Below are 115,343 nucleotides of genomic sequence, written 5' to 3'. Positions count from 1 at the left end.
GTAGATCATGGCATCTGTCTTGGACATCAGCCGTACCGCACCCTTGGAGGCATGGTATGGCGGTGCGTCGGGCGCCCCTACCAGGCCATAAATGGAGGACAGGTTGACGATGCTGCCGCCTCCGGCTTTCAGCATGTGCGGAACCGAGTGCTTGGTGCAGAAAAACACACCCTTTACGTTGATATCCTGAACCTTGTCCCATTCTGCCTCGGTCACTTCGTGGGTCGGCTTGTTGGCACCGGAGATACCGGCATTGCTCACCATAACGTTCAGCTTGCCAAAGCGCTCGGCCACGCCATCCAGCGCTGCTTTCACCTGGCTTTCATCGGCCACGTCACAATTCCAGTAAGCCACCCGGAAACCTTTCTTGGTGAGCTCCTGCACCAGGGCTTCGCCTTCTTTATCAAGCACGTCGAGCACACCTACTGCCGCGCCCTGCTCTACCATCCGTTCCACCATGGCCCGGCCCAGGCCCAATGCTCCGCCGGTTACCGCTGCTACCTTGCCTTCCAGTCTAGCCATTGCTGTTTCTTCCTTTCGTGTCGGGTTTTCAGTGAATCTTGCGATGTCTGAGGGTTGCCCGGCCGTCTGCGTCTTTGTGGTCTTCCAACCAGAGTATCAGCTCGGAAATGACCCTTGCGTCGTTCTCTGCGCTGTCAAAATCGACGCCGAGCCCCTCATCGGCCCTACGAACCACGTGGGCCTTCAGCGTGTGGTGTTTCTCGGGTTTCTCCGGAAACCGGAACGACAAGTGCAGGGCCTGGTTCAGCCTCACATCATCAAAGCCGGTGACAATAAAAAGCCCCCGCCTGGACGCATCTTTTATCGCCCCGGTGGCTACAGGCATACCACGCTTGTACACCAGTATAGGCAACTCCCCTTCAATTCGCTGGCTAAGACGGTGTTCCATTCGAGCCCCCTTTCACAAACCTTAGTTCTGTGGCAGATACAGGTTAGACCTGTTCATGCTCCATTTATATCTGTTTATTTATTGATCAGCTTGATTCTGATCAATAAATAACCGGAGCAACATTACCGCCCGTATAGCTGCACCGTTTCCCTGAGCCGGGCAATATCCACAAGCTCCTGATAATGCTCCGGAAGCTGCCATATCCAGTTATTCTCGATAGTGCCGGGGGTGTTGAATCGGGCATCAGAGCCCAGGCCCAGTAAGTCCTGTACGGGCACAATCACCAGGCCGGAGACCGATCCCATGGCGGCCTGGATAATTGGCCAGGGCATCTGCGCTGCCTCTTCGCCGGTAATTCTCAGGTAGTGGTTTACGTGTTGCCGCGTGCGCTCATCAAGGCTTTGGTACCAGCCCAGGGTGGTGTCGTTGTCGTGGGTACCGGTGTACACCAGATCTTCCGCCCTGTGGTTATGCAGCAGGTGTGGATTGCCAGGGCTGCCGTCAAAGCCGAACTGCAGAACCGTCATGCCGGGCAACCGGAAACGGTGGCGCAACTGTTCCACATCGTCGCCGATAATGCCGAGATTCTCGGCCACCAGGGGAAGGTCCGGCAGTTCCCGGAAACAGGCCGACAGAAAGTCATCCCCCGGGCCGGGCACCCAGTAGCCGTTCACCGGCCGGGGGTCACTGGCAGGAATTTCCCAGAACGCCTGCAGGCCCCGGAAATGATCGATTCGCAACAGGTCAAACTTTTCCCGCTGGCTGGCCAGGCGGCTGAGCCACCACCGGTAACCATCCCGCGCCATGGCCTGCCAGTTATAAAGCGGGTTGCCCCAGTGCTGGCCGTCCGGCGAAAAATAATCCGGCGGAACGCCAGCCACTGCCAGCGGCTGACCGTTTTCATCCAGCTTGAACTGCTCCGGATTGGCCCAGACATCGGCGCTGTCATGGGCCACAAAGATGGGAATGTCCCCGAACATCAGCACGCCCCGGTCCCGGGCGTATTGCCTGAGCGCATGCCATTGCCGGTGGAACAGAAACTGCTCGTATTTCACCTGTTCGATGGCTGATTCATTGGCCCGGGAAAACTCTGCCAGTGCACTGGAGTCGCGCCGTCGCAGGGGGTCGGGCCAGTCCGGCCAGGCTGTTCCCGGGTATCTGGCCCGGATGGCCATAAACAGTGCGTAGTCATCCAGCCAGTGGCTGTGGCTGGCCAGAAATTGTGGCCAGGCATCGTCAATCTCCCGGCTTTCCAGTTTGCCGGGCAGTTCCCTGAAGTCGATCAGCTCCGGGTTACCGGCGTGGGCCGACAGAGACTGGTAGGGTGACAGATCCGGATGGGTCGGCCCGATAGGCAGCGTTTGCCAAACGGTTACACCAGCCGCTGCGAGCCAGTCGACAAACCTGCGAGCGCTTTCGCCCAGCTTGCCGTGGCTGCCCGGCAAGGCTGTCGGGTGCAGCAACACACCGGCACGGCGCCGGGAAAACACAGAAACGGGCGGCAGGGCTTGAGTCATGCACCCTCACCCGATTCGTGCCCTGGCCGCATGGCGCCGCCCCGGGCCGGCTCGCCACCGCCCTGGCTCAGGGGCTGGAACAGGCTCGGTGGTGCCGGGTATCCGATGGCGTCGTACAGGTTGACCAGGTGGCGCCGGTAAAGGTGTTCGAAATCTTTCACCACAGCAGCCGGGTTGTAATCCCCGAACCACCAGAACCAGTCCGAACCTTCACACAAGCCCAGCTGCCTTGCAGCCGCCGCCTTCTGTTCTGCGTTTAACGAGCCGTTGTCCATCACCTTGTCGTAATGCTGCTTGGCTTCACACAGCAAATCCCAGGCACGGTTTTTGTCGGGGTCGCCAATCCAGGTTGAGAAGGTTCCGTAAATCCAGCTGCCGGCAACAAGGTGAGGCAGGCCCTCGGGCTGGCAATCCGGGGTATCCAGGTAATCCCGGTAGGTGGTTAGTTCCAGATCCGGGTGGTTCTCCAGAACCCGGTACAACTCGTCCAGGAAGTAGTAGCCGTTCTCCGGGTAATATTCCCAGGCATTCTCACCGTCCAGAATCACCGAAATCACCGCATTGGCGTTGTTGCGATTATCCTTCGCAATATTCTCCATGTGATGTACCAGGTCACCCACGGCATCCAGGGCGTGCCAGTCGGCATAGGTAAAGCCGATCAGGTCAGACAACCCGTCATCACGGAAAAACACGGTCAGCGGCTGTTCAGCGAACCGGAATGGCCGGTGGATACTGCCGCCGCCATCGCCGGCACCTTTGCTACGGGCCAGTTTCATGCTGTTGTGGATCACGGAATCGCCACTGGCGGTCCAGCGGAATCCATGATCGTTCAGAAGGGGTAACAGTGACTGGCTCAGCGCGCCTTCGGAAGCCCAGCAACCGGTGGGCTGTTTGCCGAAAAACCGCTGGAACACTTTCTTGCCCTCTTCCAGGTGCCATGCCGCCCGCTGATCTCCTCCGGGGTAGTGCCCGTGTTCGGGCAACCGGATATCAGGAATCGCTTCACTGGCGGATTTCAGGTCCAGCAGCAGCGGCATGATGGGGTGCGCCCAGGGGCTCATCGCCAGCTCTACCTGCCCGTTCTGCTCCAGGTGCCGGTATCTCGGGCCGATGCCCGCCAACAGCTCGGCAATGACATCCAGCACGGCCAGCCGGTCTTCCCGGGAATACTGATGGCCTTTTTCCTGCAGGCTGCGGATAACGGGGTGAGACCGGCGAACGGTTTCTCCCATCCAGCCAAGGTGGTACCACACCAGCAGGTCTTCCAGGAACTGGACGGAGATATAGCGCTGTATATCCGGCCGGGCGCGATAGAAACCGGCCAGCTCGGACAACCTGCGGTAAGGGGGAAAGCGTTTGATGATTCGGTCGGCATTGGCCCGCAGGCACTTGTCCATCAGGTCCAGGAAGCCGGGCGAACCGGGCTCCGGCAGGGACTCGCTCACCAGGGCTGCCAGTACCGGATCACCAATACCGGTGCCTTTATGTCGCCAGCACTCGATCTGCACCAGGTATTCTTCAATCTGTTCCAGCAGCACCGGCGCAAAGTTCACCACGGCCCGGGCATCCGGGTGGGCTTCCAGGTGGGCGGCCATGTCGGCGTAGTCTTTGATGCAGTGCAGGTACACCCAGGGGAACAGGAATTCGCCAGTGCTCTGGTCCTGATAGTCCGGCTGATGCATGTGCCAGCAAAGCACGACCGGTGTGCGGTGGTCAGAGGCCATGGGGGTAGTCCTGCTCCAGCATCTCCGGGGTTACCAGCACAATGCCTTTGGGTGATACGTAGAAACGTTTGGCATCCTGTTCTGCGTCATAGCCGATACGGGTCCCTTCCGGAATGCGACAGCCCCGGTCGATGACGGCCCGGCGGATTTTGCAGTTTCGGGCAATATCCACATCGGGGAAAATAACCGTGTCTTCTACAGTACAAAAGGAATGGACAATCACCTTGGAAAACAGCAGTGAACGCTGCACCTGCGCGCCGGACACAATGCAGCCGCCGGCGACCATGGAATCTACGGCATAGCCCCGCCGGTTATCGTCATCAAACACAAACTTGGCCGGGGGCATCTGTTCCTGGTAGGTCCAGATGGGCCATTCCGAATCGTACAGATTGAGTTCAGGGCTGACGCCGATCAGCTCCATATTCGCCTGCCAGAGCGAATCGATGGTGCCGACATCCCGCCAGTAGGCCGGTTTGTTGTTGACCGGGTCCCGGAACGGAAACGCAGACACCCGAAGGCGTTTGATAATTGACGGGATAATGTCCTTGCCGAAATCGTGGGATGACAGTGTGCTCAGTTCGTGGTCTCGCAGCAGCTCATCAAACAGGATTTTGATGCTGAACACGTAGATGCCCATGGAAGCCAGGGCTTTACCCGGTTGCCCGGGCATGGGTTTGGGATTGTCCGGCTTTTCGACGAACTCGGTAATCCGGAGCTTGTCGTCCACCGACATCACCCCGAAGGCATTGGCGTCCTCCAGCGGCACTTCAATACAACCAACGGTGACGTCTGCCTCCTGCTCTACATGGGCGGCCAGCATGGTGCCGTAGTCCATCTTGTAAACGTGGTCACCCGCCAGGATCAGCACATACTCCGGATTGTGGCTGCGGATAATGTCGAGGTTCTGCAGTACCGCGTTGGCGGTGCCTTCGTACCAGGAGGTTTCGATGCGCTGCTGGGCTGGCAGCAGCTCCACAAACTCCCCCATCTCGCCCCGCAAAAAGCCCCAGCCCCGCTGGATATGGCGCATCAATGAGTGGGACTTGTACTGGGTAATCACACCCACCTGGCTAATGCCGGAGTTGATACAGTTGGAGAGTGGAAAATCGATAATCCGGAACTTGCCGCCAAAAGGCACTGCTGGCTTCGCCCGCCACTTGGTGAGGTCTTCCAGCCGGCTGCCCCGGCCTCCGGCCAGCACCAGGGCGAGGGTTTGCCGCGTCAGGCGGCTGACGTAACGCTTTGCCATTTGCATAGTTCTGCTTCCCTGAAAACCCGCTTGGTCCTCTGCCCGTCCTGAGCGAACGGTAATAGACACTGCATTGACGATTTATAAGATTCTAGAACACTACCATCCAATTATGACGTAAAATTGTCTCAGGTCATTTTTCGATCAGCGGCAAAAACGTCCAATGGTCTAACCTCCAGCCGTACCATTCTGAACGGGAACCCGAGGACTATGGAAAGCCCCACCCTGAGCGAGTTCGACCTCTACCTGCTGGCCGAAGGCCGGCACTGGCATATCTATAATGTGCTTGGCGCACATCCCATGACCCATAAAGGCACCGAAGGTGTGCGTTTTGCGGTCTGGGCCCCCAATGCCAGGGCTGTCAGTGTCGTCGGTGATTTCAATCACTGGCAGGCCGGCGCAGACGCCATGCAGCTGCATGAAGGCTTTGGCGTATGGTCTGTGTTCATACCGAAGGTCCAGGTTGACGCCCTGTACAAGTTTTCAATTACGACCCGCGATGGTCACCAGCTCACCAAAACCGATCCCTACGGCCAGGCCTTCGAGCTCAGGCCGTCAACCGCCGCCCGGGTTACCGAGCGCCGGGGTTATTGCTGGGAAGACGGCGACTGGCTGGAAAGCCGTAACCGGTTTGACTGGCAACGCAGCCCCATTTCCATTTACGAGGTGCATCCCGGCTCCTGGCGCCACCACGGCTCCGGGCGCTGGCTGAGTTACCGGGAACTGGCAGAGCAGCTGATTCCATACGTACTGGAGAGCGGCTTCACGCATATTGAATTGCTGCCGGTAACCGAGCATCCCCTGGATGAATCCTGGGGCTACCAGACCACCGGCTACTACGCGCCCACCAGCCGCTACGGCAGTCCGGACGACCTTCGTTACCTGATTGACCAGTGCCACCAGCACAATATCGGGGTAATTCTGGACTGGGTTCCCGGACACTTTCCGGATGACGAACACGCGCTGGCAAAGTTCGACGGCACCGCCCTGTACGAACATGAAGACCCGCGCCGGGGCCGGCACCAGGACTGGGGCACCCTGATCTACAACTACAGCCGCCATGAAGTAAAAAACTTCCTGATTGGCAGTGCCCTGTTCTGGCTGGACACCTTCCATGTGGATGGCCTGCGGGTAGATGCCGTTGCCTCCATGCTGTACCTGAATTACTCCCGCAATGAAGAAGACTGGTTGCCGAACGAATACGGCGGCAACGAGAACCTGGAGGCTATTGCCTTCCTTCGGGAGCTCAACCAGGTGTGCCAGGGCCGCTTCCCGGGGGTGCTGATGATGGCCGAGGAATCCACCTCCTGGCCCCAGGTTACCCGGCCACCGGAAGTCGGCGGGCTTGGCTTCAACCTGAAGTGGAACATGGGCTGGATGCACGACACCCTGCACTACTTCCAGCAGGACCCTGTTTACCGGCAATTCCACCACGACAAGCTCACCTTCGGGCTGCTGTATGCCTTTTCCGAGAACTTCCTGTTGCCGCTGTCCCACGATGAAGTGGTACACGGCAAATCCAGCCTGATCCAGAAAATGCCCGGAGACGACTGGCAACAACGGGCATCGCTGCGGCTGCTGTTCAGCTACATGTTCACCTACCCGGGTGCCAAGTTGCTGTTTATGGGCGGCGAGTTCGGCCAACGGCAGGAATGGAGTGAAAAACGGGAGCTGGACTGGCACCTGCTGCAACACGAAGGGCATCAGGGCATCCACAAACTGGTGCAGGACCTTAACCGCCTGTACCGGGAACAACCTGCCCTGCACCGGCTGGACTACAATGCAGCCGGTTTTGAATGGATTGATTGCCACGACTCCACCCAGTCGGTGGTCAGCTACCTGCGCAAACCGGACCAGCACGGTGGCGAGGCCTTGGTGATCGTGGTCAACTTTACCCCCGTGCCCCGGCATCACTACCGGATTGGTGTTCCCCTGGCCGGCAACTGGCAGGAGATCTTCAATTCCGACTCCACCTACTACGGTGGCAGTAATCTGGGCAATCCGTTTACCCTGACTGCAACCGACACCCCCTGGATGGCCAGGCCGGCGTCGGTGGAGGTTACCCTGCCACCCTTGGGGCTGATTATTCTGAAGGCCGATGCATGACCCGAATTCTGTTTGCCACCAGCGAAGTCTTTCCCCTGGTAAAGACCGGCGGCCTTGCCGATGTGTCCGGCAGCCTGCCGGAAGCCCTGTGCCGGCTCGGCTATGATTGCCAGATCCTGCTACCGGGTTATCCCGCTGCACTCAAGGCGGCCCGGGAGGCCGGTTCTCAGCGCAAGGCCCGCTTCCGTTTCGGGCAATACGATGTTTCACTCTGGCAAACTCAGGTGCCGGAGACCCAGGTACTGCTCTGGCTGGTGGATTGTCCGGCCCTGTTCGACCGGCAAGGTGACAGCCCGTACCAGAACGAAAACGGTGAAGACTGGTGGGACAACGCCCATCGTTTTCAACTGTTTGCCCGTATCGGGGCCATGATGGCGCTGGGGCAACTGGGGTTATCCTGGAAGCCGGATATCGTGCATTGCAACGACTGGCAAACCGGCCTGATTCCCGTGTTTCTGCACAACGACAAGCACGCGCCCGCCACTGTCTTCACCATCCACAACCTGGCCTATCAGGGCCTTTTCTCCCATGAAACGTTCAGGGCGCTGGGGTTGCCGGACCATCTCTGGCGTTTTGACCAGCTGGAATTTCACGGCCAGTTTTCCTTTCTCAAGGGCGGCCTGGTGTTCAGCGATGCCATCACCACTGTCAGCCCGAGCTACGCCCGGGAAATCCGCACGCCGGAGTTTGGCTATGGGCTCGACGGTTTGCTGGAACACCGGTCCCATGCCTTGACCGGCATATTGAACGGCATCGATAACCGTTACTGGAACCCGAAGTCAGACCAGCACCTGGGTTTCCACTACAGCCCGGACGATACCTCTGGAAAAGCCCAGTGCCGGGCAGCCCTGCAGCGCAAACTGGGGCTGGAAGTCAACGGCGCTCCGGTGCTGGGATTTGTCGGGCGTCTGGTAGAACAGAAGGGGCTGGACTGGCTGCTGGAAGCACTGCCGACTTTACTGGAAAAGGGTTGTCAGTTTGCCATTCTCGGTTCCGGAGAGGCCCGTTACCAACAGGCGCTGCAACACCTGGCCCGGGACTGGCCCGAACAGTTGTCACTTACGCTGGGTTATAACGAGGCCCTGGCCCACGAAATAACCGCCGGCGCGGACATCTTCCTGATGCCATCCCGGTTTGAGCCCTGTGGCCTGAACCAGATGTACAGCCTGCGCTACGGCACTATTCCGGTGGTGCACGGCACGGGCGGGCTGAACGATACCGTACTGGACCCCGGCGAGGTGCCGGTACGGGACGCCAACGGATTTGTTTTCCGGGAGCCCAACGCCCACGGGCTGAAGCGCGCCGTGAACCGGGCGCTCGAGGCCCGCAAGCACCGGAAAACCTGGCAACAGCTGCAGCAAAATGGCATGACCGCAGATTACTCGTGGAAGCACCGGGCCGGCGAATACGCCGCCCTCTACAACAAGCTCAGGCATAACCAGTAACCACAGGGAGGTTCTGAACATGCACAAGGCTACGGAATTCCGGCTTGAAGCCCGCCCCCAACTGCCCGAAGCCCTGCATCGGCTGGGGGAGCTGGCAAACGACCTGTTTTACAGCTGGAACCACGGCGTAAGGGGGCTGTTTGCCCGTATTGATCTGCGCCTGTGGCAGAAAGTGGAGCACAACCCAAAGCTGTTTCTGCGGCGGGTATCCCAGCACCGGCTCGAAGAAGCCGCTGCCGACCGCGCCTTTCTCGCCGAATACCGTCGGGTGCTGTCCAGTTACGATGCCTACGTAGAGGCCGGGCCTGGTGCAGAAGTAGTGGAGCTACTCAACCCCGAAACCAGCCTGGTGGCCTATTTTTGCGCCGAGTTCGGGTTTCACGAAAGCTTTCCGATCTATTCCGGTGGCCTGGGCATCCTGGCCGGTGACCACTGCAAAGCGGCCAGCGATCTCGGCCTGCCCTTCGTCGCGGTAGGGTTGTTGTACCAGCAGGGCTATTTCATGCAGACCATTGATGCCCAGGGCCAGCAAGTAGCCCGGTATCAGTGCCACGACAGCGACGAGCTGCCCATCAGCCCGGTAGAACAGGATGGCGAGCAACTCAAGATTTCCGTGCCCTTCCCGGGCCGGGAGCTCTGGGCCCGGGTCTGGCAGGCGCGGGTTGGCCATATCCGCCTGTACCTGCTCGATGCCAATACGCCGGAGAACAACGAGCAGGACCGGGAACTGACCCTGCAACTTTACGGCGGCGATTCAGACACCCGCATCAGCCAGGAAATCCTGCTGGGCATCGGGGGCACCCGGGCGCTGGCAGCATTGGGCATCAAGCCCACCGCCTGGCACATCAACGAAGGCCACGCCGCCTTCCAGATTCTGGAGCGCTGCCGGATGGCCATGGAGAACGGCCTCAGCTTCGAGGCCGCCCTGGAATCCGTTGCCGCCTGCACCCTGTTTACCACCCATACGCCGGTTCCCGCCGGCCATGACATTTTTCCCCGGGATTTGGTTGCCCATGCCCTGGGCCCGTATACGGAAACCGCAGGGCTGGAATTTGACCGGGTTTTCGAGCTGGGCACCAAGAACGGCGATGGCACCTTCAACATGACCAGCCTGGGCTTACGGGGCTCGCGGTTTCACAACGGTGTCAGCCGTATCCACGGCGGGGTCGCCTCAGAAATGGAAGGCAGCATCTGGCCGCAAATTCCTCCGGAAGAAAACCCCATCGGTTACATCACCAACGGCGTGCATGTTTCTACCTTTCTGGCGCCGGAATGGGCCAGCCTGTTTGAAATGCAGGCGCCCACCTGGAAAAGCGAGCTGAGAAACCCGGATTTCTGGAATTTTGTCGACAGAATTCCGGATTATCACTACTGGAGCGTGCATAAAGCCCTGAAACAGCAGATGGCAGAATTCATCGTGCGCCGGTTGAGGCGCCAGCATCAGCGCAACGGTACCGGCCATTCGGTCACCGAGCGCATGACCCGAAAGCTGGTATCCCCCGAAAAAGACGCCATGGTGATCGGCTTTGCCCGGCGCTTTGCCACCTACAAGCGGGCCACCCTGATATTTTCCGACCTGCCGCGGCTGGAACGGTTACTGACAGACCCTGACAACCCCGTAGTCCTGGTCTTCGCCGGCAAGGCCCATCCCAAGGACAACCCGGGGCAGCAACTGATCAAGGTCATCCACGACCTGTCCATGCAGCCGTCCCTGATGGGCCACATTATTCTTCTGGAAGACTACGACCAGGCCATGGCGAGGCGGCTGTTAAGCGGCGTGGATGTCTGGCTGAATACGCCGGAATATCCGAAAGAGGCCAGCGGCACCTCCGGCGAGAAAGCCGCCATGAACGGCGCCCTCAACCTGAGCGTGCTGGATGGCTGGTGGGGCGAAGGTTACGACGGTAACAACGGCTGGGCCATTGCCCCCCGGGATATCCGTCTGGACCAGGAATTCCGCAACCGTGAAGAAGCCCGGGACCTGCTCGACTTACTGGAAATAGAAATTATCCCGCTGTACTACAAACGGGAAGCCCAGGGTTACTCGAAAGACTGGGTGGCCCGTTCCAAGGCGTCCATGAAAACCATTACGCCCCGGTTCAATTCCCAGCGCATGGTGATGGATTACGTGCGGAACTATTACCAGCCGGCCAGCGCCCAGGGCCACCGCCTGGCAGCAAACAAAGGCGAACTGGCCAATGAGCTGGCGCAATGGAAGGCGCGGATACGGGCGGCCTGGCACGGGGTGAACATTCAGATGCACGGTTGTGTCACAGACCGCTGCAACTGGGATGAAGAAGTGGAGCTGAGCGTAGAAGTGGCCCTGAACGGGCTGGCACCGGAGGATATCCGGGTGGAATGCGTGGTGTCACCGGACTGTACCGGCAGCCACGGCGAGCCCGGGCCGGACAGTTTCATCCTGGAGCCGGCAGGTGACCAGGATGGCAAAACCCTGTTCTCCGCGCGCATCAAAGCGCCCTACCCGGGCCTGCAAACCCTGCGCCTGAGAGCCTATCCGTACCATGACGCCCTCACCCATCCGCTGGAGATGGGTGCCATGCTCTGGGCCTAGGCTATTCTTCGGTTGGCGTCAGCGCCTCGCCGTTGTTATTGGCGGCCAGGGCGTTGACCACCGGATTGGCGTACATATCCAGCAGGTAAGGCCGGATAGCCGGATCACAGGCTTCCAGCCGGCGCTCCATTTCAGCACGGGCCGCATCCAGGTCCGCCGGCGACCAGGTTTCTGCCGTCACCACGCTTTCGCTGACACTGCCCGGTGTTTCCCGGGCTTCCGGGTGAACGCCCCGCATCTGGTAAGCCACCAGGTTGGATGCATGCAGATGGTAATTGGCGTGCATTTCGTGGTCGATGCGGGCGGCCAGGGCTTTCGGATTGTCCGGTGCATCGGCAATAGGCGCACCGAAGTGCACATGAACATGCCCCTTGTAACCGGTCAGGCCTTTTACAATCTGCTCGGAATCTTCCCCTTCGGTTTTCTGGTAACTGCCGGTACGGGACTTCACTTCCAGCTCCCTGGCTTTGTCGGCATCGCAGGGATCGTACTCGTAGGCAATAGACACCGGCACAATATGCAGCCGGTTCATGGCCTCGCCAAAGTCCAGCCCGGATTTTTTCCGGCTCATGTAGAACATCTTGATGATGGCTGGGTCTGTGGCGTCTATACCGTCCTTCGCGCGGCCTTCACGCTGGGCTATCCAGATGCTGTGGTTGGTGTCGATGCTGTGGTTGATAAATCCTGACAACGTCAGGTAGGCATCGCGCATTTCCCGCGGGCTGGTCATGTTACGACGCACCACAAAGCTCTTGTTCAGGCGCATCATCTCTGCAAACACCCGGTTCTGCAGCAGATTGTCGCCAATGGCAATGCGGGTGGTCAGGAAACCGTTCTGGAACAGCAGGTAATTCACCACCATTGGGTCAAACACGATGTCCCTGTGGTTGGAGATAAACAAATGGGCGTTGGTCTTGCTCAGGTTCTCCAGGCCGCTGTGGGTTACCCGGGAGGTGGTGCTTTCAACCAGTTCGCCCACGTACTTTGACAGCTCCGCCTGCAGGTCATCCACCCGGTGGTAGTGGCCGAAGTTGCCAACCAGCCAGCGCCGTACAAACATCCGCAAGACCGCCGGCGCCCACTTCGCCGCCAGGGGGGACTTGAAGCGGCCCACCATGTCGAGGAACTCCCGATCATTAACCAGGCGTTTGATGGCCGGCGCTGTTTCTTCATCCGAATAGGGACGGATTGCGTCAAATTCCTGCATGCAAGCCCTGTTGTTGTTCGAAGCGGTTAATCAAGTGGTTGGAAATTGGCGGTATTCTATCCTGTCTTGGCACTCATTTCCTCCACCGAAATGGCGGGGTTAACCAATCCCGCCGGCGGATCTGTTATCATCCCCGCCCTGAACATTTCCCGCCCACAGGCAAAGACCAGCATGTATCCGGACCAGGATTTTGACCAACTGACCCGCGAACCCCCTTCTGCCACCGGCCGAAGCCCGGAGCAGGTTCTGCACGAGGTATTCGGTTACGAAAGTTTCCGGCCGCTGCAGGGCGATATCGTGCAGGAAGTGGTGGGCGGTGGTGATGCCCTGGTACTGATGCCCACCGGCGGCGGTAAGTCCTTGTGTTATCAGGTGCCGGCCCTGGTTCGACCGGGTACGGCGGTGGTCATCTCGCCGCTGATCGCCCTGATGCAGGACCAGGTGGCCGCCCTGAAACAACTGGGCGTGAGAGCGGCGTTCCTGAACTCCACCATGGATTTCGAGCAGGCCCGGGCCACCGAATATGCCCTGATGACCGGCGAGCTGGACCTGCTTTATTGCGCACCGGAACGGCTGATCCAGCCTCGTACCATTGAACTGCTGCACAACGCGTCGCTGTCGCTGTTTGCCATCGACGAAGCCCACTGTGTCTCCCAGTGGGGCCATGATTTCCGGTCTGACTACCTGCAGCTGAGCATGCTGGCGGAAGAATTTCCCGGCATTCCCCGAATTGCCCTGACCGCAACCGCCGATGAGCGTACCCGAAAGGAAATAGCCGAGCGCCTGTCGCTGACCCAGGCCCGGCACTTCATCAGCGGTTTCGATCGCCCGAACATCCAGTATCGAATCACTCCGAAAACCAATGCTAACAAACAGTTACTGGACTTTATTAAAGCCGAACATGAAAGTGACTGCGGCATTGTTTACTGTCTTTCCCGGAACAAGGTAGACGCCACTGCCAAGCTGCTGGCCAGCAAAGGCTACCTGGCACTGCCCTACCACGCCGGCCTGACTGCCGAGGAACGAGCCAGGAACCAGGAACGCTTTCTGCGCGAAGATGGCGTAATCATTGTGGCGACCATCGCCTTTGGCATGGGCATCGACAAACCGGATGTCAGGTTTGTTGCCCACCTGGACCTTCCCAAGAGCCTGGAAGCCTACTACCAGGAAACCGGCCGGGCCGGTCGTGACGGCAAACCCTCGACGGCCTGGATGGTTTACGGCCTGCAGGATGTCATCAAACTGCGGCAGATGCTGGAAGCGTCCCTGGGTAATGACCAGTTCAAACGTGTCGAGCGGCAGAAACTGGATGCCATGCTGGGCCTGTGTGAAGTCACTCAATGCCGCCGGCAGGTTCTGCTGCGTTACTTCGGCGACACCCTCGAACAGCCCTGCGGCAACTGCGACACCTGCCTGAACCCGCCGGAAACCTGGGATGGCACGGTTGCTGTGCAGAAAGCGCTGTCTTGCGTGTACCGCACGGGCCAGCGCTTTGGCGTTAACTATGTCATTGATGTACTTCGCGGTTCAGAGAACGAACGTATCCTGCAATCCGGCCACCAGGCCATTTCCACCTACGGCATCGGGCAGGATTTATCGGCGACCGAATGGAAGTCGGTATTCCGGCAACTGGTGGCTAACGGATATCTCCGCGCAGATCCGGAAGGCTACGGCGCCCTGCAGCTGACCGAACGCTGTCGCCCCTTGCTGAAAGGTGAGCAGCCTATCCAGCTGCGTAAAGACCCGGTTCAGAAGAAGGGCTCTGGCAGCAAGTCATCTGGCAGTCGCGCCAGCGGGCAGGATATCCGGGACCAGATCACTGACCATGCTGGCTGGGACGCCTTGCGGGCTTGCCGCAAGGAACTGGCAGACAAGCAGGGTGTGCCGCCCTATGTGATCTTCCACGACACCACCCTGTTCGAAATGCTCCAGCGCCGACCTGGCAGCATCGAAGAGCTGGGCGAAATCAGCGGGGTTGGTGCCGCCAAGCTGGAGAAGTACGGCGAAACTTTCCTTCAGGCCATCGCTGAACTGGGCGCTGGCTGATCGGTCAGCGTACCTTCCAGCTCGTCGGTTGATGCCACCCACTGCCCGGTTGCGCCTATAATACTGTCGATCAAAGCCATGAATTTGGTGTCCTGGTTCCGGTTACCGCGAATTTGCGTTGCAAAATTGCCCGTAAAGCAACAACAATGCAAATCAGAACAATACAACGACATTTCACGCATCTTCCAGAAGGAAAGCCGACTTGGGTTGTACTCCCCTTTTCCGCGTCGTTTCTTTCGCGGCCTGCCTGCTGGCAAGCCTGGTACCCGCCGCCCATGTAGTTGCCGAAACAACAGACAACCACCGGGAGCTCACCCTCTGGTACCGCAACTACGATAGCCCGGCAATTCGCAACCTGGTGTTGCTGGCCCTGGATAAAACCCCTGAGTACGGCAGCTATGAACTCCTTCGCAGTTTGGAGGTCAGCCAGGGGCGGGCCTTGCTCGAGCTGACCAAAGGTAACAACCGGATCCTCGATATTGCCAACGTTGCCACCACGGCTGAACGGGAGGACAGCCTGAACCCGATCCCGGTTCCGGTGGATGGCGGCTTGCTGGGTTTTCGGGTTTGCCTGGTCATGCCGGAAAATCTGCCGAAGTTCAAAGATATTTCCAGCCTTGAAGACCTCAAAGCCCGTAAAATCAGTATTGGCCAGGGAACACACTGGCCAGACACCCCGATTCTCGAGGCCAACGGGCTGAGGGTCATCACCAATCCCCGGTTCGAAGTGCTGTTCGGGATGCTGCTGAACCAACGTTTCGACTGCTTTGCGAGGGGAATCAGTGAAGTGCTTTTTGACCTCGAACAGCCTCGCGCCAGTGCCCTGGTGATTGAACCCGATCTTCTGATTGCTTACCCGTTACCTTCTTACCTGTTTGCCGCAAAACACGATCACGACACCGCCCACCGGCTTCAGCTTGGCATTGAGCGCGCCATCAATGATGGCAGTTTTGCGGACTATCTGAACACATACTTCGGCCGCGCGATGAACGAACTTAACCTCAAGCATCGCACCATCATCACCCTCAAGAACCCGTACCTCAGTGATGAATCCAATGGTGTTGGCCGGAAAACGCTGGAAGAGCTGAGCCGGCGTATCAAATACCTGGACCAATAGTCCCGGGCGAAGTATTCAGGAACCTCTGTTAAACTGATGCATCCTGAACCGTGCATCCGCTCGTCAAAAACGGAGAAACTCTGAATGGCCCACGAAGAACTGCACCTGAACCTGCGCAACCTCACCCTCGAGGATTACCCACAGCTCCAGGAACTGATGGACGATGTTTACGACGACATCGGCGGTGCATGGCCAAAAGACACCATCAAGGCGCTGGTGGAGCAATTCCCGGATGGCCAGATCTGTATTGAAGACAATGGCCACCTGGTAGCCGTAGCACTAACCGTAAGCGTTAAGTACGAACGGTTCAGCAACCCCCACGCCTACGACGACCTGATCCTTCGCAACGAAAAGATCTGGCACAACCCCAATGGTGATTCCCTGTACGGGCTGGATGTGTTCATCCACCATGAATATCGCGGCTATCGTCTGGGCCGGCGCTTGTATGAAGCCCGAAAGGAACTGTGTCGCTCCATGAACCTGCGGGCCATCCTGGCCGGCGGCCGCATTCCCAACTACTTCAAGTATTCCGAGCAGTACACACCGGAAGAGTACATCCAGCGGGTAGACCGCAAAGAGATCTACGATCCGATTCTGAGCTTCCAGCTCTCCAATGACTTCCAGGTTACCCGGCTGATGCACAAATACCTGCCGGAAGACGAAAAATCCATGGGCTATGCCACGCTCCTCGAGTGGCGAAACATCCTGTATACCCCGCCCTCTTCAGTACTGGACGTGAAGAAAACCCAGGTGCGTATGGGTGCAGTTCAGTGGCAGATGCGGGAGTTCACCTCGGTTGAGGAAGTGCTCAAGCAGGTAGAGTACTTCGTCGACGCCCTGTCGGACTACAAAAGCGATTTCGCCCTGTTCCCCGAGTTTTTCAACGCCCCGCTGATGGGCCTGACCGACCAGATGGACCAGACCCGCGCCATTCGCTTCCTGGCCGGCTTTACCGAACAGTTCCGTAACGAAATGTCGGAAATGGCCGTCAGCTATAACATCAACATCATCACCGGCTCCATGCCGCTGATCGAGAACGACCGGGTGTACAACGTCTCCTATCTTTGTCATCGCGACGGTCGGGTAGACGAGCAGCGCAAGATTCACATTACCCCACACGAACGCCGGGACTGGGTGATTGAAGGCGGTAATGAGTTCAAGGTATTTGATACCGACGCGGGCCGGGTTGCCATTCTGATTTGCTACGACATCGAGTTCCCGGAACTGGGCCGCATTGCTGCCAGCCAGAACGTCGACATCATCTGCGTGCCCTTCTGGACAGACACCAAGAACGGCTACCTGCGGGTGCGCCATTGTGCCCAGGCCCGGGCTATTGAAAACGAATGCTATGTGGTGATCACCGGCAGCGTGGGTAACTTGCCCAAGGTGGAAAACCTGGACGTTCAGTACGCCCAGTCATCCGTGTTCTCGCCTTCGGACTTCGCCTTCCCCCACGATGCCGTGATGGCCGAAACCACGCCCAATACCGAGATGATCATGTTCTCGGATATGGACCTGGAAAAGCTGAAACTGGTACGTAACGAAGGTTCTGTCACTAATCTTAAAGATCGCCGTGTTGATATGTACGAAATCAAAACCCGTTCACGGTAACGGATCTGGCCCGGAATCACCGGCCAGGGTCTTGAACCATTCCCTGAAAGGGTTACCGTAGACGGCTGACAGCATTGCCATAATTGCTTTCGCCGTCTATTGTTTGATCTATATACACATTCTGATGTACTGAAAAACGCAGAGATACAGGTTAATGAACGACCCACTACCGGATCTGGTTGCCCGCTTCCGTGTTCGCCAGGGACTGTTTCGTAAAGAAACCGTCGAGGCCCGCGTGTACGAGCTGGACAGCTATGGCTGCGTGATGAAAACCGACAAGGTTTTCGAGCCGGGCGATACTCTGGTTCTGGAGCTGGTAATGGATATGCCGTTTGAGGAAATCCGGGCCGAGTGTGTCTCCGGCCTGGTCACCGAAAAGAGAAAGCACTGTAGCAATTTCTTCTATTCGATTGATTTTTCTGACCTTAACACCAAAGACGCATCTCCCCTGTCAGAAAAACTCCGGCGCATTCACGAAGTACTTCTGAAAAAACAAAGCCTCAAATCCCGCCGTGGCCCGGGCCCCGTCGCGAGCATGAGGCAACTGGCCTGATACCCCGTAGTACTTACCAAGCATCCGTCTGCAAGGAGACGTCCCCATGGCAAAGAAAGCCAAACCGAGCGTAGATAAGATCGTCAAGAAGGTGAACAAAGAGTTCGAGAAAACGTCTGCCCAGATCGAGGGGCTGATTAGCGATGCCCTGCAACAGTTCGACCACCTGCAGCACCAGATTCAGGACCCCGTGCGCAAGCTGCTCAAAGACATGGACGAGCTGCGTGACCGGGAAATGAAGCGTTTTAACGAAGAGTTCGAGCGCCGGATGAACGAGTTCCACGAATTGCAGGCCACCCTGCTGGAGCGCGTGGGTATTGCCTCCAAGGAAGCCCGCAAAGCGGCGGACGAAACAGCCAGCAAGGCCAAGTCTGCGGCCAAATCCGCTACGGGCAGCAAGCCGGCTGCAAAGAAGGCGCCTGCCAAAAAGCCTGCCGCCAGGAAAACTGCTACTCCGAAGGCGGCCAAGCCTGCGGACAAGTCTGATCTTACCCGTGTGAAGGGTATCGGACCGGCGACTGCGAAGAAGATGAAAGAAGCCGGTATCACTTCCATCGAGCAGATTGCCAACCCGAGCACCGAAGACAAGCAGAAGCTGGAAGCCTTCAAGAGCATGAAAGGCTACAGCCAGCTGACCGCCGAGGCGAAAAAAGTACTGTAAAACGTACCTTAGCCTCGGATGTTGAGTACCCGCGCCAGAGCCTCGTCCAGGCTCTGGCGTTCTTTTTCGGGGGTGAAGGTTTCAGCGAGCGCCGACACAGCCGCTCTCAGTTTTGCCAGGTACTCCGGTTCCCGCTCTGCCCGGCTCATCAACCGGGCCAGTGCCTTGTCATCCCCAACCGGGAAATAGCCCGGATAATCCTCACCCAACAGCCCCTTGTTGCCCGGAATATCCGACGCCAGAATTGGCAAGCCTGCCCTGCAGGCTTCAGAGACCACATTCGCGCCACCTTCCATCACCGAGCTGATGACCATCACACTGCTCACGGCCATCAGATTTTCCAGGCCCGGCTTATCGAGCTCCCCTAACCAGTGAAAGCGCGGGTTATCCTTGCTTTCTGCCAACGCTTTCTCGCGCCACTCCTCGGTGTGCGGGCGGCCGGCACAATTAACGACAATGCTGGAATCTTCCGGCAGGTGGCGCGCGGCAAGGGCGGCCCGCAGGCTGTCTTTTTCATCACGCAGGTGGCCGATCACACAGATATTGAACTGCCCTGATTCCGGCCGGGAGCCGCCACGCACGGCAGGCTGCGCTGCAGACTGGCGAAGAGTAACCAGTTTGTCGCGGAACGATTCCGGAATGTCCCGGCCTACCAGGTCGTGCAGGCCTATCAGCAAATCCGCCGTGTCCATCGAAACCAAGGTAACCCCGGGATATTCATGCTGGTGATGATAAATATCGGTACCCGTCAGCACGACAATTAATGGCTTGTCCGGATTTTGCTCTCTCCATGCCTCTACCGCATGCGCACTGCGCCAGGCGTGAAGGGCGATCATAAGATCAGCCGTTTCTCCTTCATATTCGGTCAATACCTGGACCTGATGGCCGGATTGCTCCAGCAGTACCTGCCAGCGCAGGGCCGTGGCTCGATTGCCGGCATTGGAGTCCGGGCCGGCAGGAGTGATGATCAGAATATGCATAAAGGGTGTCCGATAAATTTACCGAAATTCTGCACGGGCCAGTGCTCCGGGTAAAGGATTCCTGCGTATACCGGTTCAGACTTTCAGTAATTCACGGTATCCTGAGGCTGCCTTCGGCGCTCGCCGGGCCACCCAAACTCCCCGACACAAAGGAATGAATCAACATGGTCATCAAACATCTACGGAAATGGCTGGTTTCCGGCCTTCTGTCTTTTTCTGCCGTAACTGCCGTACAGGCACAAACCTTCGTGTTTACGGCTATTCCTGATGAAGATGAAACCAAGCTGGTAGAGCGCTTTCGTGGCGTGGCCGATTACCTTTCCGAGCAACTCGATGTAGACGTTCGTTATATCCCGGTGAAATCCTATGCGGCCGCGGTATCCGCCTTCCGCAACAACCAGGTGCAGCTGGCCTGGTTTGGCGGGCTGTCCGGTGTGCAGGCGCGGCGCCTGGTGCCGGGTTCTGAGGCCATCGCCCAGGGCGTGGAAGACGAAGCCTTCGTCACCTACTTCATCGCCAACACCAGCACCGAAATCGAGCCGGCAGACAGCCTGGCGGACCTTGAAGACAACCTGCGTGGCAAAACCTTTACCTTTGGTTCCAAGGGTTCTACCTCCGGCCGCCTGATGCCCGAGTTCCACCTGCGCGATACCTTTGGTGAGGCACCGGAATCTGTATTTTCCCGTGTTGGTTTCAGCGGTAACCATACCCGTACTCTTCGCCTGGTAGAGGCTGGCACCTATGAAGTGGGCGCGCTCAACTTCCAGGTATGGGAAAAAGAGCTGGCAGACGGAAACATTGATACCGATGCCGTTCAGGTTATCTGGAAAACCCCGGCGTACCCGGATTACCAGTGGACCATCCGCGGTGACGTGAACGAGCGGTTCGGTGAAGGTTTCAAAGACAAGGTGACCAAGGCCCTGCTGGAACTGGACGATCCGGCACTGCTTGAAAGCTTCCCCCGTTCCGGCTTTATTCCGGCGTCTAACGATGATTACGAGCCCATTCGCAAGACCGCTGAAAACATCGGAATCCTCGATTGATGTCAGGATTTGATTTTCATGGTCTGACAGCCAGCTTTAACGGAGAGCGGGTGATTGGCCCGCTCTCCCTGCACGTAAATGAAGGCGAGCATGTGGCGCTGGTCGGCAAAAGTGGCGCCGGCAAGTCTACGCTGATCCGTTTGCTTTACGACCGGCTTGAGAGTGAGGCATCCCTGATTCCGCAAGGCCTGGGGTTGGTGAACGCGCTGCCGGTGTTCCATAACGTGTTTATGGGGCAGTTGGACCGACATCCCGGCTGGTATAACGCCCTGACCCTGATTCGCCCGTTCCGTCGCGACCGAGACGCCGTAAAGGCCTTGCTCAAAGAACTGGAAATTCCCGAGAAACAGTGGATACCGGCGGCTGCACTGTCTGGCGGGCAACGCCAGCGGGTGGCCATTGCCCGGGCCATCTACCGGCAGGCCCCTGTGCTGTTGGCGGATGAGCCCATTTCGGCACTGGATGGCCCCATGGCGCACCTGGTCATGGAAACCCTCACCAACCGGTTCTCCACCTCGATTATTGCCTTGCACGATGTGGACATGGCGCTGCGTTACTATAACCGGATCATCGGTATCCAGGACGGCCAGGTAGCGCTGGACGAAGCGGCTTCCTCGCTTGTCGCATCCGACATCATGTCGCTGTATTAACGGGCCAGAACCAGTTTATGTTTTCCTACCCCACCGTCAGAGCCAGTTTCATCTTCCTTGCCATTGCGCTCGGCGGTTTGCTGGTGGCCGATATTGCCATCACCACCGCCAACCCCTGGCAGGATCTTGGCCGGTTCTTTCTGGGCGTAGCTACCCCCAACTTTTTCAGCACCGAAGGCCTGATGACCGCCCTGCTGCGCACGGTGGCGTTCGCCTTCGTGGGTGTAACCATCGGCAGCCTGGCAGGATTTCTGCTGGCGCTGGGTTATCGGTTTCTGCCGGTTCGAATCTTCTGTGCCTTCATCCGTTCGATTCATGAGTTGTTCTGGGCGCTGATCTTCTTACAGTTCTTCGGTTTCCACCCACTGACCGGCGTGCTGGCCATTGCCATCCCGTATTCGGGTATCTTCGCCAAGGTGTACTCGGAGATCTTTGAAGAGTCTGATCCGGAGCCCGGCCGCCTGCTGCCTCCCGGCACCGGTTCGGTGTCAGCCTTTCTGTATGCCCGTATTCCGGATTGCTGGGAACAGATCCGCACCTACACCTCTTACCGCCTGGAATGCGGCCTGCGCTCCTCGGCCATTCTCGGTTTCGTGGGTTTGCCTACGCTGGGGTTCTACCTGGAATCGTCGTTCTCCCAGGGCATGTATTCCGATGCCGGCGCCATGCTGATTCTGTTCTATATCCTGATTGCCACCCTGCCCCTGTGGGTTCGGCCGAAATTGCTGCCGTTCTACATTCTGGCCGCTCCATTCTTTCTGGGAGACGGGTTCCCCATTGTCTGGGGCAATGTGGAGCGGTTCTTCACCGAAGACATCATCCCGGCGCCCCTGCGTAATGGCGAGGGGCTTGCCGGCATCTCTGCCTGGTTCGGGGATGTGATGATCACCGAGGCACTGCCGGGCATCTGGAACACCATTGTCCTTACCCAGATTGCCCTGGTGGCTACGGGCATTATTTCCCTGCTGGCCTTCCCGCTGATTTCCAACCACTTTGGTGGCCCGGTGCGCCGTACCTCCGGCCATGTGTTGCTGGTGATTGCCCGCTCCACGCCGGAATACATCCTGGCTTACATCCTGTTGCAACTCTGGGGGCCGTCCATGCTGCCGGCGGTGGTGGCACTGGCCCTGCACAACGGTGGCATTATCGGCCACCTGATCGGGCGCCAGACCAACACCATTCAGTTGCGCCCGGATGCGCCCACCGGCTTCACCCGGTACAGCTGGGAACTGGTTCCCCGGGTTTACCGGTCGTTCCTGGCGTTTCTGTTCTACCGTTGGGAAATCATCATGCGTGAAACAGCCATCCTGGGCATCCTCGGCATCTACACACTGGGCTTCTATGTCGACAGTGCCATACAGAACATCCGTTTCGACCGGGCCATGGTACTGATACTGATCACAGCCCTGCTGAACATTGGCGTTGATGCACTGGGCCGCTACATCCGCCGGAAACTGGCCCTGCAGACCATGCAAACCTGCTGATCAGCTGAGACCAGCATCACAATTCCCGCAGCTGAAATGCCGGTACCGCCAGAATTGGGAAGCCGGTTACCTTGCCGCTCGTTACATATCGTTACAATGCCTTATCGTTCTAATTTCAGGAATGCGAGGCAAGATACCCTTCATGGTCAACGGACTGGTCACAGTTACTGAACTCGGCTTGCTGGCTCTGGTCGGCATTCTGGCAATCCGGATGGTTGCCCTGTCCCGGGGAGAAGCACTTCAACTGGCAGGTGGTATAGCGGAACCGGAAATATCCGGCCCGGTGGCAACGCGCACGGCGCGTACCGGCAAGCGGGTGAAAATTGCCTCCGCCCATGGCACCGAACTGCGCACCCAGCTGCACATTCTGGCTGGGCTCCAGGAGCGGGATTGTCGGGATAAGGGGCTTTTGCTGGCCGAGGCGCCAGAGGCGGTGCGGATGTACGCAGCCGCCTGGTTGTATGGGGCCGGTTGTGCACTGAGCCGCCAACCGGTGCGCCATTCCGATGCCCTGGCAGTCATGGTGGCACGCATTGTCAGCCGTAAAACAGGCATTCGCCAACCGGAAGCATTGCAGGCTATCAGCACCCTCACCTCCAGTTCCGTGTTACTGGCTTGCTACCGGGCCGGCCTTGAAGGTGCTGAACACTGGCAGCAACATCAGTATGTACCGGCACCCTCCAGCCTTTACGACGCAGCCACCAGCAACGCGTTTATCTGACGGCTTCAACTTCCCAATTACGTCCAAGGTTAATCGCTGTGGTGCCGGTTTCGTCCTCTGCGGGCACTCCGGCGATCACTGGCCGGGTAAACCCGCCGTCGTCAGTGTGCTGCATGGAGTCGACATCCACAGACCGTACCAGCCATGATTTCCCGCCTGCGTTCACACGCGCCCGGTGGGTGAGACCGAAGACAAAACGGCAGTAATCGAGTTTCAGCTGAAGCAAATCCTGTTCTGCCTTGAGAATCTTTCTGAGCAGAACCTTTTGAACACTTTCCCCGTAATCCATCACATTTCCCTGGAGATTGTTGTATTTTCCAGGAATTTAACTACTTCTCCGCACGAAAGACCAGTGTTGACGGCACATTTTCGATTAAATCCTGGCCATCCTGAAAATCGATTCTCCAGATCATTTCACTGCCAGTGGTACAGAACGGCGCGGTAAACCTGGCCCGGTATTCAAGCGATTCCTCCCGTACCAGTGGCACCGGGTACTCGCCCATGTACATGTTTTCGCCCCTTAGTACCGCCAGAAACCGATCTGGCGCTTCCGGCACGGTCACCTGAAGCTGGTACTCCACGCCCTGGTCTCCTTCCGGGCCGGGGGTCAGCTTGACCTGCCACTGGCCTTGATCCGTTTGCCAGCTGCAAGGGCCTGCAAGCAGGTCGCAAGGTGGCTTCTTCTCCTCGTTGCTGGCTTCGTTCAGGTAGTCAGGAGCAAATGCCAGTATCGCTACCGCAGCAATCAGTAAACCCCCTGTTACGATGGCTCGTATCATATCAGCAGCCTCTCATCCCCTTTTTGAAGGGGGCATTATGGGCATAAATGCCGACATGGCAAAGGTTTCTAAACCGCGGCCAGCATGAGAAAATGCCCGGCTTTCTGGCTTGAATCACCCAAGAAACAGGATACCGCTGTGCAACCGGACATCTCCGTAAAGCACCTGAACAAGATCTACGAAGACGGCTTTCAGGCCCTGAAAGACGTTAACCTGGAAATCTACCCGGGAGAGATCTTCGCCCTGCTTGGCCCCAATGGTGCGGGCAAAACCACGATGATTTCCATCATCTGCGGGATAGTGAACAAGAGCAACGGCGAAGTAACCGCTGCCGGCCACGATATCGTTAAAAACTACCGCAAGGCCCGCGAAGCCATCGGCCTGGTACCCCAGGAGTTGAATACCGATTCCTTTGAAACCGTATGGGATGCGGTGTCGTTCAGCCGCGGCCTGTTCGGCAAGGCCCCGAAACCGGCCCACATAGAGAAGGTACTGAAAGACCTCTCCCTGTGGGATAAGCGCAACAACCGCATCATGTCGCTGTCTGGCGGCATGAAACGCCGGGTGATGATTGCCAAGGCCCTGTCCCACGAGCCTCGCATTCTGTTTCTGGACGAGCCCACCGCGGGCGTGGATGTAGAGCTTCGCCGCGACATGTGGGAGATGGTCCGGAAACTCCGCGAGAACGGCACCACCATAATCCTGACCACCCATTACATCGAAGAAGCCGAGGAAATGGCGGACCGCATCGGGGTGATTCGCCAGGGCCAGATTATCCTGGTTGAAGACAAGGACACCCTGATGTCCAAGCTGGGTAAAAAAGAACTGCGCCTGCAGCTGCAGCACAAACTCGACAGGGTGCCAGGCGAACTCACCCTGGAGCCCGTCGAGCTTTCGGAAGACGGCTACGAGCTGATCTACACCTTTGACTCCCAGCAACAGCAAGCCGGCGTCGCCCGCTTACTTCGGACCCTTGGGGATCTGGGCATCGAGTACCGGGACCTGCAAACCCGGGAAAGCTCCCTGGAAGAGATTTTTGTGGGCCTGGTTCACGAATAAGCCGCCCGAACGGAGAGAGCAGAATGAATCTTTACGGTGTAAAAGCCATCTACAAGTTCGAAATGGCGCGCATGAAGCGGACCATCATGCAAAGCGTGCTGTCGCCGGTGATCTCAACCTGCCTGTACTTCGTGGTATTCGGTTCTGCCATCGGCTCCCGCATGGGCGATATCGACGGCATCGACTACGGCGCCTACATCATCCCGGGGCTGCTGATGCTGTCCCTGCTGATGCAGAGCATCTCCAACGCCTCTTTCGGCATCTATATGCCAAAGTTTTCCGGCACCATCTATGAAGTGCTGTCTGCCCCTGTGTCCTATGCCGAGATCGTTCTGGGCTACGTTGGTGCTGCGGCCACCAAGGCGGTTATTCTGGGGCTGATTATCCTGGCGACCGCACGGCTGTTTGTCGACTACTCGGTACTGCATCCCGTGTCGATGCTGGCCTTCCTGGTGCTGACTGCGGTGACCTTCAGCCTGTTCGGGTTCATCATCGGCATCTGGGCCGACGGTTTCGAGAAGTTACAGATCGTGCCCATGATGATCGTAACCCCGCTGGTGTTCCTTGGCGGCACCTTCTATTCCATCGATATGCTGCCCCAGGTCTGGCAGACCATCAGCCTGTTCAATCCGGTGGTGTATTTGATCAGCGGCTTCCGCTGGGCTTTCTATGGCGTATCTGATGTGCACGTGGGCATCAGCGTTGCCATGACCCTGGTATTCCTGGCCATGTGCATGACCACCGTCTGGTGGATCTTCAAAACCGGATACCGGCTGCGTTCGTGATGTTTCGTGTATTGCTGGCAACCTGCGCCCTGGTGGCGCTGGCCGCCTGCGGCGCGGCAGACGCCCGGGACGAACAACCCTTGCCGGTGATTGAGGCCTGTTTTGTAACCGCTGATCGCTCCTACCCGGTCATGCTTGAAGTGGCCAGTGAACCGGAGCAGCGGCGCCGGGGCCTGATGGGCCGGGAACACCTGCAGGACAACGCCGGCATGCTGTTCGAGTACCAACAGCTGCGACCGGCCGACCACGGATTCTGGATGTACCAGACCCTGATCCCCCTCGACATCGCCTATCTAGGTGCACAGGGCGAGATAGTAAGCCTGCGACAAATGCACCCCTGTGCATCCTCCCGCAGCAGCGACTGCCCGGCTTATCCGGCCGGCAAGCCCTTCCTGAGTGCGGTGGAAATGAATGCCGGCTACTTCCATGAACGCGGCATTGGCACCGGTGACCGGCTGGTATGGCCAGCCAACGGTGCCTGCAAGCCCTGAAACAACTCCGGCTATTTGTGCTGCCAGTTCGGATCCCGCTTATCCAGGAACGCTGAAATACCTTCCTGTGCATCTTCAGCTGTCATATTGGTGGCCATCACCCTGGCGGTGTAATCGTAGGCATCGGCCAGGGGCATTTCCAGCTGGCGATAGAACGCCTCTTTACCGATCTTCAGGGTGTGGCCAGATTTACCGGCAATGGTTGCGGCCATGTTGTAGACGGTCTCATCCAGGGCTTCCGGTTCCACTACGCGGTTCACCAGCCCGATATGCTCTGCGGTATCCGCATCAATCATTTCGCCGGTTAACAACATTTCCATAGCATGTTTGCGGGAAACATTGCGCGACAGCGCCACCATCGGCGTGGAGCAGAACAGCCCGATGTTCACACCCGGCGTGGCAAACCGACTGCCCCGCTCCGCTACCGCCAGGTCACAGCTGGCCACCAGCTGGCACCCTGCCGCTGTTGCCACACCGGCTACCCGGGCGATCACCGGCTTCGGCAGGTTCACAACCTGCTGCATCACCTTGCTGCACTGCTGGAACAGGGCCAGCTGAAATTCGTGGCTGTCGAATTTATCCCGCATCTCCCGCAGGTCGTGGCCGGCGCAAAACACATGGCCGGCGGAAGCCAGCACCACTACCCGGCTGCTGTCATCCCGGGCGATTTTCTCAAGGGCTGAAGACAACCCTTCCAGCATGGCCATAGACAGGCTGTTGCGGCGTTCCGGCTGGTTCAGGGTCAGCGTGGTAATACCATTTTCTGTACGGACTCGCACTGGGCGTTCTTGCGCGGCGGACATAATTCAGAACTCCTTGATGGCTATCACCCCAGTATTGCCAACAGCTGCCAGCCTGTCGAACAGACTTTGGGCGTATACAAATAGTTGCAATTTGCGGCTATTACCGAGTATTCGCAGGCAACCCCGACCGGTACGATGAATGCTTAAAACAAGCAAGCCAGAAGCTTGTTAAAACATCGAACAGGTAAACGCAGTATGAAGCAAGTCCGCCACTCACTGGCCTCCAGGTTTGTTCTGTTTCTGGCGGGCCTTCTTGTACTGGCCATGATCGCCCTGCTTCTGATCGAAAGAGTTGTATTCCAGCCGGTACTCATGAAAGCCGAGAACCAGCAAGCCGGCCAGGAACTCGCGCGCATCGAAAATTCGCTGGAGCAGAACCACAATGCGTTGACCGCCCAAACCCGGGACTGGGCGCACTGGGATGACACTTACCAGTTCATCCAGGATGCAAACAGCGACTACGCCACCAGTAACTTCAGCCGGGAGATGTTCGAAGACCTGCACGATCAGGCCATGATCTTCATCAGTGAAGACCAGCAACCAATGTGGATTGCCGGCATTGATCCGGGCACGAACACCTACGTCACCTGCACCTCGGCAACGGGCGACTGCAGCTGGGCGGCACCGCTCATCGCCGAGGTTCAACCGTTTCTGGGCGAGGTAGAAGCAACGGGGCTGCCACTGAACCTTGCCTCCCCGTGGCCTGCACGCGCTGCGATAGCACCCATACTTCAAACCGACAGGACAGGCCCATCCCGGGGCTGGCTTATCAAGCTTCGGCTGATTGACGAACGGCTGACGGATTTGCTCGAGGATCAGACCGGGCTATCGGTGCAGATTTCCACACGTCCAGCCCCGGCCGATACGGAACGGAAAATGGCTCTTCAGCGAGAGCCAGACCTGCTGCATGCCGGCAAGCCCCTGTTAACCCATTCCCGTGGGCCCGAGCTGGTGTTGAGTACTGAAACTCCGAGAGACCGCGTAAAAAGGGCGTCGCGAATTTTTCGCTATTCACTCGCCTGGACGGCCGTTTTGCTGGCCGTTGTGATCGGGGTGGTACTGGCACTGCTGTATGGTCTGGTACTGAAGCCACTGGGCCAGTTCACCCGCTTTGTTACCGGGAAACAGGGCGAGAATTCCCTTGCCCAGCGCGAGAACCTGGCAGACGTACCAGGCAGCCTGTTGCAGCGGAAAGACGAGTTCGGCACCCTCGCTCGCCATGCCCAGAGGTTGATCAGCCAGCAGCGGGAACAGTCAAAAATGTTGCTGGACCTGTCCCAGCACGATCCGCTGACAGGCCTGGCCAATCGCCGACTGTTCGATGCCAGCTTGCAGCAAAGCCTGTCGGATGAACCGGAAAAGCCGACCTCCGTGTTGATGCTGGATATCGACCATTTCAAACTTTATAACGACCGCTATGGCCATCCGGAAGGTGACAGGTGTCTCGCCAGCGTTGCGGAGTGCATGGAGCAAACCGTCAAGCCCCATGGCTTTCTGGTTGCCCGCACCGGCGGTGAGGAATTCAGTGTGCTGATGCCCGAAACAGGGTTGGAACAAGCCAGAACCTGTGCCGAAGAACTCCGTAAAGCCATCGCAGGCCTGAAACTGCCCCACGCAGACTCTCCAGTGAGCGATGTCGTCACCGTGAGTGTCGGTGTTGCCAGTAGTGTAAACGTGGACAATGTTTCCGGCTCCACACTCATGCGCAGCGCAGACCTGGCGTTGTATGAGGCGAAGGATCAAGGCCGGAACCGGGTTGCCTGCTTTGGTGAGGATGCGGCAAACATTTTCGGCTGAAGGGCCGGGGAAATCAGGATGGTGCTCCGGGCCGGAATCGAACCGGCACGACCTTACGGTCGAGAGATTTTAAGTCTCTTGTGTCTACCAATTTCACCACCGGAGCATCGGGGGAAAACTGAAGGCCGGAATTGTATAAGGCCCGGATGGCTAACGCAATTCCGCTTTCAGAATCGCTCAGTAATTAAGCAATTTCCGGCAGGGACTCAGATTATTCGGGCTTGGTTGCCCGGCCCTTGTAGATATAACCGGCAATTTTCGGTGCATTGGGCATATACAGATTCTCCAGCTCCTGGATCTCAAAGCCGGCGTGTTCAATCAATTCCGCAATGTGCCGGTTCAGGTGACAGCCGCCGGCCAGCTTTCGCCAGCTTGGTGTTATCCGGTGCTGCCATTTGCGCGTGGTGTCGTGTGGGGCTTCTCCGTGTTCCAGGAACAGCAGGTCGCCACCGGGCTTGAGTACCCGCTTCATCTGCAGCAAGGCCGTGTGCCAGTCCGGAATGGTGCACAGGGTGAAGGTAAGCAGAACGGTATCAACCGAATTGTCCTGCAGCGGAATCTTCTCACCGGGCAGATCCAGCCATTCAACCCGCACCGGTGACCGGCCCAGGTTCGACAAGGCTTTGCGCCGCATGCCTTCCGATGGCTCCAGCCCGTACACCATTTCCACCTGGTCCTGGTTATAGAATTCCAGGTTAATACCCGAGCCCATTCCCACTTCCAGCACACGGCCGCGAGCCCTTGGCACAAGTTGGCTGCGCAGTTTCATTACCTGGCCCATGGAGCAGGCCTTGTCGATAATGTGGGGAAGAATCCGGTCTTCGTAGAAGCTCATAGGTTCACCGTCATTGTTTTATATCAAGGGTGCGACAAACTGCCCTATTTCTTTCTGCTACAATTCCCGTAGCATCATAATTAACTGCCGGTAATAACAACATAACAAAATCGCCTAAGGCAGCGGCCGGGCGGGTTAGCACCTGTCTGTTGTGATTTGTGAAAGTTACCGGAGGTTCCTGTGGAACTAGATCCCCTCATCCTATCGCGAATCCAGTTCGCGTTTGTCGTGTCATTTCACGCCATTTTCCCGGTATTTACCATCGGGCTTGCATCTTATATAGCCGTTCTGGAAGGCCTTGCCTTCAAAACCCGTAACCCGGTATGGACGAAGCTTTCCGGATTCTGGACAAAGGTCTTCGCCGTTGTCTTCGGGATGGGGGTGGTCTCCGGGATCGTGATGTCGTTCCAGTTCGGTACCAACTGGAGTAACTTCTCCCAGGCTTCTGCCAACTTCCTTGGCCCGATTCTGAGCTATGAGGTTATCACGGCCTTCTTCCTGGAAGCGGCGTTCCTCGGGGTTCTGCTGTTCGGGCGCAACAAGGTTCCTGCGGGCGTTCACCTGTTTGCGGCCATTATGGTTGCCACCGGTACGTTCATTTCCTCGTTCTGGATACTGTCGGCCAACAGCTGGATGCAAACTCCTGCGGGCACCGAGTTGCGTGACGGCGTGTTCCATGTGGTGTCATGGAGCGAAGCCATCTTCAACCCGTCATTCCCCTACCGCTTCATGCACATGGGGCTGGCTTCATTCCTGACCGGCAGCTTTGTGGTGACCGGTGTGAGTGCCTGGTACCTGCTCAAGGGCCGGGAGGTAGAAGCCAACCGCAAGGCGCTGTCCATGTGCCTGTGGCTGCTGCTGTTTATTGCCCCGGCCCAGTTGGTGGTCGGTGACTTCCATGGCCTGAACACACTGGAACACCAGCCTGCGAAAGTGGCTGCGATGGAGGGCAACTGGGAAACCTCTTCCAATGTGCCGCTGTTGCTGTTCGCCATTCCGGACCAGGAAGCACAAACCAACCATTTTGAAATCGGCATTCCCAGCCTGGCCAGCATGATTCTCACCCACGAGTGGGATGGTGTGGTACCTGGCCTGAAGGATGTTCCCAGAGAAGAGCAGCCTCCGGTGGCGATTGTGTTCTGGTCGTTCCGGGTGATGGTTGGCCTGGGCATGCTGATGATCCTGTTCGCGGTAACCGGGCTGGTGCTTCGGGCCGGCGGCCGCTACTACAAGGCCCGCTGGTTCCTGCAGGGGTTGCGTGCCATGAGCATTGCCCCCTTCTTTGCGGTATTGACCGGCTGGTTCGTAACCGAAGTTGGCCGGGCTCCCTGGCTTGTATACGGCATTATGAACCAGGCTGATTCGGTAACACCCTCGCTGACCGGAGGCATGGCGCTGTTCACCCTGATCGGTTACATCGTGGTATACGCAGCGGTGTTCTCTGCCGGTGTTTACTACCTGATGCGGGTGCTGTTTGTTGGCCTGGAAGGCGATGAAGACGATACCGACCATGAAGCCGATCGCCCTGCCCGCCCGCTCTCGGCGGCCCATGTTCCGTTCGAGATCGAATCCGGCAAGGGTTCGGTTAACCACGCAAAACCCGTTAACGAAGGAGGGCAATCCTGATGGAACTGTTTGATCTGGCCCTCATCTGGGCGTTTATTATCGGCTTCGGCATCATCATGTATGTGCTGATGGACGGCTTCGACCTGGGCGTGGGCATTCTCTTTCCCTTCGCCCCCTCTGAAGAAGACCGCGACACCATGATGAACTCGGTGGCACCGGTTTGGGACGGCAACGAAACCTGGCTGGTACTGGGCGGTGCCGGGCTGCTGGCCGCCTTCCCGATGGTGTACACCATCTTCCTGCCTGCGCTCTACATTGGCGTGTTCCTGCTGCTGGCCGGGCTTATTTTCCGGGGTGTGGCGTTCGAATTCCGGTTCAAGGCGCGCACGTCCCGCTACCTGTGGAACTGGTCGTTTGCCGGCGGTTCCACCGTCGCCACCTTCGCCCAGGGGGCGGTGGTTGGTGCCTATATCCAGGGTTTCAACACGGTTGATGGCGTGTATGTGGGTGGCGCGCTGGACTGGCTTACCCCGTTCACTGTATTGACCGGCCTCGGCACTCTGGCAGGCTATGCCCTGCTCGGCTCCACCTGGCTGATCCTGAAAACCGAAGGCCGCCTGCAGGACTGGGCTTACCGGGTAACAACGCCGCTGCTGTTCGCCGTGCTGGCCATCTTCGCCATTATCAGCGTGTGGACACCGTTTGTGGACGACATGGTGCGTGAACGCTGGTTTGACCACATCGGCATCATCTGGATCCTTCCGGCCCTGACGCTGCTGTGCGCCTTCCAGATCTGGCGCTCCGTGCGCAACCGCTTCGAAGGCATGCCCTTCGTGGCTACAATGGGGCTGTTCATCACCACCTATCTGGGGCTTGTGGTCAGCCGCTGGCCCTATATGGTGCCGCCCAACTACACCCTGTGGGATGCAGCGTCTGCCTATGAATCCCAGCTGTTCCTGCTGCTGGGCCTGCTGTTCGTAATTCCCATTGTGCTGGTATACACCGCCTGGACGTACTGGGTATTCCGCGGCAAGGTGCGGGCCGGCGAAGGGTATCACTGAGTGGCAGAACCGGCCCAGGCTGATGTCAAAGGCTGGCTGGCCGGGCTTGCCCGAACCAGCCAGCGCTGGATAAACGCCACAGTAGTCGCCGGTACCCTGGCCGGGCTGGCCACCATCGTGCAGATGGTGTTACTGGCCTGGCTGGTTTATCAGGGGGTAATTGCCGGTGAGCCGGTCTCTGCCCTCACCCCCTGGTTTCTGGTTTTGGTGGGCATGCTCGTTGTGCGGGCAGTTTGCCAGGGCCTGCAAACACGCTTTGCGGCGCGCTGCAGCGAACAGGTACGCCGGCATGCCCGTCGCCAACTGAATGACCACTGGCAAGCTGCCGGCCCCGTAGCTCTGTCGGAAGCCTCTGCCGCTTCCCTGGCCCGGGAATGGCTGGACCACGTGGAAGCCTTGCACGGTTATTTCGCCAGGTTCCTGCCCCAGATGATCCTGGCCACCGTTATCCCCCTGATGATTCTTGCGCTGGTGTTCTGGCTCGACTGGCTGGCCGGCATCTTTCTGTTGTTATCCGCGCCCCTGATCCCTCTGTTCATGGCCCTTGTGGGTATGGGTGCAGAAAAAGTGAACCAGCAGCACTTCGAGACCATCAGCCGGCTGTCCGGGCAGTTTCTGGACAAGGTTCGGGGCCTGACGACCCTGCAACTGTTCGGCCAGACCGCCCAGGCCAGCGATACCCTGTATCAACGCTCGGATCAGTACCGGCGTATCACCATGAAAACCCTGAAGGTGGCGTTTCTGTCGTCGGCGGTACTCGAATTTTTTTCCTCCGTCGCCATTGCCGTCATCGCCATCTACATCGGTTTCGGGTTGCTGGGCTACATCACCTTTGGCCCCAGCGATCAGCTCACCCTGTTCTCCGGCCTGCTGATCCTGCTGCTGGCACCGGAGTTCTTTCAGCCATTACGGACGTTGTCCCAGCATTATCACGACCGGGCCGCCGCCCTGGGCGCCGGAGCAGAGATTCTTGCCCGGCTTCAGGAACCGGTCTCCGGCGCCGGAAATGTCCAGGTACAAACCGAAACTGCCGCTGCGGAGGACACGATCGCCCTGGGCGGCGTATCCCTGCGCTATTCCGATAGCCCTCCAGTGTTTGGTCAGTTGGACATGCAGGTAAAGCGCGGTGAAGTGATCGCGCTCACAGGGCCGTCCGGTGGCGGGAAGTCGTCGTTACTGCACCTGTTAGCCGGGTTTATTCGCCCCAATGCCGGAACAATATCGGTGTTCGGACAATCTGCAGGCTCATCCCCTTTCGGCTGGCTGGGCCAGAAAGGCTTCTGGATTCAAGGTTCCTGGGCGGACAATCTGAGGCTGACCAGCCCTGACGCATCGGATATAGCCATTGAGAATGCCCTGCGCATGGTCGGCCTTGCCGAGTTGCTCGACAGCCGGGAACAGGGCATCAACAGCCGTATCGGCGAAGATGCCCAGGGCTTGTCCGGCGGCCAGGCCCGACGGCTCAGTCTCGCCCGCATTTTTCTGGCGGATCATGAGCTGGTTCTGCTGGATGAGCCGACCGCCGGCCTGGACGCCACCAGCGAAATCTGTGTGCTGGAAGCCCTGCACAAGCTTTCCGAAGCCGGCAAGACCGTGATTTTCTCTACTCATCACCAGGCGCTGCTGGCACTGGCCGACCGGGTTCTGATCGTCTCCGGCGCAGAGGTGCGCAATGCGTGAACTCAGGCCCTGGTTACAGCTGATTCTTCGCCGCCGGGGTCGGCTGGTGGCGGGCGGTGCCCTGCTGCTGGCAACACTGATATCCGGCATTGCCTTGCTGGCCCTGTCCGGATGGTTCCTGACCGAAACCGCCCTGGTGGGCTTGCTGTTTGCGGCGGGCGTTCACGCGTACATCAACCTTTATGTGCCCGGCAGCGGGATTCGATTCTTTGCGGTGTCCAGAACGGTTTCCCGATACCTGGAGCGGCTTTACAACCACAATACGGTGCTGAGCCTGCTTACCGATATTCGTGTAGCGCTGTTCAATCGGCTGGCGCAGGCGGGCAAACGCCAGCGAGGCGATAAAACCGGAGCCCAGTGGTTGTCCCGCCTGACTGCCGATGTAGACGCCCTGGACACCCTGTACCTGCGCCTGATTGCCCCTACCGCACTGGCGGCGCTGGTTACCCTGATGATTGTCGGCCTGGCCTGGCTGCTGTTCAGCGGCACCATTGCGCTGATACTGCTGGGTATTCTGGCAACAGCCTTCGGTATCGCCACCTGGGGGCTGTATGTGCGCACCCGGGCGCTCTCCGGACAGTTAAACCAACGGCAGGAACAACTTCGCGGCCAGGTGATTGAACACCTCGAAGGCTTCGCAGAACTCACCGCCGCCGGCCGTGCGGGCAAACATTCGGGCCGGCTGATGCGCCACGCCTTTGCGCTTTCCCAAAGCCAGGCGGAGGTCGATGCCAGGGTGGGCTGGCACCTCTCGGTAACGGTGTTGCTGGTAAACCTGTCGGCGGTAATTGCCCTGTGGGCCGGCTTTGGCTTGTTTCAACAGGATCTCGTATCCGGGCCGGTTCTGGTGCTGCTGCCCATCGCCCTGCTTGGTCTGGGAGAAGTTTACGGCATGCTGCCTGAAGCCTTTGGAAAGTTTGGTGCAACACTGGCAGCCGCCAGGCGCCTCAATGAAGATGTACAACCCGCAGATGAACAGCCCGGCTTCCTGAAGAAGCCGGCCGGACAGGGCGGAAAAGAAAGCGCGCTGACCGCGAGCGACCTGGCCGTTGGCCACCCGGGGCAGTCTCCGGTTATCACCCACTTCTCGGTAGCGGTTGAACCCGGAGATCGCCTGGGCGTAGTGGGGGTGTCTGGCAGCGGCAAATCATCCCTGGCAGATACCTTTGCCGGTTTGATAGCTCCCGTTGCAGGTTCTCTGGAGTCCCTGCCCTGCACCTACCTGACTCAGACCACGGTTGTGTTCGACGACACTGTCAAAGCCAACCTGTTGCTGGGTAATCCAGAAGCAACAGACGGCGAACTCTGGCATGTACTGGAGCTGGTGGAATTGGCCGAGCGCTTCAGCCGTGAGGTTGCCGGCCTGGATACCTGGCTAGGGAACGGCGGCAGCCGCTTGTCGGGCGGTGAAGCCCGGCGGCTGGTATTGGCCCGGGTACTGATGAGTAATGCACCGCTGGTGATTCTGGATGAACCCTTTACCGGCGTGGATGCCGATACCCGGGGCCGCATAGCCCCCCGGATTGATCAGTGGCTGGACGGGCGCGCAGTGATTTCATTGGGCCACGGGCCGGAGGCATTGCTGCCATCCGGCCACATTCTGCATTTGAACTAGCGGCTCAGCGGGTTTCGAGCAGCTCGAAAGTCAGCCCCGCCTTGGCAGTCAGGCGCTCGAGCAACTTGCCGTTAAGCGCAGAGGCCGGAGTCCAGAAACCACCAGGCACTTCGTCTTTCACATCAAAGGCCAGGCACATACCGGATTCACCCAGCATCTTGCCGGTGGAGCCGTAGCCCGGATCCCGGTCGCCCGTCACCTTGGTGATCAGGGTCTTGCCATCTTCTGTACGTCCGACAAAGCGGATGTCGTAGAAGCCTTTTTCCTGTGATTCCGGGCTTGGCCCCTCACCCGGCTTGGGCACCAGTTTTTCCACCACCCAACGAGTTGGCTTGATGGCCGAAGCGGTAAAGAAGGCACCCAGGGCGGCCACAATGCCATAGGCCGTCAGGCGCCCCTTGGTGCCCTTGCCGGTCATGATGGCTTCGTCGTAGGTGAATTCCTTGCCGTAGCGGGCTTGTTGCAGGGCGTTGGAGCGATGAACCACCCGGGTATTGATGGCACCCATCACGAACGGGGCCAGCCAGGCATTGAAGGTTTTATCGAATTCCGCTGTTTTGAGGCTCGGCTGGCGCGTGCTGGAACGGTGGTCCGGCGGGCAGATGGAGAACGGGTTGGCCAGCTCTTTCCGGAGCTTCGGATCTGCCCCGGCCTCTTTCGCCACGTTGATCATGGAGGCCACAGTACCGCCGGACAGCCCGCCCTTGGCCACTTTTACCCGCATACGCACATCGCGACAGGGCTGGCCGAAGGTCTCTTCGGACTTCTGCTGCAGGAACCAGACGCCCATATCGGAAGGAATCGAGTCAAAACCGCAACAATGAACAATCCGGGCTCCGGTCTGCCTGGCCTGGTCTTCATAACGCTCTATCATCCGGCGAATCCACTGAACTTCGCCGGTCAGGTCGCAGTAATCGGTGCCGGTGGATACGCAGGCCTTCACCAGCGGCTCGCCATACAGCGCATAGGGGCCAACGGTAGAAATAATCACCCGGGTCTGTCGGCACATGGCGGCAAGGGCGTCGTCGTCAGAGGCATCTGCCAGAATAACCGGCAATGCAGAGGCGTTATCCCCCAGCTCAGCCTTCAGGCTGGCCAGTTTGCTCTCGGAACGGCCGGCAATGGCCCAACGGACTTCACCACCGGTGCCGTAAGTCTCCATCAGATACCGGGAAAGAATCTGGCCCACAAAGCTGGTGGCGCCAAATACGACCAGATCAAACTCTGCCTGTGTGGTGTTGGTCATTATTTATCCTTATTCAAACGGGTGTTGGGTTACGATGGTAACAGGTTTGAACACAGGTTCTACTTTCCTGTTTACGCTGTCCGGGGCGTCCTCCCGGCCAATCGTTTGTCATGCAGACTGGGGCACACTCTGTACATGCACACAAGACACCCGGGAGGTGCCCTTTGAACACGTTGCTTGCACTCACCAGCCTGATTCTTCTGGTGTTCAGCGCCCTGCTGCTCTGGCAATTCCTCGAGCAGAAGAAGATGATCGCCCAGATGCTGGAGAACGAAGGTATCCCAGAGACCAGCCAGGATCCGGAATTGATACTGACCCTTCGGGTGCTGGACCCGATTTCCCTGGCCAAGCGGGAATCCCGGACCGGCCGGCTGCTTGCCGATCGCTTACCGGTAATGACCCGGAAAATGGTCTATCAGGAAGTCATGAAAGAACTCGAAGTGGAACTCGAAGAGCGTGATATCGATGTCGAAATGCACATTGAATACCGCTGAGGAGCCTCGGCCATGATCGCCCAGATTCTTGTTGCCCTGAGCCTTGCCGCCACCGCCGGCTGCCTGTTTGCCGGTTTTCGTGTATCCGGCGATAACCGCCGTGATCTGAGGATTCTTAACACCCACCGCATCAGTGCCCGCAGTGCCGTCCAGAAAAGCCGTATGGAGCTGCTGGAAGTCCGTAACCGTGCGAAATTGCTGGAGGATACGGTCTCTGGCGGCGCCATGGCGGTCGAGAAAGTGCACAAGGCCATCGCCAACACCACGTTTGGCCTGATCGACATGTTTTCCAGCGATGAAGAGTTTCGCAACAGTACCAGGAAGGTCCAGCAAACCCATCACGAAAAAACCGAGCAGGTGTACAAGGCGGTCCGTACCACCAACCGGGCCCTGCATATCCTCGCGGATACCCTGATTATCGGTAAAGCCGAAAAACGCATTGTTTCAAAAACAAAAAAGGCACCCTGAGGTGCCTTTTTTGCTAAAGAGATCTGAAAGTTACAGAACTTTCTTCAGCTCTTCTTCGAACTGCGGAACTGCTTCAAACAGATCTGCTACCAGGCCGTAATCAGCAACCTGGAAGATCGGCGCTTCTTCGTCCTTGTTGATCGCAACGATCACCTTGGAGTCAGACATACCTGCCAGGTGCTGGATGGCACCGGAGATACCCACCGCAACGTAAAGCTGCGGAGCAACGATCTTACCGGTCTGACCAACCTGCATGTCGTTCGGTACGAAGCCGGCGTCAACTGCGGCACGGGATGCACCAACAGCGGCACCCATCAGATCAGCAACCTGCTCCAGCATCTTGAAATTGTCGCCGTTCTGCATGCCACGACCACCGGAGATTACGATACCGGCAGAAGCCAGGTCCGGACGGTCAGACTTGGCCAGCTCTTCGCCTACGAAAGAAGACAGGCCGGCGTCTTTTACAACGTCCAGCTGTTCTACAGAAGCAGAACCGCCTTCAGCGGCAACCGGGTCGAACGCGGTCGGACGTACAGTGATAACCTTGATGCTGTCGCTGGCCTTTACGGTCGCGATGGCGTTACCGGCGTAGATCGGGCGAACGAAGGTGTCGTCAGACTCAACGCGGATAATGTCGGATACCTGGGCAACGTCCAGCAGCGCAGCAACGCGCGGCATGAAGTCTTTACCGGTGGTACCGGCAGAAGTCAGGATGTGGCTGTAGCCCTTACCCACTTCAGCAACCAGGTCACCCAGGTTCTCACCCAGGAAATGACCGTACGCGGCGTTGTCTGCAACCAGTACCTTGTTCACGCTTTCTGCCTTGGCAGCGGCTTCAGCGACGGCGCCTACGTTCTCACCGGCAACCAGCACGTCGATGTCGCCACCGATGGCCTTGGCAGCCGCTACAACGTTCAGAGTAGCCTGCTTCAGGCTGCTGTTGTCGTGTTCAGCAATTACCAGGATGCTCATTTAGATCACCTTCGCTTCGTTCTTCAGTTTATCCACCAGCTCAGCTACGTCTGCCACCTTGATACCAGCCTGGCGTGCAGCCGGGGCTTCGACCTTCAGGGTGGTCAGGCGCGGGGCGATTTCGACACCCAGATCGGCGGGGCTCATGGCGTCCAGCGGCTTCTTCTTGGCCTTCATGATGTTCGGCAGAGAAGCGTAACGCGGCTCGTTCAGACGCAGGTCAGTGGTAACAACCGCCGGCAGGTTCAGGGCAACTGTCATCAGACCGCCGTCTACTTCGCGTGTTACGTTAACCTTTTCACCGTCAACAACCACTTCGGAAGCGAAAGTGCCCTGGCCCATGCCAGTCAGAGCGGCCAGCATCTGGCCAGTCTGGTTGTTGTCGGAATCGATGGACTGTTTGCCCAGAATAACCAGCTTGGGCTCTTCTTTCTCGACAACCGCCTTCAGCAGCTTGGCCGCTTCCAGGGACTGTACTTCTTCGTCAGTCTCGATGTGGATACCACGGTCAGCACCCAGCGCCAGTGCAGTACGAATCTGCTCCTGGGAAGCCTTCGGGCCAATGGATACAACCACGATTTCACTGGCAACGCCCTTTTCCTTCAGACGAACCGCTTCTTCAACTGCGATTTCGCAGAACGGGTTCATTGCCATCTTGACGTTGGCGAGATCAACGCCGGTGTTGTCCGGCTTGACACGCACCTTCACGTTGTAGTCGATAACTCGTTTTACAGCGACCAGAACCTTCATAGATTCCTCGTTCTTCTACGATGGGTTTAATGAGTCTTCACAGTCAAAGGACCGGGTTGACCCGACCTGACAATGAGACGATACTAAAAATCGACTCAAAACACACGATATTTCGGTGTATACGTACAATGCCAAAGGTAAGGGCAGATTTCAAACAAACGTTTGTTTGATTCTTGAAATGCGCTATCCTTCGGGTTAATAACATTCATTAAAAGCTGTTTGAGGAGACCAACGTGGAACGCGAATCGATGGAATTTGATGTTCTGATCGTCGGCGGCGGCCCTGCTGGCCTGTCTGCAGCCTGCCGCGTCATGCAACTGGCGCAGGAAGCTGGCGAAGAACTGACTGTCTGTGTAGTAGAAAAGGGTTCTGAAATCGGGGCGCACATCCTCGCAGGTACCGTATTCGAGCCTACTGCCCTGAATGAACTCTTCCCGGACTGGAAAGAAAAAGGCGCTCCCCTGAATACGCCGGTTACCCGGGACGACATTTTCCTGCTCAAGAACCAGGAAAAAGCTACCAAGGTTCCCAATGCCTTTGTGCCCAAGAACATGCACAACCACGGCAACTACATTATCAGTCTGGGCAACCTGTGCCGCTGGCTGGCCGAACAGGCCGAGCAGCTGGGCGTAGAGGTTTACCCGGGCTTTGCCGCCTCTGAGACCATCATTGAAGATGGCCAGGTTAAAGGTATCATCACCGGCGACATGGGCGTGGCCCGTGACGGCTCCCAGAAAGATGGCTACATGCCGGGTATGGAGCTGCGCGCCAAGTACACCCTGTTCACCGAAGGCTGCCGCGGCCATCTGGGCAAGCGCCTGATCAGCGATTTCAAGCTGGATGAAGGCAAAGACCCTCAGCACTACGGCATCGGCATCAAAGAACTGTGGGACATTGACCCGGCCAAACACGAGCCGGGCCTGGTGGTTCATACCACTGGCTGGCCGCTGAATGAGTCTGGCTCTACCGGCGGTTCTTTCTTGTATCACCTGGAAAACGGCCAGGTTTATGTTGGCCTGATCACCGATCTGTCCTACAGCAACCCGCACCTGAGCCCGTTTGAGGAATTCCAGCGTCTGAAGCACCACCCTGAGGTGAAGAAGTACCTGGAAGGCGGCAAGCGTGTTGCTTACGGCGCCCGCGCCATCGCCAAGGGCGGCTACAATGCTCTGCCGAAAATGAGCTTCCCGGGCGGCTTGCTGCTGGGTTGCGATGCCGGCACCCTGAACAGTTCCAAAATCAAGGGCTCCCACACTGCCATGAAATCTGGCCTGCTGGGCGCCGAAGCGGTGTTCGAAGCTCTGAAAGAAGGTAAGTCTGGCGAAGAGATCACCAGCTTCCAGAAGCGCTTTGAAGACAGCTGGTTGTACAAAGAGCTGTACGCCGAGCGTAACTTCGGCCCGGCCATGCACAAGTTCGGTAACATCGTAGGTGGCGCCATTGCCTTCTTCGAGCAGAACATTCTGCGTGGCAGCCTGCCGATCACGTTCCGCGATACTACCCCGGACTACGCCACCATGAAGCCGGCATCCGAGTGCAAGAAGGTCACCTATCCGAAGCCCGATAACAAGCTGACTTTCGACCGCCTGTCCTCGGTGTTTATCTCCAACACCAACCACGAGGAAGACCAGCCGGTTCACCTGAAGCTGACCGATCCGGACATTCCTCTGAAGGAGAACCTGCCCAAGTTCGACGAGCCCGCCCAGCGCTACTGCCCGGCCGGCGTGTACGAAGTGGTTGAAGCGGAAGATGGCAGCGGCAAGAAGTTCCAGATCAACGCCCAGAACTGTGTTCACTGCAAGACCTGTGACATCAAGGACCCTGCCCAGAACATCACCTGGGTAACGCCGGAAGGCGGTGGTGGTCCCAACTACCCGAATATGTAAGCGGGTGTACTGACCAGAAAATGCCGGAGCTCGTCTCCGGCTTTTTTGTGTCTTTTTTCGTGTTTTTTCGTGGATTTCGTGGCAAAAAACCAAAAAAAACGGCCCCCGCAGGAGCCGTTCTTTGATCAACCTTTCGGAAGAGATCAGTGCACGTGGCCGTGCTCTTGCTCTTCGTCGGTTGCTTCGCGAGCTTCTACCACTTCTACGTCGAAGTGCAGAGTCTGGCCAGCCAGCGGGTGGTTGGCGTCGATGGTGACGGTCTCGTCACTGACTTCAACAACGCGAACAACCTGGGGGCCGCCCGGAGTCTGGGCCTGGAACTGCATGCCCGGCTCGATGGTGTCGACGCCTTCGAAGGCAGAACGCGGAACCGGCTGGATCAGTTCTTCGTTAACTTCGCCGTAGCCTTCAGCAGGAGCTACAGAGACTTTAACCTGGTCACCAGCGGCCTTTTCGTTCAGTGCGTTTTCCAGTCCACCGATAATGTTCTGTGCACCTTCCAGGTAAGACAGCGGCTCACGGCCTTCTACGCGGGAGGAATCGAGTTGCTCTCCCTGGTCGTTAGTGAGCGTGTAATGGATGGTGACAACACGAGGTTGGGCCATGTGATCTCCTTGCGTGTCGCAATGACTGTGTATTTAAGATGTAGGTAATCGAAAGTAATCTTGAACAGCCATACTGCACAGAGGGACTAACGACCACCGGGCCTCGTTAGAGAGCCAGGCTCGATAACAAGTAAGAAAAGACAGTTTAACAAGTGACAGACTGCGTTTTCTACCTCATTCATTGGGGTGGTCAGGGGCTTTTCAACCGCCCTGCCCGATTTTCCAGAATTTTCCATGGCTAAAAACTCCCAGCACGGTTTCGCCGTTTACCGTTTGCTCTTCAACAAACTCTGCCAACTGGTAAAAGGCATTGGTCACCAACCGTGCTTCCACGCCGTGCCTGACGGCGACAACTGGCCGGGGCTCGTCGCTGTCGGGATAGGCCCCCACCTCAAGCGGATGGTCCGGGCCGATTTCCAGGGTTTCGCCCATATTGGTGGTCACCGAAATCACCTGGCTATCACCCTCTCCCGTGGCCTCTGCCGAGTGGGCCAGCAGCGGCGTGTCTTCTACCGCAATCCGCCACTTCTCAACCGGGGTGACCAGGTAGTAGGCGCCGTCCTGCTCTTTTCTCAAAATCGTGGAAAACAGTCGCACGATCGCTTCCCGGCCGATGGGTTTGCCCTCGAACAGCCAGGAGCCGTCCCGGGTGATCAGCAGGTCCATATCCCCCAGCAGCCCCGGGTTCCATTGGTCTAGCGGTGGCAAGGCCTTGCCACCGGCATTCTGTTCAACAGCTGAGGCCAGTTCATCAGGCTTTCGGGTCATAGTGATCTACTCCGTTTACAGTCCGCGCATCCACTCGGGGCGCAGCGCCGCCGCACCGGGATTGCTGATGGCCAGGTTGACCTGCTCCAGCATTCGCTGCTTGTCCCGGCCCAGGGTGCCCTTGAGCACCAGGTAGTTGGAGGCATGGTCACTGCGGAAAATGGTTTTCTCCAGTTCCAGGTGCTCGAGGAACAGGCGGATTTCCTCAAATAAACCTTGCTGGCTCAGGGGTACGAAATCATCACCAAAACCCTCCCGGAAACGCTCTTCGCCCTGGGGAAAGCTGACAATCAGTGTCGACAGGTAATCCGGCTGGGTTTCGTTGCACAGGGTGGCGGTGTTGATGGCATGCTGGCGCGACAGGGTTTCACCACCCAGGCCGTTAAGCACCATCACAGAGCTGGTCAGGCCTGCCTCGCGAATCTTGGTCAGGGCGGAACGGGTGGATTCCCAGCTCTCACCTTTATTGATGCGTTTCAATACTTCGTCGTCGCCGGATTCCATGCCCACGTACAGGATGCCAAGCCCGGCTTCGCGCAACTGCACCAGGTCTTCAACAGATTTCTTCGCCAGGTTCCGTGGCAGGCAGTAGCTTGAAACACGCTGGATGCCCGGAAAGGCGGCTTTCAGGTCGCTCAGGACTTCCAGCAACCGGCGGGTTGGCAGCACCATGGCATCGCCATCGGCCAGAAACACCCGGCGGACGTCACCGAAGGCCTCGGCAGCCTTTGCGATATCGGCCCGAATGTCCTCAGGCTTCCTGGCCCGGAATTTCTTCTGGGGCTGGGTGTACATTTCGCAAAAAGTACACTGGTTCCAGGAGCAGCCGTTGGTCACCGGCAGGATCAGGGACTTTGCCTCGCTCGGCGGGCGGAACACGGGTTCGATATACTCGATCGGAAAGCTGTACATGGCGTCTCGAAACTTGAGAAATGGAATGACAGGGTAAAGATCAGGGCAGAAACTGCTCTTTCAAGTCAGCGCAGCCCGGGCCCACCACCGGCATATCCAGCACCACGGCCTGGGCGGTCATAAAGGGAATGCCCTTGCGATGGCCGTCCACCAGCAAGGTAGACAGGCTGCCCACCAGGGGCATGTGGGACACCAGCATCAAACGGGAAATATCGGTTTCCAGTAAAGCGTCAAGGCAAAGCCCAGGATCATCGTCCGGGGTAATGAACGGCTTTTCGTCTACCGGGCAATTCAGCACTTCAGAGACAATCGCTGCGGTTTGCCGGGCCCTGGTGTAGGGGCTGCACCAGATCCGGTCCGGGCGCCAGGAGGATTTGCCGATTGCCGCGGCCACGGCTGCAGCCCCGTGCCGACCCACATCGGTGAGCTCCCGTTCCTGGTCCAGGCTGTGCCAGCCGGCTTCGCCATGGCGCATGATGATCAGTTGCATAAGCGCTCCTCGTTCGCAGAAGCCTTTACTGGGTGATAGTCCGGGGCAGAATAAATTCTACGTCAGAGTTCTGTACCGCCATCATCAGGCTGCTGATGACCGCGTTGATCGAAGCACCGTTGTACAGAATCTCGTAAAGCCCCCGCACCAGCGGCATGTAAATGCCGATGGATTCCGATTTCTCCCGCACCAGTTTCAGGGTGTAGATGCCCTCGGCTACCTGGCCCAGCTCTTTCACCGCTTCGTCCAGTTGCTTGCCCTTGCCCACCGCATAACCAATCCGGTAGTTCCGGCTTTTGTTCGATGTACAGGTGGCAATCAGGTCGCCAACACCCGCCAGCCCCATAAAGGTCATCGGGTTGGCCCCAAGGCTTACGGCAAAGCGGCTCATTTCCGCCAGCCCTCGGGTAATCAGCATGGCCCGGGCGTTTTCACCCATCTCCAGCGCCGAGGCCAGGCCGGCCACAATGGCGTAAATGTTCTTGAGGGCGCCGGCCAGCTCTACGCCATACACGTCTACGTTGGCGTATACCCGGAAATACTCGCACCCCAGCAGATCCTGCACCGTGCGGCGAACTTCCGGATCCTTGGCGGCAATGACCGTGGCGGTCAGCTCACGATTGACGATCTCGGCCGCCAGGTTCGGGCCGCTGAGCACACCGGAGCGACAGCGTGGAAGCTCCTCCATCAGGATTTCGCTCATCAGCTTGAAGCCGTGTTCTTCAATACCCTTGGTCAGGCTGACTACAATCTGCCCTTCCCAGAATGCGTCGGCATTCTCGCGGATCACAGAGCGGAACGCCTTGGAAGGGATAGCGACCAATACCACTTCGGCCCTGGCAACTGCTTCGGCCAGGTCTGTGGTGGGCTGCACGTCGCCTTCAATGGTGACATCCGGCATGTAGCGCTTGTTCACACGGGTACGGCGAACTTCCTCCGCCTGGGCTTCATCGCGCATCCAGAAATGGACGGTGTGGCCGTTTTCGCCAAGAACCTTGGCCATGGCGGTACCAAAGCTACCGCCACCCAGCACTGCAACGTCGTAAGACTTCGCCCCGTCTTTCGGGGGAGTGGTGTTTTCAGGCATATCATTTCCGTTTTATTGCGTACGGGCAGCGCACCCGTGGCGTGCTGAAACCTAGCCGGTTTCTTCACACTCGAGGGCACGCACCAGATTCTTGAATTCTTCCCTGTTCTTGCTGTTCATACCCATCAGGATTTTATGGGCGTCCAGAACCTTGTCTCTCACCTGCTGCTCGCTGGCCTTGAGTACGGGAATTTCTTCGAGTTCTTCTATCCGGGAAGCGGGCTCGCGCACAATGATAAAGATCTTGTCGAAACCCATTGAGGTAATAATGCGGGTAATATCGGGGTTGGTCGAGATCAGAGTCGGCAGGAAGCGGCTCTGCTTTCGGGCGGCCAGGGCAATCTTGGCCAGCAGCCCGAGGGTGGTGCTGTCGATAATTTCGGTCTCTGTCAGATCGATAATTACCGTTTTGAACTGCGGGTTACCCGTGATGGTCTCAACCAGATTGTCCAGCGTCGAACACAGGTTCAGCCGGATTTCCCCAATAAACTTCAGGACGTAAATTCCCTGCTTTTCTGCTTGCAGGATCTTATAACCAGCCATTTTTCACACTGCCACTACGTCGACGACGTGTTATCTGGCCCGTCAAGGGCATCAGTTACCGAAACTATCGCGATATCGTCGGGCAACTCGGAAATGGTATCCAATCCCAGAGCCTCACTCAGCGATGCGATAGTGTGACTACCTCCAGACACGAGTTCAAGTAGTGTTCGTTCCTTTTCATCCAGCGATTTCGGAGCAATTACCTCCAGAATGCCGTCTGAAAACATCAACAACCTGAACGGCCGGTCCAGATGAACCTGATACACCTCCCACTCGGGATCTTCGAATAACCCCACCGGCAGGCCATTACCTTCCAGAAACCGGGTTTCGCCGTCTTCAAACGACAAGATCGGCATCGGAAAATGTGCACCCACCGCATAACTCAGTATACGTTCAGATATGGAAATTATCCCCACAAACACGGTTACGTGTTTACCCAGGCCGGTATCGAGCAGTTCCGAGTTGATCCGCTCGAGAAAGCGCTCCGGGTGAAGGATGTCGTCGCTGGACTGCCGTTTGAGGTTGCGCTGCAAACGATTGGTCAGGTTTTTCAGCAAGACAGTGACAAAGGCAGAGCTGGCGCCGTGGCCGGAAACATCGGCGATGTATACCAGCACCTTGTCTTCGGAGATGCGGAAATAATCGAGGAAATCGCCGCTCAGGTAGAGCGAGGGTTTGATCTTGTGGTCGACCTGCAGCCCGGAAATCTGCAAATCGTGGTCCGGAAGCATTCGCAGCTGGACTTTGCGCCCGGCGTTCTGGTCTGCCCTCAGCTCCGCAATACCGCTACGCAGCTCCCGGTTGGTTTCTTCCAGCTCCTGTCGGTACAACTGGTTCAATCGGTTAACCCGCACCCGGTCGAACAGTTTGCCGATCACATCATCCAGTGCGCCTTTGTCGTCGTTGCAGGGCTTGAGCACCACATCGGCGGCACCGGCCCGCAGCGCCTGGATAACATCGGTACTGGAGTTACTGGCCGTGCAGGTAACCACCGGAATAAAGCTTTCCGAGTCCGCCAGCCGGGTGGTGAGATCACGGATGGCGTCGGCGGGCAGGTCTGCAAAGATGACGTCCGGGAGTTTATCTTCGAACAAGCCGCGGGCGGACTGGATATCGGAATACCCGGTCACGTAGAAACCCCTCGCTTCAAGGTAGCGTGACAAATCGTTTCGAGCCTGTTCGTCGGCATCGATAATCAGTATGCGCTCGGTGCGCGGGTTCATGTTGATTGCCTTAAACTACCAGCGATAAAAGAGAAATTCGGATCATATCGCCTATTCTGGCATGCCCCTGTGATATAACAAGGTCGCTGTCATCATTTTGGGAGAATTGTAACCATGCGACGTGCCGTCAACGACCTGCTGGGAGCCTACGACAAGCTGATCATGGATCCGGTTCACGGGGGTATTCCCCTGTACCGCCATGAAATACAGGTTATTGACCACCCGCTGTTCCAGCGTTTACGCAACATCTGCCAGAACGACATTCTCAGCCTGGTGTTCCCCGGTGCCACTCACTCCCGGTTTCTGCACAGCATCGGTGTGATGCATGTGGGCACCCGGATGTTCCGCTCGATGATTGATGCCTACCTGCGGGAGCGGCAACTGAGCGAGCGCATGGACCTGAGCCTGAGCCAGCTTGATGCCATCGACTACCTTGCCAAGACCATCCGGCTGGGGTGCCTGCTGCACGACAGCGGCCATTCCAGCTTTTCCCACCAGTTTACCCAGGCCCGGCGCATCCGGGAGCTGATGTCCCGCCCCGGACGGTTTGCCGACCTCTGGCAGGGCGTGGATTACTCCCGCTACCACCAGGGCGAGCCGGACGAACTGGAGCATGAGCACTATTCGGTGCGGGTGGCGCACGAAGTGCTGACGTCTGTAGACCTGGAAAGCGCCGGCCTGGATGCGGTGGATGTGATCGGCATTATGGAGACCACAGACGTCACCCCCAGTGACACCTTCTGCCGCCACGCACGCACCTTCTGGGATTTCATCGCCGGCGACGATGCCGTTGCCGGGGCGATTCCGGAACGCGACGTACCCGGGCTGGTCCTGGGACTGTTGTCGTCCATTGTATCGGGCGAGATTGATGCCGACCGGGCCGATTATATGCTGCGTGACGGCTTCCACAGCTCCGTCACCATCGGTGGCTTTAACCTGGACCACCTGCTCAGCAACCTGCGATTTGGCTGGGACGTAACCGAGCCCTGGATGGGGCTGGCCATTACCCAGAAAGGCCTGGGCGCGCTGGAAGACTTTGTGTACAGCCGTTACCAGATGTACCGCAAGGTCTATGCCCACAAGACCGCCCTGGGCTTTGACTGGCTGCTGCGCGAGGCGATTAACGAAGTCCTGGAAGACCCGGAAAGTTTCGAGTGGATCGATACCTGCCTGAGCGATATGAACTACTTCGCCGAACTGACCGACAGTTTCTTCTGGGAGGCGTTCCGGAAAGTGGCAAGACGGCAGCCGAAGAGCTATTCCTTCAGCATTGTGAACCGGGTAAAGCTCAAGCACCTGGACACCCGGGAGAACATGGCCAAGGCAGAGATTACCCAACACGGCAACTGGCTGGCCGGAGAGCTGGGCCTGAACCCGGTGGATGTGGTCACCTGCTCCATGCGGGCCCGGTTTTCCAACATCCAGGACAATTTCAACGGCATCAAGGTACTGGTGAAGAACCCCGTCAGCCGGGAGCGGTCGCTGCGGAAGATCACCGATGTCAGCGCGTTCTTCTCCAAGTTTGGCGATGGCACCATCACCCACTTCTACCACCGGCCGGAAGTCACCACCCGGGCCCCTTCCGACCTGATGGAATAATCAGCCCAGGGCTTCAACCAGGCGAGTGGCGCTCTCCCAGGCGCCCTCTACCCGGCCGCCATTGAGCCAGTCTCCTGCCAGGCCTACGCCCAGCGCGGGCTCCAGCAGATAGCCGGGCTGTTCCTGCTGCACCGAGCGGGCGTAAAGCCACCTGTGCGCTACGGCATCGGTCGCAACGCCCTGATACCCGGTCAGTTGGTAAAAGGCAGCCAGCAGTTTCTCCGACACTTTTTCGGCGGGCTCCTCTACATGGGCCTGCGTCCATTCCGGCGTGGCATGCAGCACCCACCACTGGCCCTGATCGTTGCGCTCCGGTTTAGAGGAGTTGTTAGCCACCCAGTAAAGCACGTCGGAATCCGGCCGCATGGCGTCGAAATCATAGCTGGGAGTTTCTTTAAAGTGCGCGGCCACTGCCCAGCAGGCCAGAATACTGTCTTCAGAATGGCCAAGGTTGCCAGCCAGTTCATTCAGCCCACTGGCCTCCAGCAGATCCCGGGCCTGGGCCGGAGGCGCTGTGATGATCACCTGGTCGTAGCTGCCGTGGTCATTGCCTTCGGTGCAGATCAAGCGCCATTGCTCCCCGACCCGCTCCAGTTTCGCAATCCGTACCTGCGCGGTTACCGGAACGTGTTCGGACAACGCCCGGGTAATGGCCGTCATTCTGGGTACGCCTACGTAGCGGGTTTCCTCGGGGAACGCCTGCCACTGTTTATCGTCGCCCTGAAAGCCGAAACGGCCCTGCCAGGGGGCAAAATTGTCGGCTCCGGCATACGCCTTCAAAAACGCCAGAAATTCCGGGTGACGGGCCGTGAAATACTGGGCTCCGATGTCCGCCGAGCTTCCCGAAACCCGTTTAGACGACATACGGCCACCGGGGCCACGACTTTTCTCGAAGACCCTGACATTATGGCCCTTTCGGCCAAGCAGAATTCCTGCGGTAAGGCCCGCAAGGCCTGAACCAATAATCGCGATACTTCGTATTGATGGGGTGTCTGACGTTACATTGAGCATGGTTATTTATGACCCGAGTGAATTACTGGCTGACAAATATTCTGAGATGGTTCGATTCCGAAGCGGGATCAGATCACCTGGATACCTCGTCCCGAACCTTTAACTGGGTACGGGTACTCCCGTTTATTGCACTGCACCTGGCTTGTCTCCTGGTATTGGTGACCGGCACAAGCACCTTCGCAATGGTGTTTGCCCTTGGATTTTTCCTGGTTCGGATGTTCGCGATTACCGGCTTCTATCACCGCTACTTTTCCCACAAATCCTTTAAAACCAGCCGGCCCGCGCAATTCGTGTTTGCCGTTCTGGGCGCCAGCGCCGCGCAGCGCGGCCCTCTGTGGTGGGCGGCGCACCACCGGCACCATCACCAGCATTCAGACCGCGAGGAAGACCTTCACTCCCCCCACCAGGGCGGATTCTGGTGGTCCCACGTGGGATGGTTTACCTGCGATGCCGGTTTTGCCATGAACGAGCGCCGGGTAAAGGACTGGCTCAAGTTCCCGGAACTGCGTTTTATCAATCGATTCGACTCCCTGGTGCCTGCTGCCTTTGCAGTCGGCATTTATCTGCTGGGCGAAGCCCTGGCTGCCTGGGCGCCCGGGCTGGGCACCAACGGCCTGCAACTACTGGTTTGGGGCTTCTTTATTTCCACCGTGGTGCTGTTTCACGCCACCGTCTCTATTAATTCCCTGTCCCACGTGTGGGGCAAGCGCCGCTTTGAAACCAGCGATGACAGCCGCAACAACTTCTGGCTGGCACTGATCACGCTGGGCGAAGGCTGGCACAACAACCACCATCGCTGGCCGACGGCGGTTCGCCAGGGCTTCCGCTGGTATGAAATCGACATTACCTGGTACGGCCTGTGGGTATTGTCGAAACTGGGCATTATCTGGGACCTGAATCCGATCCCCGACCATATCCGTAAGGAAACCCTCGAACTCGACCGCAACCGTACCGGGAGGGCAAGCCAATGAGCCAACACCTTTCCAGCGTAGACACCAGCACACCGGTTGCTGAACTACCGGAAGTGCTTGAGCGCTTCTGCACACTGTACAACCAGCTCGACAAAGGCAACCTGAGCCAGCTCAAGGACGTGTACAGCCAGGAAATCCACTTCCAGGATCCGTTCGGCCAGGTGTTCGGGTTGAACGAGCTTACCGAATACATGGCCGGGGCTTATGGCAACGTACTCCACTGTCAGTTCCGTTTCAGCTCGCCGGTTATCCAGCAGCAATGGTGCACCATCCCCTGGGTAATGGAGCTGCGCCACAAGCGCATCCGTAACGGCAAGACCGTGTTCGTAGACGGCATCAGTCACCTGGAAATCAGCAACGGCAAGGTGCGCTTCCATCGGGACTATTTCGATGCCGGGCAACTGCTTTATGAAAACCTGCCGGTGGTCGGTGGCGCCATCCGCTGGGTGAAGAGGCAGGCAGGATGAACAAACGACTGCAATCCGCATCGAACATCTGGCTTACCGGCGCCTCTTCCGGAATCGGCGAGGCCCTGGTGAATGAACTGGCAAAGCGCGGCCACAACCTGGTCATTACCGGCCGGCGGGCCGAGGCGCTGGACAAGCTGGCCAGCCAGCACCCGAACCGGATTACATCCGCCGTGGCAGACACCACCAGCCTGGACGATTTGTCTGCCATTCAGGGCGATCTCCAGCATTTTGGCGACCTGGACATGGCCATTCTGAACGCCGGCACCTGCGAGTACCTGGAAGTCGCCAACTACAACAGCCAGGTTATCGAGGCCAATATCACTACCAACGTGCTGGGCACCGCCCGCAGCCTGGACATCGTCCTGCCCGCATTGAGGACCACCCGGGCCAAGGGCAAGCCAGCAACCCTGGTGATTGTCAGCTCCTCGGCCTGGTGGTTTCCGTTTGGCCGGGCCGAAGGTTATGGCGCATCCAAGGCCGCCCTGACCTACTTTGCCCATGCCCTGCGGGCAGACCTGGCTGCCGAAGGCATTGATGTGGTGGTGGTCTCACCGGGCTTTGTAAAAACCCCGTTGACCGATCGGAACGACTTTCCCATGCCGTTTATGGTGACTGCGGATGATGCCGCACAAAGGATTGCCAACGGGCTGGCCAAAGGCCGCAACGAGATTGCCTTCCCGCGGCGGTTTACCTGGCTGCTGAAAGTGCTGGGCGCCTTGCCTCAGGGCGTGGTGGATCGCATGGCAGCATCCATGGCCCGCAAAGCCGACCAGAATTCCTGACCAAACCTATTTTGTGAACAAACCGCTTAAGGAAAACCATCAATGAATCAGGACCGTCAGCGCATTGCAGTTATTGGCGCCGGTGTTTCAGGACTGACCGCCGCCTGGCTGCTCAGTGAACACCACGACGTAGAATTGTTCGAAGCCGCCGACTATGCCGGCGGCCACACCAACACCGAGCTGGTAAAGGCCGGGGGTCGTACCTGGCCGGTCAACACGGGCTTTATCGTCTTCAACGACTGGACCTACCCGAACTTCATCAAACTGATGGACCGGCTTGGCGTGGCCTCGGAAGTCAGTGATATGAGCTTCAGCGTGGACTGCCACACCAGCGGCCTGCAATACAACGGCACCAGCCTGAACACCCTGTTCGCCCAGCGAAAAAACGTCCTGAACCTGCATTTCCTGAAAATGATCCGGGAGATCCTGCGCTTCAACAAGGAAACCCGGGCAGACCTGGCCGCCGGTGACATTCCCGAAGGCGAAACCCTGGGCGAGTACCTGAACCGCAACCATTACAGCCGGTATTTCCGCAACAACTACATCGTGCCCATGGGGGCGGCTATCTGGTCCGCGCCGGAAATCGTGCTGGAGCAGTTCCCGATCCGGTTTTTCCTGCAGTTCTTCAACAACCACGGCATGTTGTCGGTAGATGACCGGCCCACCTGGCGGGTCATTTCCGGCGGTTCCGCCAGCTATGTCACCCGCATGATGCAGAGACTGGGCGACAAAACCCACCTGAACAGCCCTGTCTCCGCCATCCAGCGGGATGAAAACGGCGTAACGCTGGTTGTTAACGGGAAAAACCACCGCTTCGACCAGGTTATCCTGGCCTGCCACAGCAACCAGGCACTAGCCATGCTGAGCGACGCGAGTGACCAGGAGCGGGACATTCTGGGCGCCATCGGCTATCAGAAGAACGACGTGGTGCTGCACACCGATGCCAGCGTGCTGCCCTCCAACCGTCGTGCTTGGGCGGCCTGGAACTACATGATTCCCGAGCACAGCACCCATCCGGTATCTGTCACCTACAATATGAATATCCTGCAGAACTTCGACGACGCTCCGGAGACATTCTGCGTAACCCTGAACCGCAGCCGGGATATCGATCCAGCCAAGGTGATCAAGCGGTTCGAATACGACCACCCGGTGTTCACCCTGGAGGCTGTTGCCGCCCAACAGCGCTATGACGAAATCGGCAACCATAACCGCACGCATTTCTGCGGCGCGTACTGGTTTAACGGCTTTCACGAAGATGGCGTGCGCAGCGCCCTGCGGGTAACACAGGCCTTTGGTGTGGAGCTTTGAGCATGGCCAGCCAGTGGCTAGAAGGCACTATAAGACATCGCCGTAAGCTGCCGGTACAGCATGAGTTTCTGTACAACATTGGCATGCTGGCACTGGATCTTGAGGAGTGGTCTTCTGTCACTTCCATCAGCCGCTTTTTTTCACTGGAACGGTTCAACTGGCTGGGGCTTTGCCGGAAAGATTACCTGGACCCGCACATCCCGAACCTGCACCAGGCGGTCGTTCAACGGGTTCAGGAGGCCACCGGCTGGCAGCCGGACGGGCCGGTTCAGCTGATCACCCACCCGCGGTATCTGGGCTACGTGTTCAACCCGGTCAGCTTTTACCTGTGCTACGAAAAGGGCCAGGACCCGGCCCGGGGTGACGTGCCCCGGGTGATTCTGGCCCAGATTACCAATACTCCCTGGAAGGAACGCCACGTTTACTGCCTGGAATGCCGTAATCACGGGCCGGGGGATGCAAGCAACTGGCAAACCGAGCGTTTTTCCTTCAGCAAGCGTTTCCACGTGTCGCCGTTTAACGGCATGAACCAGCACTACCAGTGGCTGTTCAGCTTCCGGGGCCCGGAACTGCGCATCCACATGAACGTGGAACAGGAAGATCACAAACATTTTGATGCCACCCTGGTAGTCCAACGGCAGGTACTTGATCGTAAAACCCTGCATCGAAGCCTGCGACGTTTCCCCTTGGAAACTATCAAAGGCACCGCCGGTATTTACTGGAACGCCCTGAAACTGAAACTTAAGGGCGCCCCCTTCTACACCCACCCGGACAAACTGGAGCCACAGGCACCGGAGTTCCGCCGGGGAGTGGAAGATCAGGGGGTCGATGTCAGTGAACCGGCCATCAACGCGTCAAATGAACAACCTTCAGGAAGGGTAAGCTCATGGAGAACCTGAATACCTCCGTCACCAGCCAGCAATCCAGCGTTGCCAACACCGGCACCATCAGCCGGGTTGCCCGCAAACTGGTGTGCCATCAGTTGTCCATGCTCGGGCACGGCAAACTGGTGGTACGTGAACGCGGTTACGACGACCAGGTATTCGGCGACAATGACCAGCGTTACCCGACCGCAGAACTGGTCATCCATAACCACAGCACCTGGCGGGACCTGGTCACCGGTGGCAGCGTGGGGGCGGCGGAATCCTACGTGGCTGGCGACTGGAGCTCTCCGGACCTGACCGCCCTGTTGCGCTTCTTCACCCGCAACCTGGACACCATGAACGCTTTCGAGGACAAGTTCAGCTGGATCAGCAAACCGGCCCTCAAGGCCCTGCACTGGCTGAACCGCAATACCCCGGAAGGTTCCCGCAAGAACATCAGCGCCCACTACGACCTGGGCAACGACCTGTTCCAGCTGTTCCTGGACCCCACCATGATGTATTCCTCCGCCATTTATCCGAGCGAGGAGTCCACACTGGAACAGGCTGCGGTTCACAAACTGGATGTCATTTGTCGAAAGCTCGACCTGCAACCCGGCGACAAGGTGATGGAGATCGGTACCGGCTGGGGCGGCTTTGCCATCCATGCCGCCAAACATTACGGCTGCCACGTAACCACCACCACCATCTCGAAGGAACAGCTGGAGCTGGCCCGGGAGCGTGTAAAGGCCGAAGGGCTGGAAGATCGCATCACCCTGCTGTTTGATGATTACCGCGACCTCACCGGCCAGTTCGACAAGCTGGTGTCTATTGAAATGATTGAAGCGGTTGGTCCGCAGTTCCTCGACAGCTACCTGTCCCAGATCAGCAATTTGCTGAAGCCGGATGGCCTGGCCCTGGTGCAGGCGATCAATATGCCGGAACAGCGTTATGAGCGTGCCCTGAAGAACGTGGACTTTATCCAGCGTTATATCTTCCCGGGCAGCTTTATTCCTTCGTTTGGGGCGATCCTGCAGTCGATGGGCCGCGGATCAGACCTGGTACTCACCCATAACGAAGACTTCGGCTTCCATTATGCCCGCACGCTTCGGGATTGGTGCGAACGCTTCATGGCCAAGCGCAGCGAGCTGGATGCCCTGGGTTACGACACCGCCTTCCAGCGCCTGTGGCACTTCTATTTCGCCTACTGCGAAGCAGGCTTCAGTGAGCGTGCCATTGGTGTGGCCCATTTGCTGATGGCCAAGCCCGCCAACAAGCGCGCCAACATCATCAGCCTATGATCACCTCGGAAACGGTCCGGAATGTCCTGAACTTCGTACTGTTCCAGGCCGGCTGGTTCGCTTGTGTGCTGTACCCGGGGCTGCCGGTGACAGCCCTGGCATTGGGGCTTTTCATGGTCCATATGCTGCTGGTGAGCCAGAAGCGCTTTTCGGAACTGCAGTTTATCGGGGTAGGTGTTGTACTTGGCGGGCTGCTGGACACGCTCTGGTTCCGGCTTGGCATTCTCGGCATCCCGGGTATCGAAGAAATTGCCGTTGTGCCGCCCTGGCTGGTGGCTATTTGGGCCCTGTTCATGACCACCCTGTGTCACTCACTGGCGTGGATCGGCCAGCACCGATGGCTGCCGTTTGTGCTGGCACCGTTTGCCGGGGCACTGGCTTACTGGTCTGCCGCCAAGCTAGGCGCAGTCACACTGCCGGACACTGCCCTGTCAGTAGCGGCCATCGCGCTGGGCTGGCTGGTGATCTTCCCGCTGCTGCTGTTTATCCGGAAAAGTTTGTACACGGAGCTTGAGCCATGAAAATGACAACAGCGGTTGTTGGCGCCCTGCTCGGTTGCAGCCATGCCGGTGGCGCTGTCTTCGAGTTCCATGGCAGCGCCCGGAGCCTTGATGACGACAGGCCGATCTACCAGGAACACCATGCCGTCAGCGGCACTTGTGAATCCGGCGTATTCGTTCCGGAGCAACACCGGGTCGATTACCTGAGGGCAAGTGACGACACGGGCTTTGCCAGCAAGCAACTGACTTACCGGCAATCTGTCCAGCTGCCGGAGGTGGATTTTCACCAGCCGGAGTTCAACGAGCGCCTGGAGATCAGCTACCCCGAAGCCAACACCCTGGACATCACCTGGCAGAAGCCTTCCAGCGAAACCGCCATGGTCGAGCTGCGCTTTGGCAGCAAACTGGTGGTGGATGCCGGCTTTGACCAGTTCGTACGCGCCAACTGGGCCGCGGTAACCAGCGGTCAGTCTGTGGAATTCGATTTCCTGGCACCCACACGGGGCGATTACTACGGCTTTGTGCTGGAACCCGGCCCGAAAAACCGGGTAGATGCCGACATTGTGGTGCAAATCCGCCCCACCAGCCTGATGCTGAGAGTGCTGGTTGATCCGATTGTGCTCGGCTACAACCGCCAGGGCGCCCTGACCCACTACCTGGGGCTGACCAACATTCGCAAGAACGCAGATGCCAATCACACCGCTGCAATCAACTACCGGGTCATCCGATACCCTGAGTGTGAACTGACAGACTGACTGCGCCCCTTCAGCCACACGGCATACGCCATCCCTTATGGTAAACTTCCGGGCAAACTGATCCGGAGATTCCACGCCATGATGTTTGTGTCGTTTAACGTAAACAGTATCCGCACCCGCCTGCACCAGCTTGAAGCCGTGATTAAAGAGCTGAATCCCGACTTCATCGGCCTGCAGGAAACCAAGGTGACCGATGCGGAATTTCCGGAGGAAGCCATCCGCCAACTGGGCTACCACGTGCATTTCCATGGTCAGAAGACGCACTACGGCGTGGCGTTGCTGTCGCGGATAGAACCGGAGCATGTGGTTAAAGGCTATCCGTCTGATGGCGAGGATTCCCAGCGCCGCCTGATTACCGGTCGTTTTACCGTAAATGGTGAGCCGCTGACGGTCATCAACGGTTACTTCCCCCAGGGCGAAAGCCGCGACCACCCGGTGAAGTTCCCGGCCAAGCAGAAATTCTACGCGGACCTGATGGCCTATCTGGACGACCTGAAACAGCAACCGGGCCATGTGGTGGTGATGGGCGATATGAACATCTCCCCCACCGACAAAGACATCGGCATCGGCCCGGACAACGCCAAGCGCTGGCTGCGCACCGGAAAATGCAGCTTCCTGCCGGAAGAACGGGAATGGCTGGGAGAAGTGGAAAAACGTGGCTATGCCGACGTCTTCCGCCACCTGCACCCGGATGAAGCCGATACCTTCAGCTGGTTCGACTATCGCAGCAAAGGCTTCGAGCGGGAGCCGAAACGGGGCCTGCGTATCGACTTGATCATGGCCAGCGACAGCCTGCTGCCGAAAGCCAGGGCAGCCGGGGTATCCTACGACATCCGTGCCATGGAGCGGCCATCCGACCACTGCCCGGTTTGGGCCAGCTTCGAGCTGTAAAGGCGCGCCACTGCCCTTATGAAAAAGGTCAAAACCAGAGACAGGATTCTCGACACCAGCCTGCAACTGTTCAACAGCCTGGGCGAACCCAATGTCACCACGCTGCTGATCTCCGACGAACTGGAGATCAGCCCGGGTAACCTGTATTACCACTTCAAGAGCAAGGGTGACATTGTCGAGGAGCTGTTCGACGGCTTTGAGGCCGAAATGCTCGACCTGCTGGCAGTACCGGAAGATGTGGAGATTTCACTGGACCAGTTCGGGTTCTTCCTGCACATGCTGTTTGAGGCAGTAGCCCGTTACCGGTTTATGTACCAGGACCTGGTCAATGTGCTGTCGCGCTACAGCCAGTTGCAGGTCCGTTTCCGGCGCATTCTCAAGAAGAAAACGACAGCGTTTCGTACCCTGTGCGAAAGTTTTCGCGGCCAGCAGACCATGGCCATTGAAGAGGCCGAGCTGGAATCCCTGTGTGAACAGCTCACGCTGACGGTGTGCTACTGGAGCAGTTTCGACACGCTGTCACACCTGGATAACCGGGAGTCGGTGGATCCGGGCAAAGGGGTGTACCAGATGCTGCACCTGATACTGCCCTACATGGCGGCTGAAGAGCAGGAACAGATCCGTCTCACCAGCCACACGTATCTGTAAGGCTTATTCTTCTTCGTCACGGGCCAGGGGGCTGGAATCGCGAAGGCGGGTCAGTTCAGATTCAAGGGCCGCAATACGATGCTCGAGGGCTTCGATTTCTTCCCGGCGGTGAATCCCCAGGCGCCGGAGCGCGCCGGACACCCGCTGGTCAAACATGTGCTCGAGCTTGTCCCAGGTACCGGTTGCCCGCTCACGAACTTCGCCAACCCGGTCTTCCACGGTACGAATCTGCTTGCCGACCACACCACGGGTTTTCGATTCCAGTTGTTCGCCTTCCTGGACCAGGCGGTCGAAAAATTTACCGGCGTCTTCCTCGGCCTTGGTGTAGGCGCCCAGCCCGGCCAGCCAGATCTGACGGGCAGAGCCCTTGATTTTGTCTGCCAGCTGCGGATCATTCTCCGGCGAATTTTGGTCTTGGTCGGACATAGCTACCTCTTGAATGCGGGCAAAGGGTGTTCAGCGCCCATTGTATTACAGCCATACCGCGATTTCAGTGTTACCTTGGGCAGCCCTGAAACCCGCATGGGAAAAGGCCGCAGTATAAACACGGGGGCGATATGAAAAAATGTTTTCAAACGAAAGGGCCTCTGGCTTGAACTGCTCAAATTATGGTCAATACTTCTCGATACCGGTATCCGAGTTGATGCCGGTTTGTCTGGAAGTCTTTCATGGATACTACTCGCACGCCTCTGCCCGGCATCCCTTGCCGGGCTTTTTTTGTTATTATCGCACCCCATTATATCCTTATTCCAAAACCAACCATTCAATCCGGAGATTCTGAATGATTGATATCGCGTGGAGCCAGTTTACCCCTGGCGCAGCCCTCACGGGCGGTATCCTTATTGGCCTGGCAGCGGCCAGCTTCCTGCTTCTGAACGGGCGTATTGCCGGCATCAGTGGAATTCTGGGCGGGCTGCTCACCCCCGTTCGCACCGATATCCTGTGGCGCGTTGCCTTCCTGGCCGGCCTGATAGGAGCACCTGCAGTCTGGGCCCTGTTCGCCCAGCTTCCGCCGGTTGAAATCAATGCCGGCTATCCGGCGCTCATCGTGGCCGGTTTGCTGGTGGGCATCGGCACCCGCTACGCGTCCGGCTGCACCAGCGGCCATGGCGTATGCGGGCTGTCCCGCTTGTCGCTGCGCTCGCTGGTTGCCACGCTGAGCTTTATGGCCACCGGTTTCATTACCGTCTTTGTTATTCGCCACCTGATCGGAGCCTGATGCCATGAAATACTCGTTTGCTTCGCTGTTCGCCGGCCTGGTCTTCGGTATGGGCCTGATTGTTTCCGGCATGGCTAACCCTGAAAAGGTACTGGGCTTTCTCGACATCGCCGGCCTGTGGGATCCTTCCCTTGCGTTTGTGATGGGGGGCGCCATCATCGTTGGGCTGGTGTCTTTCGCAGTCGCCCGTAAACGCACCCTGTCGTTCCTCGGCTTTAACATGAAGTTGCCGACCAATAACCGAATCGAGAAACGCATGGTTATCGGCAGTATGATGTTCGGCATCGGCTGGGGCGTTGCCGGTTTCTGCCCGGGCCCCGGGCTGGTGGCACTGGGCGCCGGTGAGATCAAAGGCGCCGTGTTCGTGGCTTCCATGGTGGCCGGCATGGCACTGTTCGAGGTACTCGAGCGCAATCGCGCCCGGGCCGGCTCTGAAACCGATCGAAAATTCGCCGGCAGCGATGCCGCCTGACAGAACGTTGGAGAATGCTAGTGGAAATCAGAAAGATCGATGACAACATCTCCGTAGCACCGCAGATTGCGGTGCAGGATGTCGCAGAAATCGCCCGCCTGGGGTTTAAAACCCTGGTTGCCAACCGGCCGGACCGCGAAGAGCCCGGCCAGCCTTCCATGGCCGATATTGAAGCTGCTGCCGCCGAGCACGGGCTCAAGTGGGTCTACCTGCCAGTGGAGTCCGGCAACATTACCGATGCGGATGTCGACAACTTTGCGCCGATGATCCGGGATGCCGACAAACCCGTATTCGCTTTCTGTCGATCTGGCACCCGCTGTACCGTACTATGGGCCCTGAGCGCCGCTCGCGAGCTTGACCCACGGGAAATCCTGACCAGGGCCCACCGGGCCGGCTACGACATTACCGGCTTGATTCCACGGCTTAAGCAGCAGGCAGACCAGCACTAACTACCCAACACCGGAAAGCTTCAATGCCATACAAAGGGACAGAGAACTTCAGCCACAAGCAGTCGGAGCGCCTTGGCGTTCTGGTAACCAACCTGGGCACCCCGGATGCCCCCACCACCCCGGCACTGCGCAGGTATCTCGGGGAATTTCTGTGGGACCCCCGGGTGGTTGAAGTTCCCCGCCCCATCTGGTGGCTGGTCCTGCATGGCATTATTCTGCGCATCCGCCCGAAGAGAAGTGCTGAAGCCTACGCCAGCGTGTGGGACAAAGACGGCTCACCCCTGCTGATCCACACCGCCAACCAGGCAGAGGGTATCCGCAGAGCCCTGCAAGCTCGATACGGCAACGACGTGGTAGTGGGCTTTGCCATGCGTTATGGCAACCCGTCTATTGCCCGCGTACTGGACGAGATGCAGGAACAAGGTGTGCGCAAGCTTCTGGTGCTGCCACTTTACCCCCAGTATTCAGCCTCAACCACGGCCTCTACCTTTGATGCCATTGCTGCCGATTTCACCAAGCGGCGCTGGTTGCCGGATTTCCGGTTTGTTTCCCACTACCATGACTTCCCTCCCTACATTGAAGCCATGGCGAAGCACATTGAGAGCCACTGGGCCGAGCACGGGCGCAAGCAAAAGCTGATCCTGTCCTACCACGGGGTGCCGCTCAAGTACCTGCAGAGGGGCGACCCGTACCATTGCGAATGCCACAAGACTTCACGCCTGCTGGCCGAGCGACTGGCGCTCAAGCCGGACGAATACATGACCACGTTCCAGTCCCGCTTCGGGCGTGAAGAGTGGCTGCAGCCCTATACCGACGAAACCCTGAAAGCCCTGCCGGGCAAAGGCGTGAAGAGCATAGATGTGTTCTGCCCCGGCTTCTCTTCCGATTGCCTGGAAACCATCGAGGAAATCAACGAAGAGAACCGCGAATACTTCATGGAAGCCGGCGGCGAAGGCTTTGCTTACATCCCCTGCCTGAACGCCACCCAGGGCCATATAGACGCACTGGTGCAACTGGTAGAAGATAACCTGCAGGGCTGGGCCGCACCTGAAAGCCGACCGGAAGTGCTTGAGCAGAGGGCCGCGCTGGCCAGCGAGCGCAAGCAGGCAACCTGGCCCGGCCGGGACGACCTCTGAGCGGGCCGATAGCGTCAGGAGGGGGTGCCATGAAGCTGAACTGTGATCTGGGCGAAAGCTATGGTGCCTGGCAGATGGGCCAGGATGACCTGGTTATGCCGCTGATTGATATGGCGAACGTAGCCTGCGGCTTTCACGCCGCAGACCCGATGGTGATCCGGCACACCCTGGTACTGGCAGCACAGCACAAGGTTGAAATCGGTGCCCACCCTTCCTATCACGACCTTCCAGGCTTTGGCCGACGCTCCATCCATCACACCCCGGATGAAATCGAAGCCCTGATGCTCTATCAGTTAGGGGCACTGGAGGGCATGTGCCGCAGCGAAGGCCTGGCCGTGAGCTATGTAAAACCCCACGGCGCCCTCAACAACGACATGATGAAGGATAAGGACACCCTGGCAGCGGTTATGAAAGCGGTACGGACCTTCCGCGAAGGCCTGCCGCTGATGATTCCGGTAACCCTGGGTTATCGGGAGCATCAGGCCCTGGCTGAGAACCTGGGTGTGCCGTTGCTGCTGGAAGCCTTTGCCGACCGCGCCTACGACGATCTGGGCCAACTGGTGTCCCGCCGCCAGGCTGGAGCTGTGCACGAAGACCCGGAGTTGATCGTAAAGCAGGCCTTGTCTTTTGCCCGCCAAGGCGGAGTCACCAGCGCTACCGGCAAATGGCTGGATTTACCCGCCGACAGCCTGTGCGTTCACGGCGACAACGAAGCCGCCCTTGAAGCCGTTCGCGCCATACGGACAGCACTCGGCAAAGCGGCATAAAGCCCGGCACCAGGAAACCGACGGAAGCCCCTGATTACTCGGCAGGGTGCGAATGACCGGTTACCCGGGTTGATTTTACGTTGGCGTCGTCTTCCAGGTCCGGTACCGCCTGGCAGAAGGTGCACTCTTCAGCATCCACTGCCGCCCCACCCGTTTCCACGTAACGAATGCGATGGCTGGCCTTGCCCCGATTGGCAGACACGGCAAAGCGGCGATTCTTGCGTTCGTTTTCGGTTTCAGGAGTTTGATGTTCGTCCATAGCGACACCTGCTGTTTTCGGTAAACGGTTCAGCAATGAGTGTACGGCAAAATCGGAATTGATTGGTAAAGCGGAGGAAAATGCGTATTCGGGAAGGTATGTCTGAGAGAAAAATGGCGGTGGGCCAGGGATTCGAACCCCGGGACGGCTATTAACCGTCGGCGGTTTTCAAGACCGCTGCATTCAGCCACTCTGCCAGCCCACCGTCTTGTTGGATCGGCGACGACTCGCCTTTCCTCAGCTGCCTTGCGACAGCGGGTGGAATGATACCGGATTTGCCTGTGCTGTCAACGCCCTGTAGAAAAAACGATGTAAATTCCGGAGCTTCTGAACAATCCATAAACAAGATTACAGCGGTTTAATGGAATCCAGAAGGCGAATTACTGTCGTAAATGATTGAAAGTTGCGGATTCAACATTATGATGGGACAAAGTATCCAGTTTCACTAAACGGAGATGACAATGGAAGACAGACGTTTCGGCGTTCAGAACAATCAGGCTGCCTACGAGACGGCCCGGGACACCAGCCGGGTTGCCGCGGGTATCAGCGATGATGCCATGAAGGTACTACGGAACACCTACATGCTGCTGGGCATGACCCTTGCCTTCTCTGCCCTGACTGCGTTCCTGAACATGAACGGCACTCATCCGGGCTTCCTGATCACCATCGTGGGTTACATCGGGCTGCTGTTTGCCACCTATAAGCTGAAGAACAGCCCCTGGGGCATCGTAACCACCTTCGCCCTGACCGGTTTCATGGGTTATACCCTTGGCCCGATCATCGGTTCGTTTGTGGCGGCCGGCGCCTCCCAGATTGTGGCCCAGGCCCTGACGCTGACAGCAGTAGCCTTTGTTGGCCTGTCTGCGACAGCCATCATCACCAAGAAAGACTTCAGCTTCATGTCCAGCTTCCTGACCGCTGGCGCATTTGTGCTGATCGGTGCCATGTTGCTGGCGTTCTTCATGGAAAGCTCTGCCCTGCACCTGGCGGTGTCTGCAGGTTTCACCATCTTCGCCTCCATCATGATCCTGTTTGAAACCAGCCAGATCATCAAAGGCGGCGAGCGTAACTACATCATCGCCACTGTTGGCCTGTATGTGTCCATCTACAACCTGTTTGTCAGCCTGCTGCACCTGCTGGCGGCATTCAACGGCGAAGACTGATCTCCGGTCAGTCCCTCGCTTCCAGAAACCCCGGCCTTTGCCGGGGTTTCTGCTTTAGGTACACTGCAAATCCTCAAGATTCACTCCCGGGTGCAGAACGCCATGACACCACTGAGCTACACCCTCGTAATCACCGGAGCCCCCTGGTCTTCCCAGGCCCCCCAGAGCGCCCTGGCCTTTGCCCGGGAACTGGTTGTTGCGGGCCACCAGATTGACCGGGTATTCCTGTATGGCGAAGGCGTATTGCTGGCCTCGGCGCTGGCCACGCCACCCTCTGACGAGGTGAACTGGCCGAAGCAGTGGGCCGGCTTCCTGGCTGATAACGCCATTCCGGCCACCGTTTGTATTGCCTCGGCGCTGCGCCGCGGAATCATTGATGATACCGAACAGGCCCGCTACGAACTGCCCGGCAACAACCTGCTGGAGCCGTTTGGCATTGCCGGCCTTGGTGAATGGGTGGAAGGTAATGTGAAATCGGACCGGGTTATCTATTTCCACGGGAGTAACTGACGGTGAGCACGCTGATCATAGTAGACCAGCCCCCATATGGTAACTGGGCCGGGCGCGAGGCCCTGGACATGGTGTTCTCGCTGGCCGCTTTCGACCAGCCTGCCGCCCTGCTCTTTACCGGCGCCGGGGTCAACTGGCTGCGCAAGCAACAGGCTCCAGATGGCATTGGTCAGAAATCCGTGGAGAAAAACCTCTCGGCAGCGCCCATGTTTGGCGTGGAAGAAATCCTTGCAGACGCGGCGTCGTGCCAGCGCTTTGGGCTTGGGCCGGAGCAACTGGTTTCCGGTGTCACCCTCGCCGACAACCTGCAAGACGTCATAAACGCCCACAGTAACGTGGCCTTTGCGGGCTGAGGCAGGAAGATAATGACAAGCACGCAGCCAGCAAACCCGACACTGCACATTCTGAACAAGCCACCGGGGCACCCCCGGTTTGAAACTTGCCTCCAGGCCATCAAGGAAGGCGATCAGCTGGTACTTGCCGAAGACGCGGTACTTGCCCTGACCGATCGGTCCGTTACCCTGCCTGACGCCTGCAAGGCCATGAAAGCGGATGCCGACGCCAGGGCACTAAATGAGCAAGCCCGGACAGGCACGATCGACTACGCCGAACTGGTACGCCTGACCACCAAACATTCACGCATCATCAGCTGGTAAACCATGCCCATAACTGACATGCCGCCCCGCAATAACGAAGGGTTCCTGGAAGACGCCAATCAGTGGACACCAGAGGTGGGCCGCCAGATTGCTGCAGATGATAAAATAGATCTATCGGAAAACCACTGGGAAATCATAGAGTTTCTAAGAGGTTTTTATAAAACACACGAAATGTCGCCGCCATCAAACCGGCTGTTCGTAAAGGCGGTAAAGGAAGCTCTGGGCGAAGAAAAAGGCAACAGCATCTACCTGATGCAGCTGTTCCCCGGCACACCGGCCAAAACCGCGTGCCGGATAGCAGGCCTGCCCCGCCCCACCAATTGCCTGTAAGCCTGGGCTGCGATCAAATCAGTACAAACTGGATAAAGCCCGCAATCGCCCCGAACAAGCCACCGATCAGCATCAGCTGGATTTCCTCTTCCCGAAACGCCGGGCGCAGGATTTCCTGGAACTCTTCGGGTTTGAGGGCTTTCATCTGATCCGCCAGCACACCGGCAACGACCGGGGCCCTCTCCTTGTTGAACTCCGGGTCAGAGAAGACATCCCGGGTAGCCAGTATCGCCTTGTCGTTCATGGCCCGCTTCAGGTCGGTATAACCGGACATACCCACGGTAACCTGCGCAGCCAGCCGCATGACCATGGAGTTATCCAGCATCGGGCGCAGGTGCTTCTGCAGAATGGAGCGGGTGCGGGCGCCATGGCGGCCGTTGATCATCGCATCGGCCACTTTTTCGACCGTAATCAGCTCTTCCGCTACTAGCTGTGCCCAAACCTCGCTGATTTCGTCCTGTCGCTGCAAAAACAGGCCCTGAAACTTCCAGAACAGCATCCGGCGCGGCCTGAGCGGGGCAAAAATCAGGTTGATGGCCAGCCAGTTGGTGATAAAACCGATGGCAAAGCCACCCACCGGCAACACCCACGGCTGCGGGTAGGTCACCCAGAATGGCACCAGCAGAGCGCCCAACAAGGCACCGATCAAGCCCCCCCGGTTGATCACCGACTGCAACTCCACCGCGCCGGCCCGTTTGAAAATGCGATTCATCAGGTCCGGATGGTGTTGGAGCTCACGGCTCAGCAGCGCTTTCAGGTCTACCAGGTCGTCCAGGTCGTCACAAAAATCTTCCACCAGCTCCTCTATGCGCGATGGCAATTGCTGTCGCGCCCACTGGTAGATGCGCTCTTTCACAAACATCGGCAGGTTGTCCCAGAGCACCGGCTGCACTTCGTACATCACCTCATCGATGTATTCGTCCATGCGCGGTGAAACCTGGCTGAGAACCTGCTGGACAATGCGCTGGGGCTCGAGCTTCTGGTAAACCGAGTTGAGGTCGCCAAAATGCTGCAGGGTGCGGTCGATGCAGATGTGCGCCATTTTCTCGGCTTTGCGGGGAATCACGCCCTGCCAGCCAACAAAGCCGAACCCGACACGCTGAACCGGGTAAAACGACATCTGAATGGCCAGCCAGTTGGTAAACCAGCCAACCACGGCAGCCATCACTGGAACGGATAGAAGTGTTAGGTCCGACAAGACTTACCCCGAGTCAATGCACTGTCATTCTGTTGATGGGGGAAATAATGAAACAGGAGACTGCCGCGGGCATTGGCCGTGTAGCCACGGCGGAGGGGAGTCTGGGGCAGGCTGCCCGGGCTCGGAAGGCAGCCTGCCACAGAAGTCGCTTACTGGTAGTAAGCGTTTTCGGTATTGGTGTGGTCTGTTACGTCACGCACGGCAGTTATTTCCGGCACGCGCTCTTTCAGGGTTTTCTCGACACCCTGCTTGAGTGTCAGACTCACCGCGGAACAACCCTGACAGCCGCCGCCGAATCGCAGCACCGCTACAGACTCCTCAACGATCTCTACCAGTGAGACATCGCCGCCGTGGGCCGCCAGGTTGGGGTTGATTTCAGACGCGAGCACATAATTCACTCGGTCTGGCAGTGGCGCATCATCGGAAACCTGGGGCACCTTGGCGTTCGGCGCCTTGATGGTCAGCTGGCCGCCCATCTGGTCCTTGGAATAATCCACATAGGCATCTTCCAGGAACGGTACCGAGTTATGATCCAGGTACAGAGTAAACTTCTGCAGGTCTACGGTTTCGTCGGTGGGGACGATTTCATTCGGCGGGCAGTAGGCAAGGCAGGTTTCGGCATTTCGGGTGCCAGGCTGGGTTACAAAGATACGAACCCCCATACCTTCAACGTCCTGCTTTTCGATCAGTTGTGCAAGGTAATCCCTTGCAGAATCAGTAACAGTTACCAGAGCCATGTTTCCTACCTGTTTTCAAATGTGGCCTCCATTTTAGGAGAGTTCGCAGGAACTTAAAAGACCAAGTAAAATAGTCGGGCATTAATCGGGCTAATCAGTTTCCCTTATAACCCGGCTGACTGCCGGGCACGCCAAGGCACTTGATAATGATCATCCGTACTAAGACGAACTGCTCGCTTTTTGCTATGATCCCGCGCCATTAACCGTATTAGACGTTATTCACGACATCCGGAAGATTTCCCTATGACCGATCGCAATACCCGTCTGGACCAGCTTAAAAAGGCACTCAAGGAACGCATCATTGTTCTTGATGGCGCCATGGGCACCATGATCCAGAACCAGAAACTGGATGAAGCCGCATTCCGTGGCGACCGGTTCAAAGACTACGATCGGGAAGTCCAGGGCAACAACGACCTGCTGAACCTTACCCAGCCTGCCCTGCTGCGCAACATCCACGCAGAATACCTGGATGCCGGCGCCGATATTATCGAAACCAACACTTTCAACTCTACCCGCTTGTCCCAGGCCGATTACGGCATGGAAGATCTGGCCCGGGAGCTGAACGTGGCTTCGGCCAGGCTGGCCCGGGAAATCGCTGATGAATACACCGCGAAGACTCCCGACAAGCCCCGCTTTGTGGCGGGTGCCGTGGGCCCCACCTCCCGCACGGCGTCGCTGTCGCCGGATGTCAACAACCCGGGGTACCGCAACGTCGATTTCCAGACTCTGGTGGATAACTATTACGAGGCGGTGTCAGGCCTGGTGGAAGGTGGTTCCGACATCATCCTGATTGAAACCATTTTCGACACCCTGAACGCCAAGGCCGCTATCTACGCCACCCAGCAGTTCTTCGAAGATTCCGGCATTGAACTGCCAATCATGATCTCCGGAACCATAACCGACGCCTCCGGCCGGACTCTGTCGGGCCAGACCACCGAGGCGTTCTACAATTCGGTAGCCCACGCCAAGCCGATTTCCATTGGCCTGAACTGCGCCCTGGGTGCGGATGCATTGCGTCCCTATGTGGAAGAACTGTCCAACAAAGCGGAAACCTATGTCTCCGCCCACCCCAACGCCGGCCTGCCCAACGAGTTCGGTGAGTACGACCAGACCCCGGAAGAAATGGCCGAGATCATCGAAGGCTTCGCCAGAGACGGATTCCTGAACATCATCGGCGGTTGCTGTGGTTCGCGCCCGGAACACATTGAAGCCATTGCCAACGCCGTCGCGAAATATCCGCCCCGGCAAATTCCCGAGCGCCCGAAGGCCCTGCGCCTGGCCGGCCTTGAGCCATTTACCGGCGACGAAAACACCCTATTTATCAACGTGGGTGAGCGCACCAACGTGACCGGCTCCAAGCGTTTCCTGCGCCTGATCAAGGAAGAGCAGTACGAAGAGGCCCTCAGCGTTGCCCGGGATCAGGTAGAAAACGGTGCCCAGATTATCGATATCAACATGGACGAGGGCATGCTGGATTCCAAGGAGGCAATGGTTACCTTCCTGAACCTGGTGGCCTCCGAGCCGGACATCTCCCGCGTGCCCATCATGATCGACTCCTCCAAGTGGGAAGTGATCGAAGCCGGCCTTCGCTGCATCCAGGGCAAGGCCGTGGTGAACTCTATCAGCCTGAAAGAAGGCGAAGAGGCGTTCATCAAACGGGCAAAAGACTGCATGCGCTACGGCGCCGCCGTGGTGGTGATGGCCTTTGACGAAGACGGCCAGGCCGATACCTACGAGCGCAAGACCGAGATCTGCAAGCGCTCCTACGATGTGCTGACCAGCATCGGCTTCAACCCCGCTGACATCATCTTTGACCCGAACATCTTTGCCATTGCCACCGGCATCGAGGAACACAACAACTACGCAGTGGATTTCATCAACGCCACCCGCTGGATCAAAGAGAACCTGCCCCACGCATCCATTTCCGGCGGCGTGAGCAACGTGTCCTTCTCGTTCCGCGGCAACGATGCCGTGCGTGAAGCCATCCACTCGGTGTTCCTGTACCACGCCATCAAAGCCGGCATGAACATGGGTATCGTAAACCCGGGCCAGCTGGTGATTTACGATGAAATCGAGCCGGACCTGAAAGAACTGGTGGAAGACGTGGTGCTGAACCGCCGCGAAGACTCCACTGACCGCTTGCTGGAAGCGGCCGAGAAGTTCAAGGGCAAAGGCGGCCAGGCCAAGGAAGAAGACCTGGCCTGGCGCGAATGGCCGGTTGAGAAGCGGCTTGAGCACGCACTGGTTAAAGGCATCACCAACTTCATCATCGAAGACACCGAAGCCTGTCGTCAGAATGCCAGCCATCCGATCGAGGTGATCGAAGGCCCGCTGATGGACGGTATGAACGTGGTCGGTGATCTGTTCGGCGACGGCAAAATGTTCCTGCCCCAGGTGGTGAAGAGCGCCCGGGTAATGAAACAGGCCGTAGCCCATCTGATCCCCTACATCGAGGCGGAGAAGTCTGAAGACCAACAGGCCAAGGGCAAGATCCTGATGGCCACGGTGAAAGGCGATGTGCACGACATCGGCAAGAACATCGTGGGCGTAGTGCTGCAGTGCAACAACTACGAAGTGATCGATATGGGCGTGATGGTGCCCTGCGACAAGATCCTGGAAAAGGCGAAGGAAGAAAACGTCGATATCATCGGCCTGAGCGGCCTGATTACCCCGTCACTGGACGAAATGGTGCATGTTGCCCGTGAAATGCAGCGGCTGGACTTCAAGATTCCGCTGATGATCGGTGGTGCCACCACCTCCAAGGCGCACACGGCGGTGAAGATCGAGCCGCACTACAAAAACGACATTGCCCTGTACGTGTCTGATGCCTCCCGTTGCGTTAACGTGGCCTCCCAGTTGCTGAGCAAGACCGCCAAGCCCGCCTTCGTGGAAGCGGCCCGCGCCGAGTACGACGAAATCCGCGAGCGCCGCAAAAACCGGGGCGACCGCACCAAGCTGGTATCCCTGAAGGAAGCCCGGGCGCGCGCACCGGAGATCGATTTCGAGAACTACAAGCCGGCCAAACCGGCATTTACCGGCGTGCGGGTGTTCCAGGACTATGACCTGAGCGAACTGGTGGACTACATCGACTGGACTCCGTTCTTCATCTCCTGGGACATTGCCGGCAAGTACCCGGCGATTTTCGACGATCCCAAGCGGGGCGAAGCCGCCCGGAACCTGTTTGACGACGCCCAGAAACTGCTCAAGCAAATGATTGAAGAAAAGCGGATCAGTGCCCGTGGCGTAATCGGATTCTGGCCGGCCAACCGCCGTGGTGACGACATCGTGGTGTATACCGACGAGACCCGCACCGAGGAACTGACCACCCTGCACCACCTGCGCCAGCAGGACGAGAAAGCACCGGGCAAGCCGATGATGGCGCTGTCTGACTTCGTGGCCCCGGAAAGCTCGCAGCTGGGTGACTATGTGGGCGGCTTTGCAGTGACCACCGGCATTGGCGTGGAAGAACTGACCACCGAGTTCAAGAACGCCCACGACGACTACAGCGCCATTATGGTCCAGGCCCTGGCCGACCGCCTGGCAGAAGCCTTCGCCGAGCGCATGCACGAGCGGGTGCGTAAGGAGTTCTGGGGCTACGCTCCTGACGAGCAAATGGCCAACGAAGACCTGATCAAGGAACGCTACCGCGGTATCCGCCCGGCACCGGGCTACCCGGCTTGCCCGGACCACACCGAAAAGGCCACCCTGTTCAAGTTGCTGGATGCCACCGCCAACACCAGCCTGGAGTTGACGGAGCACTTTGCCATGTTCCCGACCGCTGCGGTTTCAGGCTGGTATTTCGCACACCCGGAAGCCAAGTATTTTGCGGTAGGCAAGATTGGCGTAGACCAAGTTGAGGACTATGCTGAACGCAAGGGGCTGTCAAAGGCAGAAGCCGAACGCTGGCTGATGCCGAGCCTGGCCTATGATCCTGCCGAATAAACCAGGGCGTTAAACCATGAGTGGCGTTGCCAACAAAAACACCAAGGACAACAAAGGGAAAAAGCCCGGTTCGCCGGGCGTTCTGAAAATTATACAGAGCATCCTGGCCGGCGCCCTTGGTGTGCAATCCGACCGCCGGCGGCAGGAAGACTTCTCCAGCCACAGCCCTGTACCCTACATAATCGCAGGGCTACTGTTTACGGCCGCCTTCGTGGGCGGCCTGATCCTTGTGGTGAACCTGGTACTGGCCGGGCAGTAAGTTACTGGCCGGCCACCCAGAACACGGCAAACGACACTGTTAACATCACCAGCAGAATGGCGGCTACGGCATCGGCCTTGCTGTCTGAGCCTGCAGATTTGCTCATGGTTACCCTCACCTCTGTTGCCTGTTGTTATTCCCGGTGGTACGCCCCTTAGTTAAGCAGTTAATTGATATTCGTCCAGCTTCAGGCATTCGCGCTTATCGCCTGAATCGATAATGTTATGTTGAAATAATCATTTTGAGAATAAAAGCACGATGATATCCTGCCTGCCAGGAATAAGGCGCTCCCCGATGCGCCCGAATATGCAGACACTCTGATGTAGCAGGCAGGACGTTACCCTATGTACGTTTACGATGAACACGACAAGCAAATCGCAGCCGAACGCGTGGCCCAGTTCCGGGACCAGACCGAACGCGCGCTGGCCGGTGAGCTTACCGAAGAGGAATTCCTTCCCCTTCGCCTCCAGAACGGTCTCTATGTTCAGCGCCATGCCCCCATGCTTCGCATCTGCGTGCCCTACGGTATGCTGCGTTCTGAACAATTGCGCCGCCTGGCCCGGATTACCCGGGATTACGACCGGGGCTACGCCCACGTAACTACCCGCACGAACATCCAGCTGAACTGGCCGAAGCTGGAAGATGTGCCGGACATCCTCGCCGAACTGGCCGAAGTGGAAATGCATGCCAACCAGACCAGCGGCAACTGCATCCGTAACACCACCACAGACCAGTTCTCCGGCGTGCAGGCGGATGAGATCGCCGACCCGCGTCCCTACTGTGAAATTATCCGCCAGTGGTCTACCTTCCATCCGGAGTTCGCGTTTCTGCCGCGCAAGTTCAAGATTGCGGTGAATGCCTCCGAGAAAACCGACAGGGCCGCCATCCAGGTTCACGACATCGGCTTGCAGATTGTGCGTAATGATCAGGGCGAGCTGGGCTTCCGGGTACACGCAGGCGGTGGCCTGGGCCGAACCCCCATGGTTGCCCCGGTCATCCGGGACTTCCTGCCGGAACTGGACCTGCTGACCTACCTCGAAGCGATCCTTCGTGTGTACAACCGCTATGGTCGCCGCGACAACAAATACAAGGCCCGTATCAAGATCCTCGTGAAAGCCCTCACACCGGAGGGCTTCGCACAGAAGGTGGAAGCCGAGTGGGCTGAAATCAAGGATTCCCCTACCCGCCTCAACCGGGAAACCATCGAGAAGTTCCAGGGCTACTTTACCGAGCCGGACTATCAATCGCTGGACAATGCCAGCGAATTGCTGGGCAAGCAGCGGTTCGAGAATCGCGAATTCGACAAGTGGCTGAGCCACAACGTCGACGAGCATAAAAAACCGGGCTATGCCATCGTCACACTGACTCTGAAGCAGACCGGCACACCGCCAGGCGATGTAACCGACGCCCAGTTCGAGCAGATTGCCGACCTGGCCGACCAGTACAGCTTCGGCGAAGTGCGGGCTACCCACGAGCAGAACATCGTGCTGGCCGATGTGCGGCAGGACCAGTTGTTCGAACTCTGGCAGCGCATTACCCCGATGGGCTTTGCCACCGCCAACCTGCATACCCTGAACGACATCATCTGCTGCCCGGGCGGCGACTTCTGCGCCCTGGCCAACGCCAAGTCCATCCCCATCGCCGAGGCCATCCAGCGCCGCTTTGATGACCTGGACTTCCTGTATGACCTCGGCCCGATCGACCTCAATATCTCCGGCTGCATGAATGCCTGCGGTCACCACCATGTGGGCAACATCGGGATTCTGGGTGTCGACAAGAAAGGCGAGGAGTTCTACCAGGTGAGCCTCGGCGGTGCTTCACATCACGACGCCAGCATCGGCAAGATTCTTGGTCCCTCGTTCGCGCGGGAAGAAATGCCGGACGTCGTAGCCAAGCTGATCGATGTATTTGTAGAAAAACGGACCGAAGAAGAAACCTTCCTGGACACCTATCGCCGGGTCGGTCTTGATCCTTTCAAGGAGCGGGTTTATGCCTGAGGTTATTGCTGCAGACGGCAGCGTTCGTAACGACAACTGGGCCATTGTTGCCCGCCCTGAAGCCGGGGAGTCGCTGGACATTCCCGAAGGCCAGCCGGCATTGATTCCCGTGGATCTGTGGCTGGCAGGGGCCGACCACTATGCCGGCCGGAACGATATCGGCGTGTGGTTCGACAGCCATGATGAACCGGAACAACTGGCCTCACGGGTGCATGAGCCCGCCCTGATTGCGGTGAATTTTCCGCGCTTTGTGGATGGTCGCGGTTACAGCATCGCCCGGTTGCTGCGCGAGCGTTACGGCTATTCGGGCGAACTTCGCGCCATTGGTGATGTGCTGCTGGACCAGCTGCAATTCATGAAGCGCTGCGGCTTTGATTCTTTTGCCCTGCGGCCGGACAAGGACGCCACCAAAGCAGCCCGTTGCCTGAATTTCTTTTCCCAGACCTACCAGGCGGCAGCCGACACAGACGTGCCGCTGTTCCGCCGACGGGCTTCCTGAGGAAGCCCGTTACTGGATCTTCTGGTTACGGAACGCGCTCAGCACTTTCCAGACGGTGTGCTCGAGCGCGGCGCTGGTGGCCAGCCCGAGTTTTTCCGGCAGTGTCCGCTTTCGCTGGAACGATACCGACACGACCTCTCCCCGATCACAAGCCTCGATCAGGTATTCGTCCGAGGTTTTGATCTCGTCAATCAGTTTGACCTCCAGCGCCCGCTTGCCAAACCAGATGTCGCCAGTCGCCACGGCCTGGATATCCAGGCCAGGACGGCGCTCACTGACGTACTCCTTGAACAGGCCGTGGGTATCTTCCAGGTCCTCCAGGAACTTCTGACGGCCCTTGTCGGTGTTTTCGCCAAAGACGGTCAGGGTGCGCTTGTGCTCGCCGGCAGTCAGCACCTCGAAGTCGACATCGTTCTTCTTCAGGAACCGGTGAAAGTTCGGCAGCTGGGCTACCACGCCAATCGAGCCGAGCACCGCAAACGGCGAGGCAATGATTTTGTCGGCGACGCAGGCCATCATATAACCGCCACTGGCGGCTACCTTGTCGACACAGGCCGTCAGCGGAACGCCCTTGCTGCGGATGCGGTCCAGCTGCGCGGCAGCCAGGCCGTAGGCGTGTACCAGTCCGCCACCACTTTCAAGGCGCACCACTACTTCATCGGTTTTCGGGTCTGCCACACTGAGCACCGCAGACACTGAACGGCGCAGGGTATCGGTGTCGCTGGCCTTGATGTCGCCATCAAAGTCGATCACATAGATCCGGGACTTTCCAGGCTGCTCACCCTCACCTTCCTTACTGCTGCTTTTTGCGGCTTTCTTCTCGGCTTTGTCCTCTTTCTTTTTCTGCTTCGCCCAGCCTTTGTACTCCGCGTCGGACATCAAGCGGGTCTGGATAGATTCTTTCAGTTTCCGGTACTGATCGTTCAGCTTGCGGATTTTCAGTTCGCCTTCGCCATCGTGGTCATCGCGGTCACGGTGGGCGACAGAAAAGACCATGGCGGCAAGAATGATGGCCGCCACAACAAAGGTGGCAACCTTGGCAAGGAAAAGGCCGTATTCGGTGAGAAATTCCAAAATGCAGTCTCCGGAAGTGTTTCGCAAAGCCAAGAGTGTACCCGCTCGGGCCAAGTGTGATAAGCCCGAAAGAAAATTAAAACAAGCGTTCGATCAAGCTTGACACGCACCCGCTGTGCCCATAAAGTCGAATTGCGAAGTCACCATGACAAGACAACCACCAAAAAGGGTAAAACAATGTCTGTAGCTCAGGTATTTGAAAAGCTGGAACAGAACTTCAACGCAGACGCGGCACAGGGTCTGGACCTGGTCTTCCAATTCGATATCGAAGACGACAAGACCTACAACCTGGAAATCAAAGACGGCGCCTGCAAGCTGAACGAAGGTGCCCACGATGACCCTTCCGTTACCCTGATCATGAACTCCGAAACTCTTCAGGGTATTGTTTCCGGCGAAACTGACGGCATGCAAGCATTCATGGCTGGTCAGCTGCGCGCCGAAGGCGACATGATGCTGGCTACCAAGCTGGGTGAACTGTTCAATATGGGCTAATCCCCGGCTGAACGTTCCACAAAAAAACCTGCGCAAGTCGCAGGTTTTTTTGTGGCCGGATAAAAGCCCGCCAGGCGCGGGCCAACGGTTACAGCCCTACATCATCCAGTGACGACTCCGCCAGTTTCAGAAGGTCTGCGTTGCGATCTTCCCTGCGCCCGATGCTTTCAATGTAGTATTCCAGCGAGGTCAGTGCATCCGCCAGCGCTTCGAGCACCTGAGAAACCGGCGCTTCGCGGGCATCCAGCAGGCGCTCCTGAATAGACGCAGCCACGCGGGCAATCACGCTCGCGGCCTGAGGATCATTCACCATCTCCAGCCCGCCCCAGATGCCCCGCAGCGTTCCCGGAAGGTTTGCGAGGTGCAGCTTGTCGTAGTCAGATTCAATAAACGCGGTGATCGCCCGCTTGGCCAGGGTCAGTGCGCTGCGGGCTTCGTCTGCAACTACCCAGACCGCCTCCTGCAGGTAAATCGACTCTTCCGCCCTGCGGTTGCCGGTGGCCAGGGCATCAGTTTCGGAGGTAATCCCGCGGGACACAATCTGCATCACCGCGTCTTCAACACCCAACACAGAATCGGCCAGGCGGTACAATTCATCTTCCTCCGGCAAGCGATCCTCTTTCTGCCACTGGCGAAGCCTGGCGGCCTCTTCACGGGCAACACCGGCCAGCCTGTTCAGGTCGAGCATCACCAGGGTGTTAGCCAGGCGTTCGAGAGACTCGGCAATCGATACCAGTTCAGCCAGGTCCGGCTCGATACCCCGTTCGATGATATCCAGCTTGTCCTTGAGCTGGTTCAGCTCTTCCTGCAGCGCTTCCGACAGGGATTTCAGGACGTCAGAGCCCGGCCCGTACAGCCGGCGGGAGTGGGCTTCCAGCAGGGAGTCCGGGAAGTCAGAGGGAATGACGTTCCAGGCCGACAACACGCCGGTCACTTCCGGGTTGCCGGAACCACTGCGGTACAGCAGGTAGATGAGGTCCCGAATCAGGGAATCGGGAGCGTCTTTTGCGGTAGCAACTTTGCCCACATACACCACTTCGCGGGCGTATTTCTTAATGCGCATCAGCAGCCGCTTACGGGCTTTGCTGAACACCATCGCCCGGTCAAGCATGGTGTCGGCCACCGTCGCCAGCAAACACCACATCTGACCCATGGGCGCACCCTGGCACAGCCTTGCAAAGCCCCGCGCCGAGCGGGCGATCAGTTTTTTACTGACCACCTCGTTCCGACCCCGGAGAACACCCAGCAATGCCACCTGGAAGGTCAGGCGCATGCGTCGGGCCAGGATATCGTATTCGTCTTCGCCACCGTCCAGCGCCGGTATGGCCATGCCTTTGCAAAAGTCCGGGCGTTCCCTGACATCCAGATCGAAAAAGCAGGATTCGGGATAGGGCTTTTCACGCCGGGCTTCACGCAGATCGTTAATCACCGGCAGTAGCAGTTCAGGATGGTCTTCCCGCTGCTGGTGGTAATACTCCACATACCGGCGAAGGATAAACAGCGCACCACTAAGTGTGGTCAGAAGAATGTTTTTGTCGTCGTTGGCACCAACGGGCACATCGTTGGCCAGGCTGACAGCCTCCTGGCAAAGCAGCGTGCCGCCGCGCAACTCGACCAGGAGGAAAATGCCGCGAAGCTGGTTCAGGTAATCGACACAGTTTTGCAGGTCTTCCCCACTCTCGCGGTTTTCCTGGAAACGTTCAAGGCTGGCCTCGGCCTGCTTGATGGTCTGTTCGATTTCGCTTTTGACCAGATCAAACGACTGCGATTTCGTCGCCAGAGACGATTGAACCATAAACCTTTCCTGTTTCCTTACAAAGAATACCCAGTTACCAAAAAACTGGCGAACTTCCCATTACTTATAACACAGAATTCAGGTCCCTCAAGAAAGCCCTTATGTAACATTTGGTACAGACCGACCCAGTTCTCATTCTGCTCCCTGTAATTTGCTCCACACGGTTTCACCGGCCTGTTTTTCCATCATCACCATGAACGCCTCGTGGGCCTCGGCTTCTTCATCACTGGCGCGCACAACCGCCAGTGGCCGCCGTTCTGCACTGACCCTGCGCAGGCCTCCGCTACTGCCGTCATCACCGGTGCCGCTGTCCAGTGACAGTGCCGTCTGGCCACCGGTCATCAGCAGGTAGACATCGGCCAGGATCTCGGCATCCAGCAAAGCGCCGTGCAGGTCACGGTTGCTGTTATCTACGCCGTAACGCTTACAGAGGGCATCCAGGTTGTTCTTCTGGCCCGGGTGCTTGGCCCGGGCGATAGCCAGGGTATCTACAATGCCGCAGTGGTCTGCCGTTTTGCGGACCGGCTTCAGGCGGGCGAACTCGGAATCTATAAAGCCGACGTCGAATGCCGCGTTATGGATAACCAACTCCGCACCCTTGATAAACTCGAAGAATTCGTCGGCAATCTCCGCAAATTTCGGTTTGTCGGCCAGGAATTCATTGGTAATGCCGTGAACGGTTATGGCCTCGGCCTCAACTTCCCGCTCCGGGTTGATGTAAACGTGGTAGTTCCGGCCTGTCAGCTCCCGCTCGACCACCTCCACACAACCAATCTCGATAATCCGGTGGCCGTCGTTGGGATCAATACCCGTGGTTTCGGTATCCAGTACGATCTGTCTCATTGCTTACCTTCAGAAATACCTGTCAGACTTTCAGAGATTCCGGTTCAGCTACCGGACAACTCAGCCACGCCGCGGTTGGCCAGCTCATCCGCAAGCTCGTTATCCGGGTGGCCGGAATGACCTTTAACCCAGTGCCAATTCACTTTGTGCCGGGCGGCTTCCGCATCCAGCTCCTGCCAGAGGTCGGCATTCTTTACCGGCTTCTTCGCGGAGTTTTTCCAGCCGTTGCGTTTCCAGCCGGCCATCCATTCAGTGATGCCTTTACGCACGTATTGGGAATCCGTGTACAGCTCCACCTCACAGGCCCTCTTTAAAGCCCTTAAGCCCTGAATAGCAGCCATCAGCTCCATTCGGTTGTTGGTGGTTTGCGCCTCGCCACCGTACATGGTTTTGCAGGCGTCGCCATAACGCAACAATACACCCCATCCGCCGGGGCCCGGGTTACCCTTACAGGCGCCATCGGTATACATCACTACCTTGTCGGCCATTCACACTCCTGAACTTGATTGCTGTTTCTTTGCGGTGCCTGTGCTGGCGCAGGTTCCGTTAGACCCCACCGCCCCGGGTAACGACACCACCCGGGTTTTGCGCCAGGGTGCCCGCCGCTGCAGCCGGGCATAGACACGCTTGCGGGCAAGGATACAGTAATAGGCCCCGACTGGCAGGAAATGTCCATGACAATCCAGGTCTTTGCTTTGCCGGCTTATATAGTTGCCCTTCCTTTGTAGCGGGAGGGTACAGAAAAAGGTGGCACTGCCCTCCAGCTGAAAACCCAGCAGCCTCAGCCAGTCTTCCATTCTGGACCGGAGCAGAAACCGCCCGCCCCATGGCCCAAGCTGATGCCGGGAAACAAGCTTGCGCACGCCCCAGAGACTGAGCGGATTAAACCCGATCAGCGCCAGGCGCCCTTCACCGCGCAACACCCGGGCCGATTCCCGGAGCACCTGGTGCGGATCTGGCGAGAAGTCAGCCGTGTGGTGCAGGATAACCAGGTCCATGGAATCTCCGGGAAACGGCAATTCATCAGAATCGCAAACTGCCACACCATCCGGCATGTGGGGATACCAGGCTGGCGTAGTGATAATTTTCTGGGAGAAGTCGGTACCGCTGGCCAGGGGCAATCGATGGCTCAGCCCCACCTGCAATTGCCGTGCGCCGGTTAATCCATCCAGGTGATGGTCAAGGACACGCCGCTGGCTGGCCAGCAGGGCGCGGCCAAGCGGGGTCTGTATCCAGCGCTCGAAACTTTCGTGGCGTGCGGAATAATCAGCAGGCTGCAAACCTTTCACCAGGATTTCTCCAACATCAGCGCCCCTGTTCCGGGCCGGATTCACGGGCGCGCTTCTTGGGATGACAGCACGGTTGCATTATCATAACAGGCACATTCATCGAGCACATGGGGTCACCATGTTCAGTATTCACCCGATTCCGGCGTTTTCAGACAACTATATCTGGTGTCTGGCAGACCAGGACACCGGCAAGGCACTGATTGTAGACCCGGGGCAGGCGCAGCCGGTGATGGACTACCTCGCCGCCAACAACCTGGCTGCAGACACCATCCTGGTTACTCACCATCACCCGGACCACGTCGGCGGCATCAAAGACCTGCAGCAGGCATGGCCAGACGTACGCGTGGTCGGGCCGGCAGAATCCCCGTTCAAGGGCAGCAATCACCCGGTCCACCCCGGTGACGAAGTTGTCTGGCAGGGGCTGACCTTTGATGTGCTGGCCGTGCCGGGCCACACCCTCGACCACCTGGCTTATTTCAGCCCCTCACAGGTCGATGGCAAGCCGCTTCTGTTTTGTGGCGACACCTTATTCGTTGGCGGTTGTGGTCGGTTGTTCGAAGGCACGGCGGAGCAAATGCACCAGTCCCTGAGTACCCTCCGGGATCTGCCCGGCGATACAGCCGTGTATTGCGCCCATGAATACACCCTGGCCAACCTGCGGTTTGCCCGCAGCTGGTTGCCCGACGACCAGGCCCTGGCGGATTTCGAGCAACAGTGCCAGGCACGCCGTGACCAGGGCCTGCCCACCGTGCCCTCAACCATAGCCGCCGAGAAATCGCTGAACCTGTTCCTGCGCTGGGACGACCCAGCAGTGGCAGAAGCCGCCCATCGGTACTGTGCCGAACACGGCCTGCCAGCCAGCTCCGAAACCGATATCTTTGCGGCGGTCCGTCACGGAAAGGATCACTTCTGATCCTGTCCGGCGCTGGCGGTTAACGATTCTTGTCACAGCTGTAACACAGGAATTCTTGACCGCCATAAAAGCCCTTTCTTAGAATCCCACGCTGCTAACGACCGTTACCAGACATTCATGCCGGCCTTTATTACATGACGCCGCCGGCGCTAATCGGACGACTTCTATGCCGGTCAAACGACTTTCATGCGTACTGCTCGCTTCGTCGCTGCTGTCTGCCTGCAGCAGCTCCCAGGTTATGGACAACTGGAACTCCCCATCAGCCTGGTTCGGAACGGAAACTGACCAGCAAAGTAACCCGGTGGATTCCGAGAAGGTCGTGGTTGCCCGGGGCGACGAAGATCTGAAAGCCTCCGTGGCTGCGGGCAATGGCGGAGATGCTGCCGATGCCCCGCTGGATGACGCCATTTCTCCGGAACTCCGGGCCAAGGCCAAGGATGCCCGGCAAAAACTGGACGACCCCAAAACCCGCGCCGATGCCAGCACCAGCACCCAGGACCTGTGGGACCGGATGCGTGCCGGTTTCGCCATGGACCATTCTGTCGACAACCCGAGGGTGCAGGCACAGCTCGACTGGTATGCCCGGCACCCGAGCTACATCAAGCGGGTAGTAGAACGGGGCTCCCGTTACCTGCACCACATTGTTGAAGAAACCGAGGCCCGGGGCTTGCCCACCGAAATGGCCCTGCTGCCGATCGTGGAAAGTGCGTTCGATCCGTTTGCCTATTCCCATGGCCGGGCGGCCGGCCTGTGGCAATTCATTCCGTCTACCGGCAAATACTTCGGCCTGACCCAAAGCTGGTGGCATGACGACCGCCGTGATGTGCTGGAAGCCACCGATGCCGCCCTGACCTACCTCGACCGGCTGGCCAAGCGCTTCGATGGCGACTACACCCTGGCACTGGCAGCCTATAACGCAGGCGGCGGCACGGTATCCAGTGCCATGCGCCGAAACCGGAATGCAGGCAAACCAACAGATTACTGGTCCCTGTCGCTGCCCAAAGAAACCAGCCACTATGTACCCAAGCTGATCGCCCTGGCCAAGATCTTCGACAACCCCGAGGCCTACGGTGTCGAGTTACCAAAGCTGGACGACGAACCGTACTTCGAAGTGGTCGAGACAGGTTCACAGCTGGACCTGGCCCAGGCAGCAGAGCTGGCCGGGGTGGATATTGACGAGATCTACCTGCTGAACCCTTCCTACAACCGCTGGGCTACCAACCCGGATGGGCCACACCGCCTGCTGGTGCCCAGGCAGAACGCAGAAGGTTTCCGCCAGGCCTTGGCGAATTTTCCGAAAGAACAGCGCGTATCTTGGCAGAACTACAAGGTTCAGAAGGGTGACAACCTGAACAGCATTGCCCGCAAGTTCGGAACCACCACCTCGGTGGTGCGCCAGGTAAACAAACTGGATTCCGACCTGATCCGCGTTGGCCAGGGCCTGCTGATTCCTTCCTCAACCCGCGGCGCCGATGCCTACGCCCTGAGCCAGTCCCAGCGGCTGCAGCGCACCCAGTCGCGCCAGCGCGACGGCAACAAGGTGTCCTACACCGTTCGCCGGGGCGACACCTTCTGGGACATCGCCCGCGAACACCGGGTATCGGTACGGGAAGTGGCCGCCTGGAACGGCATGGCCCCCGGAGACCCGCTGATTCCCGGCAAAAAACTCGTGATCTGGTCTAAATCGGCGCAGCCCACGGTTGCCGCCGGCAGCTCGGCCCGCAGCAAGGCCATGGTTCGCAAGGTTGGCTATCGAGTACGCAGCGGCGACTCGCTGTCGGCCATTGCTAGCCGTTTTGCGGTGAATGTGCAGGACATCGCATCATGGAATGATCTTAATACCAACCGTTATCTGCAACCCGGACAAAGTCTGGTACTCTACGTTGACATCAGAAACAGCCCTTAACGTGCGAGAACCATGATAAAAACACGGAAAGCCGCCTTTTCACTGGCCAGCATTTTCGCCTCCCTGGCGCTGATGGCTGCCGCAGCCACCAGCCTTGCGGAAACCCCGGCGGCTGCAAACCCCGGTCCCGTGCACGGCATTGCCATGCACGGAGAACTGAAGTATCCGGAAAATTTCAGCCACTTTGACTACGTTAACCCGGAAGCCCCCAAAGGCGGCACCCTCCGGATGGCCGTGGTGGCTAACGGCTTCGACAGCTTTAACCCGTTTGTCATTCGGGGCGTGGCCGCCGCCGGCATCAGCACCTATGTTTACGATACCCTGCTGGAGTCCTCCGCAGACGAGCCGTTTTCCGAATACGGGCTGATCGCCGAAAGCATTGAAATGCCCGAAGACCGCAGCTACGTGGTCTTCAACCTGCGTGAACAGGCCCGTTTCCAGGACGGCGAGGCCATCACCGCCGAAGACGTTGAGTTTTCCTACCGCATCCTGACCACTGAAGGCCATCCGTTCTACCGGAACTACTACGCCGATGTCAGCAAGGTAACGGTGGAAGGCCGCCATCGCATCCGCTTTGATTTTGGCGAAACCAAGAACCGGGAACTGCCTCTGATTCTCGGGCAGATGCCTGTGATGCCCGCCCATTACTGGGCCGACCGGGAGTTTGAAGGCAATGGCCTCGATATACCTGTTGGCAGCGGCCCCTATCGCATCGACAGCTACGATGCCGGCCGTTCCGTCACCTACGAGCGGGTTGACGACTATTGGGCAGAGGGCCTGGGCATTCGCAAGGGCCGCTTTAATTTTGATCGCATCAAGTACGAGTACTACAGCGACGACACCGTAGCGTTGGAGTCCTTCAAAGCCGGCAACTTTGATTTCCGGGTTGAAACCTCGGCGAAGAACTGGGCCACGGCCTACACCGGGCGCGGCTTCGACAACGGCGAAATCACCAAGGAAGCGATTGAGCACCACCGCCCCAGCGGTATGCAGGGCTTCGTCTTCAACACTCGCAAAGCGGTATTCAAAGACCCGAAAGTGCGCCAGGCCCTGGCCTACGCCTTCGATTTTGAATGGGCCAACCGCAACTTGTTCTTCGACCAGTACACCCGCACCGACAGCTATTTCGAGAACAGCGACCTGGCGTCTTCCGGCCTGCCCTCCGGCCGCGAGCTGGAGATACTGGAGCGCTTCCGGGACAAGCTGAACCCGGCCGTGTTCACCGAAACCTATACGCCGCCAACGACCGGTGACGGCACAACCATGCGGGATAACCTGCGCACAGCCATGCAACTGCTGAAAGAAGCCGGCTACAGCGTCCGTGACGGCAAGATGGTGCACGGGGAAACCGGCAAGCCGCTGGCCTTCGAAGTGTTGCTGTTCCAGAAAAGTTTCGAGCGCGTTGTGCTGCCTTTCCGGCAAAACCTTGAGCGCCTCGGTATTGATGTATCCGTGCGGCTGGTAGACAGCAACCAGTATGTTCAACGGGTGCGGAATTTTGATTTCGACATGATCACCCAGGTGTTGCCCCAGTCGGATTCTCCGGGCAACGAGCAGCGTGAGTACTGGCATTCATCCAACGTGGAGGTTGCCGGCTCTCGCAACTATATGGGCGTCAGCGACCCGGTTATCGACCAGTTGGTAGACATGGTCATCCAGGCTCCGGACCGGGACGAACTGGTGCACCGGGTTCGTGCCCTTGATCGGGTGCTGCTGCACGGCCACTACGTGATCCCCCACTGGCACCTGACCAAAGACCGGGTAGCGTACTGGAACAAACTGCAGCGCCCCGAGGTCACACCGAAAAACGGTATCGACCTGAACAACTGGTGGATCAAACCCTGATCCACCGGTCTACCCCAGAGCAGTAACGGAAGGATTCCTCCCCTCAATGGGCATTTACATACTCCGCAGGCTCGCCCTGATTATTCCGACCCTGGTCGGAATTATGCTGCTGAACTTTATCATTGTGCAGGCTGCGCCCGGCGGGCCCGTGGAGCAGCTGATTGCCGAGATGGAAGGCCACGGTGGCAGCGCCCTGGCCCGGGCCGGTGGCGGCGACACCGGCGGCGAAGTGGCTTCGGGCTCTTCGGACAGCCGGGGCGCCCGGGGGTTACCACCGGAATTGCTGGCAGAAATAGAGGCCATGTACGGCTTCGACAAACCCGCCCATGAACGCTTTCTGATGATGCTAAAAGACTACGCCACCTTCGATTTCGGCGAGTCTTTCTTCCGGGATCGCACGGTGATCGAGCTGATCATCGACAAACTGCCGGTTTCGATTTCCCTGGGCCTCTGGTCTACCCTCATTATCTACCTGATCTCCATTCCCCTGGGTATCCGTAAAGCGGTGACCGACGGCTCCCGCTTTGATGTGTGGACCAGCTCTGCCATCGTCATCGGCTACGCCATTCCCGGCTTCCTGTTTGCCATCCTGCTGATTGTCCTGTTTGCCGGCGGCAGCTACTTCGACTGGTTCCCGCTGCGGGGCCTGACTTCAGCGGACTTCGAGCAGATGACCTGGTACCAGAAAATCGGGGATTATTTCTGGCACCTGGCCTTGCCGGTAACCGCTAATGTGATTGGAGGCTTTGCTACCCTGACCCTGCTCACCAAGAACTCGTTCCTGGATGAAATTGGCAAGCAGTACGTGGTGACCGCCAGGGCCAAGGGCCTTGAGGAAAAACAGGTACTGTACGGCCACGTTTTCCGCAACGCCATGCTGATTGTGATTGCCAGCCTGCCCGGGGTGCTGGTGTCTTTATTCTTTACCGGCTCCCTACTGATTGAAGTGATTTTCTCACTCGATGGCCTGGGCCTGCTCGGCTTCGAAGCGGCCCTGAACCGCGACTATCCGGTGATCTTCGGCACCCTGTACATCTTCACCCTGATGGGCCTGATCCTGAAATTGGTCAGCGACATCACCTACGTGCTGGTCGACCCCCGCATCGACTTTGAAAGCCGGGAGGGCGCGTGATGCTGTCACTCTCCCCCATCCAGAAACGGCGGCTCCGTAACTTCAAGGCCAACCGGCGCGGCTACTGGAGCCTGTGGTTGTTTCTGCTTTTGTTCGGGCTGTCGCTGACCGCCGAACTGATTGCCAACGACAAACCGCTGATGGTGTCGTATCAGGGCGACTGGTACTTCCCCGTGGTACAAAGCGTGCCGGAAGAAACCTTTGGCGGTTTCCTGCCCACCGAAACCGACTACCGGGATGATTTCATCGCCAGCGAAATCAACGCCAATGGCTGGATGCTGTGGCCCCCCATCCGATTCAGCTACAACACGATCAACTACGACCTGGACGTACCTTCGCCGGCGCCACCCAGTGCAGAGAACTGGCTGGGCACCGATGACCAGGGCCGGGACGTGGCTGCCAGGGTTATCTACGGCTTCCGGATTTCCGTGGTGTTCGGCCTCACCCTTACCATTGCCAGCTGCATTGTCGGGGTGATTGTCGGTGCCATTCAGGGCTATTACGGGGGCAAGGTGGACCTGCTCGGCCAGCGGTTTATCGAAGTCTGGTCCGGCCTGCCCATGCTTTACCTGCTGATTATCCTGTCGGCTATCGTCCAGCCCAATTTCTGGTGGCTGCTGGGCATCATGCTGCTGTTCAGCTGGATGGGGCTGGTGGATGTGGTTCGGGCCGAATTCCTTCGAGCCCGCAACTTCGAATACGTGAAAGCGGCCCGAGCCCTGGGGCTGGAAAACCGGCACATCATGTTCCGCCATATACTGCCCAATGCCATGGTGGCAACCCTGACCTTCCTGCCCTTTATCCTGACCGGCGCCATCACCGGCCTGACATCGCTGGATTTTCTGGGGTTCGGGTTGCCGTCCGGCTCGCCATCCCTGGGCGAACTGATCGCCCAGGGCAAGTCAAACCTGCACGCACCCTGGCTGGGTATTTCTGCCTTTGTCTCGCTGTCGGTCATGCTGACCCTGCTGGTCTTTACCGGCGAAGCCGTGCGTGACGCCTTTGACCCGAGAAAGAACTGATATGAGCGAACTACTGAACATCTCGGGGCTTTCCATACGTTTTGATAACGGCCCGCTAGTCGTGGATGACCTCTCGCTCTCGATCAACAAGGGCGAGACCCTGGCATTGGTCGGAGAAAGCGGTTCGGGCAAGTCGGTTTCCGCGCTCTCGGTCCTGCGCCTACTGGACGAGCGCCATGTCAGCTATCCGTCCGGCAGCATTACCTACCAGGGCGAGGACCTCCTGAAGGCGCCGGAAAAACGCCTGCGACAGATCCGGGGCAGGCAGATCAGCATGATCTTCCAGGAACCGATGACCTCCCTGAACCCGCTACATACGGTTGAAAAGCAGATTACCGAAACGCTCGAACTGCACATTGGCCTGCGCGGCGAACAAGCCCGAGCCAGGTGTATCGAACTGCTGGCACTGGTGGGCATTCCTGAGCCGGAACGGCGCCTGAAGAGCTATCCGCACCAGCTCTCGGGCGGGCAGAAACAGCGGGTGATGATCGCCATGGCCCTGGCCAATGAACCGGACCTGCTGATTGCCGACGAGCCCACCACCGCCCTCGACGTGACCGTACAGAAGCAGGTGCTGGAACTGCTCCGATCCCTGCAGCAGAAACTGGGCATGGCCATGCTGCTGATTACCCACGACCTCAGCCTGGTGCGCCGGTATGCCGACAAAGTAGTGGTGATGGAGCGGGGCAAGCGGGTCGAAGAGGCCCCGGTTAAAGCCCTGTTCGAGGCGCCGTCCCACCCCTATACCCGCAAACTGATTGACGCCGAGCCACCCGAACACCCTGTGCCCGTGCAGAAAACAGCGCCGGAGCTTATTCGGGTAGACAATCTGAACGTGCATTTTCCGGTTCGCAAGAACCTGTTCGGCCGGGTCACCGAAAGCTACCACGCGGTGCAGGATGTCAGCTTCAGCGTGCGCCCCGGCGAAACCCTGGGCATTGTCGGCGAGAGTGGCAGCGGTAAGACCACCATCGGCCACGCCCTGCTCAAGCTCACCGCCGCCACCGGCAGGATCCAGCTGGCCGGAAACGACATCGGCAACCTCACCCAGAAAGCCTTCCGGCCCTGGCGCAAACGCATCCAGATTGTGTTCCAGGACCCCTTTGGCAGCCTGAGCCCGCGTATGTCCATTGCCGAAATTGTTGGTGAAGGCCTGATGATCCACGACCCGGCCAACCGCGACCAGCACGAAGCCAGGGTCATCCGGGCGCTGCAGGATGTCGGGCTGGACCCGGAAGCCCGGCACCGCTACCCCCACGAATTTTCCGGTGGCCAGCGCCAGCGTATTGCCATTGCCCGTGCCCTCGTTCTGCAACCTGAGCTGATTATTCTGGATGAGCCGACATCGGCGCTGGACAGAACTGTGCAGAAACAGGTGATCGAACTGCTCCGGGATATCCAGGCGCGATATCGGTTAAGCTATATTTTTATCAGCCATGATCTGGCCGTAGTCCGTGCCTTGAGCCACCAGCTGCTGGTACTGCACCAGGGCCGTATCGTGGAGTACGGCGATGCCGAAGCGATCTTCCGGCAACCCGGGCAGCCGTATACCCGGGAGTTGCTGAACGCGGCCTTCTTTTACCAAACTACGACCAATTGACCGTTACCCGCGTGCGCCCCGGTCGGGGATAATACGCGCAAACCACAGGAACACACGGAGCAGATACCCATGGGAATTCTCAGCGGCAAGAAAGCACTGATCGTTGGTGTAGCCAGCAAGCATTCCATTGCCTATGGCATTGCCGAGGCATTCGCCCGCGAAGGCGCCGAACTGGCCTTCACCTACCAGAACGAAAAGCTGCAGTCCCGGGTTGAGAAATTCGCGGAGCAATGGAGCAGCACCATTACCCTGCCCTGCGATGTTGCCAGCGATGAGCAAATCGAAAACGTGTTCACCGAGCTGAATAAGCACTGGGACAACATCGACATCATCATCCATGCCGTTGGCTTTGCCCCGGCGCATGAACTGAACGGTAACTACGTTGACGTTACCACCCGTGAAGGCTTCAAGATTGCCCACGACATCAGCTCTTACAGCTTTGTAGCGCTGGCCAAGGGCGCCCGCAAGATGATGCACGAAGGCAGCAGCCTGCTGACCCTGAGCTACCTGGGTGCCCAACGCGTTCTGCAGAACTACAACGTGATGGGCCTGGCCAAAGCGTCGCTGGAAGCCAACGTGCGCTACATGGCCGCCAGCCTGGGCGAAGAAGGCATCCGGGTAAACGCGATTTCGGCCGGCCCGATCAAGACCCTGGCCGCCTCCGGCATTGCCAGCTTCCGCCGTATGCTGAACGAGAACGCCAAGCGCGCACCGCTGCGTCGTAACGTGACCACCATTGAAGTGGGCAACGCGGCAGCGTTTTTGTCGTCTGACCTGGCCTCTGGCATTACCGGCGAAATTCTGTACGTAGACGCCGGCGCCAACATCTCCGGCATGGGCTCGCTGGAAGACTAAGCCCGCCGTTGAAAAGCACCGCCAAATAACGCAGACTTACCAGCTCACCGGCGGGCGGCCTACCGCCTGCCGGCACCATTCGCGTTAATCTTCAGTCACCGGGGAAGCACAACAAGATGTCGGGCAAGCAACTGGAAAACCTGAACGTAGCCAGTCAGGAACCACTGATCACTCCTGAAGCCCTGAAAAGCGAACTGCCGCTTTCAGACAAGGCTGCGGAAACCGTGGCCAACGGCCGCCAGGCAATTTACGACATCATGGACGGCAAAGACCACCGTCTGTTCATTGTGGTGGGCCCCTGCTCTATCCACGACGTGGACGCCGCTCGCGACTATGCCAACCGACTGAAGAAACTGGCCGATGAAGTAAGCGATACCTTGCTGCTGGTGATGCGGGTTTACTTTGAAAAACCGCGCACCACCGTCGGCTGGAAAGGCCTGATCAACGATCCGCACCTGAACGACACCTTCGATATCGAACAGGGCCTGCACATCGGCCGTCGCCTGCTGCTGGATATCAACGAACTTGGCCTGCCAACCGCAACCGAGGCGCTGGATCCGATTTCACCACAGTACCTGCAAGACACCATTGCCTGGTCTGCCATTGGCGCCCGCACCACGGAGTCCCAGACTCACCGGGAAATGAGTAGTGGCCTGTCTATGGCTATCGGCTTCAAGAACGGAACCGATGGCAGCCTGGATGTTGCTGTCAACGCCATGAAGTCGGTTTCCCATCCCCACAGCTTCCTGGGCATCGACCAGCAAGGCAAAGGCGCGATCATCCGCACCAAGGGTAACAACTACGGACACGTGGTGCTCCGGGGTGGCGGCGGCAAGCCCAACTACGACTCAGTGAATGTTGCCCTGTGTGAACAGGCCCTGGAGAAAGCCGGCCTGCGCAAGTCCATCATGGTGGACTGCAGCCACGCCAACTCCAGCAAAGACCCGGCCATCCAGCCGCTGGTGATGCAGGACGTTACCCACCAGATCCTGGAAGGCAACACCTCTATCCAGAGCCTGATGGTGGAAAGCAACATCAACTGGGGCAACCAGTCTATTCCGGAAAACCTGGCAGACCTGAAGTACGGCGTGTCGGTAACCGATGCCTGTATCGACTGGGAAACCACCGAGAAAGCGATCCGCACCATGCGGGAAAAGCTCAAGGACGTACTGCCCAAGCGAATCGACTGATTCGATTCGCAAGGCATAAAAAAACCGGGTTCATCGAGCCCGGTTTTTTTGTGCCTGATGTTTTAATATGGCTCGGGTTGTACGCCCAGCCAGTCCAGGCGGTTGCGCAGGGTGACCACCTCGCCAATAATCACCAGCGTGGGCGCGGCCACTTCCCGGTTTTCAATGATACCCACGATGGTCTCCAGCGTACCGGTGATGACTTCCTGCTCCGGCGTGGTGCCCTTTGACACCAGTGCAACCGGCATATCCGGCGCCATGCCGTGGGCGATCAGCTCCCGACTGATAATCGGCAGGCCCACCAACCCCATGTAGAACACCAGGGTCTGGCTGGTCTGCACGAAATCGGCCCAGGGCAGATCACAACTGTCGTTCTTCAGGTGGCCGGTAACAAACCGGACCGACTGGGCATAGTCCCGATGGGTCAACGGAATTCCCGCGTAGGCCGAACAACCAGAGGCGGCGGTGATACCCGGCACCACCTGAAACCGCACCCCGGCCTGGGCCAGGGTTTCGATTTCCTCGCCACCACGGCCGAAGATAAACGGGTCGCCCCCCTTTAAACGCACGACCTTGCGCCCTTCACGGGCCAGGTCCACCAGCCGCTGGTTGATCTGATCCTGCGGCAGTGTGTGGTTAGCACGCTGCTTACCGACATGGATCTTCTCGGCCGTTTCCGGAATCAGCGCCATGATTTCCTGAGATACGAGGCGGTCGTACAGTATTACCTCAGCGTTGGTGATCAGCCGCCAGGCCTTCAGGGTCAGCAACTCGGGATCGCCAGGCCCGGCGCCCACCAGCGCAACCTCTCCGGCAGAGTTGTTCGGGTTTTCGGTAATCGGATTCACTCGATACCTGGGTGCGGCAGAGGCCACACCAATCGCTCCTGGCGGTGGAGTCCCTTCTTTGTTCTGGCTCATTGGATTCTGTCCAGGCCTCTCATATACGGCTTCAGCACTTCCGGAACGAGGATGCTGCCGTCTGCCTGCTGGTAGTTTTCCATCACCGCAATCATGGCGCGGCCTACCGCCAGGCCGGAGCCGTTGAGGGTGTGCACCGGTTCCGGCTTGCCGGTTTCCGGGTTACGCCAACGGGCCTGCATACGGCGCGACTGGAAATCACGGGTGTTAGAGCAGGAAGAAATCTCACGGTACTTGCCCTGCCCCGGCAGCCACACCTCAAGGTCAAAGGTCTTGGCGGCCGAGAAGCCCATGTCGCCACCACACAGGGTCATAACCCGGTACGGCAACTCCAGCAGCTGCAGCACCTTCTCCGCATGGCCAGTCAGCTGCTCAAGGGCTGCACCGGAATCTTCCGGGCGCACCACCTGTACAAGCTCTACCTTGTCGAACTGGTGCTGGCGAATCATGCCCCGCACATCACGGCCGTAAGAACCGGCTTCACTACGGAAACAGGGGGTGTGGCAAACCAGCCGCAACGGAAGCTCCGCGTCATCCAGAATGGTGTCAGACACCAGGTTGGTGGCCGGCACCTCTGCGGTGGGGATCAGGTACAACGGGTTATCGCCGACGGTGCGGAACAGGTCCGCCTCGAATTTCGGCAACTGGCCGGTGCCAAACAGGGTGTTGGCATTGACCAGGTACGGCACGTAGGCTTCGGTGTAGCCGTGCTCCTCGGTGTGCAGGTCGAGCATGAACTGGGCCAGGGCCCGGTGCAGGCGGGCCAGCTGGCCGCGCATCACAACAAACCTGGAATGCGCCAGCTGGCTGGCCTTCTCGAAATCCATGCCGTTCAGGCCTTCACCCAGTGCCACGTGGTCTTTCGGCTCGAAGTCGAACTCCCGGGGCGTGCCCCAAAGGCGGGTTTCCACGTTGTCGTCTTCGTTCTTGCCCGGCGGTACGTCTTCGTCCGGCAGGTTGGGAATTCCGGCGAAGAAGGCATTCAGGGATTCCTGGACGGAACGCAATTCGTCTTCCGCTTCGGCCTTCTGGCGCTTCAGGTTGTCCACTTCCTCCAGCAAAGGTTTGATATCCTCGCCAGATGCCTTGGCTTTGCCGATGGACTTGGAACGCTTGTTCTGCTCGCTCTGCAGTGTTTCCGTACGAACCTGGATGGCTCGGCGGCTTTCCTCTAACCGTTCGAAGGTAGCCACATCAAACTCGAAGTTCTTAATGGCCAGCCGGCGGGCGATTTCTTCAGTCTGGGTACGGACACGTTTCGGATCGAGCATGATCTTCCTGAATTTTCCGGTTAACGAATGAAATAGAATATAGCGGCATTATACCTGCCGCAGTGCTGCTGGCCACCTTCTGCCCTGCGCCCGGCACAAATTCAGTAAACCGGGGGTATCAATAGCGCTTTTTCGGGCTCTGGGCATCCAGGGTGTCGAGTCGTTGGCGTTTCTCGGCCAGCCTGATTTCCAGCCCGCGCATCACCGGTTCGTAATAACGGCGCTGGTGGATGGCTTCCGGCAGATAGGATTCACCGGCGGCGAAGGCATCGGGCTCGTCATGGGCGTAACGGTATTCCTCGCCATGGCCCATGCTTTTGAGGAGCTTGGTCGGGGCATTTCGCAGGTGCACCGGCACTTCATAGTCCGGGTCTTTGCGAATATCGGCCATGCACTGGTTGTAGGCCTTGTACACAGCATTGCTCTTGGGCGCCATGGCCAGGTAGGTCACCGCCTGGGCCAGGGCCAGTTCCCCTTCGGGAGAGCCGAGCCTTTCCTGGACGTCCCAGGCCTGCATGGTGATCTGCAGCGCCCGGGGGTCCGCGTTGCCGATATCCTCGCTGGCAATGCGCACCAACCGCCGCGCCACATAGAGTGGATCACAACCGCCATCGAGCATCCGGCACAGCCAGTACAGCGAACCGTCCGGGTTGGAGCCACGTACGGATTTGTGCAGGGCGGAGATCTGGTCGTAGAACACGTCGCCACCCTTATCAAACCGCCGCAGGCTGGTTTGCAGCACCTGTTCCAGGGTGGCGGCGGTAATGCGGCCGGAATCGGGGCCTTCCGGGTCTGCCAGGTCGGCCGCGACTTCCAGGATATTCAGGGCGCGGCGGGCATCGCCACCGGCGGATTCAGCCAGGGTGTCCAGTACGTCTTCGTCAATCAGCAGCCTGCCGCCGAAGCCGGCGTCACTGGTGAGCGCCCGGTGCAGGAGCTGCAGGATGTCATCCCGCTCAAGGTTTTTGAGCACATAAACCCGGGTACGGGATAACAGGGCGCTGTTGAGCTCGAAGGAAGGGTTTTCCGTAGTGGCGCCCACAAAGATGAAAGTGCCGTTCTCGATATGGGGAAGAAACGCGTCCTGCTGGCTTTTGTTGAAGCGGTGTACTTCATCCACAAACAGCAGGGTTTCCCGCCCCTGGGACTGTTTTCGGTTACGGGCCCGCTCCACCACTTCGCGGATTTCTTTCACCCCGCTAAGCACGGCAGACAGGGTTTCATAGGAAAGCTCGCCAACATTGGCCAGCAACCGGGCAAAGGTGGTTTTGCCCACCCCGGGCGGCCCCCACAGGATCATGGAGTGCAACTGGCCCTGTTCTACGGCCCGGCGCAGGGGTTTGCCGGGGCCAACGAGGTGCTTCTGGCCTACGTAGTCATCAAGGGTTGCCGGCCGCATGCGGGCGGCCAGCGGCTGGAAACCGGCTTCAGTCTGAAACAGGCTGTCCTGCATCAGACGCCGTCCCGGATAACATCAACCTCCTCCGGGTATTCCAGCCGGAAGGCGCTGCGCTCAATGTCTTCGTTCAGGCGGATCTCGTCGAAGCTGAGAATGCTCATCTGTGACAACGAATCTTCCATGCGCATTTCCTGTAGCTCGCCATCATAGAAACTCAGGCGCAACGAGGTGAAAAGCGAGTCGGCGCTGCGAGGCTCCAGGGTAAACTCCCGGGTATCTTCCCCGATGCTGCGGCCAGACACCCTGTAGCTTTCATTCAGGTTACCCACCTCGCCACTGAGCAACAGCGCCGGAGTAGTCTGGATACGGTCATCCAGGGTATGAATGGTCACCTGCTCCAGGTCCGGATCGTAAACCTCTACTTTTTCACCATCACTGACAATGAACTGGGACAGCGGCGCTCCGGTTTCCCAGTAGAACAGGCCCGGGCGCTTGGCCTTCAGGTTGCCCCGGGTTTCCTGAACACGGCCGCCGTTGGCATCAACGACAATCTGGATGAAACGGGCCTGGTAGGTTTCATAGCTCCGCAGCATGGCAGACAGCTGTTCCGCGGCTTTCAGGGATTCCTGCTCGCTGTCAGCCAGGGCCGGTGCTGCCGAGCCAAGGGCCGTCACCAACGCGAACCCGGCCAGCAGTGATCTAATCATAGTACCCTTCAAAGCACCTAGCATAGTTGATCTCCTAGTCTCGTGGCGGCGGGGGCGCCAGCACTTCACGTGCGCCATTGTGTCCCGCCGGACTGACCACACCGGAAGCTTCCATGGCATCCACCAGATTGGCGGCCCGGTTGTAGCCGATTTTGAATTTACGCTGCACCGACGAGATCGACACCCGCCGGTTTTCTGTGACAAAGGCCACCGCCTCGTCAAACAGGGCATCCCCTTCGTCTCCACCGCCCCCTTCCGAGAGGGTTGGAACGCCCGGCAGGTTCTCACCCTCGGCGCCATTAAGGACGTCGTCCACGTATTCCGGCTCGCCCCGGGCTTTCCAGGCGCTGACCACCCGATGCACTTCGTCATCGTCTACAAAGGCGCCGTGCACCCGAACCGGCAAACCGGAACCCGGCGGCAGGTACAGCATATCGCCGTGGCCCAGCAGCTGCTCTGCCCCGCCCTGGTCCAGTACTGTGCGTGAGTCGATCTTGGACGACACCTGGAACGAAATCCGGGTCGGGATGTTGGCCTTGATCAGGCCGGTAATCACGTCCACCGACGGCCGCTGGGTGGCCAGGATCAGGTGGATACCGGCCGCCCGTGCTTTCTGGGCAATACGGGCAATCAGCTCTTCCACCTTCTTGCCGACAATCATCATCATGTCAGCGAATTCGTCGATCACCACCACGATAAACGGCAGGGTGTCGAGTTCCGGGCGTTCCTGCTCGTCATTGGCCAGGTATTCGTCCGGTTTCCAGAGCGGGTCCAGCAAGGGTTCGCCTTCGGCGCGGGCGTCCTTCACCTTCTTGTTGTAACCGGCAATGTTACGCACGCCCAGATTCGCCATCAGGCGGTAGCGGCGCTCCATCTCGGCCACACACCAGCGCAATGCGTTGGCGGCTTCTTTCATGTCGGTTACGACCGGCGCCAGCAGGTGGGGAATGCCATCATAGATGCTTAGCTCCAGCATCTTCGGGTCTACCATGATGAAGCGAACTTCTTCCGGAGTAGCCTTCAGCAGCATACTCAACAGCATGGCATTCACACCCACAGACTTACCGGAGCCGGTAGTACCCGCCACCAGCAGGTGAGGCATCTTGGCCAGGTTGGCCACCATGGGGTTACCGCCAATGTCGTTACCCAGAGCCAGGGTCAGCGCAGACGACGATTCGGTAAATACCCGGGCTCCAAGCACCTCGCTCAGGCGCACGATTTCCCGCTCCTCGTTGGGAATCTCGATACCCACTACGGATTTGCCGGGAATCACCTCTACTACCCGTACGCTGAGTACGGCCAGTGAGCGGGCAAGGTCTTTGGCCAGGTTGGAAATCTTGCTCACCTTTACCCCGGCAGCGGGCTTGATCTCGAACCGGGTAATGACCGGCCCGGGGTTTACTTCCACTACTTCCACAGATACCCCGAAATCGGCCAGCTTTTCTTCCAGCAGACGGGACATGTGTTCCAGGGATTCCTCGGAGTAGCCTTTTTCTTTGTGCTCTTCAGCCGGGTCCAGCAGGGAAATAGGCGGAATCGGGCTCTCGATGTCCTCGAGGAGCGACGCCTGCTTGTTGGAAGCTTTCTTATCCGCCGGTTTCTGCTCGTCTTTCTTGAACGGAGAAATCTTCAGGGAGCGGCTGGCTTGCGGAGCCGGTTTGTCAGAGCTTAGAGTCGGCTCGGGCCGGGGCTCTTCGACTTCACGGGAGCTGAAGCTTTCCAGCCGCACCGGTTCAGGGTCTACATTGGCAAGGCCTTCCAGCCCGGGTTCTTTACGGACTTTCGGTGCAGGCGCCTTCTGCTCTTTGTCGGCGACCTTGGCGCGGCGGCGGAACAGACGGTTCCACCAACGCTCGGATTTTGGTTTGGTGCTGTCCGGACCTTCATCAGCCACCTTGTCCCGAATAACCGGCGGCTCGGGTTCCGGCTTTGCGGGCCGTTCGGGTTTCTCGGCTTTGTCACCCGTGCGGGTGAACAGAGCCTTCACGGCCAGCCCGGCTTTCAGGGTTAAGGCCCCCACCTGGTCCATCAGCCGGAACCAGGACAAACCAATGGTGACCGTCAGGGCAAACAGGAAGATCGCAATCAGCAGCAGTGTAGTGGCCGGCAGGTTAAAAAAACGCACCATGGCTTCCGACACCGCCATACCCATCACACCACCGGAGGATTCCCCCAGCCCGAACACCGAATACAGGGACAACAGGCTGGTGGCAGAGAGCAGGATTAGCAGGAAGCCTCCGAAGCGCACCATGAACAACGGCCAGTGCAGATCCAGTGACTGGTTACGCAGGCGAATAAGCATGACCGCATAACCGGCAATCATGGCAGGAAACAGCCAGGAAACATGGCCGAAGAAATCCATCAGCAAGCTGGCCAGCCAGGCGCCGGTGCGCCCTGCGTAGTTCTGTACGCTGGTGTCGTGGCCGATACTGGCCCACCCGGGGTCTGACGGGCTGAAGGTAAACAGGGCCATGGCCAGATAGATGCAAAGCACTATCAGGCCAATGACAGCCCCTTCACGGGCGCCCTGTGCCATCAGGCGGCGAAAGCGTTTCTGTTTTTCCGTCAGCTCGGCTGATACTGCTTTTTTCGCTTTAGCGGATTCCGCCATGAATGCCCAAACCGTCTGTGAGTTTAATCTTTCAGTGCCTGAAAACCTCGATCCAGGTCGGTCTTCAGGTCATCGATGGCTTCTATGCCAACAGACAACCGAATCAGGTTTTCGGTGATGCCTGCCTTGGCCTTGTCCTCCGGCGCCAGCCGTCCGTGAGTGGTGGTTGCCGGATGGGTGATGGTGGTTTTCACATCGCCCAGGTTTGCGGTGATGGAAATCATCCGGGTGGCATCGACAAACCGCCACGCCTGCTCCCGCCCTCCTTTAACCTGGAACGACACCACACCGCCAAAGCCGTCTTGCTGGCGTTTGGCCAGCTCGTGCTGGGGGTGGCTTTCCAGGCCGGCATAGAACACCTTTTCAACCTCCGGCTGCTGTTCCAGCCAACGAGCCAACTCTAACGCATTGGCACAGTGAGCTCGCATACGAATCGGTAAGGTTTCCAGGCCCTTCTGGAACACCCAGGCGTTGAACGGGCTCATGGTGGGGCCGGCAGAGCGGATGAAACCGTAAATTTCGTCCAGGTACTTTGCCGGGCCAACAACCACGCCGCCTACACAACGGCCCTGACCGTCCAGGTACTTGGTGGCCGAATGCACTACCAGGTCTGCGCCGTGTTCCAGCGGGCGCTGCAGCACCGGGGTGCAGAAGCAGTTATCCACCACAAACAGCGCATCGTTGGCGTGGGCCAGTGCCGACAGTGCAGCAAGATCGGCCACATCGCACAAAGGATTCGAGGGGGTTTCGATAAACAGCATGCGGGTTTCCGGCCGCACCGCGGCCTGCCACTGCTCCATATCCGTCAGCGACACAAAGGTGGTTTCCACCCCGAATTTCGCCATGTACTTCTGGAACAGCACGTTGGTGGTGCCGAACACGCCCCGGGAGCAGATCACATGGTCACCGGCTTTCAGCAGCGCCATGCAGGTGCTGAGAATCGCCGCCATGCCAGAGGCGGTGGCCACGGCTTTCTCGCCGCCTTCCATCGCCGCAATCCGGCCTTCGAAGGCCTGCACGGTTGGGTTGGTAAAGCGGGAATAGATGTTACCCGGCTCCTCGCCTCCAAAGCGCGCCGCTGCCTGGGCGGCACTGCCGTAGACAAAGCTGGATGTCGGGAAAATCGCATCACTGTGTTCCAGCTGCCCGGTACGGATCTGCCCTGCCCTGACCGCCAGGGTGTCCACAGACATACCGTCCAGATCCGATTCCGGAATCCAGAGCTGTTCTTCGCGGCCGTAAGTCATCGGGTTCTCCTGGTGCTGGCGTCAGTCTTCATCATTGTGCAGGTCGATAATACCGTTATCTTCGTCCATCACCTGGCCACCGGAACGCTTGGTGTCGTTGCGCTGGTCTTCCAGGCGCGCCAGGTAGGCGGAATCGACATCACCGGTCACATATTCGCCGGTAAATACCGAACATTCCCAGCCATCGATGTCATCGTTAACGTCGTCCACACAGGCCACCAGGTCTTCAAGATCCTGGTACACCAGCCAGTCGGCACCAATCAGGTCGCGGACTTCCTCAACCGTGCGGTCGTGGGCAATCAGTTCATTGGCAGACGGCATGTCGATGCCGTACACGTTCGGGTATCGAACAGGGGGCGCGGCCGAGGCAAAGTAAACGTTACGGGCGCCGGCATCCCGGGCCATCTGCACGATTTCCTTACAGGTGGTGCCGCGAACAATGGAATCGTCCACCAGCATCACGTTCTTGCCGCGGAATTCCAGGTCAATCGGGTTCAGCTTCTGACGCACAGACTTCTTGCGCATCTTCTGGCCCGGCATAATAAAGGTCCGGCCGATGTAACGGTTCTTGATGAAGCCTTCCCGGTATTTCACGCCCAGCTGGTAAGCCATCTGCATGGCGGAGGTACGGCTGGTGTCGGGAATCGGAATCACCACGTCGATGTCGTGCTCCGGTCGCTCACGCAACACTTTATCGGCCAGCACTTCACCCATGCGCAGGCGGGCCTTGTACACAGACACGCGGTCCATGATGGAATCCGGGCGGGCAAAGTAAACGTGCTCGAAAATACAGGGAAAGAGCTTGGGGGCCTCGGCGCACTGCTCGCTGTAGAGGGTGCCGTCGGTTTCAATATAAACCGCCTCGCCCGGTGCAATATCGCGCACCATGGTGAAGCCGGCCGCGTTCAGCGCCACGCTTTCAGAGGCAATCATGTATTCCTTCTGGCCGTCTTCGTTCTCGCGCACGCCGTAGCAGGCCGGGCGGATACCGTTGGGATCGCGGAATCCGACAATACCGTAGCCGGTGATCATGGCGATGACGGCATAGGCGCCGCGACAACGCTTGTGCACGGCCCGCACCGCCGAGAAGATCTCATCCTTGGTGGGGTTCAGCTTGCCCTGCTTCTGCAGTTCGTGGGCGAACACGTTCAGCAGGACTTCGGAGTCTGAATTGGTGTTGATATGGCGCAGGTCGGTACGGAACAGGTCCTCGGCAAGGTCGTCGGCGTTGGTGAGGTTGCCGTTATGGGCCAGGGTAATCCCGTAGGGGCTGTTCACGTAGAACGGCTGGGCTTCCGCCGAGCTTGAGCTGCCGGCAGTCGGATAACGAACATGGCCGATGCCCACGTTACCCGCCAGGCGGCGCATGTGCCGGGTGTGGAATACATCCCGAACCAGCCCGTTGTCCTTGCGCAGGTAAAACCGGTTGTCCTGGAAGGTCACAATTCCCGCCGCATCCTGGCCACGGTGCTGAAGAACGGTCAGCGCATCGTAAAGCAGCTGATTAACGTTGGAAGTACTGACAATACCGACAATGCCACACATGGCTGGGCAACTCTCCGAGTGTTAGAACTGAATGTTATCGGGATGCAGACGCGGGTTGCACGTCTTCGATTTCGTTAAAAGGGACAGGTTGTTCCTGCGCTTTGTCTGCCGGCCCGAGAAAACGGGCAAATTCATCCCCCAGTGTCCGGCGAGACCAGTCTTCCACGACGGCAAGCCGGTCAATCATCACTGAGGTTTTCCACCAGGTATCCTCTGCCAGCGGCGTGTATCGGGTAAATGCGATGGCGACGATAACCACCACCACGCCCCTCAGCAGGCCAAACCCCATGCCCAGGACCCGGTCTGTCGCGGACAAACCGGTGGCCCGGACCAGGTGGCCAATCATGTTATTGATGATCGCACCGATAATCAGGGTGCCGAAAAAGAGAATCGCGAACGCAGCGATCAGCCGTACTAACGGTGTTTCAACCGAAGATTCCAGCAGCGATTGCATCTGGGGGTGAAAGGTTCGGGCGATGATGAACGCGCCAATCCAGGTTACCAGCGACAGGGCTTCTTTGACGAAGCCACGCTTGAGACTGATAACCGTGGAAACTGTAATGAGGGCAATGATGACCCAGTCAATCCAGATCAGCGTTTCCATGAGCATCCCGGTGCAGAAAAGGAAACGCGAATTCTATCAGGAAACCGCACCGCACCAAACTGCCGAGTGCCTAAAACAGCGGTTGATTTGCGGCTCCGGCGGATTATTTGCCGCCAGTGGTCACCAGACTGTTCAGATTAAATTCCTTGTCGAGAATAGCCTTTGCTTTCCTGGCTTCCGCTTCGCTCACGAAGGGGCCGCTGAACACGCGGGTCAGTTCGGTGTCACCACGGGTTACTTGCTGCAGGTGCGCGCCGTATTGCATCTCGATCACCTTGTCCCGCAGGCGCCGGGCATTATCGGCGTTGCCGAAGCTGCCAAGCTGAACAATCCAGGCTCCCTCAAGGGTTTTGGAGAACTCCTTGGGTTGCTCGGGCTCACTCGCACTGGCCACCGGTTCGGTTGCCTGCTGCGGCTCTGGCGCTTGCTGTGGTTCTGCCTGCGGAGCTGTTTGCGCAGGAGCTGCTTCCGCAGTTGTTTGAGAAGCTGGCTCTTCAACTGTTTCCGCCACCGCGGTATCGGCCCCTGCAGGCTCTTCAACCATTCGGTAACCGACGCTCGAACCGCTTGCTTCAGGCTCTTCGAAATTCCCGGCGTCCGGCTGGGCCGGCATATCCACTTCCGGGAACGGCGGCTCTTCAGGGATGGTGATCGGTGTGGACTGACGTTCCGAGTGCGGCTCATCAAAAATCATCGGGACAAAAATAACCGCCAGTGAAATCAGTACCAGCGCGCCGATTATCCGTTGCTTCAATCCATCCACCGTTGACGGCTCCCGTTCATTATCCGTTCACCACGATACTAACCGCCACCTGCGCCAAGTCCAAGCCCACCGCACGGGAATGGACAAAGTTTAAGAACCGGCACCCGCCAACTTTGCCCGGGCCTCGGCAACAGTATAGAAAGAACCGAACACCACGATACAGTCATCCGGACGGGCATTGGCGATAGCCGCATCCAACGCCTGACTGACCGAGCCATACCCCTCACCATCGGTGATGCCACAAGCGCGCGCATGGGAAACCAGCTGGTCAACGGCGAGGCCACGGGGAACGTCCAGCCCGGCGAAATACCACTGGTCGACCACAGATTTCATGGCCGTCATCACGCCTTCTACGTCTTTATCTGCCAGTGCCGCATAGACCGCATGCACCTTTGAGCCTTTACGGCGACCAGCCGAGACCTGCCCGGAAAGCCAGCGCGCCGCGTGGGGATTATGGCCAACGTCTGCGCGCACAAACGGACTTCTAGCGAGCAGCTCGAATCTCCCGGGAACACTAACCGTTCGGGCAATATCACCCAGCGATGACGGCGCCACATCTGGCAGCAACTTACGAGCCAGCACAACCGCTGCGGCAACACTTTGTACCGGCAGGGGGCCGGCCGGAAGCTTGATGTGATCTCCCGCTACTGTCAGTTCAACGGTATTGGTATCACCATTGGCTGGTGCCAGCTGGTAATCCCTTCCGGTTACCTGAAGGTTCACTTTCTGCGCGGCCGCTTGCTGAAGAACCGAAGCCGGCGGCTCCGGGTCCGCACACACGGCAAAGATACCGGGCCGCAGAATGCCGGCCTTCTCAAAGCCGATCACTTCACGGTTATCGCCCAGAAAGCCGATGTGGTCGATATCAATGGAGGTAATGACTGCGAAATCAGCATCCAGCACGTTCACGGCATCCAGCCTGCCGCCCAGGCCAACCTCGAGTATCCAGTCTTCCACGCCGGCATCGGCAAATGCAACAAACGCAGCCAGGGTGCCAAACTCGAAATAGGTCAGCGACACCTTGCCCCGTGCCTTTTCCACTTTCTCGAAGGCGCTCACCAGTACAGGGTCTGGAATATCCGTGCCATTCAGGCGAACCCGCTCGTTGTAATCCTGCAGGTGCGGAGAGGTATAAGCCCCGGTGGTACGGCCCGCTGCCAGCAAAAGCTTTTCCACGGTCGCAACTGTGGTGCCCTTGCCATTGGTACCCGCCACGGTAATGATCCGGGCATTGGGCTTGCGCGGGAACAGGCGGCGAAGAACCACCAGAACGCGATCCAGGCCAAGGTCGATTTCGGTAGGATGGATGGCTTCGAGCCAGTTCAGCCAGTCCTGAACGGAAGCCCCGGCGCCGGGGCTGGATGCCGGCGCCGGAGAGGGATCAGTGCCCGGAGGGTTCATCTGTATCGGGTTTCTCGGTAATTTCGAATTCGATCGGAGCCTCGGTCCCCGGCTTCTCACCGCCGGTGAACTTGGCCAGCAGGTGGGCAATACGCTCACGCATGTTATGACGATGCAGGATCATGTCGATGGCACCGTGCTCCAGCAGGAATTCGCTGCGCTGGAAGCCTTCCGGCAGTTTCTCGCGCACTGTCTGCTCGATAACCCGCGGGCCGGCAAAGCCGATCAGTGCGTAGGGCTCGGCAATGTTCAGATCGCCCAGCATGGCCAGGCTGGCAGACACACCACCGAAGACCGGGTCTGTGAGCACGGAAATGTAGGGGATGCCCTCTTCCTTCATGCGCTCGAGGACCGCAGCGGTTTTCGCCATCTGCATCAGCGACAGGATCGCTTCCTGCATACGGGCACCACCACTGGCAGAGAAGCACACCAGGGGAATACGGTGCTCCAGGGCCACATTGGCAGCCTGGACGAACTTCTCACCCACCACCTGGCCCATGGAACCGCCCAGGAAATTGAATTCAAAGGCGCAGGCAACCAGCGGAACACCCATGGTCGTGCCTTTGAAGGCCACCAGTGCGTCTTTCTCGCCCGTGGCTTTCTGGGCTGCCGACAGGCGGTCCTTGTAGCGCTTGGTATCCTTGAACTTCAGGCGATCGGAGGGCTCCAGGTCTGCCGCGATTTCCTCACGGCCATCTTTGTCCAGGAAGATATCCAGCCGACGGCGGGCGCTCACCCGCATGTGGTGGTTACACTTCGGGCAAACATCGAGATTCTTCTCGAGCTCCGGCTTGTACAGGAAGGCACCGCACTTGGGGCACTTCTTCCACAAACCTTCCGGCACGCCGGTACGCTGCCGTGATTCCGAGCGAATCTTGCTCGGCATGATCTTTTCCAGCCAGTTACTCATGCTTTCATCCTGTCCTTTGATGCCTGGACGCCGTTAACTCAGGAGAGACTGTCCAGAGCCTCGCGCATCGGGTGCAACAGATCGGTCAGAGCCTTGCGAAGACCTTCCGGATCTGTCTGGTGTCGGGCTATTGTATCCACCAGCACGCTGCCAACAATTACACCATCGGATACTCTGCCTACTGCGGCGGCAGTTTCGGCATCGCGGATTCCAAAGCCGACACCTACCGGCAGAGCGGTCAGCTCGTGCACATGGGCCACTTTCCGGGCCACTTCGTCGACGTCGATGCTGGCAGAGCCGGTCACACCCTTGATAGAAACATAGTACACATAGCCGGAAGAGTGCTCACTGATTGCCCGGATCCGCTCATCGGTAGTGGTCGGCGCCAGCAGGAAGATCGGATCGAGCTTACGCTCGGCAAACAACGGCGCTACCTGGTCCGCCTCTTCCGGCGGCAGATCTACCGTCAACACGCCGTCAAGGCCGGCGTCGGCAGCAGCATCGGCGAAGGCCTCATAGCCCATGGCTTCCATGGGGTTGAGGTAACCCATCAGGACCACGGGCGTGTCGTTATCGGTTTTGCGGAACTCCTTCACCATGCCGATCACCTGGCGCAGCGAGGTGTTGGACTTGAGCGCCCGCTCACAGGCCAGCTGGATAACCGGGCCGTCTGCCATCGGGTCAGAGAACGGCACGCCCAGCTCGATGATATCGGCACCCGCCGCCACAAGTGTGTGCATCAGGCCCACGGTCTGATCCGGGTGCGGATCACCGGCCGTGATGTAGGGGATCAGGGCCTTCCGGCCCTGCTCTTTCAGTGATTTCAGTACACCTTCAATTCGGCTCATGCCTGCTCCTGATACCTTCAGATCTCGATGCCATCCAATTGGGCAATGGTGTGAATATCTTTGTCGCCACGACCGGAGACATTGATGACCAGCATTTGGTCTTTATCCATGGTGGCAGCCAGCTTGAGGGCGTAGGCCACAGCATGGGAGGACTCCAGTGCGGGCATGATACCTTCAATCCGGGTGAGCTTACGGAAACCGTCCAGCGCTTCTTCGTCGGTGACCGAAACATAGTGGGCGCGGCCGATATCTTTCAACCAGGCGTGCTCGGGCCCTACACCCGGGTAATCCAGGCCTGCGCTGACCGAATGGGTACCGGCAATCTGGCCATTTTCGTCTTCCATCAGGTACGTACGATTACCGTGCAGTACGCCCGGGCGGCCGGCACACAGGGGTGCGGCATGCTGGCCGGTTTCAATACCCAGGCCACCGGCTTCCACGCCGTAAAGCTCAACAGATTCGTCGGTCAGGAACGGGTAGAACATTCCGATTGCGTTGGAACCCCCACCCACGCAGGCTACCAGGGCATCCGGCAGTTTGCCGGTTTTCTCCAGCGACTGGCGCCGGGTTTCACGGCCGATTACAGACTGGAAATCGCGCACCAGCAACGGGTACGGATGCGGGCCAGCCACGGTGCCGATGATGTAGAACGTCTCATCGACGTTCGCTACCCAGTCACGCATGGCATCGTTCATGGCGTCTTTCAGGGTTTTGGTACCACTCTCAACGGCATGCACCGTGGCACCCAGCAGTTTCATCCGGTACACGTTAAGGGACTGGCGCTTGACGTCTTCAGAGCCCATAAACACGTGGCATTCGAGACCCAGACGGGCACACACGGTAGCCGTGGCCACACCATGCTGGCCGGCCCCGGTTTCCGCAATAATGCGTTTCTTGCCCAGGAAGCTGGCCAGCAACGCCTGGCCGATGGTGTTGTTCACCTTGTGGGCGCCGGTGTGGTTCAGGTCTTCCCGTTTCAGCCAGATCTGGGCACCACCGGTTTCCCGGGTCAGGCGCTCGGCAAAGTAAAGAGGGCTTGGGCGGCCTACATAATCAGCGAGATCCTTGTCGAACGCAGCCTGAAACTCAGGGTCGTCTTTCAGGCGCAGATACTCCCGCTCGAGCGTCATCAGGGAGTCCATCAGGGTTTCCGATACAAACCGGCCACCAAAGGCACCGAAGTGGCCTTTCGCATCGGGAAGCGCTTTGAGCATTTCTTCAGTCAGTTTTACAGACACGGTGAACCTCTTTAATGAATTCGGATAGTTTGGTGGCGTCTTTCCTGCCTTTACTCTGCTCTACCCCACCACTCACATCGACAGCCCAGGGCCGTACCTGCTCGATAGCGCTGGCTACGTTAGCAGATGACAAACCACCGGCCAATATCAGGGGCAGCGGCCGTTGTTCCGGAATCAGCTGCCAGTTGAAGGAATGACCTGTACCGCCGTAACGGTCCGGATCCCAGGCATCCACCAGCAGACCACAGGCATTCTGGTAGTCCACGAAGGCCTGTTCGATCTGGCCGGCTTCCTGAACCCGGATCGCTTTAATCCAGCGCCGCCCGAAAGAGGCGCAGAATTCCGGCGTTTCGTCGCCGTGAAACTGCAACAAGTCCAGCGGCACCTGTTCAAGCACCTGCTTGACCAGGGTAGGATCGGGATTAACAAATAATCCCGTCAGCGTAACAAAGGCCGGAACCCTGACCGCAAGCTGCCTGGCCTGCTCCAGGGACACTGCCCGGGGGCTTTTGTCGAAAAACACCAGGCCAATGGCATCTGCACCGGCGCGAATGGCCGCTTCCACATCCTCTGGCCGGGTCAGGCCGCAGATCTTAACGCGGGTTGTCATGATTCCGTTACCGGCTGTTTCGGGTGAGTATGGCTTGGCGGAATAGGCTGGTTCGCCTCGGCTGAAAACCAGGGACTGGCGAAACCGGGCCCGCACAGGGCTTTCGGAATACCATACCCGTCAGGATACCCCACATCCACCAGGTAAAGCCCGTGTGGAGGTGCAGTGACCCCGGCAAGCTTGCGATCCCTTGCCTCAAGCACGTCGCCAACCCAGTCCACCGATTCCTTTCCTGTGCCCACATCCATCAGGGCACCGGCTATATTACGAACCATATGGTGCAAAAACGCATTGGCCTGCACATCAATTACGACATAACTGCCACTTCGGGTTACCGAAATCCGCTCCATGTAACGAACCGGTGTCCGGGACTGGCAGCCGGCGGCCCGGAATGAGGTGAAATCGTGCTCGCCGATAAGCGCCTGCGCAGCCTGGTGCATTCTGTGTTCGTCCAGCGGGCGAAAGTTCCAGCTCACCTGCCCTCGCTGGATTCCCGGCCTGACCGCGTGGTTGTAAATGATATACCGATAGCGGCGGTAAACCGCAGAAAAACGGGCATGAAAGTCGTCGACCCCGTTGCCGGCCCAGTGCACGGCAATGTCGTCAGGCAAGGCAGTGTTCATACCCATCACCCAGGACCGGAGGTTTCGTACCGAGGGAGTATCAAAATGGGCAATCTGAAAACTGGCATGCACCCCGGCATCGGTCCGGCCGGCACACACCAGGTCCACCGGATGATCGGCCACCTTTGCCACAGCCTTTTCCAGTTCGGCCTGCACTGATCGCACGCCGCTTTTCTGGAACTGCCAGCCGTGGAAGCGCCGGCCGTCGTATTCAAAGGCAATGGCAACACGGCCGCTACCGATGGCGTTGTCTGTGGTCAGTGGTTGTGGAGTCAGGAACAAGGGTCAGCCCGGAATGATGTCTTCTGAAAAACAAAGCGCCGGCACTAAGGCCGGCGCTGTTGCCACGATGGAACTGATTATAACGGATCAGGAAAGATTTTTAAGGAGCTCCTGCGCCTCGGCTTTCTGATCATCGTTACCTTCCAGCGCAACTTCCTCCAGGATGTCACGGGCACCGTCGCTGTCACCCATCTCGATGTAGGCACGGGCCAGGTCGAGCTTGGTGGCAGCCTCATCGGTGCCGGCCAGGAAATCGAAGTCGTCGTCTTCAAGATCGCTTTCGTCGATATCCAGTCCGGTAGCGGGAGTGACCGCCTCAGCCTCGGGTTCAGGCTCAACAACCGGCACGTCGCCAAGAGGATCTTCTTCGGTCTCCAGTTCCTGCAGGGCATCTTCAAGGCCCAGTTCTTCGTCGACCTCCGGGCTCTCGCTGTCTTCGGAGAATTCTTCCATCAGGGCCAGGTCTTCGTCGGAAACGTCCAGCTCCAGCTCATCAAGGGAAGAATCTTCAAGGTCCAGCTCTTCCAGGGAGCCTTCTTCTCCGGATACTTTCTCGAGCTCGGCGTCCAGCTCGTCCAGGAACGACTCATCCAGAGATTCACCCTCAAGGCCCAGTTCGGGCTCGTCCTCAGCAGGCTGTTCGCTTGCAGCTTCCTCGGTGGCAGGATTTTCCAGACTACCCAACTCATCCGGCTGCTCGGCTTCGACCAGCTCTTCCAGTTCACCCAGTTCCAGGCTCAGATCTTCATCATCCGCCTTTTCCGGCTGCCCGGCGTCCAGCTGGTCCAGGCCGGTATCTTCGCCTTCCAGTTCAAAGTCAGAGAGATCGAATTCAACGGAGTAATCGTCTGCGTCTGTTTCCACGGCGCTGTCAGATTCCAGCTCACCAAACTCGTTTTCCTTGACTTCATCGGCAGCGGCTTCAAATTCATCGGCCTTGAGCTCATCCGACAGCGACCAGTCCATTTCTGACTCCTGCTCCGGCACCTCGAAGGATTGGGCCTGCTCCGGCTCGTCATCCGACATACTGAAGGAATCGGAACGCAGCTGGGATTCCAGGTCGTCAATGCTGGGCATCGACTCCACTTCATCCATGCGGCTGCGAATCTCTTCCGCTTCTTGCAGGGCGGCCTCATCTTCCAGGGCGGCTACTTCACCATACTGCCTTTCGAAGGCGTCACGGTCCTGGTTGTCTGCATAGACAGACAACAGCTTCAGGCGCAGGTCTGCCCGGCTAGGCTCACGGGAAATCGCGGTTTCCAGAACCTCGATGGCCTGGTCGTTACGACCGTAGGCCATATAGGTCTCGGCTTCAGCCAACACGTCGGAGGTTTCGTCCTGACTGGCAGCGGCCGCGGCCGTTCCCAGATCTACCGAATCCTCTGCAGCATCGTCTTCACCGCGATTGAACTCATCGTAGAAATCCTGCTCGCGCTTGGCGTTCTTGCGAGCAATCAGGAGCAACAACAGGAGCAGCAGAATCAGGCCACCACCCAGCGCAATCTGGTACATCGGATTGCCCAGAATGGTGTCCATGAACTGGCCGAAGAAGCCTTTTTCTTTGGCAGGTGAGGTCTGCGACGGCTGGGTCTGGCGCTTGGGCTCTTCGTGGGCCGGGGCGGCAGCCGCGACAGGGGTATCCGTTTCAACAGGTTCTGCAACTTCAGCAGAACCGGCGTCAGCAGAGCCTGTGCCTGCCTGCGGAGCGGCATCGGTGGCCGAAACCCCGGCGCCTTCACCGGCTTCCGCAGCACTCTCTTCACCGGCATCAACCAAGGCTTCTGCTTCAGCAGGTTCCGCCCCGGCTTCAGCCATACCGGCCACGGTGTCAGTACTTTCACCGCCGGCTGTAGCGGCGCTTTCTACAGCCTCTTCAGCTTCCTCTGCCTGTCCGCCTGCACCGGCTTCACCTTCCGTTGCCGAAGTGTCTTCCCCGGTCAGTTGCTGAAGCTCTGCCAGCTGGCTGTTCTTCAACTCGAGCAGGCGTTGCAGAGTCTGAACCTGTTCCTGCATATCCTGCAGGCGGCTGGAAAGCTCTTCGTTTTCACGGCGGGTCGCATCAAGCTCTTCCATGGCAACGGCATTACCGGCGTCTGCACCGCCCGCCTGATCGCCATCACCTCCGGCAGAGCCACTCTCCTCATCTGAACGCGGAGACGCTTCTTCTTCGGCTACCAGCAGCTTCAGTTCATCGGTGCCGGCAGTGCCAGCGGCCTGGGCCGGAGTTGTTTCGGCCTGGGCGGTGCGGGTTGCATCTAGAGGGCGTGGAGACTGGAATTCCTCGTTCTGTCGGGCAACAACACGGTCGGCCTCGGCCCGGGTGCGGCTCTGGATCTGGTCCAGGGTTGGAGCACGAAGCACCTGGCCGCGCTTGAGCTTGTTGATATTGCCATCGATAAACGCATCCGGATTGAGATCCTGGATAGCGAGCATCACCTGCTGCATAGACACAGAACCATCCGGCCGCATGCGCTGGGCAATGGTCCAGAGAGTGTCTGATGGCCCGGTCGGGCCGAAGGTTTCAGCCTGGTAGCGCCGGACCGGCGCTCGCTGGGCCTCCGCCTGGCGACGAACGGATTCCGCACTCCGGGTAGTGGTTTGGCGCGCCGGCGCAGAAGTTGCTGACGCCAAAGGCGCGCTCACTTGCTCCCGCACACCGGACTCTTCAGCATAGACCGGTGGATCAACCAGAACGGCATATTCCCGCATCAGCCGGCCACTGGGCCAGGTCAGTTCCAGCAGGAAATTCAGGTATGGTTCCCGCACCGGTTCACGGGACGACACGTTGATGGCCAGGTTGCCATCGGAGCCCGTTACCACCTCGAACTTCAGCTTACTCAGAAACTGGTTCCGCTCCAGGCCTACCCGCTGATAAGCAGCCTCCGGTGCCACATTGACGAATACATCACCCGGATCCACACCCGCACTCTGCCTGAGTGAGATTTCTGCGTCCAGGGGCTCATTCAGCCAGGACTGCAGTTCGATTTCACCGAGTCCCAGGGCCTGTGCCATGCCGGAGCCAAGCCCTCCCGCCAGCGCCAGGGCAACCGCAAGCTTGCGTACCTTCATGCTTTTTCCTTTCCAGTCTCCGTTATTCGTTACTGCTGACTTTCAACAGAATCGGACGAGGTTGGATGACGTTTCGTCTTGTTATTTCTCGTTTTTATATCGTAAGTCTAACTATGGTGGGAAAAGTATTGATGATAAGTCCCCTTTTATCAATCAATCAGCTGCAATCCTTGCACTGATTCCTGACCTGTCAGGCGGAACTCCTTACTGCCCTTGAAAATAACAGGGGCGGACGCTGAAATCAGCCTCCGCCCCAGACCGGTTTGCTAAAAACCGGACACAGTTGGCATTAATTGCCCCTGCGTAACATTTCTTAACGCTCTTGCAGAATCCGCAGCATGCGGCGCAGCGGTTCAGCGGCACCCCAAAGCAGCTGGTCACCCACGGTGAACGCTGAAATGTATTCCGGCCCCATGGCCAGTTTCCGGATGCGCCCAATGGGAATACCCAGGGTACCGGTCACCTTGGTCGGGGTCAGTTCCTGCATGGTGGCGTCACGATCGTTCGGGATCACCTTCACCCAGTCGTTGCCCTTGGCGAGGATGCCTTCGATCTCAGCAACCGAAAGATCCTTCTTGAGCTTGATGGTCAGAGCCTGACTGTGAGAACGCATAGCGCCAATACGCACGCAGATACCATCAATGGGGATCGGGTTGCCGGAGCGGCCCAGAATCTTGTTGGTCTCCACACCCGCTTTCCACTCTTCCTTGCTCATGCCGTTATCGAGCTGCTTGTCGATAAATGGAATCAGGCTGCCAGCCAGCGGAACACCAAAGTGCTCTGTGGGGAAATCACCGGAACGCATGGTGTCGGTCACCTTGCGGTCGATTTCCAGGATGGCGGATGACGGATCGGCCAGTTCAGATTTCACGCTTTCGTTCAGCGCACCCATCTGGTTCAGCAATTCACGCATGTTCTGGGCACCAGAGCCGGATGCCGCCTGGTATGTCATCGGAGAAACCCACTCGATCAGGTCCTGCTCCAGCAGGCCACCCAGGGCCAGCATCATCAGGCTCACGGTGCAGTTACCGCCGATATAGTCCTTTACGCCCTTATCCAGGGCCGCATCAATCACGTTACGGTTAACCGGGTCCAGCACGATCACGGAATGATCCGCCATCCGCAGGGTAGATGCGGCATCAATCCAGTAGCCGTCCCAGCCGGCATCACGCAGCTTCTGGTAAACCTCGGTGGTGTAATCGCCGCCCTGACAGGTCACGATCACATCCATGCCTTTCAGGGTGTCGATATCAAAGGCGTCCTGCAGAGGAGGTACACCTTCCTTGCCTACGTCCGGGGCCGGCTTCCCTGCCTGGGAAGTGGTGAAAAACACCGGATCGATATCGGCAAAATCGTTTTCTTCACGCATGCGCTGCATGAGGACTGAGCCTACCATGCCACGCCAACCTACAAGTCCAACTCGCTTCATGTGCGACCTTTGAACCTCACATTATGCCCGCCCATTACCGTTATCGCTGGCAGGGACAGGATGGATGATCCCGCAGCGGCAGCATCGCGCCGCTGTCGGGTCTCGGTTTGCCGGATCAAGCCTGGCTTAAAGTGCGTTCAGAACCGCCTCACCCATTTCGCGGGTGGAGACCTTCTTGCCGCCATCAGACATGATGTCTGCGGTACGCAGGCCCTGATCCAGCACCTTGCTGACCGCCGCTTCAATCGCCGCTGCGGCCTCTTCCTCATTCAGGCTGTAACGCAGCATCATGGCTGCACTGATGATGGTGGCCAGCGGATTGGCAATGCCCTTGCCGGCGATATCCGGTGCCGAACCGTGGCAAGGCTCGTACATGCCCTGCTTTTCAGAGTTCAGCGACGCAGACGGCAACATGCCGATAGAGCCGGTGAGCATAGCCGCTTCGTCAGAAAGAATATCACCAAACATGTTACCAGTCACAATCACATCGAACTGCTTGGGCGCCCGAACCAGCTGCATCGCGGCGTTGTCCACATACATGTGGGACAACTCCACGTCTGGATATTCCCGTTTGAGGTCTTCCATGATTTCGCGCCACAGCACGGTGACTTCCAGCACGTTAGCCTTGTCAACAGAACACAGCTTCTTACCGCGCTGCTGGGCTGCCTCGAAGGCAACCCGGCCAATCCGGCGAATCTCGGATTCGGTATATTGATAGGTGTTGTAACCCTGGCGCTCACCGTTCTCCAGCTCACGCACACCGCGGGGCTGGCCGAAATAGATACCGCCGGTCAGCTCGCGCACGATCAGGATATCCAGCCCGGAAACCACTTCCGGCTTCAGGGAAGACGCAGACGCCAGCTGCGGGTACAGAATGGCCGGGCGCAGGTTGGCAAACAGCTGCAGGTTGGAGCGCAAGCCCAGCAGGCCCTTCTCCGGGCGCTTGGCCATCGGCAGGCTGTCCCACTTCGGACCGCCTACGGCGCCCAGCAGGATCGCGTCCGCTTTACGAGCCTTCTCCAGAGTTTCGTCAGGCAGCGGGGTATCGGTTTCATCAATTGCCGCACCGCCAACCAGGGCCGATTCAAAACTCAGGCCCAGGCCGAACTGATCATTCACCTTGTGCAGAACCTTTTCTGCCTCGGCAACAATTTCCGGACCAATGCCGTCACCCGGCAGAAGCAATACATTACGGGACATATCCAAATCCTTGTTAATCAGTTTCCAGCGTTAAACAGCCAGGGAGCCGTCTTGCGGCGAGCCTCTTCGTAGGCGCGAATGGTATCGGCATCTTCCAGCGTTACACCAATGTCGTCCAGACCATTCAGCAAACAATGGCGACGGAAGTCATCCACATCAAAACCGAACGACTCGCCAGACGGCGTGGTCACGGTCCTGGCTTCCAGGTCAACGGTCAGCTGGTAGCCTTCGTTCGCTTCGGTTTCCCTGAACAGCTTGTCGACCACTTCTTCTTCCAGAACAATGGGTAACAAGCCATTCTTAAAGCAGTTGTTGTAGAAGATATCGGCAAAGCTCGGCGCAATAATCACCCGGAACCCGAAATCATCCAGCGCCCAGGGCGCGTGTTCGCGGCTGGAGCCACAACCGAAGTTAGCCCGGGCCAGCAGCACACTGGCGTTTTTGTAACGGTCCTGGTTCAGCACGAAATCCGGGTTCAGGGGCCGGTTGGAGCAATCCTGGTCCGGCTTGCCCTCGTCCAGGTAACGCAGTTCATCAAACAGGTTCGGGCCAAAGCCCGTGCGCTTGATGGACTTCAGAAACTGCTTGGGAATGATCATGTCCGTGTCCACATTGGAACGGTCCATGGGGGCGACAATGCCCTGGTGTTGCGTAAATGCGCGCATGGTCTCTCTCCTGTGGCTCAGTGCATCAATTCACGGACATCAACGAAATGGCCGGTTACCGCCGCAGCGGCCGCCATGGCGGGACTCACCAGGTGGGTACGCCCACCAAAGCCCTGACGACCTTCGAAGTTCCGGTTGGAGGTAGACGCACAATGCTCGCCCTGCCCCAGCTTGTCGGAGTTCATGGCCAGACACATGGAGCAGCCCGGATCACGCCATTCCAGACCTGCCTCGATAAAGATCTTGTCCAGGCCTTCCTGCTCCGCCTGAGCTTTCACCAGGCCGGAACCCGGAACCACCATGGCCTGCTTCAGGCTGGCGGCCACCTTGCGGCCTTTTACCACCGCAGCCGCTTCGCGCAAGTCTTCAATGCGGCTGTTGGTGCAGGAACCGATAAACACCCGGTCCAGCTGGATATCGGTAATCTTCTGATTCGGTTGAAGCCCCATGTACTTCAACGCGCGGACGATCCCCTCGCGCTTGATGGGATCCTCTTCCTTCGCCGGGTCCGGCACCGCGCCTTCAACACCAACCACCATCTCCGGAGACGTGCCCCAGCTCACCTGCGGCTGGATAGCCGTGCCGTCGAGCTCAACCACCTTGTCGAAAACCGCGTCGTCGTCGCTGTGCAGGGTACGCCAGTATTCAACGGCCTTGTCCCAGGTCTCGCCTTTGGGCGAGAACGGGCGGCCTTTCACATACTCGATGGTGGTGTCATCCACCGCCACCATACCCACACGGGCACCGCCCTCGATGGCCATGTTGCAGATGGTCATACGGCCTTCCATACTCAAACCACGGATCGCCTCACCACCAAACTCGATGGCGTAACCGGTACCGCCAGCGGTGCCGATCTTACCAATGATGGCCAGAACCACATCCTTGCCGGTCACACCCGCGCCAAGTTTGCCGTTCACCCTCACCAGCATGTTCTTCATCTTCTTCTGAACCAGGCACTGGGTGGCCAGAACATGCTCAACTTCAGAGGTACCGATACCGTGGGCCAGGCAACCAAAGGCACCATGGGTGGAGGTATGGGAATCACCACACACGATACTCATGCCCGGCAAGGTCGCACCCTGCTCCGGCCCGATCACGTGTACGATGCCCTGGCGCTGATCCTTGATCTTGAATTCCAGGATCCCGAATTCGTCGCAGTTCTTGTCCAGGGTTTCCACCTGGGTGCGGGAAACTGGGTCCACAATGCCGTCGATGCCCCGGTCACGATCGGTGGTCGGCACGTTGTGGTCCGGTGTCGCGATGTTGGCATCAATCCGCCAGGGCTTGCGACCCGCAATCCGAAGGCCTTCGAATGCCTGCGGTGAGGTTACTTCGTGAAGCAACTGACGGTCGATGTAAATCAACGCGGAGCCGTCGTCCCGCTGTTTGACCAAATGGTCGTCCCACAATTTGTCGTATAAAGTCTTGCCCGCCATGGTTCTCTCTCACTCTCTGGGGGTTTCTGTTTCTGCTTTGATGCCTCTATCTTACTCTTCCGCCTGACATAACCTCAATTCATCTTTTTCATCCATCGCATTCCCGTTGGTTATGCTCTATATTTCAGCTAATCCGGAGTTTGGCGCTGGCCTCAATTCGACTCTGTGCCGGGCGCACGTTGGTGGGGTCCGCTTCCCAAAAGGCGCTCAAGCCATCCATGGGCGCTTGTCTCCGGCCATCCATGGCCTCCGAAACTTTTGGGAAGCGGCCCCCACCAACGCGCTCGAAACGCCGTGCAAATGCCCACACCAGACGGCCTATTCAATTGTCCGCGGAGCGGCTTCAGGGCCCCCTCCCAAAAATGTGCGGAGCCATGGATGGCGGAGCCCAAGCGTCACACGGACGTGC

Annotated in this window: 107 protein-coding genes, 2 tRNA genes and 2 pseudogenes (1 of these 111 running past the window's edge); 57 read left to right on the top strand and 54 right to left on the bottom strand. The window is 58.4% G+C overall.

Annotation, left to right across the window (positions count from 1 at the left end):
* The 5 genes from Q668_RS03695 to glgC all read right to left on the bottom strand — a co-directional run.
* On the bottom strand, positions 1-522 hold the 5' portion of the coding sequence (locus Q668_RS03695) for an SDR family NAD(P)-dependent oxidoreductase (protein WP_022988257.1). The gene continues 249 nt to the left of window position 1, outside the view; 522 of the gene's 771 nt are visible here — the first part of the coding sequence; the start codon lies at positions 520-522; its stop codon lies beyond the left edge, outside the window.
* A gap of 28 nt (positions 523-550) precedes the next feature.
* Positions 551-910, bottom strand: coding sequence for a PilZ domain-containing protein (locus Q668_RS03690; protein WP_022988256.1), 360 nt, complete (start codon positions 908-910; stop codon positions 551-553).
* Between the two features lie 122 nt (positions 911-1,032).
* On the bottom strand, positions 1,033-2,427 hold the full coding sequence (malQ, locus tag Q668_RS03685; RefSeq protein ID WP_022988255.1) for a 4-alpha-glucanotransferase: 1,395 nt from the start codon (positions 2,425-2,427) through the stop codon (positions 1,033-1,035).
* On the bottom strand, positions 2,424-4,151 hold the full coding sequence (locus Q668_RS03680) for a glycoside hydrolase family 57 protein (RefSeq protein ID WP_022988254.1): 1,728 nt from the start codon (positions 4,149-4,151) through the stop codon (positions 2,424-2,426). Before Q668_RS03680 ends, malQ begins: the two co-directional genes overlap by 4 nt.
* A complete protein-coding gene (glgC, locus tag Q668_RS03675) occupies positions 4,141-5,400 on the bottom strand; it encodes a glucose-1-phosphate adenylyltransferase (RefSeq protein WP_227498268.1) in 1,260 nt (419 codons plus the stop codon). Before glgC ends, Q668_RS03680 begins: the two co-directional genes overlap by 11 nt.
* Positions 5,401-5,610: 210 nt before the next feature.
* Here glgC and glgB point away from each other — a divergent pair, with 210 nt between their 5' ends.
* From glgB to glgP, 3 genes are read left to right on the top strand one after another with little or no spacing between them, the layout of a single operon-like run.
* Positions 5,611-7,506 (top strand): 1,4-alpha-glucan branching protein GlgB, encoded by a 1,896-nt coding sequence (gene glgB / locus Q668_RS03670; protein ID WP_022988252.1) that lies wholly within the window; start codon positions 5,611-5,613, stop codon positions 7,504-7,506.
* Entirely contained in the window at positions 7,503-8,951 is a 1,449-nt protein-coding gene (gene glgA, locus Q668_RS03665) for a glycogen synthase GlgA (protein ID WP_022988251.1), read from the top strand. Before glgB ends, glgA begins: the two co-directional genes overlap by 4 nt.
* A 19-nt stretch (positions 8,952-8,970) precedes the next feature.
* A complete protein-coding gene (glgP, locus tag Q668_RS03660) occupies positions 8,971-11,523 on the top strand; it encodes an alpha-glucan family phosphorylase (protein ID WP_022988250.1) in 2,553 nt (850 codons plus the stop codon).
* 1 nt (position 11,524) lies between these two features.
* Here the strand turns inward: glgP and Q668_RS03655 are convergent, their stop codons facing one another.
* Positions 11,525-12,730 (bottom strand): 1-acyl-sn-glycerol-3-phosphate acyltransferase, encoded by a 1,206-nt coding sequence (locus Q668_RS03655; RefSeq protein ID WP_022988249.1) that lies wholly within the window; start codon positions 12,728-12,730, stop codon positions 11,525-11,527.
* 171 nt (positions 12,731-12,901) lie between these two features.
* On the opposite strand from Q668_RS03655, the gene recQ reads away from it, so the two are divergent.
* From recQ to Q668_RS03630, 5 genes are all read left to right on the top strand, one after another.
* Complete coding sequence (gene recQ / locus Q668_RS03650; protein WP_022988247.1) at positions 12,902-14,776, top strand: DNA helicase RecQ; 1,875 nt, start codon at positions 12,902-12,904, stop codon at positions 14,774-14,776.
* Between the two features lie 202 nt (positions 14,777-14,978).
* Entirely contained in the window at positions 14,979-15,893 is a 915-nt protein-coding gene (locus tag Q668_RS03645) for a transporter substrate-binding domain-containing protein (protein ID WP_022988246.1), read from the top strand.
* Between the two features lie 84 nt (positions 15,894-15,977).
* Positions 15,978-17,504: a carbon-nitrogen hydrolase family protein gene (locus Q668_RS03640; protein WP_022988245.1), complete on the top strand. Its 1,527-nt coding sequence runs from the start codon at positions 15,978-15,980 to the stop codon at positions 17,502-17,504.
* A gap of 154 nt (positions 17,505-17,658) precedes the next feature.
* Positions 17,659-18,057: a hypothetical protein gene (locus Q668_RS03635; RefSeq protein WP_022988244.1), complete on the top strand. Its 399-nt coding sequence runs from the start codon at positions 17,659-17,661 to the stop codon at positions 18,055-18,057.
* Positions 18,058-18,103: 46 nt separating this feature from the next.
* Entirely contained in the window at positions 18,104-18,718 is a 615-nt protein-coding gene (locus Q668_RS03630) for a helix-hairpin-helix domain-containing protein (protein WP_022988243.1), read from the top strand.
* Positions 18,719-18,726: 8 nt separating this feature from the next.
* On the opposite strand, the gene senB is transcribed toward Q668_RS03630, so the two are convergent.
* Positions 18,727-19,698, bottom strand: a complete 972-nt coding sequence (gene senB, locus Q668_RS03625; protein ID WP_022988242.1) for a selenoneine biosynthesis selenosugar synthase SenB — start codon at positions 19,696-19,698, stop codon at positions 18,727-18,729.
* Positions 19,699-19,862: 164 nt separating this feature from the next.
* On the opposite strand from senB, the gene Q668_RS03620 reads away from it, so the two are divergent.
* The 4 genes from Q668_RS03620 to Q668_RS03605 all read left to right on the top strand — a co-directional run bounded on the left by Q668_RS03620 (position 19,863) and on the right by Q668_RS03605 (position 23,596).
* The gene (locus Q668_RS03620; RefSeq protein WP_022988241.1) at positions 19,863-20,741 is read left to right on the top strand and encodes a putative selenate ABC transporter substrate-binding protein; all 879 of its coding nucleotides are present in this window, start codon (positions 19,863-19,865) and stop codon (positions 20,739-20,741) included.
* Positions 20,741-21,391, top strand: a complete 651-nt coding sequence (locus Q668_RS03615; protein WP_022988240.1) for an ATP-binding cassette domain-containing protein — start codon at positions 20,741-20,743, stop codon at positions 21,389-21,391. The genes Q668_RS03620 and Q668_RS03615 overlap by 1 nt, the downstream gene beginning before the upstream one ends.
* 17 nt (positions 21,392-21,408) lie before the next feature.
* Positions 21,409-22,875: a PhnE/PtxC family ABC transporter permease gene (locus tag Q668_RS03610; RefSeq protein ID WP_022988239.1), complete on the top strand. Its 1,467-nt coding sequence runs from the start codon at positions 21,409-21,411 to the stop codon at positions 22,873-22,875.
* 142 nt (positions 22,876-23,017) lie between these two features.
* The gene (locus Q668_RS03605; protein WP_022988238.1) at positions 23,018-23,596 is read left to right on the top strand and encodes a hypothetical protein; all 579 of its coding nucleotides are present in this window, start codon (positions 23,018-23,020) and stop codon (positions 23,594-23,596) included.
* Here the strand turns inward: Q668_RS03605 and Q668_RS03600 are convergent.
* Positions 23,589-23,885, bottom strand: a complete 297-nt coding sequence (locus Q668_RS03600) for a hypothetical protein (RefSeq protein ID WP_022988237.1) — start codon at positions 23,883-23,885, stop codon at positions 23,589-23,591. The two genes, Q668_RS03605 and Q668_RS03600, sit on opposite strands and share 8 nt — an antisense overlap.
* Positions 23,886-23,925: 40 nt before the next feature.
* A complete protein-coding gene (locus tag Q668_RS03595) occupies positions 23,926-24,375 on the bottom strand; it encodes a hypothetical protein (RefSeq protein WP_022988236.1) in 450 nt (149 codons plus the stop codon).
* Between the two features lie 138 nt (positions 24,376-24,513).
* Between Q668_RS03595 and Q668_RS03590 the strand changes: the two genes are divergently transcribed.
* Genes Q668_RS03590 through Q668_RS03580 form a run of 3 tightly spaced genes read left to right on the top strand, consistent with a single transcriptional unit; the run spans position 24,514 to position 26,710 of the window.
* A complete protein-coding gene (locus Q668_RS03590) occupies positions 24,514-25,434 on the top strand; it encodes an ABC transporter ATP-binding protein (RefSeq protein WP_022988235.1) in 921 nt (306 codons plus the stop codon).
* Between the two features lie 23 nt (positions 25,435-25,457).
* Complete coding sequence (locus tag Q668_RS03585) at positions 25,458-26,219, top strand: ABC transporter permease (protein WP_022988234.1); 762 nt, start codon at positions 25,458-25,460, stop codon at positions 26,217-26,219.
* Complete coding sequence (locus Q668_RS03580) at positions 26,219-26,710, top strand: DUF192 domain-containing protein (protein ID WP_022988233.1); 492 nt, start codon at positions 26,219-26,221, stop codon at positions 26,708-26,710. The genes Q668_RS03585 and Q668_RS03580 overlap by 1 nt, the downstream gene beginning before the upstream one ends.
* 11 nt (positions 26,711-26,721) lie before the next feature.
* Here the strand turns inward: Q668_RS03580 and Q668_RS03575 are convergent, their stop codons facing one another.
* Positions 26,722-27,513, bottom strand: coding sequence for an enoyl-CoA hydratase (locus Q668_RS03575; RefSeq protein ID WP_022988232.1), 792 nt, complete (start codon positions 27,511-27,513; stop codon positions 26,722-26,724).
* Positions 27,514-27,708: 195 nt separating this feature from the next.
* Between Q668_RS03575 and Q668_RS03570 the strand changes: the two genes are divergently transcribed.
* Positions 27,709-29,310 (top strand): diguanylate cyclase domain-containing protein, encoded by a 1,602-nt coding sequence (locus tag Q668_RS03570; RefSeq protein ID WP_022988231.1) that lies wholly within the window; start codon positions 27,709-27,711, stop codon positions 29,308-29,310.
* Positions 29,311-29,329: 19 nt separating this feature from the next.
* Here the strand turns inward: Q668_RS03570 and Q668_RS03565 are convergent.
* Positions 29,330-29,416 (bottom strand) — tRNA-Leu (locus Q668_RS03565).
* Positions 29,417-29,521: 105 nt separating this feature from the next.
* On the bottom strand, positions 29,522-30,145 hold the full coding sequence (locus Q668_RS03560; protein WP_022988230.1) for a class I SAM-dependent methyltransferase: 624 nt from the start codon (positions 30,143-30,145) through the stop codon (positions 29,522-29,524).
* Between the two features lie 180 nt (positions 30,146-30,325).
* Between Q668_RS03560 and Q668_RS03555 the strand changes: the two genes are divergently transcribed.
* From Q668_RS03555 to cydC, 4 genes are read left to right on the top strand one after another with little or no spacing between them, the layout of a single operon-like run.
* Complete coding sequence (locus Q668_RS03555; RefSeq protein ID WP_022988229.1) at positions 30,326-31,771, top strand: cytochrome ubiquinol oxidase subunit I; 1,446 nt, start codon at positions 30,326-30,328, stop codon at positions 31,769-31,771.
* A complete protein-coding gene (cydB, locus tag Q668_RS03550; protein ID WP_022988228.1) occupies positions 31,771-32,772 on the top strand; it encodes a cytochrome d ubiquinol oxidase subunit II in 1,002 nt (333 codons plus the stop codon). Before Q668_RS03555 ends, cydB begins: the two co-directional genes overlap by 1 nt.
* Positions 32,773-34,452 (top strand): thiol reductant ABC exporter subunit CydD, encoded by a 1,680-nt coding sequence (cydD, locus tag Q668_RS03545; RefSeq protein ID WP_022988227.1) that lies wholly within the window; start codon positions 32,773-32,775, stop codon positions 34,450-34,452.
* Positions 34,445-36,067: a thiol reductant ABC exporter subunit CydC gene (cydC, locus tag Q668_RS03540; RefSeq protein WP_022988226.1), complete on the top strand. Its 1,623-nt coding sequence runs from the start codon at positions 34,445-34,447 to the stop codon at positions 36,065-36,067. The genes cydD and cydC overlap by 8 nt, the downstream gene beginning before the upstream one ends.
* A gap of 4 nt (positions 36,068-36,071) precedes the next feature.
* Here cydC and Q668_RS03535 read toward each other — a convergent pair whose 3' ends face one another.
* The gene (locus tag Q668_RS03535) at positions 36,072-37,313 is read right to left on the bottom strand and encodes a saccharopine dehydrogenase family protein (protein WP_022988225.1); all 1,242 of its coding nucleotides are present in this window, start codon (positions 37,311-37,313) and stop codon (positions 36,072-36,074) included.
* Positions 37,314-37,477: 164 nt separating this feature from the next.
* Between Q668_RS03535 and Q668_RS03530 the strand changes: the two genes are divergently transcribed.
* Both Q668_RS03530 and Q668_RS03525 read left to right on the top strand, forming a co-directional pair.
* Complete coding sequence (locus Q668_RS03530) at positions 37,478-37,807, top strand: hypothetical protein (RefSeq protein ID WP_022988224.1); 330 nt, start codon at positions 37,478-37,480, stop codon at positions 37,805-37,807.
* A gap of 12 nt (positions 37,808-37,819) precedes the next feature.
* The gene (locus tag Q668_RS03525; RefSeq protein WP_022988223.1) at positions 37,820-38,275 is read left to right on the top strand and encodes a hypothetical protein; all 456 of its coding nucleotides are present in this window, start codon (positions 37,820-37,822) and stop codon (positions 38,273-38,275) included.
* A 30-nt stretch (positions 38,276-38,305) separates the two neighbouring features.
* Here the strand turns inward: Q668_RS03525 and Q668_RS03520 are convergent, their stop codons facing one another.
* Together Q668_RS03520 and Q668_RS03515 are read right to left on the bottom strand one after the other, a co-directional pair.
* Positions 38,306-39,247, bottom strand: a complete 942-nt coding sequence (locus Q668_RS03520) for an electron transfer flavoprotein subunit alpha/FixB family protein (protein WP_022988222.1) — start codon at positions 39,245-39,247, stop codon at positions 38,306-38,308.
* Positions 39,248-39,997: an electron transfer flavoprotein subunit beta/FixA family protein gene (locus Q668_RS03515; RefSeq protein ID WP_022988221.1), complete on the bottom strand. Its 750-nt coding sequence runs from the start codon at positions 39,995-39,997 to the stop codon at positions 39,248-39,250. It abuts the gene before it with no gap.
* Positions 39,998-40,230: 233 nt separating this feature from the next.
* Between Q668_RS03515 and Q668_RS03510 the strand changes: the two genes are divergently transcribed.
* Positions 40,231-41,883 (top strand): electron transfer flavoprotein-ubiquinone oxidoreductase, encoded by a 1,653-nt coding sequence (locus Q668_RS03510; protein WP_022988220.1) that lies wholly within the window; start codon positions 40,231-40,233, stop codon positions 41,881-41,883.
* 143 nt (positions 41,884-42,026) lie between these two features.
* Here the strand turns inward: Q668_RS03510 and Q668_RS03505 are convergent, their stop codons facing one another.
* The 7 genes from Q668_RS03505 to Q668_RS03475 all read right to left on the bottom strand — a co-directional run bounded on the left by Q668_RS03505 (position 42,027) and on the right by Q668_RS03475 (position 47,511).
* Positions 42,027-42,488 (bottom strand): FKBP-type peptidyl-prolyl cis-trans isomerase, encoded by a 462-nt coding sequence (locus Q668_RS03505; protein ID WP_022988219.1) that lies wholly within the window; start codon positions 42,486-42,488, stop codon positions 42,027-42,029.
* Positions 42,489-42,689: 201 nt separating this feature from the next.
* Entirely contained in the window at positions 42,690-43,256 is a 567-nt protein-coding gene (locus Q668_RS03500; protein WP_022988218.1) for a DUF1285 domain-containing protein, read from the bottom strand.
* A gap of 15 nt (positions 43,257-43,271) precedes the next feature.
* Positions 43,272-44,168 carry a radical SAM protein gene (locus Q668_RS03495; RefSeq protein WP_022988217.1) on the bottom strand — a complete coding sequence of 299 codons (897 nt, stop codon included), beginning with the start codon at positions 44,166-44,168 and terminating at the stop codon, positions 43,272-43,274.
* A 40-nt stretch (positions 44,169-44,208) separates the two neighbouring features.
* A complete protein-coding gene (gene sixA / locus Q668_RS03490; RefSeq protein ID WP_022988216.1) occupies positions 44,209-44,658 on the bottom strand; it encodes a phosphohistidine phosphatase SixA in 450 nt (149 codons plus the stop codon).
* A 25-nt stretch (positions 44,659-44,683) separates the two neighbouring features.
* Positions 44,684-45,745 carry an NAD(P)H-dependent glycerol-3-phosphate dehydrogenase gene (locus Q668_RS03485; RefSeq protein WP_022988215.1) on the bottom strand — a complete coding sequence of 354 codons (1,062 nt, stop codon included), beginning with the start codon at positions 45,743-45,745 and terminating at the stop codon, positions 44,684-44,686.
* Positions 45,746-45,796: 51 nt separating this feature from the next.
* Positions 45,797-46,288: an STAS domain-containing protein gene (locus Q668_RS03480; protein WP_022988214.1), complete on the bottom strand. Its 492-nt coding sequence runs from the start codon at positions 46,286-46,288 to the stop codon at positions 45,797-45,799.
* Between the two features lie 14 nt (positions 46,289-46,302).
* Positions 46,303-47,511, bottom strand: a complete 1,209-nt coding sequence (locus Q668_RS03475) for a PP2C family protein-serine/threonine phosphatase (protein ID WP_022988213.1) — start codon at positions 47,509-47,511, stop codon at positions 46,303-46,305.
* Positions 47,512-47,625: 114 nt separating this feature from the next.
* On the opposite strand from Q668_RS03475, the gene Q668_RS03470 reads away from it, so the two are divergent.
* Positions 47,626-49,110, top strand: coding sequence for an HD domain-containing protein (locus Q668_RS03470; protein WP_022988212.1), 1,485 nt, complete (start codon positions 47,626-47,628; stop codon positions 49,108-49,110).
* Here Q668_RS03470 and Q668_RS03465 read toward each other — a convergent pair whose 3' ends face one another.
* Positions 49,111-50,121 (bottom strand): NAD(P)/FAD-dependent oxidoreductase, encoded by a 1,011-nt coding sequence (locus Q668_RS03465; RefSeq protein ID WP_036219087.1) that lies wholly within the window; start codon positions 50,119-50,121, stop codon positions 49,111-49,113. It lies immediately after the preceding gene.
* An 8-nt stretch (positions 50,122-50,129) separates the two neighbouring features.
* On the opposite strand from Q668_RS03465, the gene Q668_RS03460 reads away from it, so the two are divergent.
* The 10 genes from Q668_RS03460 (at position 50,130) to Q668_RS03415 (ending at position 58,607) form a co-directional block, all read left to right on the top strand.
* On the top strand, positions 50,130-51,092 hold the full coding sequence (locus tag Q668_RS03460; RefSeq protein WP_022988210.1) for an acyl-CoA desaturase: 963 nt from the start codon (positions 50,130-50,132) through the stop codon (positions 51,090-51,092).
* Positions 51,089-51,559 (top strand): nuclear transport factor 2 family protein, encoded by a 471-nt coding sequence (locus tag Q668_RS03455; protein WP_022988209.1) that lies wholly within the window; start codon positions 51,089-51,091, stop codon positions 51,557-51,559. Before Q668_RS03460 ends, Q668_RS03455 begins: the two co-directional genes overlap by 4 nt.
* Positions 51,556-52,344, top strand: coding sequence for an SDR family NAD(P)-dependent oxidoreductase (locus tag Q668_RS03450; RefSeq protein ID WP_022988208.1), 789 nt, complete (start codon positions 51,556-51,558; stop codon positions 52,342-52,344). Before Q668_RS03455 ends, Q668_RS03450 begins: the two co-directional genes overlap by 4 nt.
* A 42-nt stretch (positions 52,345-52,386) precedes the next feature.
* Positions 52,387-53,652, top strand: a complete 1,266-nt coding sequence (locus tag Q668_RS03445) for an NAD(P)/FAD-dependent oxidoreductase (protein ID WP_022988207.1) — start codon at positions 52,387-52,389, stop codon at positions 53,650-53,652.
* A 2-nt stretch (positions 53,653-53,654) separates the two neighbouring features.
* Positions 53,655-54,551 (top strand): DUF1365 domain-containing protein, encoded by an 897-nt coding sequence (locus Q668_RS03440; RefSeq protein WP_022988206.1) that lies wholly within the window; start codon positions 53,655-53,657, stop codon positions 54,549-54,551.
* Positions 54,539-55,813, top strand: coding sequence for an SAM-dependent methyltransferase (locus Q668_RS03435; protein ID WP_022988205.1), 1,275 nt, complete (start codon positions 54,539-54,541; stop codon positions 55,811-55,813). The genes Q668_RS03440 and Q668_RS03435 overlap by 13 nt, the downstream gene beginning before the upstream one ends.
* Positions 55,810-56,334, top strand: coding sequence for a DUF2878 domain-containing protein (locus Q668_RS03430; protein WP_022988204.1), 525 nt, complete (start codon positions 55,810-55,812; stop codon positions 56,332-56,334). The genes Q668_RS03435 and Q668_RS03430 overlap by 4 nt, the downstream gene beginning before the upstream one ends.
* Positions 56,331-57,068: a hypothetical protein gene (locus Q668_RS03425; protein ID WP_022988203.1), complete on the top strand. Its 738-nt coding sequence runs from the start codon at positions 56,331-56,333 to the stop codon at positions 57,066-57,068. The genes Q668_RS03430 and Q668_RS03425 overlap by 4 nt, the downstream gene beginning before the upstream one ends.
* 78 nt (positions 57,069-57,146) lie before the next feature.
* The gene (xthA, locus tag Q668_RS03420; protein ID WP_022988202.1) at positions 57,147-57,959 is read left to right on the top strand and encodes an exodeoxyribonuclease III; all 813 of its coding nucleotides are present in this window, start codon (positions 57,147-57,149) and stop codon (positions 57,957-57,959) included.
* 18 nt (positions 57,960-57,977) lie between these two features.
* Positions 57,978-58,607: a TetR/AcrR family transcriptional regulator gene (locus Q668_RS03415; protein WP_022988201.1), complete on the top strand. Its 630-nt coding sequence runs from the start codon at positions 57,978-57,980 to the stop codon at positions 58,605-58,607.
* A 3-nt stretch (positions 58,608-58,610) separates the two neighbouring features.
* On the opposite strand, the gene Q668_RS03410 is transcribed toward Q668_RS03415, so the two are convergent.
* Positions 58,611-59,033: a phasin family protein gene (locus tag Q668_RS03410; RefSeq protein WP_022988200.1), complete on the bottom strand. Its 423-nt coding sequence runs from the start codon at positions 59,031-59,033 to the stop codon at positions 58,611-58,613.
* A 355-nt stretch (positions 59,034-59,388) separates the two neighbouring features.
* Between Q668_RS03410 and Q668_RS03405 the strand changes: the two genes are divergently transcribed.
* From Q668_RS03405 to Q668_RS03385, 5 genes are read left to right on the top strand one after another with little or no spacing between them, the layout of a single operon-like run.
* On the top strand, positions 59,389-59,826 hold the full coding sequence (locus tag Q668_RS03405) for a YeeE/YedE family protein (protein ID WP_022988199.1): 438 nt from the start codon (positions 59,389-59,391) through the stop codon (positions 59,824-59,826).
* Between the two features lie 4 nt (positions 59,827-59,830).
* Positions 59,831-60,298 (top strand): YeeE/YedE family protein, encoded by a 468-nt coding sequence (locus tag Q668_RS03400; RefSeq protein ID WP_022988198.1) that lies wholly within the window; start codon positions 59,831-59,833, stop codon positions 60,296-60,298.
* Between the two features lie 20 nt (positions 60,299-60,318).
* Positions 60,319-60,747, top strand: a complete 429-nt coding sequence (locus Q668_RS03395) for a TIGR01244 family sulfur transferase (protein ID WP_036219100.1) — start codon at positions 60,319-60,321, stop codon at positions 60,745-60,747.
* A 23-nt stretch (positions 60,748-60,770) separates the two neighbouring features.
* On the top strand, positions 60,771-61,883 hold the full coding sequence (hemH, locus tag Q668_RS03390; RefSeq protein WP_022988196.1) for a ferrochelatase: 1,113 nt from the start codon (positions 60,771-60,773) through the stop codon (positions 61,881-61,883).
* A 29-nt stretch (positions 61,884-61,912) separates the two neighbouring features.
* Positions 61,913-62,650 carry a 5-oxoprolinase subunit PxpA gene (locus tag Q668_RS03385; protein ID WP_022988195.1) on the top strand — a complete coding sequence of 246 codons (738 nt, stop codon included), beginning with the start codon at positions 61,913-61,915 and terminating at the stop codon, positions 62,648-62,650.
* A gap of 34 nt (positions 62,651-62,684) precedes the next feature.
* Here the strand turns inward: Q668_RS03385 and Q668_RS03380 are convergent, their stop codons facing one another.
* Together Q668_RS03380 and Q668_RS03375 are read right to left on the bottom strand one after the other, a co-directional pair.
* On the bottom strand, positions 62,685-62,909 hold the full coding sequence (locus Q668_RS03380; protein ID WP_022988194.1) for a hypothetical protein: 225 nt from the start codon (positions 62,907-62,909) through the stop codon (positions 62,685-62,687).
* Between the two features lie 114 nt (positions 62,910-63,023).
* Positions 63,024-63,114: transfer RNA gene (locus tag Q668_RS03375), tRNA-Ser, on the bottom strand.
* A 256-nt stretch (positions 63,115-63,370) separates the two neighbouring features.
* Between Q668_RS03375 and Q668_RS03370 the strand changes: the two genes are divergently transcribed.
* The 5 genes from Q668_RS03370 to Q668_RS03350 all read left to right on the top strand — a co-directional run bounded on the left by Q668_RS03370 (position 63,371) and on the right by Q668_RS03350 (position 65,568).
* Positions 63,371-64,072, top strand: a complete 702-nt coding sequence (locus Q668_RS03370; protein ID WP_022988193.1) for a Bax inhibitor-1/YccA family protein — start codon at positions 63,371-63,373, stop codon at positions 64,070-64,072.
* A 102-nt stretch (positions 64,073-64,174) separates the two neighbouring features.
* Entirely contained in the window at positions 64,175-64,582 is a 408-nt protein-coding gene (gene tusD, locus Q668_RS03365) for a sulfurtransferase complex subunit TusD (protein WP_022988192.1), read from the top strand.
* A gap of 2 nt (positions 64,583-64,584) precedes the next feature.
* Entirely contained in the window at positions 64,585-64,935 is a 351-nt protein-coding gene (locus tag Q668_RS03360; RefSeq protein WP_022988191.1) for a DsrE family protein, read from the top strand.
* Between the two features lie 12 nt (positions 64,936-64,947).
* Entirely contained in the window at positions 64,948-65,238 is a 291-nt protein-coding gene (gene tusB / locus Q668_RS03355; RefSeq protein WP_022988190.1) for a sulfurtransferase complex subunit TusB, read from the top strand.
* A gap of 3 nt (positions 65,239-65,241) precedes the next feature.
* On the top strand, positions 65,242-65,568 hold the full coding sequence (locus Q668_RS03350) for a TusE/DsrC/DsvC family sulfur relay protein (protein ID WP_036219080.1): 327 nt from the start codon (positions 65,242-65,244) through the stop codon (positions 65,566-65,568).
* Positions 65,569-65,581: 13 nt separating this feature from the next.
* Here Q668_RS03350 and Q668_RS03345 read toward each other — a convergent pair whose 3' ends face one another.
* Positions 65,582-66,766: a DUF445 domain-containing protein gene (locus tag Q668_RS03345; protein ID WP_200861339.1), complete on the bottom strand. Its 1,185-nt coding sequence runs from the start codon at positions 66,764-66,766 to the stop codon at positions 65,582-65,584.
* Positions 66,767-66,915: 149 nt separating this feature from the next.
* Positions 66,916-67,503, bottom strand: coding sequence for a Fe-S biogenesis protein NfuA (gene nfuA, locus Q668_RS03340; protein WP_022988187.1), 588 nt, complete (start codon positions 67,501-67,503; stop codon positions 66,916-66,918).
* 243 nt (positions 67,504-67,746) lie between these two features.
* Here nfuA and metH point away from each other — a divergent pair, with 243 nt between their 5' ends.
* The 4 genes from metH to Q668_RS03320 all read left to right on the top strand — a co-directional run bounded on the left by metH (position 67,747) and on the right by Q668_RS03320 (position 74,200).
* Positions 67,747-71,445 carry a methionine synthase gene (gene metH / locus Q668_RS03335; RefSeq protein WP_022988186.1) on the top strand — a complete coding sequence of 1,233 codons (3,699 nt, stop codon included), beginning with the start codon at positions 67,747-67,749 and terminating at the stop codon, positions 71,443-71,445.
* A 16-nt stretch (positions 71,446-71,461) separates the two neighbouring features.
* Positions 71,462-71,704 carry a DUF2970 domain-containing protein gene (locus tag Q668_RS03330; RefSeq protein ID WP_022988185.1) on the top strand — a complete coding sequence of 81 codons (243 nt, stop codon included), beginning with the start codon at positions 71,462-71,464 and terminating at the stop codon, positions 71,702-71,704.
* A 344-nt stretch (positions 71,705-72,048) separates the two neighbouring features.
* Positions 72,049-73,701 carry a nitrite/sulfite reductase gene (locus tag Q668_RS03325; RefSeq protein ID WP_022988183.1) on the top strand — a complete coding sequence of 551 codons (1,653 nt, stop codon included), beginning with the start codon at positions 72,049-72,051 and terminating at the stop codon, positions 73,699-73,701.
* Positions 73,694-74,200, top strand: a complete 507-nt coding sequence (locus Q668_RS03320; RefSeq protein WP_022988182.1) for a DUF934 domain-containing protein — start codon at positions 73,694-73,696, stop codon at positions 74,198-74,200. Before Q668_RS03325 ends, Q668_RS03320 begins: the two co-directional genes overlap by 8 nt.
* A 9-nt stretch (positions 74,201-74,209) precedes the next feature.
* Here the strand turns inward: Q668_RS03320 and sohB are convergent, their stop codons facing one another.
* Positions 74,210-75,274 (bottom strand): protease SohB, encoded by a 1,065-nt coding sequence (sohB, locus tag Q668_RS03315; protein WP_022988181.1) that lies wholly within the window; start codon positions 75,272-75,274, stop codon positions 74,210-74,212.
* Between the two features lie 177 nt (positions 75,275-75,451).
* On the opposite strand from sohB, the gene Q668_RS03310 reads away from it, so the two are divergent.
* Positions 75,452-75,766, top strand: coding sequence for an SCP2 sterol-binding domain-containing protein (locus tag Q668_RS03310; protein WP_022988180.1), 315 nt, complete (start codon positions 75,452-75,454; stop codon positions 75,764-75,766).
* An 88-nt stretch (positions 75,767-75,854) separates the two neighbouring features.
* On the opposite strand, the gene Q668_RS03305 is transcribed toward Q668_RS03310, so the two are convergent.
* From Q668_RS03305 to Q668_RS03290, 4 genes are all read right to left on the bottom strand, one after another.
* Positions 75,855-77,561: a hypothetical protein gene (locus Q668_RS03305; RefSeq protein WP_022988179.1), complete on the bottom strand. Its 1,707-nt coding sequence runs from the start codon at positions 77,559-77,561 to the stop codon at positions 75,855-75,857.
* 132 nt (positions 77,562-77,693) lie between these two features.
* A complete protein-coding gene (gene dnaQ / locus Q668_RS03300; protein ID WP_022988178.1) occupies positions 77,694-78,404 on the bottom strand; it encodes a DNA polymerase III subunit epsilon in 711 nt (236 codons plus the stop codon).
* Positions 78,405-78,448: 44 nt separating this feature from the next.
* Positions 78,449-78,892, bottom strand: coding sequence for a ribonuclease HI (gene rnhA / locus Q668_RS03295; RefSeq protein ID WP_022988177.1), 444 nt, complete (start codon positions 78,890-78,892; stop codon positions 78,449-78,451).
* Positions 78,893-79,693: a class I SAM-dependent methyltransferase gene (locus tag Q668_RS03290; RefSeq protein WP_036219097.1), complete on the bottom strand. Its 801-nt coding sequence runs from the start codon at positions 79,691-79,693 to the stop codon at positions 78,893-78,895.
* A gap of 118 nt (positions 79,694-79,811) precedes the next feature.
* Between Q668_RS03290 and gloB the strand changes: the two genes are divergently transcribed.
* The 8 genes from gloB (at position 79,812) to Q668_RS03250 (ending at position 90,156) form a co-directional block, all read left to right on the top strand.
* Positions 79,812-80,606, top strand: a complete 795-nt coding sequence (gene gloB, locus Q668_RS03285; protein WP_022988175.1) for a hydroxyacylglutathione hydrolase — start codon at positions 79,812-79,814, stop codon at positions 80,604-80,606.
* Between the two features lie 166 nt (positions 80,607-80,772).
* On the top strand, positions 80,773-82,512 hold the full coding sequence (locus tag Q668_RS03280) for a LysM peptidoglycan-binding domain-containing protein (RefSeq protein ID WP_036219077.1): 1,740 nt from the start codon (positions 80,773-80,775) through the stop codon (positions 82,510-82,512).
* Between the two features lie 12 nt (positions 82,513-82,524).
* Positions 82,525-84,357: an extracellular solute-binding protein gene (locus tag Q668_RS03275; protein ID WP_022988173.1), complete on the top strand. Its 1,833-nt coding sequence runs from the start codon at positions 82,525-82,527 to the stop codon at positions 84,355-84,357.
* Positions 84,358-84,403: 46 nt separating this feature from the next.
* Positions 84,404-85,489: a microcin C ABC transporter permease YejB gene (locus Q668_RS03270; RefSeq protein ID WP_022988172.1), complete on the top strand. Its 1,086-nt coding sequence runs from the start codon at positions 84,404-84,406 to the stop codon at positions 85,487-85,489.
* Positions 85,490-85,491: 2 nt separating this feature from the next.
* On the top strand, positions 85,492-86,511 hold the full coding sequence (locus Q668_RS03265; RefSeq protein ID WP_152521759.1) for an ABC transporter permease: 1,020 nt from the start codon (positions 85,492-85,494) through the stop codon (positions 86,509-86,511).
* Position 86,512: 1 nt separating this feature from the next.
* Positions 86,513-88,111 carry an ABC transporter ATP-binding protein gene (locus Q668_RS03260; protein ID WP_022988170.1) on the top strand — a complete coding sequence of 533 codons (1,599 nt, stop codon included), beginning with the start codon at positions 86,513-86,515 and terminating at the stop codon, positions 88,109-88,111.
* A 69-nt stretch (positions 88,112-88,180) separates the two neighbouring features.
* Positions 88,181-88,966: an enoyl-ACP reductase gene (locus Q668_RS03255; protein ID WP_022988169.1), complete on the top strand. Its 786-nt coding sequence runs from the start codon at positions 88,181-88,183 to the stop codon at positions 88,964-88,966.
* A 116-nt stretch (positions 88,967-89,082) separates the two neighbouring features.
* The gene (locus tag Q668_RS03250) at positions 89,083-90,156 is read left to right on the top strand and encodes a 3-deoxy-7-phosphoheptulonate synthase (RefSeq protein ID WP_022988168.1); all 1,074 of its coding nucleotides are present in this window, start codon (positions 89,083-89,085) and stop codon (positions 90,154-90,156) included.
* A 62-nt stretch (positions 90,157-90,218) separates the two neighbouring features.
* Here the strand turns inward: Q668_RS03250 and cobA are convergent, their stop codons facing one another.
* The 21 genes and pseudogenes from cobA to leuC form a co-directional block, all read right to left on the bottom strand.
* On the bottom strand, positions 90,219-91,076 hold the full coding sequence (gene cobA / locus Q668_RS03245) for a uroporphyrinogen-III C-methyltransferase (protein ID WP_036219076.1): 858 nt from the start codon (positions 91,074-91,076) through the stop codon (positions 90,219-90,221).
* Entirely contained in the window at positions 91,073-92,347 is a 1,275-nt protein-coding gene (serS, locus tag Q668_RS03240; protein WP_022988166.1) for a serine--tRNA ligase, read from the bottom strand. The genes cobA and serS overlap by 4 nt, the downstream gene beginning before the upstream one ends.
* Positions 92,348-92,465: 118 nt before the next feature.
* A complete protein-coding gene (locus Q668_RS03235; RefSeq protein ID WP_022988165.1) occupies positions 92,466-93,800 on the bottom strand; it encodes a replication-associated recombination protein A in 1,335 nt (444 codons plus the stop codon).
* On the bottom strand, positions 93,800-94,453 hold the full coding sequence (gene lolA / locus Q668_RS03230; RefSeq protein ID WP_022988164.1) for an outer membrane lipoprotein chaperone LolA: 654 nt from the start codon (positions 94,451-94,453) through the stop codon (positions 93,800-93,802). Before lolA ends, Q668_RS03235 begins: the two co-directional genes overlap by 1 nt.
* 34 nt (positions 94,454-94,487) lie before the next feature.
* Positions 94,488-96,146, bottom strand: a pseudogene (locus Q668_RS17735) (DNA translocase FtsK); the annotation flags it as partial.
* Between the two features lie 381 nt (positions 96,147-96,527).
* Positions 96,528-96,926: pseudogene (locus Q668_RS17730) on the bottom strand (DNA translocase FtsK 4TM domain-containing protein); the annotation flags it as partial.
* Positions 96,927-97,087: 161 nt separating this feature from the next.
* Positions 97,088-98,311, bottom strand: a complete 1,224-nt coding sequence (locus Q668_RS03220) for an O-succinylhomoserine sulfhydrylase (RefSeq protein ID WP_022988162.1) — start codon at positions 98,309-98,311, stop codon at positions 97,088-97,090.
* 21 nt (positions 98,312-98,332) lie between these two features.
* On the bottom strand, positions 98,333-99,856 hold the full coding sequence (purF, locus tag Q668_RS03215) for an amidophosphoribosyltransferase (protein ID WP_022988161.1): 1,524 nt from the start codon (positions 99,854-99,856) through the stop codon (positions 98,333-98,335).
* 34 nt (positions 99,857-99,890) lie between these two features.
* Complete coding sequence (locus tag Q668_RS03210; protein ID WP_022988160.1) at positions 99,891-100,460, bottom strand: CvpA family protein; 570 nt, start codon at positions 100,458-100,460, stop codon at positions 99,891-99,893.
* Positions 100,461-100,563: 103 nt separating this feature from the next.
* Positions 100,564-101,223: an SPOR domain-containing protein gene (locus tag Q668_RS03205; protein ID WP_036219075.1), complete on the bottom strand. Its 660-nt coding sequence runs from the start codon at positions 101,221-101,223 to the stop codon at positions 100,564-100,566.
* 90 nt (positions 101,224-101,313) lie between these two features.
* Positions 101,314-102,624 (bottom strand): bifunctional tetrahydrofolate synthase/dihydrofolate synthase, encoded by a 1,311-nt coding sequence (gene folC / locus Q668_RS03200; protein WP_022988158.1) that lies wholly within the window; start codon positions 102,622-102,624, stop codon positions 101,314-101,316.
* A complete protein-coding gene (accD, locus tag Q668_RS03195) occupies positions 102,605-103,534 on the bottom strand; it encodes an acetyl-CoA carboxylase, carboxyltransferase subunit beta (RefSeq protein ID WP_022988157.1) in 930 nt (309 codons plus the stop codon). Before accD ends, folC begins: the two co-directional genes overlap by 20 nt.
* Positions 103,535-103,572: 38 nt before the next feature.
* Positions 103,573-104,382: a tryptophan synthase subunit alpha gene (trpA, locus tag Q668_RS03190; protein ID WP_022988156.1), complete on the bottom strand. Its 810-nt coding sequence runs from the start codon at positions 104,380-104,382 to the stop codon at positions 103,573-103,575.
* Positions 104,383-104,399: 17 nt separating this feature from the next.
* The gene (trpB, locus tag Q668_RS03185; RefSeq protein ID WP_200861340.1) at positions 104,400-105,608 is read right to left on the bottom strand and encodes a tryptophan synthase subunit beta; all 1,209 of its coding nucleotides are present in this window, start codon (positions 105,606-105,608) and stop codon (positions 104,400-104,402) included.
* Positions 105,601-106,230 (bottom strand): phosphoribosylanthranilate isomerase, encoded by a 630-nt coding sequence (locus Q668_RS03180; protein ID WP_022988154.1) that lies wholly within the window; start codon positions 106,228-106,230, stop codon positions 105,601-105,603. The genes trpB and Q668_RS03180 overlap by 8 nt, the downstream gene beginning before the upstream one ends.
* Positions 106,227-107,135, bottom strand: coding sequence for a tRNA pseudouridine(38-40) synthase TruA (gene truA, locus Q668_RS03175; RefSeq protein ID WP_022988153.1), 909 nt, complete (start codon positions 107,133-107,135; stop codon positions 106,227-106,229). The genes Q668_RS03180 and truA overlap by 4 nt, the downstream gene beginning before the upstream one ends.
* 87 nt (positions 107,136-107,222) lie before the next feature.
* Complete coding sequence (locus tag Q668_RS03170; protein ID WP_022988152.1) at positions 107,223-110,204, bottom strand: FimV/HubP family polar landmark protein; 2,982 nt, start codon at positions 110,202-110,204, stop codon at positions 107,223-107,225.
* Between the two features lie 313 nt (positions 110,205-110,517).
* Positions 110,518-111,633 carry an aspartate-semialdehyde dehydrogenase gene (gene asd / locus Q668_RS03165; RefSeq protein ID WP_036219074.1) on the bottom strand — a complete coding sequence of 372 codons (1,116 nt, stop codon included), beginning with the start codon at positions 111,631-111,633 and terminating at the stop codon, positions 110,518-110,520.
* Between the two features lie 126 nt (positions 111,634-111,759).
* Positions 111,760-112,833 carry a 3-isopropylmalate dehydrogenase gene (gene leuB, locus Q668_RS03160; protein WP_022988150.1) on the bottom strand — a complete coding sequence of 358 codons (1,074 nt, stop codon included), beginning with the start codon at positions 112,831-112,833 and terminating at the stop codon, positions 111,760-111,762.
* A 17-nt stretch (positions 112,834-112,850) separates the two neighbouring features.
* A complete protein-coding gene (leuD, locus tag Q668_RS03155) occupies positions 112,851-113,498 on the bottom strand; it encodes a 3-isopropylmalate dehydratase small subunit (RefSeq protein ID WP_022988149.1) in 648 nt (215 codons plus the stop codon).
* A 17-nt stretch (positions 113,499-113,515) separates the two neighbouring features.
* On the bottom strand, positions 113,516-114,934 hold the full coding sequence (gene leuC / locus Q668_RS03150; RefSeq protein WP_022988148.1) for a 3-isopropylmalate dehydratase large subunit: 1,419 nt from the start codon (positions 114,932-114,934) through the stop codon (positions 113,516-113,518).
* Positions 114,935-115,343: the final 409 nt, after the last annotated feature.

It is taken from the genome of Marinobacter sp. ES-1, assembly GCF_000475255.1.
GTDB lineage: Bacteria > Pseudomonadota > Gammaproteobacteria > Pseudomonadales > Oleiphilaceae > Marinobacter > Marinobacter vinifirmus.
Note: the sequence above shows the minus strand (reverse complement) of the source record. Positions and strands in the feature narration are given on the sequence as shown.

Coding starts and splice junctions, on each gene's coding strand:
- Q668_RS03440 (WP_022988206.1), top strand. CDS start 53,655: ATGGCCAGCCAGTGGCTAGAAGGCACTATAAGACATCGCCGTAAGCTG.
- trpA (WP_022988156.1), bottom strand. CDS start 104,382: ATGAGCCGAATTGAAGGTGTACTGAAATCACTGAAAGAGCAGGGCCGG.
- Q668_RS03615 (WP_022988240.1), top strand. CDS start 20,741: ATGTCAGGATTTGATTTTCATGGTCTGACAGCCAGCTTTAACGGAGAG.
- Q668_RS03535 (WP_022988225.1), bottom strand. CDS start 37,313: ATGACCAACACCACACAGGCAGAGTTTGATCTGGTCGTATTTGGCGCC.
- Q668_RS03455 (WP_022988209.1), top strand. CDS start 51,089: ATGAGCCAACACCTTTCCAGCGTAGACACCAGCACACCGGTTGCTGAA.
- lolA (WP_022988164.1), bottom strand. CDS start 94,453: ATGATTAGATCACTGCTGGCCGGGTTCGCGTTGGTGACGGCCCTTGGC.
- Q668_RS03640 (WP_022988245.1), top strand. CDS start 15,978: ATGGCCCACGAAGAACTGCACCTGAACCTGCGCAACCTCACCCTCGAG.
- Q668_RS03435 (WP_022988205.1), top strand. CDS start 54,539: ATGGAGAACCTGAATACCTCCGTCACCAGCCAGCAATCCAGCGTTGCC.
- Q668_RS03560 (WP_022988230.1), bottom strand. CDS start 30,145: ATGAGCTTCTACGAAGACCGGATTCTTCCCCACATTATCGACAAGGCC.
- sixA (WP_022988216.1), bottom strand. CDS start 44,658: ATGCAACTGATCATCATGCGCCATGGCGAAGCCGGCTGGCACAGCCTG.
- leuD (WP_022988149.1), bottom strand. CDS start 113,498: ATGCGCGCATTTACGCAACACCAGGGCATTGTCGCCCCCATGGACCGT.
- Q668_RS03505 (WP_022988219.1), bottom strand. CDS start 42,488: ATGGCCCAACCTCGTGTTGTCACCATCCATTACACGCTCACTAACGAC.
- accD (WP_022988157.1), bottom strand. CDS start 103,534: ATGAGTAACTGGCTGGAAAAGATCATGCCGAGCAAGATTCGCTCGGAA.
- Q668_RS03570 (WP_022988231.1), top strand. CDS start 27,709: ATGAAGCAAGTCCGCCACTCACTGGCCTCCAGGTTTGTTCTGTTTCTG.
- Q668_RS03465 (WP_036219087.1), bottom strand. CDS start 50,121: ATGCTCAATGTAACGTCAGACACCCCATCAATACGAAGTATCGCGATT.
- Q668_RS03385 (WP_022988195.1), top strand. CDS start 61,913: ATGAAGCTGAACTGTGATCTGGGCGAAAGCTATGGTGCCTGGCAGATG.
- Q668_RS03445 (WP_022988207.1), top strand. CDS start 52,387: ATGAATCAGGACCGTCAGCGCATTGCAGTTATTGGCGCCGGTGTTTCA.
- Q668_RS03235 (WP_022988165.1), bottom strand. CDS start 93,800: ATGCAGGACAGCCTGTTTCAGACTGAAGCCGGTTTCCAGCCGCTGGCC.
- folC (WP_022988158.1), bottom strand. CDS start 102,624: ATGAACCCTCCGGGCACTGATCCCTCTCCGGCGCCGGCATCCAGCCCC.
- Q668_RS03500 (WP_022988218.1), bottom strand. CDS start 43,256: ATGACCCGAAAGCCTGATGAACTGGCCTCAGCTGTTGAACAGAATGCC.
- Q668_RS03495 (WP_022988217.1), bottom strand. CDS start 44,168: ATGTACAGCTTTCCGATCGAGTATATCGAACCCGTGTTCCGCCCGCCG.
- Q668_RS03410 (WP_022988200.1), bottom strand. CDS start 59,033: ATGTCCGACCAAGACCAAAATTCGCCGGAGAATGATCCGCAGCTGGCA.
- Q668_RS03635 (WP_022988244.1), top strand. CDS start 17,659: ATGAACGACCCACTACCGGATCTGGTTGCCCGCTTCCGTGTTCGCCAG.
- Q668_RS03485 (WP_022988215.1), bottom strand. CDS start 45,745: ATGCCTGAAAACACCACTCCCCCGAAAGACGGGGCGAAGTCTTACGAC.
- dnaQ (WP_022988178.1), bottom strand. CDS start 78,404: ATGAGACAGATCGTACTGGATACCGAAACCACGGGTATTGATCCCAAC.
- Q668_RS03610 (WP_022988239.1), top strand. CDS start 21,409: ATGTTTTCCTACCCCACCGTCAGAGCCAGTTTCATCTTCCTTGCCATT.
- Q668_RS03400 (WP_022988198.1), top strand. CDS start 59,831: ATGAAATACTCGTTTGCTTCGCTGTTCGCCGGCCTGGTCTTCGGTATG.
- Q668_RS03170 (WP_022988152.1), bottom strand. CDS start 110,204: ATGAAGGTACGCAAGCTTGCGGTTGCCCTGGCGCTGGCGGGAGGGCTT.
- cobA (WP_036219076.1), bottom strand. CDS start 91,076: ATGAGCCAGAACAAAGAAGGGACTCCACCGCCAGGAGCGATTGGTGTG.
- Q668_RS03430 (WP_022988204.1), top strand. CDS start 55,810: ATGATCACCTCGGAAACGGTCCGGAATGTCCTGAACTTCGTACTGTTC.
- Q668_RS03480 (WP_022988214.1), bottom strand. CDS start 46,288: ATGGCTGGTTATAAGATCCTGCAAGCAGAAAAGCAGGGAATTTACGTC.
- tusB (WP_022988190.1), top strand. CDS start 64,948: ATGACAAGCACGCAGCCAGCAAACCCGACACTGCACATTCTGAACAAG.
- Q668_RS03680 (WP_022988254.1), bottom strand. CDS start 4,151: ATGGCCTCTGACCACCGCACACCGGTCGTGCTTTGCTGGCACATGCAT.
- Q668_RS03405 (WP_022988199.1), top strand. CDS start 59,389: ATGATTGATATCGCGTGGAGCCAGTTTACCCCTGGCGCAGCCCTCACG.
- gloB (WP_022988175.1), top strand. CDS start 79,812: ATGTTCAGTATTCACCCGATTCCGGCGTTTTCAGACAACTATATCTGG.
- leuC (WP_022988148.1), bottom strand. CDS start 114,934: ATGGCGGGCAAGACTTTATACGACAAATTGTGGGACGACCATTTGGTC.
- Q668_RS03280 (WP_036219077.1), top strand. CDS start 80,773: ATGCCGGTCAAACGACTTTCATGCGTACTGCTCGCTTCGTCGCTGCTG.
- glgC (WP_227498268.1), bottom strand. CDS start 5,400: ATGGCAAAGCGTTACGTCAGCCGCCTGACGCGGCAAACCCTCGCCCTG.
- Q668_RS03370 (WP_022988193.1), top strand. CDS start 63,371: ATGGAAGACAGACGTTTCGGCGTTCAGAACAATCAGGCTGCCTACGAG.
- Q668_RS03250 (WP_022988168.1), top strand. CDS start 89,083: ATGTCGGGCAAGCAACTGGAAAACCTGAACGTAGCCAGTCAGGAACCA.
- leuB (WP_022988150.1), bottom strand. CDS start 112,833: ATGTCCCGTAATGTATTGCTTCTGCCGGGTGACGGCATTGGTCCGGAA.
- Q668_RS03260 (WP_022988170.1), top strand. CDS start 86,513: ATGAGCGAACTACTGAACATCTCGGGGCTTTCCATACGTTTTGATAAC.
- Q668_RS03515 (WP_022988221.1), bottom strand. CDS start 39,997: ATGAAGGTTCTGGTCGCTGTAAAACGAGTTATCGACTACAACGTGAAG.
- Q668_RS03310 (WP_022988180.1), top strand. CDS start 75,452: ATGTCTGTAGCTCAGGTATTTGAAAAGCTGGAACAGAACTTCAACGCA.
- malQ (WP_022988255.1), bottom strand. CDS start 2,427: ATGACTCAAGCCCTGCCGCCCGTTTCTGTGTTTTCCCGGCGCCGTGCC.
- Q668_RS03655 (WP_022988249.1), bottom strand. CDS start 12,730: ATGCAGGAATTTGACGCAATCCGTCCCTATTCGGATGAAGAAACAGCG.
- nfuA (WP_022988187.1), bottom strand. CDS start 67,503: ATGGCTCTGGTAACTGTTACTGATTCTGCAAGGGATTACCTTGCACAA.
- Q668_RS03520 (WP_022988222.1), bottom strand. CDS start 39,247: ATGAGCATCCTGGTAATTGCTGAACACGACAACAGCAGCCTGAAGCAG.
- Q668_RS03595 (WP_022988236.1), bottom strand. CDS start 24,375: ATGATACGAGCCATCGTAACAGGGGGTTTACTGATTGCTGCGGTAGCG.
- Q668_RS03690 (WP_022988256.1), bottom strand. CDS start 910: ATGGAACACCGTCTTAGCCAGCGAATTGAAGGGGAGTTGCCTATACTG.
- Q668_RS03270 (WP_022988172.1), top strand. CDS start 84,404: ATGGGCATTTACATACTCCGCAGGCTCGCCCTGATTATTCCGACCCTG.
- Q668_RS03475 (WP_022988213.1), bottom strand. CDS start 47,511: ATGAACCCGCGCACCGAGCGCATACTGATTATCGATGCCGACGAACAG.
- hemH (WP_022988196.1), top strand. CDS start 60,771: ATGCCATACAAAGGGACAGAGAACTTCAGCCACAAGCAGTCGGAGCGC.
- Q668_RS03470 (WP_022988212.1), top strand. CDS start 47,626: ATGCGACGTGCCGTCAACGACCTGCTGGGAGCCTACGACAAGCTGATC.
- Q668_RS03255 (WP_022988169.1), top strand. CDS start 88,181: ATGGGAATTCTCAGCGGCAAGAAAGCACTGATCGTTGGTGTAGCCAGC.
- asd (WP_036219074.1), bottom strand. CDS start 111,633: ATGAAGCGAGTTGGACTTGTAGGTTGGCGTGGCATGGTAGGCTCAGTC.
- Q668_RS03575 (WP_022988232.1), bottom strand. CDS start 27,513: ATGTCCGCCGCGCAAGAACGCCCAGTGCGAGTCCGTACAGAAAATGGT.
- senB (WP_022988242.1), bottom strand. CDS start 19,698: ATGCATATTCTGATCATCACTCCTGCCGGCCCGGACTCCAATGCCGGC.
- glgP (WP_022988250.1), top strand. CDS start 8,971: ATGCACAAGGCTACGGAATTCCGGCTTGAAGCCCGCCCCCAACTGCCC.
- Q668_RS03600 (WP_022988237.1), bottom strand. CDS start 23,885: ATGGATTACGGGGAAAGTGTTCAAAAGGTTCTGCTCAGAAAGATTCTC.
- Q668_RS03305 (WP_022988179.1), bottom strand. CDS start 77,561: ATGGTTCAATCGTCTCTGGCGACGAAATCGCAGTCGTTTGATCTGGTC.
- Q668_RS03580 (WP_022988233.1), top strand. CDS start 26,219: ATGTTTCGTGTATTGCTGGCAACCTGCGCCCTGGTGGCGCTGGCCGCC.
- Q668_RS03415 (WP_022988201.1), top strand. CDS start 57,978: ATGAAAAAGGTCAAAACCAGAGACAGGATTCTCGACACCAGCCTGCAA.
- Q668_RS03320 (WP_022988182.1), top strand. CDS start 73,694: ATGCCTGAGGTTATTGCTGCAGACGGCAGCGTTCGTAACGACAACTGG.
- Q668_RS03220 (WP_022988162.1), bottom strand. CDS start 98,311: ATGACTTACGGCCGCGAAGAACAGCTCTGGATTCCGGAATCGGATCTG.
- serS (WP_022988166.1), bottom strand. CDS start 92,347: ATGCTCGATCCGAAACGTGTCCGTACCCAGACTGAAGAAATCGCCCGC.
- rnhA (WP_022988177.1), bottom strand. CDS start 78,892: ATGGCCGACAAGGTAGTGATGTATACCGATGGCGCCTGTAAGGGTAAC.
- cydB (WP_022988228.1), top strand. CDS start 31,771: ATGGAACTGTTTGATCTGGCCCTCATCTGGGCGTTTATTATCGGCTTC.
- glgA (WP_022988251.1), top strand. CDS start 7,503: ATGACCCGAATTCTGTTTGCCACCAGCGAAGTCTTTCCCCTGGTAAAG.
- tusD (WP_022988192.1), top strand. CDS start 64,175: ATGACACCACTGAGCTACACCCTCGTAATCACCGGAGCCCCCTGGTCT.
- metH (WP_022988186.1), top strand. CDS start 67,747: ATGACCGATCGCAATACCCGTCTGGACCAGCTTAAAAAGGCACTCAAG.
- Q668_RS03350 (WP_036219080.1), top strand. CDS start 65,242: ATGCCCATAACTGACATGCCGCCCCGCAATAACGAAGGGTTCCTGGAA.
- Q668_RS03620 (WP_022988241.1), top strand. CDS start 19,863: ATGGTCATCAAACATCTACGGAAATGGCTGGTTTCCGGCCTTCTGTCT.
- recQ (WP_022988247.1), top strand. CDS start 12,902: ATGTATCCGGACCAGGATTTTGACCAACTGACCCGCGAACCCCCTTCT.
- Q668_RS03380 (WP_022988194.1), bottom strand. CDS start 62,909: ATGGACGAACATCAAACTCCTGAAACCGAAAACGAACGCAAGAATCGC.
- Q668_RS03630 (WP_022988243.1), top strand. CDS start 18,104: ATGGCAAAGAAAGCCAAACCGAGCGTAGATAAGATCGTCAAGAAGGTG.
- xthA (WP_022988202.1), top strand. CDS start 57,147: ATGATGTTTGTGTCGTTTAACGTAAACAGTATCCGCACCCGCCTGCAC.
- Q668_RS03450 (WP_022988208.1), top strand. CDS start 51,556: ATGAACAAACGACTGCAATCCGCATCGAACATCTGGCTTACCGGCGCC.
- Q668_RS03525 (WP_022988223.1), top strand. CDS start 37,820: ATGATCGCCCAGATTCTTGTTGCCCTGAGCCTTGCCGCCACCGCCGGC.
- purF (WP_022988161.1), bottom strand. CDS start 99,856: ATGTGTGGCATTGTCGGTATTGTCAGTACTTCCAACGTTAATCAGCTG.
- Q668_RS03585 (WP_022988234.1), top strand. CDS start 25,458: ATGAATCTTTACGGTGTAAAAGCCATCTACAAGTTCGAAATGGCGCGC.
- Q668_RS03210 (WP_022988160.1), bottom strand. CDS start 100,460: ATGGAAACGCTGATCTGGATTGACTGGGTCATCATTGCCCTCATTACA.
- Q668_RS03425 (WP_022988203.1), top strand. CDS start 56,331: ATGAAAATGACAACAGCGGTTGTTGGCGCCCTGCTCGGTTGCAGCCAT.
- cydC (WP_022988226.1), top strand. CDS start 34,445: ATGCGTGAACTCAGGCCCTGGTTACAGCTGATTCTTCGCCGCCGGGGT.
- Q668_RS03605 (WP_022988238.1), top strand. CDS start 23,018: ATGGTCAACGGACTGGTCACAGTTACTGAACTCGGCTTGCTGGCTCTG.
- Q668_RS03330 (WP_022988185.1), top strand. CDS start 71,462: ATGAGTGGCGTTGCCAACAAAAACACCAAGGACAACAAAGGGAAAAAG.
- Q668_RS03180 (WP_022988154.1), bottom strand. CDS start 106,230: ATGACAACCCGCGTTAAGATCTGCGGCCTGACCCGGCCAGAGGATGTG.
- Q668_RS03460 (WP_022988210.1), top strand. CDS start 50,130: ATGACCCGAGTGAATTACTGGCTGACAAATATTCTGAGATGGTTCGAT.
- glgB (WP_022988252.1), top strand. CDS start 5,611: ATGGAAAGCCCCACCCTGAGCGAGTTCGACCTCTACCTGCTGGCCGAA.
- Q668_RS03325 (WP_022988183.1), top strand. CDS start 72,049: ATGTACGTTTACGATGAACACGACAAGCAAATCGCAGCCGAACGCGTG.
- Q668_RS03275 (WP_022988173.1), top strand. CDS start 82,525: ATGATAAAAACACGGAAAGCCGCCTTTTCACTGGCCAGCATTTTCGCC.